Source organism: Thioalkalivibrio sp. ALJ16, assembly GCF_000377345.1.
Lineage (GTDB): Bacteria > Pseudomonadota > Gammaproteobacteria > Ectothiorhodospirales > Ectothiorhodospiraceae > Thioalkalivibrio.
Genome location: NZ_KB898039.1, coordinates 53,434 through 168,776, shown reverse-complemented (window position 1 = coordinate 168,776; position 115,343 = coordinate 53,434). Strand labels below are relative to the sequence as shown.

Sequence of the window (115,343 nt, the reverse complement as noted above, 5' to 3'; positions counted from 1 at the left end):
CGTCCGGTGTCGCCTTGTACAACAGCGACAGCAGCATCGCGTTCACGCCCACCGACTTCCCGGAGCCGGTGGTGCCGGCCACCAGCAGGTGCGGCATTCTCGCCAGATCCGCGATGACCGGCGCGCCGCCGATATCCTTGCCCAGCGCCATGGTCAGCGGCGACTTGTTCGCGTCGAACAGCTCCGAACGCAGGATCTCGGAGAGCGCCACGATCTCGCGGTTCTCGTTCGGGATCTCCAGGCCCACGGTGGACTTGCCCGGGATCACTTCGACGATGCGCACCGCCATCACCGACAGCGAGCGCGCCAGATCGGTGGACAGCCCGGAGATGCGCGAGGCCTTGACCCCGGCGGCCGGCTGCAGCTCGAAGCGCGTGATCACCGGACCCGGCTGCACCGCGACCACCTCGACCTCCACGCCAAAGTCCTTCAGCTTCAGCTCGACCAGGCGCGACAGCGCCTGCAGCGACTCCTCGGAGAAGCCGTCCGGCGGGGGCGGCGGCTCGTCCAGCAACCCCAACGGCGGGTGCGGATCGGCACCCGAACCCTCGCTGAACAGCGGGACCTGACGCTCCTTCTGTACGCGCGGGCTGGGCGCCGGCGCCTGGATGCGCGGCTCCACGCGCGAGGGCGAGCGCTTCTCGGTGCGCTTGCGTTCCTTTTCCACCCGCGTCTCGCGCTCGGCACGCTCGCGCGCCCCGATGCGGCGATCCCGAGCCGAGTCCAGCGCGGCACGGGCGCGCTCGAAGCCACGAATGGCGAGCTGGCCAAGCCGGTCCATCAGCAGGAACCACGACAGCCCGGTGAACAGCGTGACCCCGGCCAGGAACAGCGCCAGCAGCACCAGCGTCGCCCCGACCAGACTCAGCCCGGCCACCGCCCAGCCCGCGAACAGGTCGCCGAGAATGCCCCCCGCGTGCACCGGCATCCCACCGGGCAGCAGGTGCAGCGCGGCCAGTGCCGCACCCGAGATCAGCGCCACAATCAGCGCAACCCCACGCACGGTCAGCTCCATCGGGCTGGCGATACGGGCCTCGCGGCGATGCCGGAACAGCCACCAGCCAATGCCGGCGACCGCCAGCGGGATCAAGTAGGCCAGAAAGCCCAGCAGGTGAAACGCGATATCGGCGAACCAGGCGCCGGTGGTGCCGCCGAGGTTGCGCAGGCTCTCGCCGTCGCCGGTGGTGGACCATGCGGCGTCGCCCGGGTGATAGCTCACCAGGGCGACCAACAAGTACAGCGCCAGCATGCCGAAGATCAGCAGCGCACCCTCGCGCAGCCCGCGCAGCAGCTGCCCGCTCAGGCTGGGCGGTGCTGCCGGTTCCGCCGCCTTCCTGCCCTTGCCCCCGGTTTTGGCCTTGCTTGCGGCCATGCGCTCCCCACTGGTCCGGCCCGCTGCGCGGACATCGCGAATCGAAACGCCGACCGATCGGCGTATCCCGAAAACATTGCGCAGTTTACCGGTTAAGAAGGCCTCCGTGGTGGCGCAGCCTCTGCGCTGCGAAACGGGTCCGGATCGGCCGACCAGATCCAGCCCTCGCGGCCCGCCAGCTCCGCCTCGGCCGCGGTCGGCGGGACGGCGTGGCCGGCCAGGAAATCGACCCCGGCCAGCACGCACAGCACCGCGTCCAGCGTATCGTCAGTAGCCGTACTCAGGTCCGGCACCGGCCCCGCGAAGGCCCCTGGCAGCCGGGTACGGACATCGCCGCGGGTATCCCAGCCACGGACCCGGCGCAGGGCCGCCGGATATACCTCGATCGCCACCGAGTCGGTAACCGGCCCGGCCACCCGGGGCAGCGGGAGCGCCCGCCCGCTCTGGTCACGCAGGACCTGCAGCAGATTGACCGCCGCCAGCGCGGTGCGCGCGATGAAGTTCGCCCCCACCTCCAGCGGGCGCTTGCCGAGGCGCTCCCGAATCACCCGGTCGGTATGCCGATGGAACATCGCGTCCGCGTCCGCTGCAATGCCCGCCCCGGCCTGGTGCCCCGCCAGCTCCCGCGCCAGCGCGCTGGGCCAGCCGAGCGGGGCATCCAGGCACAGCAGAACCGGTTCCGGCGTATCCATCCAGCCGGCCACGATCGCGGCCGCCGGCTCGCTCGGGTGCGCGCGCCGGGCCTCCTCCAGACGCGGGGCCCCGCCGGACCAGCGGGCGCAGGCCAGCCCCGTCTTGCGCGGCTGGGTCGCACAGTCGACGCCGATGATGCGGACGGGCGCGCTCACGCCCGCCGCCCCCAGACGGCGAACACCGGATCGGCATGCTCCAGCCGTCCGGCATACGGGTCGTCCGGCGGGCGCGGCAGGCCGCGCAGCGAGAGCGTGGCAAGGTCATCGAAGCCCGCCCGCAGGAACAGATCCAGCACCAGCCCCATGCGCTCGAAGTCGTACAGCGGCTCCCAGACGGCGATCGCCTTGGTCGGAAAGCAGCGATCGGAGAAGGTCACCGCGAACACCCCGCCCGGACGCAGCAGCTCGCGCACCGAGGCAAATACCGCCTGTGGGTGCGTCAGATACTCCACCGAGGCGGTACACACCACCGCGTCGAAGCTCGCGGGCGGTAGTGGAATCGCCGGCTGCCGGTTCAGGTCGTGCACCAGGGCCTGATCCAGGACCTCGTTGGCGGCCAGCTCCTGGTGGTTCATGCCCAGCCCGACAACCGCCTCGGGCCCTCGCACCTGATCGAGGTGCGATGCCCAGCTGCTCATCAGGTCCAGCACCCGGGCACCCTGCGGGATCAGCGTGGCGTACAGCGCCGCGATTCGGGCACGGGCCGCGGCATCGAGGTGATGCACCAGTCGCGGACTGGCGTAGAAGTCGCAATCGGGCGCGGGGTCCTCGCGCTCGCAGGCATCCCCGGACCAGAAATCCGAGGGCTGGCCGTGCCAGCGCGCCTGCATCCCCGGGCCGCGCGCTGTGAGCATCCGCGCCACGTCCACCACGCGATCGTCGTCGCGCCCCTGCCCGTGAGACGCCATCACGCGGGCATGCAGCTGCAGGTCGTCCACGCCCGCCAGCGGATGGTTCAGGTCCGCGACGAGCCGCGTGTCCTCCAGCGCGCCGATGCGGAACAGCTCGCGGTCACCGGCCTCGACGCAGGCATGGCCGGCGATGAACGCACGCGGATAGAAACGCCCGGCCCGGGGTTCCACCACCCGATACCGGCGCAGGCGCCGATTGAACGCCGTCGGCGGCAGTTCGACCTCCCCTGCCGGGTCCCGTGCCGGAACCCACGACGCCCCCGGAACCGCCACGGCCTCGCCGACCTCCGTGCCGGCCAGCTGCGACCCGACGGCATCCGGCCAGACGTCGCGCGCCGGCATTAGCCACGGCAGGAACAGGCAGTCACGATGGCGCGCCTCGGCACTGCTCCAGTCCAGGGTAAGGCCGACATCCAGCGCCGGGCGCGACGTGTCCGTGGCCGCTGGCGCGCGTTCCGGGCAGGCAAAGGGGTCGTACATCCGCTGGTGTTTACCTGGAGGCATTCCCGGTATGGTACGGCGAAGTCCCTTCGAGAATCCGCTATGCCCCGCAGCCATCGGTCCATTCACGCCCTGTTGCTCCTGATCGTTCTGGCTGCGCTCGCGGGGCTGCTGGCTGCCCCTGCCGCGGCCCAGGCCCCCGGGGCCGTGGCCGACTCCGATCTCCTGGAGTCGGAAACGCTGCGGGTCGGCACCCGCTTCGTGCCGCCGTTCGTGATCCCCCCGGGCGATGCCGATGGCCACCCCTCCGGCATCGCGATCGAGCTGTGGGAACGGGTCGCCGAGCGCCTGGAGGTGGACTACGAGTACCGCGAGACCAGCCTCGACGGGCTGATCGACGGGCTGGGGGACGGACGTATCGATGTCTCGGTCGCCGCGCTGACCGCCACCGCGGAACGCGCCGAACGGGTCGATTTCACCCACCCGTACTACACCACCGGGCTGTCCATTGCCGTGCCCCAGCAGGGCAACCCGGTGGCCGGGGCGCTGCGGGCCTTCATCTCCGTCCCCTTCCTGATGGTGGTGCTGGCCCTGGCCGGACTGCTCCTGCTGGTGGGTGCGCTGCTGTGGATATTCGAGCGCCGGCGCAACGCCGACGAGTTCGGCGGCAACGCCGCCCAGGGGCTGGGCTCCGCGTTCTGGTGGGCCGCGGTCACCATGACCACGGTCGGCTATGGCGACAAGGCCCCGCGCACCCTGCCGGGGCGCATGATCGCGCTGGTCTGGATGTTTGCCGCGCTGATCCTGGTGTCCACCTTTACCGCCGCGATCGCGACCACGCTGACGGTCAGCTCGCTGGATACGGGAATCCAGAACGTCTCCGACCTCGAGGGCCAGCGCATCGCCACCATCGGCGGCTCCAGCGCCGCCGCCTGGCTGGACGACCAGGGCTTTGCATACCACGACCATGCGGACCTCGCCACCGCACTGGGCGCAGTCGCCGAGGGCCGCGTCGACGCGATGGTCTACGACGCTCCACTGCTGCGCTATCAGGTCCGCGAGCACTTTGCGGGGCAACTGGAGGTCCTGCCGGTCGAGTTCCTGCGCCAGGACTATGCCCTGGCCCTGCCCCAGGGGTCGCCACTGCGCGCCCCTATGAACATCGCTATCCTTGAGATTCTGGAATCCGACGAATGGCAACGGGTGCTGCGACGCTATCTCGGCAACTGACGCAGACCACCGCGGGGAGAAAAAGCATCATGGCGGAGACCTTTCTGATCGCAATCGTCGACCAGGACCGCGAGGAACAGGCCCTGACCATCGCCGCCGAGGAAGGCGGCGCGGACGGCGCGGTGATCCAGGGTTCGGGCCTCGGTTTCCCCGAGCACATGACCTTTCTCGGGGTGACCTACCAGGGCAACGAGTCGGTCTGCATCTGGCAGCTGGAGACCGGGCATGCCGAGCGCATTGCGCAGCGCCTGAACCAGGAGCTCGACCTGTTCCAGCCCTACAACGGGCTTGCTTTCACCCTGGACGTGAATGCCCTTCAGGGCATGGAGTTCGTCGGCCACCTGACCACCACGCCCTGACGCGCCCGGATACGGAGACTCTGCCATGCAATTCGTTCTGCTCGCCGCCGTCATTCCGCGCAGCCTGGCCGATCGCGCGATCGAGATCGTTCAGCGCGACGGGGCCGCCGGCCTGACCCTACTGGATGCCCAGGGCATCGCGCAGCTGCGGCGCAACCCGGTCATGGACCTGAAGGACACCTCCGGCCGCAAGGTGCTGCTGATGGTGCTGGAGTCCAGCCTTGCCCGGCGCATGCTGGACCACCTGGACGCGGAACTGGAACTGAGCCGACTGGGCAACGGGTTTGCCGTGACCCTGCCGATCAAGGACATCGCCGGCATCAAGCCGGAACAGATCGAGCACCTGCGCAAGACGCTCGGGAAACACTGAACGCAGCTCAACGCCAGGGCGGGTCCACGCCCTCCACACGATACTCGCGACCCAGCGCGCGCAGCAGGCTGAAGCAGCAGAACACCAGGATGATCGCGACCGGCAGCCCGGCGGTCAGCGATCCGGTCTGCAGGCTGTCCAGCGCGCGCTCGCCGCCGACGATCAGCAGCGTCGCGGCCACCGCCCCCTCGGTAATCCCCCAGATCACCCGCTGGCGCTTCGGCGAGTGCTTCGAACCGCGCGAGATCAGCGCATCCACCACATAGGTTCCGGAGGCCGAAGAGGTGATGAAGTAGGTCGCGATCAGCAGGGTCGCCACACCGGAGGCGATCGTGGTCCAGGGCAGCTGCGCCAGGGTGGCGTACAGGGCCACGGTGGTGTCCTCGGCGACCGCCGCGGCGATACCCGCGCCGTCGTCGAACAGCTCCATGTGCAATGCAGTGCCGCCGAAGATCGCCATCCAGGCGAACACGAACAGGCTGGGCAGGGCGAGCACGCCGACGATGAACTCGCGGATGGTGCGCCCGCGCGAGATGCGCGCGATGAAGATGCCGACGAACGGCGACCAGGCGATCCACCACGCCCAGTAGAACATGGTCCAGTCCTTCTGCCACTGCGAACCGCCGATGGCGTCGGTGTGCAGGCTGAGCTGGATGATCTGCTGCAGATAGCCGCCGGTGGAGTCGAGGAAGAAGCGCAGGATGAACAGCGTCGGCCCGGCGATCAGCACGAACAGCATGAAGCTGATCGCCAGCACCAGGTTGAACACGCTGACCCACTTCAGCCCGCGATCCAGCCCGGAGATCACCGACAGCACCGCCACTGCGGTGATCGCGGTAATGATGCCCACCTGCCACCAGTGCGACACCGGCATGTCGACCAGCACGTTGAGCCCGGTATTGAGCTGCATCGCCCCGAACCCCAGCGAGGTGGCCAGCCCGAACAGGGTGCCGAATACCGCGAGGATGTCGATCACATGTCCGATCGGGCCGTAGATGCGATCCCCCAGCAGCGGGTAGAAAATCGAGCGGATGGTCAGCGGCAGGCGGTGCCGGAAGCTGAAATAGGCGACCGACAGCCCCAGCACCACGTACACCGCCCAGGCATGCAGGCCCCAGTGGAAGAAGGTGTAGACCATCGCCTGGCGCGCGGCCGCGTCGGTCTCGCCATCGCCGGTCGGCGGGTGCTGGTAGTGCAGGATCGGCTCGGCCACGCTCCAGAAGACCAGCCCGATCCCCATACCGGCGGAGAACAGCATCGCGAACCAGGCGGCAAAGCCGAACTCCGGCCGGTCGTCCGGCTGCCCCAGCCGGATCACGCCATAGCGGCTGAAGCCCAGCCAGACCAGAAAGCCGAGGAAGAAGGTCACCACCAGCAGGTAGCCCCAGCCGAGATACTCGGTGATAAAGCCGTGGATGCTGGCGAACACCTCGCTGGCCGTGGACGGGAAGATCACCCCGAAGGCGACGAACACCACCACCATGATCGCGGAGGCGGTGAACACCGTCGGGTTCACCGTGGCGAAGAAGGCCTCCGGGCGATAGTCATTCATGCCGCTGCCCCCCCGCTGGCCGGATCAGCCCGACGCATCGGAATCCGTGCCCTCGTCCGCGGAGCACAGCGCCCCGGTGAGATCCGCCTCGTCCAGCACGTGCCCCTCGGCCGAGGCATCGAACTCGCTGCGGGTCGCCCCCGCCTCCAGCTCCAGCTCGGCATCCAGCGCCAGCAGGCGAAAGCGGTAGTGATGACACCCCTCCGGCGGCACCGGGCCGAGATAGCCGACCTTGCCGAAGGCATCCATCCCCACACGCCCCTCGCGGGGCAGGTGCAGGGCATCCACACAATGCGTATCCGGCGGCAGGTTCCAGACCAGCCAATGGGTGACTGCCCCCAGCGGCGAGTCCAGGTCCTCCAGGATCAGCGCAAGGCTGCGGGCGCCGGCCGGCACCTCGCGGATCTCCAGCTGCGGCAACTCGTTGGCATCCCGCGCCGAGACCTCGATCGGCATCCGTTCTCCATCGGCAAACGCCGGACTGCTCAATCGCATGGCCCGCATCCTCCTCCATGACCCGGTTACAGGCTCGCCCGCGCCGGGATACGGGTCAACCCGGGCACACGGCAATCCGGACCCGGGTTGATCGGGATCAAGTCCCCGGCCGTTGCTTGCCCATTAACCCCGCGTCGCGCGTACACTTCACCATATGGCACAACTGACCTTTCAGGGGGCGACCGGCGAGGTCACCGGATCGCGTTATCTCCTCGAGACCGACGACGCCCGCATTTTGCTGGAATGCGGCATGTATCAGGGCAACAGCGATGCGGACGAGGCGAACCGCGCCCCGCTCGCCGAACTGGCGGAAAGCCTCGACGCGGTGGTGCTCTCGCACGGCCACCTCGACCACTCGGGGCTCCTGCCCAAGCTGGTGCGCGACGGCTACCGCGGTCCGATCTACTGCACGCCGGGCACCGAGGAGCTGCTCGAGATCATGCTCGAGGATGCCGCGTTCGTGATGAGCAAGGACATCGAGTGGGAGAACAAGTGGCGCCGGCGGGCGGACAAGCCGCTGGTGGAGCCGGTCTACGACATCGATGATGTCGCCACCACCCTCGGGCTGTGCGAGGCCGTGCCCTACGGCCAGGCGCGCAAGATCGCGGGCGGGATCGGCCTGACCTTCCGCGATGCCGGGCACATCCTCGGTTCCGCGATCGTGGATCTGATCGTGCCCTCCGGCGGGCGTGACCGGCACCTGGTGTTCTCGGGCGATCTCGGCAATGACGACGCCGTGCTGATGCACGAGCCCGCGCGCCCGGAACACGCCGACCACGTGCTGCTGGAAAGCACCTACGGCGACCGCGACCACCGCCCGATGGAAGAAACGGTCGAGGAGTTCGCGCAGGTGCTGGCCGAGGCCGACGAGAGCGGCGGCAACGTGCTGATCCCGGCCTTCGCGGTCGGCCGCACCCAGGAGATCCTTTACCACCTGAGCATGCTGCACCACGCCGGGCGCCTGCCGCAGCAGAAGGTCTTCCTCGACAGCCCGATGGCCATCAAGGTCACCGAGCTGTACACCCGCCTGCGGCGGACGCTGGACCCGGAGGACATGGACCGCCTGCATGAAGCCGCAAATGGGGATCCGGCGGCCTACCTGCCCGGGCTGCAGGTCTGCCGCTCGGTGGAAGAGTCCATGGCGATCAACCGCATCACCGGCGGCGCGATCATCATCGCCGGCTCCGGCATGTGCAATGGCGGGCGCATCCGTCACCACATGAAGTACAACCTGTGGCGGCGCGAGGCCCATCTGGTGATCGTCGGCTTCCAGGCCTCCGGTACACTCGGGCGGCGTCTGGTGGACGGCGCCGAGAAGGTCAAGCTGCTGGGCGACGAGGTCGCGGTGAACGCCAAGATCCACACCCTGGGCGGCTTTTCCGCCCACGCCGGGCGCAGCCAGCTGCTCGAATGGGCACGCGGCTTTCAGGACCAGCCGGTGTTCCATCTAGTCCACGGCGAGCCAGAGGCGCGCGAGGCCCTGGCCGCAGGCCTGCGCGACGAGCTGGGGGCCGAGGCGCATGTGCCCGCCTTCGGCGAGACCATCACCCTGTAACGCCGCACCCCCACAGCCGCGATGCCGGAGGCCGAAGCCGTCAGCACCTACGCCCTGATCGCCGGCTTCCTCGGCGGTCTCGGCCTGTTCCTGCTCGGCATGACGCTGCTGACCGACGGCCTGAAGACCGCCGGCGGCAAGGCGTTGCAGCACATCCTCGGGCAGTGGACCCGCACCCGGCCGCGCGCCCTCGCCTCGGGCATGGGCGTGACCGCGCTGGTGCAGTCCTCCAGCGCGGTCACGGTCGCCACCATCGGCTTCGCCAACGCCGGCCTGCTGACACTCGGTCAGTCGGTCTGGGTAATCTTCGGCTCCAACGTCGGCACCACCATGACCGGCTGGCTGGTCGCGCTGATCGGCTTCAACATCCGTATCGAGACCTTCGCCCTGCCGACGATCGGTATCGGTGCCCTGCTCTACCTGTTCATGAAGGCCGCGCGGCCGCGCTATCTGGGCCTGGCCCTGGCCGGCTTCGGCCTGCTGTTCTTCGGGATCGACGTGCTGCGCGAGGCCTTCGAGGGGCTCAGCGCGACCTTTGACCTCGGCGCGCTGGCGCGTCCCGGTTTCGTCGGACTCCTGATCATGGTCGGCATCGGGGCCTTGCTGACCGTGCTGATGCAGAGCTCCTCGGCCTCCATGGCCATGGCCCTGACCGCCGCCATGAGCGGCGCGGTGCCGCTGGAAGCCGCCGCCGCGGCCGTGATCGGCGCCAACCTCGGGACCACGGTCAAGGCGCTGCTGGTCGTGATCGGCGCGACCCCGAACGCCAAGCGTGTTGCAGCGGCCCATGTGATCTTCAACGGCCTGACGGCGATCGTCGCGCTACTGATCCTGCCCTGGTTCCTGGCCACAATCGCCTGGGTCTGGGGCAGCACCGGCGAGGCACCGGCCCCGGCGGTGCTGCTGGCGCTGTTCCACACTGCGTTCAACCTGCTCGGGGTGGCGCTGATGGTCCCGGTCGCCCCGCCGATGATCCGCTGGCTGCAGGGCCGCTTTCGCACCATCGAGGAAGACATCGCCCGGCCCCAGTATCTGGACCGCAGCAGTTCCGGGGTCCCGGATCTTGCCCTGCAGTCGCTGATCCAGGAGACCGAACGCCTGGGCGACATCGGCCACTCGATGGCACGCGAGGCCCTGCAGACCGCGCCGCCGGCGGCCGGCATCCTCGACCGCCGGCGCCTGGCCGCAGAACAGCTGACCCAGGCCATCGCCGACTTCGCGGCAAACACAGCCAACCACCCGATGCCGGAACAGGTCGGACACGGCATCGCCGAGGCCGTACGCATCGCCCGCTACCACCGCGAGGTCGCCATACTGGCCGACGACATCGCCGACCTGCGCCGCCAGTCCAGTGGCGAGGAGCGCCCGATCGTGACCGAACAACGCCGCGCCTGGCAGGAACAGGCGATCCGCGCCCTGGACCTGTGCAACCTGGAGGCGGACGATGGCGACAACGGCCATGATCTGGCCGCCGCCGAGGCCGTGGACACGGTGGAAACCACCTACGCCGAACTGAAGGCCGCCCTGCTACGCGAAGGAACCTTTGGCTCGCTGAGCATGGCCGAGATGGAACGCCAGCTGCGGATCATCAGCATGGCGCGGCGCCTGGTCACCCAGGCGGCCAAGGCGCGTCACCACACCGAGGCGCTGAAAGACCAGATCCTGGGACTGCGCAAGAGAAACACGGATTGATGTACACACTCGCGTTGGCAATGGAGAACGCATGATCGACCGGGACACGCTGCAGGACGCGATCGCGAACCACCGGGCCGAGGCCCTGACCTTTGACGGGCTGGAATACGCCCGGCTGCTGGAGCCGGTGAACCACTACCCCCGGGGCTCCGTGGTGCTGCCGGACGGTGCGGTGGTGCCCGGCTACCCGGCCATCGGACGGATCCAGTCACTGGCGGCCGGCTTGCCGCGCCAGTTCGAGCAGCCGTTCTGGGCGGAGGAGAAGATCGACGGCTTCAACGTGCGCATCCTGCGCCGGGAGGGCCGGGTCTACGCCTTCAGTCGGGGAGGATTTGTGTGCGCCTTCAGCACCGATCGGGTGCCCGATTTCGTGGACCTCGGGGTGTTCGACGCCGAGCCCGACCTGGTGCTGTGCGCGGAGATCGCCGGACCGGACACCCCCTATCTGGAAGGCTCCACGCCGCGCGTCGCACAGGATGTCGGCCTGTTCGTGTTCGACCTGATGCGGCTCGGCCGCCCCGGATTCGTGCCGCAGGACGAGAAATTCGCCCTGATGCAGCGCCACCAGCTACCCCCGGCACCCCTGCACGGACGCTTCACGCCCGCGGACAGCGCAGCCCTCGGGCAGCTGATTCGGCAACTGGATGCGGAAGGGGCCGAGGGGCTGGTGCTGAAGACCGCGGACGGCCAGCACCGCGCCAAGTACGTGGCCGGAGGCTCCTGCATCAACGACATCCGCGTGTGTTCCGAGCAGCTGCTGGACCTGCCGCCGGAGTACTTCACCAATCGCCTGACCCGCCTGGCGGTGTTCCTCGCGGAGCACCCGCCCGGCGAACGTGCCGCCGTGGAACGGGAACTGGGCGAGGCCCTGCTGTCCGGGCTGGCGACCGCGGTGGACAAGAGCCGGAGCGAGGGGCGCGTCGGCCATACCTACCGCTGCCGCTTCCGCGAGCGCGCGGGGGCACAGCGCTTTATCGACCACATGCAGGCAACCGGCGGGCGCCACGTGCGTTTCCTGCCGAACACCCCGCGTCAGGAAGAAAGCGGCTACTGGCTGCTGGAGTTCGAACGCCTGTTCGATCGCATCACCGGCACCCTGGCCTCGGCCCTGGCGGGTGACCGGCAATACGACTGAGCCCTTCACCTGCGAGCAGGCTCCTGCAAAGTAGAACCTGCAGGAGCCTGCTCGCAGGTGAACACGGGAAAGCCCCCGACTTGCGGCCTCAGGCGCCGCCCGGACCGGGGATGCCCGACTCGGAGAGGTTTTCCATGACCCGCCGCAGGTAGTCGGCCGTGACCAGCTTGATCCCCATGCGGTTGCCCAGCTTGCGCATGCCCTCGTCGGCGCTGGCCAGTTCGGCATCCAGCTCCATCGCCAGCAGCACGGCATCGACATCCTCGCGCGAGTCCACCAGGCCCTTGCGCATGGCCTCGCGGAAGCGCTCGCGCAGCTGCGTGATCAGCTCCGGGCGCAGCGACTCGGCCGCCCCCGCCTGCCGCGTGTGTTCCTCGGCGATGCGCAGGCCGCGATCGATGCGCGTGCGTACCTCGTCGATGAACTCGTAGAGGATGTCGCTCGGCAGGGTCAGCGCAAAGCGACGCGGCGAGCGCACCCACACAACGGTCTCGAAGTCGGCCGCCAGGGCCTCGAGGTCGCGCATGCCGCGAAACTCCTCGTACACCGACAGCGGCATGTAGAACTCGGCGGGACAGTGCCGGGCCAGGGTGAGAAAGGTCCGCAGGATGTCCTCCGGGTCCTCGCCGAACTGCCCGGCCACATGCGGGTTGGTGAAGACACTGGTATCGAGCACGAATCGGCGCATGGAGGACCTCCTGTCGGCTGTCTTCATCTTCGGCAGGGCCGGCCAGCCCGTCAACCAGCGCGGCACGGACGCGCGCGGTACGTATGGCATAATCGGCGCATCTACGCCCACCCGGACATGGAACGCCCTTGGCCACCCGAGCGGAAGTCGAAAAGTTTCTCGAACGCCTGCGTCAGGACCTCGAACGCCATCAGATCGAGATCCCGACCCTGCCCGACGTGTCGGTGCAGGCGCTGTTCATTACGCAGGACGAGTCCAGTTCCATCGTCGATCTGGTCAATCTGATCTCGCGCGATACCGCGCTCGCCGCGCGGCTGGTCCGGCATGCGAACAGCCCGGCGTACCGCGGGTTGACCCGCTGCGCGACCATCCGCTCGGCGGTGACGCGCCTGGGCATGGAACGTGCCCGCCAGACCATCATTGCGCTGTCGATGAAGGAGGTCTTCCAGAGCGGCAACGAGGCCATTCGTGTACGCATGGAGACGCTGTGGAACCACAGCCTGGAGGTGGCCATCATCAGCTACCTGCTGGCCCGCCGCCACCCGCACCTGGACCCGGATACCGCTCTGCTTGCCGGCCTGGTCCACGACATCGGCATGATCCCGATCCTGCGCCGCGCGGAGAAGACACCCGAGATCTACGAGGACCCGCGCGCGTTGCAGGCGGCCGCGGATGCCGCGCATGTCGCGATCGGTCGGGCCATGTTGAAGAACTGGAACTTCGAGCCCGAGATCATCCGGGCCGTCGGCGAACACGAGAACCTCAAGCGCGAGCCGGAGGAAGGCGAGCCGGTCAACTACAGCGACATCCTGCAGGCCGCCAATATCGAGAGCTACAGCTCCACGAACCACCGCCTCGCCAGCATCGACCGCAGATCGGTGGCCGCCATTCGCCGCCTGGCCGCCAAGCCCGGCAGCACCGTGCTGAACTGGGAGGACGACGCGATCGGTCTGGAACACGTGAATCAGATCATCGAGTGAACCAGCCCTCAGGCGGATGGTCTTCTACCTGACTTCTCAGGGAGGATCCCCGCATGGCCGCCATTCTTCAGCTCGTCTACGCGTCGCGCGCAACTTTCCCCGACCACAAGTCCAGCCAGGGCATCGAGCCCGAGGTCAGTCGCATCCTGATGCAGTCGCGGCAGAACAACCCGCGCCAGGGGATCGTCGGCGCGCTGTACTACGGCGACGGGCATTTCTTCCAGTGCCTGGAGGGCGAACCCGAGGCCGTGCGCGACACCCTGGAGCGGATCCGGCGTGACGATCGCCACGAGGAGGTCCGGATATTGCGCGAGCAACCGCTGGATGCTCCAGGTTTCGGCGAATGGTCGATGAAATACGTCCCGGCAGCGGGGGACGTCCGTCAGCTGCTACAGCGCTTTGGCCAGCGCCAGTTCGACCCCTTCGCCTTCGACGATGACCGTATCGACGCGATGCTGGACCTGCTGCGTCAGGGCCGGGACAACGCACCCGGCGAGGGAGCGGGGTCGACGGGCCGCAAGACGCAGAACGCCACGCGGGGCAGCGACCGCGCGCTGTTCGGGATCGGCCTGGTCGCGGTGGCGATCGTGCTCGGCGTGATCGGAGCCGCGACCTACCTGCTCGTCACGTCGTAGAGGCCTCGTATCGCAACATACCGGCAGGCCGGCCCACCGCCTTCAACAATCCGTGACTTAAGGAAACACTAATTTATGTGCACGCTCGCGCTCGAGTCGCCTCTGCGTGCGAACAAGGCGCAGCGACTGCCGTGCAGTCATTCTGCGCAAGGGAGCCGAAACGCTGTGCGCGCGCCCGTTCTTGATAACAACGGGCGGCCAAACCCCTTCGGGGTTGGCACCTCAGGTTCCTCGATCCTGCGTTGCGGCCAGAATCCGTCAAAAACGGGCCGATAGAACCACTACCGATTGCGCACCGCCCTTTGTATCGGAAAACCCGGGGTGCCAACGCGAGTGTGTACACTAATCAGTGTTTCGCTAATGTGCGGGCACCGGGAACGCCTGCTCGGTTTGATCGCGCCCACCCCGCTTGGCCCGGTAGAGCGCCTCGTCGGCAGCGACCAGTAGATCAGGACCATCCTCCTCGGGATAGTCAGCCGAACACACCATGCCGATCGAGATAGTGCAGCCGAAGCGATCGTCCCGATGGTTGAAATTCAGAGCAGCAAAGTTACGGCGGATATCCTCGAGCACCCGCCGGGCATTCTCCGCGTCGCATTCCGGCAGCACCGCGACGAACTCCTCCCCGCCATAGCGGCCGATGATGTCGGACTGGCGCAGGCGCTGCCGCAGCAGGGTCGCGATCGACATAATCACCACATCTCCCACGGCATGCCCGTAGGCATCGTTGACCCTCTTGAAGTGGTCGATGTCGAGCATCGCCAACGTAACGGGTCGCCCGATCCGGCGAGCGCGCAACACCTCCCGACTAGCGGCCTCCTTGATGCTGGCGTGCTTGAGCAGTCCAGTCAGACTGTCCTTGCTGATCCGCTCCTCCAGCTGGCGTGCGCGCGCGATCCGCGAGCGAGCGGCGGCCACCAGTTGCACGTCGGAAATCGGCTTGGTCAGGAAGTCGTCCGCGCCCCGACCCATGGCCTCGATCTGACGCTCGATATCGGTTTCCGCCGACAGATACACGATCGGCAGATGGATGTAGGCCTCGTGCTGGCGAATCAGCCCCGCCAGGTCGGTGCCCGCGTATTCGGGCATATACAGATCCATCAGCACCAGTTCCGGCCGGAACGCGGCGATCGTATCCATGATCTCGCGCGGCGCATCCAGCACTCGGGCCTCCATCCCGGCGGCGGTCAGTACCAGCCGCATATGCTCGGCAAGATCGGCGTCGTCGTCCACGATCAGCACCCGTTGCGCCGGCGCATGACGCTCCTCGAAGATCTGCGAGATACGATTGACCAGCCGGGGCACATCCAGCGGTTTCAGGAAATACCCCTGCGCGCCCAGCTGTACCGCGCGCACACGTGACGGAAAGTCGTCTTTGTCGGAGAGAAAGATCAACGGGCAGCCCAACGCCTGCAGATCGGGGCAGTCCACCAGCCTTGCGGTTGCATTTTCACGGCCCTCGTCCAGCATCACGTCGATCAGCAGCAGATCCGGTTGCTCACCCTTCACCGCACGCTTGAGCGCATCAATGCCGTCGAACACTCGAACCGCATAATTGAAAGACTGGAGTTGCTGCCCGAGTTGCCCGGCCAGTTCCGCATCGTCTTCGACCAGCCATACCTTCAGGACACGGTCCACAGCGGGTCGAGTCTCGGGGAGCACACCCGCATCCGGTTGTTCCGAGGGCTCCATCGATTGGGCGGGTACGGTGCGGGAGAGTCCTGCGATCTCGTCCGCCAGCCACTGACGACTCGCAGCATCCAGTGCCAGCGCCTTCGCCCCAAGCCAGCTGCCGATCCGCTGCTCCAGCACACGCGCGGCGGCACTCAACTCCGCACAGCCGAAACTGCCCCCGCTGCCGGCCAGCTTGTGCAGACGCTGTTGCAGTTCGTCCAGCACCTCGCGGTCCTGCTCTTTCCCGGCCAACCGGCCCTGCAGAGCACTCAGTGCAGCCAGCTCATCCGGCAGGTGTTCCAGATACCGAGCACGCAGTTGTGCCAGGCGGTCTTTCAAGGCCTGCTCGGCGTCAGCACTTGTCATGCCGCCCCATCCCAGACCTGCCGCACCTGGTCGGAAAGCGTCATGGGATCGAACGGTTTGGGGATCACGTCGCGCGCCCCCAGCGACTTGTAGTGTGCGATCTCGGAGGGCTGCACCTTGGCAGTCATGAAGGCCACCGGCACCTCGGCCAGCGCCGGAATACCTCGCAGGGCCTCCAGGGTCGTTGGTCCATCCATCCCGGGCATCATCACATCCAGCAGGATCATGTCGGGTGCAAAGGTCTCCGCCTCACGCACGGCCTCCTCGCCCGAGGAGCAGACCTTGACCGTAAAACCGCCGACCGTCTCCAGCGCGAGCCTCGCCACGGCCTGGATGTCGGGCTCGTCTTCCACGTACAGAATGCGTTGCAGGGTGCTCATGCGTCCCTCCCTTTGGTTTTGAATGATCGGATGCGGCTGCCGAGGGCGTCGATCAGCTCGCGCGGCGATACCTGCGACTTGAGCAGCACCGCCTCGACCCTGTGCGCCTCGTCCGCGGTCGTGTCGGCGCCGGAGAAGATGACGACGCGCGCATCGGGCTGGCGCGCGCGGATGTCCGGCAACAGGTCCCAGCCGGAGCCGTCCGGCAGGCCGATGTCGAGAATCACCACCTCGAAGCGCTCCAGCGCCACGCGGGCGCGGGCTTCGCGGAGCGTCCTGGCCTGCTCGAAATCGAAACGCTCGCCGACCATGGTGCGTACCACCTGGTACAGGTCGTCGTCATCCTCCACGTGCAGCACGCGCGGATGCTGCGCACTGGTCCGGGAAACCAGGCGCTCCAACACGGCCAGCAGCCGGTGCTCGTCGATCGGCTTGGCCAGCCACTCGATGGCGGAGAAGTCGCCGTTGATCGCCAGCCGCCCCTCTTCCATCTTGGCCGACACCACCACGATGGGCAGGTCTGCCGTTTCCTGCCGCTGGCGCACCTGGCGGATGATTTCCAGGCCGCTGATGTCGGGCAGCATCAGGTCCAGGCTCAGGGCGTCGTACGCCGTTTTTTGCACGGCCGCCAGCGCGTCCTGCCCGGTGAGCGCGATGTCGACGCGATATCCGGCGCGGGTGAGCATCAGGTTCAGCAGTTGCGCGACGTCCGGCTCGTCTTCCACCACCAGGATGCGCGGCGCATCCGCATCGGCAAGTGCGCCGGGGACGGCCGGCTGGGCCACCGCCGCCAGCGGCAGTTCGATCCAGAAGGTCGCGCCCGCGCCTTCAACCGAATCGAACCCGATCGCCCCGCCCATGCGTTCGACCAGCTCGCGGGTGATGGCCAGGCCGAGGCCGGTGCCGCCCTTCTGGCGCGTGTCCGAGGCGTCGGCCTGCGCGAATTTTTCGAAAATATGGCTTTGGAAGGCCTCGGGAATGCCGGGGCCGTGGTCGCGTACGCTCACGCGCGCCCGCGCCGCGTCGCATGCCACGGCCACGTCCACCGTGCCGCCCTCGGGCGAGAACTTGATGGCGTTCGACAGCAGATTGGCCAGCACCTGCATCAGCCGCTGGCTGTCCACCCGCACCTCGGTGTGCGCCGCCTCGCCCGCGAGCACCAGCGCCACCCGGCGTTCCGCGCCGTAGGTGCGGTGGCTGTCCAGGGCCTGCTGGATAAGGGGCAGCAGCGGCTGCACCTGCATCTCGAAATGCAGCTTGCCGGCGGCGATCTTCTCCATGTCGAGCAGATCGTTGATGAGGTGGGTAAGGCGCTGGCTGTTCTTGTTGGCGATGGCGATCATCTCCCGCGCCTGCTCCGGCAGTGCGCCCAGCGCGCCGCCGGCGATCAGCCCCAGCGCGCCGGAGATGGAGGTCAGCGGTGTGCGCAGCTCGTGGCTCACGGTGGAGATGAACTCGCTCTTCATGCGCTCGACGCGCTTGCGCTCGGTGATGTCGCGCACCATGCCCACGTACAGGGGCTGCCCCTGGCGGGTCACTTCGGATATGGCCAGCTCCATCGGGAACAGGCTGCCATCGCGGCGCCGGCCATCCACCTCGCGGCCGATGCCGATGATGCGCGCCACGCCGGTGGCCTGGTAGTTGCGCAGGTAGCTGTCGTGGGCCTCGCGGTGCGGGCTGGGCATGAGCATGCTCACGTTGCGGCCGATTGCCGCGTCGGCGGCATGGCCGAAAATCTGCTCGGCCGCCGGGTTGAACGACTGGATGACGCCGTTCCCGTCGATGGTGATGATGCCATCGACCATGTTATCGAGAATCGTCTGCGTGTGATGGACTTGTTCCGCCAGGGCGGTTTCGGCCCGCTTGCGGTCGGTAATGTCGGTGTAGACGCCAAGCCAGACCTCACCCTGCACCGGGTGGGTGAAGGTACTGAATGAAGCCCGACAGTAGAGTTCGGTGCCATTCTGGTGCCGCTGTCGCAGTTCCCCTTCCCAGGCGCCATGGTGCAGGATGCTGGCGGCGACATCCTCCAGCCGACTGGCGCCAGATTCGCGACCAGGCGGGCCGAGCTGCTGCCACGTCGTGTTGACCAGTCCGCCACGCTCGTATCCGAACATCTTCTCGGCGCCGGCATTGGCGTAGATGACTGTCTGGCTGCCCGAATCGATGAGCAACACCCCGCCCTGCATCTGCTCCAGCATTCGCGCCTGCAGTCGAATATCGTCCTCCAGGGTGGCGTGGCTGCTGATTTTCTGGTGACGGTAGCGCTCGGGAATCACCGGTGGCTGTAGTTCGAATGCCTGGATGATGTCGAAGACACCCTCGCGGTTGCATCGGGTCAGATAGCAGTTGACCGCGGCATGCTGGGTCTCCGGGTCCATCACCACGCTGCCCTGTGGCGCCGTCACGCGGACGGTCTTGAGTGCGTCGACCAGCGCCTCGGGATCGGTGCTGCCGGCGGCATTGGCTGCCGTGGCAAATGCCTTCACACAGACATAGGCGCCTTCGCTGAAGTTGGTGAGAGTGCCATTGCCGTGCGGCCAGATGCCATTGACACCGGGCATCTGTGCAAGCCGCTCCATGAAATTACGATTGGCATCGCTGTCAACACTCATGAAATAGGTGTTGCTGGAGTACAGGCCCTCACGCACCTGTGGCGGCAGCTTGCTCGCCATCATCTCGTCGTAGTGCCCCATGACCACTGCAATACCTGACTTGAGTCCACGCTCGGAAAAGCGCGTAAGCAGGTTGATCTGGTCGGCTCCGGCAAAGTACGGCACAAAGACGTCCGGAGCAGCCGCCGCAACAACATCGAGCAGGCGATCGATCTCCTCTACGGCCACGCCGAGGTCGCGGTATTCCTCACCCAGTGATTCACCGCCGCACTTCGCCAACGCGTCCTTGGCGGCTGCAATGGAGCCGCGGGGCCATTCGTAGTTGTTGCCGGCAAAGAAAAACCGGGGGCCGTACTGCTCCCGCATGTAGGGGATCATGCGGTCGATCTGCTGATTGGGCAGGGCGGCGAAGTGGAAGAAATAGCGGCTATCGATACTGCCTTCGTGGAAAGAAAAATTGAGCTGCGGAACCCCGTTCGGTTCGGCCACGCGATAGGCGACGGCGATACGGGAGTTGGACAGCAGGTTGCCAATGATGGCGGCGCAGCCATGCTGCTTGACCAGTTTTTCCGCTGCGGCGACCGCGCTCTCCGGCAAACTGCCGTCATCCTCGACCACAAGCTCCAGTGGCCGGCCCAGCACACCGCCCTGTTCGTTGATCTCGGCACAGGCGATCTCGGCGGCGCGGAGGATTTCTGGTCCGTATATGCTGACCAGGCCGGTCAGTGGCGGCATCAGGCCGAGCCTTACGCTCTCCTCATTCACTGGGCACCCCCATGCTTGCCCCGGCCCTGCCCGGTCAGTGGCAAGTCGAACCAGAACGTCGCCCCCGCGTCCGGCACGGAGTCGAACCCGACCTCGCCGCCCATGCGCTCCACCAGCTCCCGGGTGATCGCCAGTCCCAGGCCGCTTCCGCCCTTCTGGCGGGTGTCGGAGGCATCGGCCTGGGAAAACTTCTGGAAGATGCGTTCGCGGAACGCCTCCGGGATCCCGGGGCCGTGATCGATCACCGAGACGCGCACCCGGGCGCCGTCATGCTCCACCGCCACCCGCACCTCCTCACCCTCCGGCGAGAACTTGGCTGCGTTGGAGAGCAGATTGGCCAGCATCTGCTGCAGGCGGTCGGCATCCACCTCGACCCGGACCCCGTCATCCTCCGCATCCAGCATCAGGTGCACCCCGTACTGGGCGGCATAGCTCTGGTTGCTGCGCACAGCCTGCTCCAGTAACGGGAACAGCGGCTGCTCTTGCATCTCGAAGCGCATCTTGCCGGCCACCAGCTTTTCCATGTCCAGCAGGTCGTTGATCAACAGCGTCAGACGCTGGCTGTTGCGCTGGGCAATCGTGACCATTTCGCCCACCTCGCCGGGCAGTTCGCCAAGCGCGCCGCTGGCAATCATCCCAAGGGCTCCCGAGATCGATGTCAGTGGCGTACGCAGTTCGTGGCTCACCGTGGAAACGAACTCGTTCTTCATGCGCTCCACCCGCTTGCGTTCGGTGATGTCACGCACAACCCCCACATAGAGGGGCTCGCCGTGTTGCGTGACCTCCGATACAGCAAGTTCCATCGGGAACACGGTTCCATCCTTGCGACGCCCCTGCAGTTCCCTGCTGGTGCCAATCACCCGCCGGTTGCCAGTGGCCTGATAATTACGCAGGTATACGTCATGGCTCTCACGATCAGGCCCGGTCATCAACACGCTTACATTGCGACCGGCAACCTCACGGGGCGTATACCCGAAGATGCGACTTGCACCCGGATTGAACGACTGGATCAACCCATCGCGATCGATCGTAATGATCCCGTCTACGATGTTATCGATGATCGTCTGCGTGCGAAGCGCCTGCTCCGCCAGGGCTCGCTCCGCCTCTATACGCTCGGTTACGTCTTCGTTCACGCCAATCGCCCGCACGACCACACCTGCCGCATCGGTTATCGCCTGTGCCATAGCGCGAATATGACGTGTCGCCCCATCGCCCCGGAGAATTCGGAACGTGAACTCGCGGGGTATCCCGGGACGTTCAAGGATAGTTTCGAGGCTGGCTTCTGCGTGCTCCAAGTCTTCGGGCAGCAAGGCGCGCCTCCAGTCATCGGCATGGTGACCAAAATCGCGGGGTAACACGCCGTAAAGACGGAACATCCCGGAATCCCAGTCAAGCCGCCCGCTGGTCAGGTTCAAATCCCATACACCCAGATGCGCCGCCTCGGTCGCCAGCGTCAACTGCTGGGTGGCATCCCGGAAGCGTTTTTCGCTCTCGCGCAGGGCCTGTTCGGCGGCCTTGCGCTCGGTGATGTCCTCGGCGATACCCAGGTAGCCGCTGATATTTCCCTGTTTGTCGGTCTGGGGGGTCACCGTCAGGGAAACGGGAATGCGCATGCCGTCCTTGCGCACAAAGGTCCATTCCCGGGTTTCCGCTCCCTCGCGATCCGCGATCTCGACGAAGGCCCGAAAGCCATCGATCGTTCGTTCACTGGCAGCGCTCAATTGCGCCGCGCGCGCTGCGATCTCCTCCGGCACATGGAACAGGACGGGTGACTGCTGGCCCACCATTTCGTCGGCAGCATAGCCCGTCATCTTTTCCGCACCCGGATTGAACAGGGTGATCAGACCATCGCGGTCGGTCACCACAATTGCGAATTCCGACGCCGCCGCCAGAACCGCCTGTAACTGATCGGCGGTCTGCGCAAGCTCCGCAGTGCGCGTCTGCACCTCGGACTCGAGTTCGCTGCGCGCCTGCGCCTGCTGGCGGAAACTGGCCACCAGCTGCCGCGACATCTCGCGCAGGGTCCTGGCCAGGCCGTCGTATTCGAGAATCCGGCTTTCCGGCAGTTCCGGCGAACGCCCCGCGGCAATGTCCGAACTCAGCCCTGCACTGACCGCATCCAGCTTGCGCAAGGGACGGCTGATGGCATAACTCAAGGCGGCCGAGACCAGGATGGCCAGGGCCACGATCACCGTCAGGAGGGCAAACAACTCCACGCGCTGCTGCTCCAGCGCCCGGACCACCGGTGCCGCCGGCATCTCCGCATACACCTGCTCGATATCCGGCACGAGGCCCACCGGCGCTGCAACGAAGTAGGCCCCCTGCCCCCAGCGACCCACAGCCGACATTGAACCGTCCGGCAACCAGATCGAAAGCTCGCGATCCAGGGTCTCCACCTGGCCATCCGACGCCTCCAGCACGCTGCGGACGTCGCCCCGACTGGCCAGCACCCGACCTTCCGGGGACACAATCGCAAGCCCCAGATCCTCGCGCGTCTGCACCCGCCGCAGATGGTAGTCATACCGGACCCGGCCCTCGCGGTAATCGCTCGCGAGCCGTTCGGACAGACTCTCGGCGCGTTCCTGCAGGCGCTCGACCATGAAGGCCTCCTGCTCGTCGCGCTGCTGATAGCTCTGGTGCAGGATCGGGGCCAGCCCGGCCAGCAGGGTGACCGGGAGCATCGCGTGGAACAACAGGCTCGCCAGCGAAGGCCTGCCCAGTCGGGAGGCCTGCTCGCCGCGCCGCAACAACCGCCAAAACATCACCAACAGGCTGGCGATCAGCGTGTTGAACAGCGCGTTCACCGCCTGCTTCAGGGCGATCATGGTGGTGGGTTCCCAGTCCATCCCGATCAAGCCGCGATAGAACAGCAACACCAGCGGAACCCCGATCACCAGCCAGTACAGCAGGTCGGCCACCACCACGTTGTACAGCCAGCGCCGGTAAACGAGGCCCACTACCAGTGCCTCGATCACGAACACCACCATCGGATACGGAACGCCCCACAGGACCAAGGTGTAGAGTCCCCCGGCGATCGCGACAATCACCGCGGGCAGCGTCCCCAACAGCAGCACCGCGAGCATCACCGCGATCGATCCGAAGATGAAGTCCAGACCGAACAGCAGCGGCAGATGGAAGAAATTGCCGGCCACCGCCAGCAGGGCCAGCGCCAACGTCGCAAGCCCGCGCTCCACCGAGCCTGACCACTGCTGCCTCATCCGCGGGCCCCCTCACGGTGGCATCCCAGTTCAAACCAGAAAGTCGCCCCCGCGTCCGGCACGGAGTCGAACCCGACCTCACCGCCCATGCGCTCCACCAGCTCCCGGGTGATCGCCAGCCCCAGGCCGCTACCACCCTTCTGGCGGGTGTCGGAGGCATCGGCCTGGGAAAACTTCTGGAAGATGCGTTCGCGGAACGCCTCCGGGATCCCGGGGCCGTGATCGATCACCGAGACGCGCACTCGGGCGCCGTCACGCTCCACCGCCACCCGCACCTCCTCACCCTCCGGCGAAAACTTGGCTGCGTTGGAGAGCAGATTGGCCAGCACCTGCTGCAGGCGGTCGGCATCCACCTCGACCCGGACCCCGTCGTCCTCCGCATCCAGCATCAGGTGCACCCCGTACTGGTCGGCATAGCTCTGGTTGCTGCGCACAGCCTGCTCCAGCAACGGGAACAGCGGCTGCTCTTGCATCTCGAAGCGCATCTTGCCGGCCACCAGCTTTTCCATGTCCAGCAGGTCGTTGATCAGCAGCCCCAGGCGCTTGCTGTTCTTGTGGGCAATCTCCAGCATCTCCTGCATCCGCTCCGGCAACGCTCCTGCCGCCCCGCCCGTCAGCAGGCCCAGGGCTCCGGAGATGGACGTGAGCGGCGTGCGCAGCTCGTGGCTGACGGTGGAGATAAACTCGTTTTTCATGCGCTCGATGCGCTTGCGCTCGGAGATATCCTCGATGATGGACCAGATCAGTTTGCGACCGGACTTGTCGTGCACGACCATTCCGTTGAGCAGCACGGGATACCGGGTGCCATCCTTGCGGATGTATTCCTTCTCGTAGGGGCCGTAACGGCCCGTCTGTTCCATGCTCTCCAGTTGCTGCGCTTCCTGCGCTGCGTACTCCCGGGGCGTGACATCCCAGTAGCTGAGTGCAACGAACTCCTCGCGGGTATAACCGGTCGGGCGCAACAGGGCCGCGTTGAGATCCACAAACGTCCCGGTCTCGTAATCGTTCAGCGCGATCCCCACCGGTGAGAGCTCGAACAGCCCCCGCAGGCGGGCCTCGCTGTCCGCGACGGCCAGCTCGGCCTCCTTTTCATCCGTGATATCCCGAATATATCCGTGCCACAGCGTACTACCGTCGTCGAGGGGCTCGGGCGAGGCGTGACCCTGCACCCACCCCACGCGACCATCATCCCGCAGGGTGCGATACTCGCAATGCCAGTTGCTCAGTTCCCGCCGCGACCGTTCGATGGACTGCGCCACCCGATCCCGGTCCTTCGGGTGCAGACTGCGGAACACCATGCTGGCATCCTCGCGTGCCGCCTCTGCGCTGATGCCGTAGATATCCTGGATGCCGGGGCTGCTGTACGGGAAGGCCATGCGGCCGTCCGGCCACTGCCGATACTGATACACCATCCCCGGGACCAGTGAGATCAGCTTCTTCAACTGCTCGTGCGACTGTTCCCGCTCCAGGCTCGCGGCCACCCAGCGCCCCAACAGACGCACGAACATGCGTTCACCCTCGCTGAACGCGGCCGGTCTGGGGTGCGCCGACGAAAAGTTCAGGGTGCCAAAGCGCTGCCCCTCAACCTCCAGCACGACACCGATGTAGGCTTCCAGGCCGAAGTCCGCGTAACACGGGTGGCCCTGGTGCTTGGACGCGCCCATGTGCTCGATCGTCAGCAGGTCGTTGTGCGCAAGGGTCAGCGCACAGTAGGTACGCCCGAGCGCAAAGCGCTGACCACGCTCGAGGGGGGCGCCAGCCGGCGCGACGAACGCCCGCACCGTATAGTCGTCGCCGCGGATCCGACTGACGATGCCCAGTTCCAGCCCCAGAAAGTTGGCCCCCATTTGTAGCGCGCGCTCGAGCTGGTCATCGAGGTCCAGCGCCACCAGGGATGCAATCTCGTTTAGCGCCGCGAACGCGTCCAGCTGGCGCTGATGCTGTTCACGATGTTCCCGTTCCCGGGTCGCATCGAGGATGAAGCCGTCGAGGTAGCGCACTCGGCCATCCGGATCACGAATGGCGGAGCCCCGTTCCTGGGCCCAGCGGATACTGCCGTCACGATGCCAAATACGGTATTCAACGGACCAGTCGTCGCCGGCGCTCAAGGCCTGTTCCACCGCATCCTGGACTCGCGCCTGATCATCCTCGTGGATCACGCTGGCGTAACTGCGCACGGCATTGTCGATGAAGTCGCTGGCAGGATAGCCCGACAGCGTATCCACCTGGTCGCTCATGTAGAGCATGGTCCAGTCCGCATCCAGCAGGCAGCGATAGGTGATTCCGGGGATATTGTCGACCAGCGAGCGGAACTGTTGCTCGCTCTCGCGGATCCGTTCGGCATCCTCGCGTTCCCGGGTCACATCGGACTCGATCGCGATGAACCCCTGCAACACCCCCTGCTCGTCGCGCAATGGGGTGCAGTGGATCCGCACCCAGTACGGGTGGCCGTCGATGTGGTAGTTCAACAGCTCTTCAACGAATGGTTCGCCCCGCGCCAGCGCCCCACCGATCCGGGCTACCGTCTCCGGATCGGTCCCGGCACCCTGCAACAGTTCACTCGGCTGGCGGCCAAGCATTGCGTCCAGGGTGTAGCCACTCAAGCGGGTAAAGCCGTCGTTAATCCACTCGACCCGGCCGTCGGCGTCGGTAATGATCACGCCATTGGTCGTCTCGCTCGCCACCCGGGACAGCCGCGCCCGCTCCAACTGGCCCGCCCGGTAACGACGACGAGTGCGAGCCGCATCCACCAACTGCCCCAGCGTGGCGAGCAGCGGCTGCAGAAACTCCACCAGTTCCGGGTCGTAGCCACCCGGACGGTTGGCGATCCCCAGCACGGCGATCCGCTCGCCCCCGTGCTCGATGGGTATCCCCAGAAAGGCCTTGAGCGGCGGATGTCCTTCGGGCAAGCCCCCGCTGCGCGGGTCTCCGGCGGGGTCATTGGCAATCACCGGCCCCGCGCCGGTCAGGGCCGCGCCGAACAGGGTCTCCAGGTTGTGAAACTCCAGCCCCTGGGGTGCGTTGGCCGCATAGAAGGCGCGGGTCGCGTCATCCCAGGCGATATTGGTGATGGCACTGGTCTTGAGGTAAGGCGAACCTTCAGGCGTGTGCAGCACCTCTCCGATAAAGCCGTATTCGCTGTGGGTCAGCTCGAGGGTATCCGCAAGCAGTCCGTCAAAGACCTGCCCACGGTCCTGATCGGCATCGCGAATAAACGCCGACTGCGCACGGGTAATCACCTCGCCAAGCTGCCGCAGATCCCCCAGCGCATTGGCAAGCGCCCGCTGTTCGGTGGAGTCGATTTCCGCCGCGACCGCATCGGCGAGGTCACGCAGGGAGCGTCGCTCGTCCTCGCTCAACTGCCGCGGCTGGCCGTCGATCAGGCAAAGCGTCCCGATCCGGTAACCGTCGGAGGTTGTCAGTGGTGCACCGGCGTAGAACCGGATCTGCGGCTCCCCGGTCACCAGTGGGTTGTCGGCAAACCGGGCGTCCGCGCGCGCATCGGGAATCTCGAAGATATCGCCCCCGAGAATCGTATGCCCGCAAAAGGAGATATCACGCCCGGTCTCCGCCACCTCGAGACCCTGCCGCGACTTGAACCACTGCCGGTCCTCGTCCACCAGCGAAACCAGCGCGATGGACACCCCGAACATCCGCCGCGCCAGACGCGTGAGTCGGTCGAACCGCTCCTCAGCCGCGGTATCCAACAGCCCTCGAGCCCGCAGTGCTCGCAGCCGCTCTTTTTCGTTGCCGGGACAGGGAGGCGTTTTCAACGGAATTGGACCACGCACGATTCGGGGATACCCGATATTGCCACGTCCAACTTTCTGCCCCAACTAAGGAGACGCTGATTTAATCGCACGTCCGCGCTCGAGCCGCTTTTGCGTGCGAACAAGGCGCGGTGACTGCCGTGCAGTCATTCTGCACAGGGGAGCCGCAACGCCGTGCGCGCGCCCGTTTTCGACAATAACGGGCGGGTAGAACCACTACCCGCTGCACGACGCGCATTGTCTCGGAACGCTTTTTCTCGAAAAACCGGGGGGCACCAACGCGGACGTGCGATTAAATCAGCGTCTCCCTAAGAGGCGCCGTCCGGGAGGACTATTCCCACTCGATGGTGGCCGGAGGCTTGCCGGAGATGTCGTAGGTCACGCGTGAGATACCGGGGATCTCGTTGATGATGCGGCGCGAGACGTGGTCGAGGAAGTCATACGGCAGGTGGGCCCAGCGGGCGGTCATGAAGTCGATGGTCTCCACCGCGCGCAGCGCGACCACGTAGTCGTAGCGCCGGCCGTCGCCCATCACCCCGACCGACTTCACCGGCAGGAACACCGCAAACGCCTGCGAGGTCTTGTCGTACAGATCGGCCTTGCGCAGTTCCTCGATGAAGATCGCATCGGCGCGGCGCAGCAGATCGGCGTATTCCTTCTTCACCGCACCGAGGATGCGAACACCCAACCCCGGTCCCGGGAACGGGTGGCGATAGACCATCTCGGTGGGCAGGCCCAGCTCCACGCCGATCTTGCGCACCTCGTCCTTGAACAGCTCGCGCAGCGGCTCCACCAGTCCCAGCTTCATGTTCTCCGGCAGCCCGCCCACGTTGTGGTGTGATTTGATCACATGCGCCTTGCCGGTCTTCGAGTCGGCCGACTCGATCACGTCCGGGTAGATCGTGCCCTGGGCCAGCCACTGCACGTTGTTCAGCTTCGCGGCCTCCTCGTCGAACACGTCGATGAACAGCCCGCCGATGACCTTGCGCTTGGCCTCCGGGTCCTCGACCCCGGCCAGCGCACTCATGAAGCGCTCCTCGGCATCCACACGGATCACGTTCACGCCCATGTGGCGGGCGAAGGTCGCCATCACCTGGTCACCCTCGCCCTCGCGCAGCAGCCCGGTATCCACGAACACGCAGGTCAGCTGGTCACCGATCGCCTTGTGCAGCAGCGCCCCGACCACCGAGGAGTCCACCCCGCCGGACAGACCCAACACCACATGGTCGTCCCCGACCTGTTCGCGCACCCGCGCGGCCATGTCGTCGATGATGTTGTCGGCGGTCCACAGTGCCTCGCAGCCGCAGATCTCGTGCAGGAAGCGTTCGATGATGCGCTGGCCCTGGGTCGTATGCGTGACCTCGGGGTGGAACTGCACGCCGTAGAAGCCGCGATCCGGGTCGGCCATACCGGCGATCGGCGCGGAATCGGTGGAGGCCATTAGGCGGAAGCCCTCCGGCAGCTCGGTCACGTGGTCGCCATGCGACATCCACACGTCCAGCAGGCCGTAGCCCTCCGGTGTGGTGTGATCCTCGATATCGCGCAAAAGCGGCGTATGGCCGCGGGCACGCACCTGGGCATAACCGAACTCGCGGCGCTTGGACGGCTCGACCCGCCCGCCCAGCTGCGCGGCCATGGTCTGCATGCCGTAGCAGATGCCCAGCACCGGCACGCCCAGCTCGAACACCGCATCCTCGGCGCGCGGCGGCTGGTCGATATTCACCGACTCCGGACCGCCGGAAAGGATAATGCCGGTGGGGTTGAACGCGCGGATATCTGCCGCCGGCATGTCCCAGGCATGCACCTCGGAGTAGACCCCGGCCTCGCGCACGCGGCGGGCAATCAGCTGGGTGTACTGGGAGCCGAAGTCCAGCACCAGAATGCGGTGGGCGTGAAGATCCTGGGTCATGAGGTCATCCGCTGTACCGGCCGGACGGCCGGTGGGTGTCGGGGGATACCCGGCCGTGGCGGCCGAGTCAGTCCATTCGGTAGTTCGGGGCTTCCTTGGTGATCGCCACGTCGTGCACATGGCTCTCGCGCATGCCCGCGGCGGTCACGCGCACGAAGTGCGGCTTGCTGCGCATCTCCTCGATGTCGTGCGCGCCGACATAGCCCATGGATGAGCGCAGCCCGCCCATCAGCTGGTAGATGATCGCGACGATCGAGCCCTTGTACGGCACGCGGCCCTCGATACCCTCGGGCACGAACTTGTCGGCGGAGCTGTTCGGGTCCTGGAAGTAGCGATCCGAGGAACCCTGCTGCATCGCGCCCAGCGAGCCCATGCCGCGGTAAATCTTGTAGGAGCGGCCCTGATAGAGCTCGACCTCGCCCGGGGCCTCCTCGGTGCCGGCGAACATCGAGCCCAGCATCACGCAGTTGGCGCCGGCGGCAATGGCCTTGGCCAGGTCGCCGGAGAAACGCACGCCACCATCCGCGATCAGCGGCACGCCGGTGCCCTGCAGCGCCTCGGCGACATCGGCAATGGCGGTGATCTGCGGCACGCCCACACCGGCCACGATGCGGGTGGTGCAGATCGAGCCCGGCCCGATCCCGACCTTCACGCCATCGGCCCCGGCCGCGACCAGGTCCTTCGCGGCGGCGGCGGTGGCAATATTGCCGCCGACCACCTGCACATCCGGATAGTGCTTCTTCACCCAGGCCACGCGATCCAGCACGCCCTGCGAATGGCCGTGCGCGGTGTCCACCACCAGCACGTCCACCCCGGCCTCAACCAGCGCGGCCACGCGCTCGTCGGTACCGGCACCCACGCCGACCGCCGCGCCCACGCGCAGGCGACCGCGGTCGTCCTTGCAGGCATGCGGGTGTTCGGTGGACTTCTGGATGTCCTTGACGGTAATCATGCCGCGCAGCTGGAAGTCGTCGTTGACCACCAGCACCTTCTCGATCCGATGCTTGTGCAGCAGCTCCAGCACGTGTCCCCGATCCGCACCCTCGGGCACGGTCACCAGGCGCTCGCGCGGGGTCATGATCTCGGTGACCGGGGCCTCCATGCGGGTCTCGAAACGCAGGTCGCGGGAAGTCACGATGCCGACCAGGTCGTTGCCGTCCACCACCGGCACGCCGGAGATGTGATTGGCCTCGGTCAGCTCCACCACCTGGCCGATGGTGGCGCCCGGGCCGATGGTGATCGGCTCGCTGATCACGCCGCTTTCGTATTTCTTGACCTGCCGGACCTCGGCCGCCTGGGCCTCGATGGACATGTTCTTGTGCACGATGCCGAGCCCGCCTTCCTGGGCCATCGCGATCGCCAGGCGCGCCTCGGTGACGGTATCCATCGCGGCCGATACCACCGGGGCGGACAACGAGATGCCCCGGGTGATCTTCGTGGTCAGGTCGACATCACGCGGCACGACGTTCGAATGCCCCGGGATCAGCAGTACATCATCAAACGTAAGGGCTTCACCGAGTATCCGCATGTACCACTCCAGGCCAGGCCCGCCGGGAGAGAGGAGAAGATGTCCCGGGGGCGGATAAATAGCCCGTCAGTATAGAATTCGGGCCCTTCCGCGACAAGCCAGCGCACGCGCGCAATGGACGCTGCGCAGACGCCCGCACGGCACCCTGATAGGATGCCCAGTCACCCGCAAACCCCGTCAGTCGAGACACCATGCCCGAGCGCGCGCCACAGGCCCGCATCACCCGCCGCCGCATGCTGGCCCTGTTGCTGGCGCCGGGCCTTGCCCTGGATTCCACCAGCGCGCAGGCAGAATGGTGGCGTTTCGGCCATGAGATGTTCCGCACACTGCTCACGCGCCCCCCGGAATTTTCAGGGCTGTCCACCGCGGAGCTGATCGAGGCAGTGCACGAGGCCCTGGTCATCGCCACCCATTCGGCCTCCGAGACGCTCAGCCGACGCAACGGCTTCTACGGCAACCCGGACGTGCGCATCCCGCTGCCCGAGGTCCTTGCCACCACCCGGCGTTCCCTCGGCCGACTCGGCATGGAGGCCCCGCTGGGCACCCTGGAACTGCGCATGAACCGCGCTGCCGAGGGCGCTGTGTGGGATGCCCGCGAGCCCTTCATCCGCGCCATCTTCGCGCTCGATCTGGAGGATGCCCGCGGCATCCTGCTCGGTGGCGAGGACGCGGCGACCCGGCATCTCGAACAGGAGATGCGCCCACGCCTGACCGAGGCGATGCGGGAGCCGGTCACCGCCAGTCTGGATGCGGTCGAGGCCCTGAGCTCGTACCACAATCTGGAATCGCAGATGCGCGACATCCCGTTCCTCGCCAACGTCCGCCTGGACCTGGTGGGGCATGTGCTGGAACACACCATGAATGGCCTGTTCCACGCGATGGCCGAAGAGGAGGCGCGGCTGCGGATCGACCCCGTGGGCCGCGGCACGGATGTCTTCCAGCGCGTCTTCGCCCGCCTCTGAGGACCGCATGAGCGACGCCCCGGTCTTTTCCGTTACCGAACTCAACCAGTGTGCCGACGGCCTGCTGCGCGACGGCCTTGGCCGCCTGCGCGTGGAGGGCGAAGTCTCCAACCTGCGCCAGTACGCCTCCGGCCACCAGTACTTCTCGCTGAAAGATGCAAACAGCTCGGTCAGCTGCGTGCTGTTTCGTGGCAACGCCCGCAACGCCACCCGCTTCGCCGATGGCGACGCGGTGCAGATCCAGGGCCGCGCCGGGATCTACGCCGCACGCGGCCAGTTCCAGATCATCGTCGAGGCCCTGCAGCCAGCCGGCGAGGGCCAGCTCCTTGCGGCCTTTCAGCGCCTGAAGGAAAAGCTTGCCGCCGAGGGCCTGTTCGACCCCGAGCGGAAGAAGCCCCTCCCCGCCTGGACCCACCGCCTCGGCGTGATCACCTCCACCCAGGGCGATGTGCGGCACGATATCGAACGCACCCTGGCGCGACGCTTCCCGCTGCTGCTGCCCTTCACCCTCTACCCCACCGCAGTGCAGGGTGCGCAGGCCGCCAGTCAGATCGTCGCGGCCCTGGAGCAGGCCGCCCGCGAGGGCCGTGTGGACGTGATCATCCTGGCCCGCGGCGGCGGCTCGCTGGAGGACCTGCAGGCCTTCAATGAGGAAAGCGTCGCCCGTGCCATCGCCGCCTGTCCGATCCCCGTCGTCTCCGGCGTGGGGCACGAGAGCGACACCACCATCACCGACTTCGTTGCCGACCTGCGCGCCTCCACACCAACGGCCGCGGCCGAGGCCGTCAGCCCGGATGCGACCACCCTGCGCCACCAGCTGCAGCGCGCCCGCGAGCGCCTGTCCGGCCTGCTCGGCCAGCGCATTGCCCGGCAGCAGCAGGCCCTCGCGGCACTGCACGCGCGCCTGGAGCGGCGCCATCCGCGTCAGCTGCTGGAGCGCGACGCGCAGCGCCTGGACGACCAGCGCGAACGCCTGACTCGCGCCTGGTCGCGCACCGAAGAGCGTGCCCGGTCACGCCTGCAGCACACCCAGCTCCGTCTCGCCGGCGCCTCGCCCGGCAATCGCCTCGCCGCGGCCCGCATGCGCCTGGACCACCTGCGCCAGCGCCTGACACGGGTGCGCCCCGACCACGACCTTCCCCGACGCCGCGAGGCGCTGGCGCGGCTGCGACGCCAGCTCGAGGACACCACCCGACAGGCGCTGGCCAGCCGCCAGCGCCATCTGGACGCCACGGCCCGCCAACTGCGCTCGCTGGGCCCGGAGGCAGTGCTGGAACGTGGCTATGCAATCCTGCAGACCCCCGAGGGCGAGGTCCTGCGCCGCGCCGACCAGACCGCGCCTGGCCAGCGCCTGCGCGCACGCCTGGCGCGAGGCCGCCTGGACCTGGAAGTCACCGGCACCCACTCCGACAACTGAAGCGCGCGGCCTCCGCCTTTAACCACGGAGGCCCTGAGCCCGTAGCAGGGAGCCGTGAGGCGCGGGGTCATCCCGGCCGCAGCGCAGCGAAGAGCCGGGATGGCGATCGGATCAGCACACGCAATACACCGTGGGAGCGTGCTTGCACGCGAAGCCCCTGCCAGAGTCGGACGCGGGCAGGGGCTTCGCGTGCAAGCACGCTCCCACAGGGGGGGCATGGAGTCCCGCCGAGGGCAACTGGATACGAACGCGTACGCGCCCGCAGGCGAATCAGGAGAGCAGGACGAGGTTGTCCCGGTGGATCAGTTCCGGCTCCAGCAAGTAGCCGAGCTCCGCCTCGATGCGGTCGGCGCGCTGGCCACGGATGCGCTGGATCTCGCTGGCCGCGTAATTGGTCAGCCCGCGCGCCACCGCAACCCCTTCCGGGTCCACGCAGGTCACCACCTCGCCACGACGAAAGTCCCCCTCCACCGCGACCACGCCCACCGGCAGCAGGCTGCTGCCGGATTCGCGCAGCACGCGCGCCGCCCCGGCATCCAGCCGCAGCTGGCCGCGCGAGTGCAGCTGATCCGCCAGCCAGCGCTTGCGCGCAGCCAGCGGCTCGCGGTCCGGCTTCAGCCAGGTCCCCAGCGCCTCGCCCTTCAGCACCCGGCTCATCACCTGCGCCTCGCGGCCGGAGGCGATGACCGTATGGGTGCCGGAGCGGGCCGCGCGCTCCGCCGCCAGCAGCTTGGTGGCCATCCCGCCACGCCCCAGACGCCCGAAGTCGGCCGCCACGTAGCGATGCAGCTGGGCGTCCGAGGCCTGGCCTTCCTGGATCAGACGCGCATCCGCGAATTTGCGCGGATCGCGATCGAACAGGCCATGCTGGTCGGTCAGGATCAGCAGCAGGTCGGCCACCACCAGGTTGGCGACCAGCGCCGCCAGGGTGTCGTTGTCCCCCAGCCGTATCTCCTCGTAGGCGACGGTGTCGTTCTCGTTGACGACCGGGATCGTGCCCATCTCCAGCAGCGCCTGCATGGTGCTGCGGGCATTCAGGTAGCGCGAGCGGTCAGCCAGGTCGTCATGGGTCAACAGGACCTGCGCCGCATGCAGACCATGGCTGGCGAACTCGCGCTCGTAGGCCTGCACCAGCCCCATCTGCCCGACCGCCGCGGCGGCCTGCACGTGGTGCAGTTGATGCGGCCGTTCGGACATGCCCAGCCGGCGCATGCCTTCGGCCACCGCCCCGCTGGATACCAGGATCACCTCGAGACCGCGCCGACGCAGCGCGGCAATCTGGTGGGCCCAGGACTCCAGTGCCGGGCGATCCAGTCCGGCGCCGTCGGCCGTGATCAGCGCACTCCCGATCTTGACCACCACCCGCTGGATGGCGGGGAGTGTGCGCGCGGCGGCCGCGGTCGCTACCACGACGAGTCCTCCGGGTCCGCGGCCAGCCCGCGGCGGGCGGCCTCGGCCTCGCTCTGCGTGGTCTCCTCGATATGCCGCATCACGGCCTGAAGCAGCGCATCCACGCCGTCCCCGGTCGCCGCCGAGATGACGAACACCGGATGCGCAGCGCCCTGATCCGCCGCCACCCGCTCGACCAGGGCCTCCAGGTCTTCTGCGTCCAGCAATTCCTTCTTGTTCAGCACAATCCAGCGCGGCAGAGAGGCAAGCTTGTCGCTGTGGTGCTCCAGCTCGGTAACCGCGGTGTGCAGGTCCGCCAGCGGATCCGCCTCCGGGTCGGGCGGGGCCACATCCACCACGTGCAGCAGCAGGCGGGTACGCGCAAGGTGCTTGAGAAAACGCGTGCCCAGACCCGCGCCCTCCGCGGCGCCCTCGATCAGCCCCGGAATGTCGGCGATTACGAAGCTCTGGTTGACGCCGATGCGCACCACGCCCAGCTGCGGGATCAGCGTGGTGAAGGGATAGTCGGCAATCTTCGGCCGCGCCGCCGAGGCGCGTGCCAGCAGCGTGGACTTGCCGGCATTCGGCAGCCCCAGCAGCCCGACATCCGCCAGCACCATCAGCTCCAGGGACAGCTTGCGCAGCTCGCCCGGCGTGCCCGGCTTGCTCTGACGCGGCGCCTGATTGGTGGAGGACTTGTAGCGGGTGTTGCCGAGCCCGTGGAAGCCGCCCTGGGCGACCAGCAGCCGCTGCCCCTCGTGGGTGACATCCCCGAGGATTTCGCCGGTCTCGGCATCCCGCACCTGGGTCCCGACCGGCACCGCGATCTCCAGGTCCTCTCCGGAGGCACCGGTGCGCTGGCGCCCCATGCCGTTCTCGCCACGCTGGGCATCAAAGCGGCGCTGATAGCGGAAATCGGCCAGGGTGTTCAGACCCTCGTCACCGACCAGCCACACCGAGCCGCCATCGCCGCCGTCACCGCCATCCGGGCCGCCGAACGGGATGTATTTCTCGCGGCGAAAACTGACACAGCCGTTTCCGCCGTCGCCGGCCTTCACCGTAATGGTGGCCTCATCGATGAACTTCATTGCTTGCTTCCCGCAGTACAGAACAAAAAAAGCCCCGAAGAACGGGGCTTTTCGCGATCGCTTCGCTAGGGAGACGCTGATTGAATCGCACGTCCGCGCTCGAGTCGCTTTTGCGTGCGAACAAGGCGCGGTGACCGCCGTGCAGTCATTCTGCACAAGGGACCCGCAACGCCGTTCCCGCGCGAAAGCGGCCGAGCCCCTGCTTTCAATGGCTTGTGGGGTTGGTGCCCCCTGTTCCCCGATCCTGCGTTGCGCCGCTTGCGGGTAGAACCACTACCCGCTGCCCGTCGCGCCTTGTCTCGGAAAACAGGGGGCACCAACGCGGACGTGCGATTCAATCAGCGTCTCCCTAGCCGGCCGGCTTACTGCTGCGGCTGGACGCTCACGAAACGACGGTTGTGCTTGCCGCCCACCTTGAAGACGACCTGGCCGTCGACCTTGGCGAACAGCGTATGGTCCTTGCCACAACCCACGCCCTCGCCGGGATGATACTGCGTCCCACGCTGACGAACGAGGATGTTGCCAGCGCGCACGACCTGACCGCCAAAGCGCTTCACGCCCAGGCGTTTGCTTTCGGAATCGCGCCCGTTGCGGGTACTCCCGCCTGCCTTCTTATGTGCCATGGTTCAGCTCTCCTGAATGCCTGCGAGCGCTCACCCGGCGATGCCGGTGATACGCACGGTGGTGTAGTGCTGGCGGTGCCCCATCTGCTTCTGGGAATGCTTGCGCCGCCGGAATTTCATGATGTGGACCTTCTTGGCGCGGCCATGGTCTTCGACCTTGGCGGTGACCTTGCCACCATCCACCAGCGGGGCCCCGACGCGGACATCGTCGCCGGCGCCGACCATCAGCACCTGGTCGAACTCGACCTCGGAACCGGCCTCGGCGTCGAGCTTTTCGATGCGAATCACGTCGCCTTCGGCGACGCGGTACTGTTTACCACCTGTTGCGATGATCGCGTACATTTCCCTGGGACTCCGTTGCGATACCTTGTGTGGACCAGCCAGACTGAAGCTGGTCTCGCGAAAGGGCGGGAATGCTAGCAGCGCTTCCCGTCCGGGTCAATGCTCGTCCTGGGTAACGGCAACGGTGCGCGTTGCGGCCCAGCGCTCGCGCGCGCGTACATTGATCCGTGCTTCCCTTGTACATTGTCCAGCGTTTCCCTAGCATGCCTTCGCCCCTCACGACCACCTCACGAGCGCGCTAGCCAACCTCATGCCCATTGACGCGATCCGAGAACTGGCGGCCGACGACATGCAGGCCGTCGACCAGTGCATCCGCGAGCGCCTCAGCTCTCCGGTGGTGCTGATCAATCAGCTCGGGCATTACATCATCCATTCGGGCGGCAAGCGCCTGCGGCCCCTGCTGGTCACCCTGTCGGCCCGGGCCTGCCAGGTCGAGGGCCGCGACCCGATCACCCTCGCCGCGGTGGTCGAGTTCATCCATACCGCAACCCTGCTGCACGATGACGTGGTCGATGCCTCCGAGCTGCGGCGCGGAAACGAGACCGCCAACCACATCTTCGGCAACGAGGCCGCGGTGCTGGTCGGCGACTTCCTCTACTCGCGCGCGTTCGAGATGATGGTCGAGGTCGGCTCGATGCGGGTGATGGAGATCCTCTCGCACGCGACCAACGTGATCGCGGAAGGCGAGGTGATGCAGCTAATGAACTGCCACGATGCCGATGTCGACGAGGCCCGCTACATGCATGTGATCCAGTCGAAGACGGCCAAGCTGTTCGAGGCCGCCTGCCAGCTGGGCGCGATCCTCGGCGGGCGCCCGCAGGCCGACGAACAGGCGCTGGCCCGCTACGGCATGCATCTGGGCACCGCGTTCCAGCTGATCGACGATGTGCTCGACTACTCCTCCAGCGACGACGTCACCGGCAAGCGCATGGGCGACGACCTCGCCGAAGGCAAGCCCACCCTGCCGCTGATCCACGCCCTGCGCGTCGGCAACCCGGACCAGCAGGCGACGGTGCGCCAGGCGATCGAAAACGGTGGCCGCGAGCAGGTCGACGCGGTGCTGCAGGTGGTCCACGCCACCGACGGCCTGGCCTACACCCGCGCTCGCGCCGAGACCGAGACCGCCGCCGCCATCGAGGCCATCGAGCACCTGCCCGACTCCCCCCAGCGTCAGGCGCTGATCGACCTCGCGCGCTTTGCGGTCGGCCGCGATCACTGACGTTCGCTGCGTGCCCCGCCGCGGGCCCGGGGAAACCCTCGACGGTTTTCCGTCCGAAGGCATGGACAGGCCGGAAATGGCCCGGCATAATAGCGGGCTCGGTTCGGAGTGTAGCTCAGCTTGGTAGAGCACTGCCTTCGGGAGGCAGGGGTCGAAGGTTCGAATCCTTTCACTCCGACCAACCTTCTTCTTTGACTCTGGAAGCTCCGGCACGCCCCGGAACTCGCCGGTTCCCGATCACGCCCAGGTCCTGCGGACGCGCCCATGACCGCCATTGCCCCCGCCGTTCGCGGCTCGCTCTATATCGTTTCCGCCCCCTCCGGCGCCGGCAAGACCAGCCTGGTCGCCGCCCTGCTGGAAACGGTGGATGCAGTCGAGGTCTCGGTCTCGCACACCACGCGCAAGCCGCGCGCCAGCGAGGTGGACGGGCAGCACTATCACTTCGTCTCCGCCGAGACCTTCCTGGGCATGATCGAGGACGGTCAGCTGCTGGAACACGCCAAGGTGTTCGACAACTTCTACGGCACCGCGCACGCCAGCGTGAACGCGCGCCTGGACGCCGGCGTGGACGTGATCCTGGAGATCGACTGGCAGGGCGCGCGCCAGGTGCGCGCCGCCGTCCCGGACGCACACTCGATCTTCATCCTGCCGCCCTCGCGGGACGAGCTGGAACGCCGCCTGCGCGGGCGCGGCCAGGACGAGGAAGCCGTGATTCAGCGCCGCCTGCGCGACGCCGAATCCGACTGCACGCACTTCCGCGAATACGACTACACCGTCGTCAATGCCGACTTCGACCAGGCCGTGCGCGACCTGGCCTGCATCTTCCGCAGCAACCGCCTGCGCACCGTGGAGCAGGAGCACCGTTCCGCATCCACACTGGGAAACCTGTTGGCGCTGGAACCGGGGTCGGCGTAACATGCTGGTGAACTGCGGCTACGCCGCATGGATTTCAAGAATTTACTGACCGGAGTATCCGATGGCACGCGTCACCGTCGAGGACTGCCTCGAAAACGTCGAAAACCGCTTCCAGCTGGTGCTGATGGCCGCCCGCCGGGCCCGCCACATCGCCCACGGCAAGGAGGCTCGCGTCCCTGAGGACAACGACAAGCCCACGGTGATCGCCCTGCGCGAAATCGCCGCCGGCGTGGTCGGTGTCGAGGTGTTCGACGAACACGACGAACGTCCCCAGAACCAGATGCTGGACTTCAGCACCATCCGCCATCTGGAACAGCTCGAAGCCGACGAACGCTAGGAGATCCCGTTTCATGGCCGCTGGGCAGCCAGCCGCGCCCGGGGCCGCTTCCTCGGCAGCGGGCGACTCGACCCGATTTCTGATCAGCGATCTGTGCTCGGAGCTCGAGGCCTATCTCGAGCCCAACGAGGTCGAGGAGGTCTATCGCGCCTATCTCCTGGGCGCGGAGTCTCACGAAGGCCAGACCCGCAAGACCGGCGAACCCTATATCTATCATCCCCTGGCCGTGGCCCGCACCATGGCCGAGATGCGGATGGACCATCAGGCGATCTGCGCCGCCATCCTGCATGACGTGATGGAGGACACCGCCACCAGCAAGGATCGTATCCACGCCGAGTTCGGCGAGGAGGTTGCCGAGCTGGTCGATGGCGTCTCCAAGCTCACCCACCTGCAGTTCCAGTCAAAGGCCGAGGCGCAGGCGGAGAACTTCCGCAAGATGATGCTGGCGATCACCCGCGATATCCGGGTGATCCTGATCAAGCTGGCCGACCGCCTGCACAACATGCGCACCCTGGGCGTGATGCGCCCGGACAAGCGCCGCCGCATCGCCAAGGAAACCCTGGAGATCTACGCGCCGATCGCCCAGCGCCTGGGGATGAACGCGATCCGTCGCGAGCTGGAACAGCTCGGGTTTTCCGCCAAGCACCCCTGGCGCGCCGCGGTACTGGAGCAGGCCGTGCAACGGGCCGGTGGCAACCGGCGCGAACCGATGAAGAACATCGAGCAGGCCATCTGCTCGCGCATGGAGGCGGCGGGCATCGTCGGTCGCATCTCCGGGCGCGAAAAAAGCCTGTACAGCATCTATCGCAAGATGCGCGACAAGCACCACTCGTTCGAGGAGGTGTTCGATGTATTCGCCATCCGCATCATCGTCGACGACATCGACACCTGCTACCGCTCGCTGGGCGTGGTGCACAACCTGTACAAGCCGGTCCCGGGCCGCTTCAAGGACTACATCGCGATCCCGAAGTCCAACGGCTACCAGTCGCTGCACACCATCCTGTTCGGCCCCCAGGGTATCCCGATCGAAATACAGATCCGCTCCACCGAGATGGATCGTGTCGCCGAGAGCGGGATCGCCGCCCACTGGCAGTACAAGGCCGGGGGCGAATCCACTCGCACGGCCCAGAGCCGAGCGCGCGAATGGCTGAAGGACGTCCTCGAAATCCAGAACAGCGTCGGCAACTCCATCGAATTCCTGGAAAACGTGAAGGTCGACCTGTTTCCGGACGAGGTCTACACCTTTACGCCGGGCGGCGACATCCTGGTACTGCCGCGCGACGCCACCCCGATCGACTTTGCCTATGCCGTGCACTCCGATGTCGGCAACCGCTGCGTGGCGGCCAAGATCGACCGCCAGCTGGCACCGCTTTCCACGCGCCTGCAAAGCGGGCAGACCGTGGAGATCGTCACCTCCCCCGGCGCCCGCCCCAATCCGGCATGGCTGTCCTTCGTGGTCACCGGCAAGGCCCGCACTGGCATCCGCCACTGTCTGAAGTCGATGCAGTCGGAGGAGGCCCGCACCCTGGGCGAGCGTCTGCTGGACAAGGCCCTGGAATCCCTGGATGCGCGCCTGTCGCAGATATCCCCCGCGCGACTGGACCAGATGCTCGATGCGATGCAGCTGGAAGACCTCGACGCCCTGCTGATCGATATCGGCCTGGGGAACCGCATGGCTTCTCTGGTGGCACGCCAGATGGTCGGCAAGGAAGGCCCCGAAACTGCCGAGCCGACGGCGACGACCCTGGCAGTCAAGGGCACCGAGGGCCTGGTGCTGAGCTATGCCCGCTGCTGCCACCCGATCCCGGGCGACCCGGTCATCGGCCAGCTCAGCGCCGGGCGTGGCCTGGTGGTGCATCGCGAGAGCTGCCGCAACGTCCTGCATGACAGCCGCGAGCGCGCCGACCGCACCATTGCCCTCGAGTGGTCACACGAACCGCAGCTGCAGTTCACGGCCGCCGTGCGCACGCGCACCGCCAACCGGCGCGGGGCCCTGGCCGACATGGCTGCGGTCATCGCCGATCACGGCTCCAACATCGAGCACATCTCCTTCAATGAGCAGGACGGCCATTCCACCGCGATGACCTTCCTGCTGACGGTACGCGACCGCCAGCACCTGGCCCAGATCATGCGGGGCCTGCGCCGCCTGCCCGACGTCCTGCGCATCTCGCGCCAGCGTGGCTGACCCGCCGACCCACCCCCAGCAATCGGGAGCGCGTGATGTCCAATCGTTCCATCGGACTCGACGATCGCCTGTACCACTATCTGCTCGGGCACTCGCTGCGCGAGCCCGAGGTGCTTGCCGACCTCCGTGCCGAGACCGCGAACCTGCCCGAGGCCAACATGCAGATCGCGCCCGAGCAGGGCCAGTTCATGGCGCTGCTGGCGCGACTCATGGGGGCGCGGCGCTACCTTGAGATCGGCACCTTCACCGGCTACAGCGCGCTGGCGATCGCACTGGCGCTGCCGGAAGACGGCGAGGTCGTCACCCTGGACCGGAGCGCGCAGTGGATCGCCACGGCCCGGCGCTACTGGGAACGCGCCGGGGTCAGCGGCCGCATCCGCCTCGAACAGGGCGAGGCGCAAGACTCGCTAAGGGCACTGGAGCGGAACGGCGAGACCGGCCGCTTCGACCTGTCCTTTATCGATGCCGACAAGACCAGCTACCCCGACTACTTCGAACACTGCCTGCGCCTGGTCCGACCGGGCGGCCTGATCCTGATCGACAACACCCTGTGGCATGGTCGCGTGGCGGACGCGCAGGACAGCCGCGATAACACCCGGGCGATCCGCGACTTCAACGCCGCCCTGCACCACGACGAACGCATCGACCTCGCGCTGACCCCCATCGGCGACGGCCTGACCCTCGCCCGCCGCCGCTAGGGAGACGCGACTCTCGAGGGGGGCATCAAGGTCAAGGGCGATCTACAGGAGGACGGGAAGAGTGGAAGATGGCATAGAGGGGGCGGGTCACATCAACACCTTGCCCGTACAGATGTTCTTCCCTTCTTCCAGCCTTCCTGTGAATCGCCTTCAGGGAGCAAGGATCACCACGGGCCCCGCGAGCGCGCGGCGTTACAGGCAGAGGCCGCTGTCGCCGAGGCCGCGGCGGCAGATGGCGCGGCGTTCAACTGCGGTGATCACCCAGCCCGCCTCCGTGTCGTCCAGCTCCAGGCGGAATTCGTAGGCACTCACGGCGTCATCGCGCAGCCCGGTCAGGCGGAGCTCGGCGCGCCCCGGGCGCGGCTGATCGATCTCCAGCCCGGCGTAGTCCAGCGCCAGACCGGAGGCCCAGCGGCTGGCCGCGAACCACTCCAGCACCGCGGCACCGGGCGTCGCCGCAGGCCCCAGCGCCGGGACCGCCTGCGACTCGTAGGCCGTAGGGGCCGGTTCCCGGTCCGCCGCCACATCCCCATTCTCCGGTGCCGCAGACTGCGTGGCACAGCCCGCCAGCAGTGCCGTCAGCAACCCCCACAGCAACGGCCAGTGTCGCTCCATCACGTGGCATCCCTCGCAAAAAACGTCTTGCGGGAAACATACCGGAGTCCAAAACGTCCTACCATGGCGAAAACCCAATATCGGGCCGCCGCCCGCGACGGCCCCGGAGGACCTCACCATGAAAGCGTTCACGCTGCGCCCTCTCCTGCTGACCGGCCTGTGCATCCTGCTGCTGGCGACCAGCCCCCTGCACGGAGACGACCACGATGCCTCGGCCGCGGCGGACGCCACCGCGACGGAGATGGAAGAACTGCGCGAATCCTGGGCCGAGACCCGCGAGGAACTCCAGCAGGAAGGCGAGGATGGCGACGAGGCCACCCGCTCGCGCACGCGCGAGACCCTGGACGCGATGGACCGCGAACTCGGCCGTCTGGGCGACAACATCCGCGAAGGCTGGGACGACCTCAGCGAGGGCACGCGCGAGCGCCGCGAACGCGCCTATGACGGACTGGTGGAGGAACGCGACCGCCTGGCAGAGTGGTCCGGCCAGATGCGCGAGCGCTCCTCCGGTGCCTGGGGCGGTGTCCGCGAGGGTGCCCGGGATGCCTGGGGTGGCGTCCGCGATGGCTCGCGCAAGGCCTGGGGCTCGGTGCGGGATGCCTTCCGCGGCGACGACGATCCAGCCAACTCGGGTGACCCGGGGGCCCGCGACTGATGTCCAGTCACGCCTGGCACCGCTTCGGACGCGCCCCCGGGGCCCACGCCTCAGCCCTGGTACTGATCCTGGGCCTGGCAGTCGCCGGACTCACCGGCTGCGACGGTTTCGGTGGCGGTCCCGGGACACCCGAGCACCACCAGCGCACAACCGACCCGGAAATCCTGCAGCGCGGCGAACGCCTGTATCAGCTCCATTGCGCGGCCTGCCACGGGGAACAGCGCGAGGGCGCCGAAAACTGGCGTCAGCGCAATCCCGATGGCACCCTGCCGCCCCCGCCGCTGGACGGCAGTGCCCACACCTGGCATCACCCGTACTGGCAACTCAGGGATATGATCCGCTACGGGGCCGAGGCCCGCGGCGGGGCCATGCCGAGCTTTGAGGACACCCTGTCCGAACGCGATGCCGAGGCCATCATTGCCTGGCTGCAGTCGCACTGGCCGGACGAGATCTTCGAGGCCTGGATACGCTACGACCGCAACCACCCGACCCAGGAAGACTGGGAACGGGAGATGGGCGAACCCTGGGTCACGCACCGCGACGACTGACGCACCCGCGCCGCACGCTGCCAACGCGAATGCGTACGTCGATTCAGGGCTTTCTCTAGAATCCACACGGAATTGGAATCCGAGAACCGGCGTCTCTATCTGAAGTGCGCGGCATCCTGCCGGATGTCAGGGAACGCATTCGACACGGGAACGGCCAGGGGTGGCCCATGCATGACGCTCGAGCGGAGAGAAATCGCGTCGCCCTGCGGGGGTGCGTGTGAAGCGGCATGCTCGGTGCAGTGCACCGGAGGTCGAACGGGAACGGCTGCAGGGGCTGGTGGAGCGCGAGCGCGAGGCGCGGCGACGCGCCGAGGCGCTGGCCGAGGACCGTCTGCAGGACATCTACGCCAAGCAGCAGCAGATCGAGCTGCTCAACACCATTGCCTCCACCGCCAACCAGTCGGACTCCATCGCGCATGTGCTGCGGGCCGCGCTGACCGCCATCGGTGGCTACCTTGACTGGCCGGTCGGGCATGCCTACCTGGCCCGGCAGAACGAGCACAGCGGCGCCAGCGAACTGACTCCGACCGGCATCTGGCATCTGGCCTCCACACAGCCGTTCACAGCGTTTCGCGAGTGCACCGAGGACATGTCCTTCGCCATCGGCCAGGGCCTCCCCGGCCGGGTCCTGGACAACGGCGAACCGGCCTGGATCGAGGATCTGGCCAACGACGACAACTTCCCGCGCGCGCCGCAGGCCACCTCCAGCGGTCTGCGCTCGGGCTTTGCCTTCCCGGTGATGGTCGGCTCCGAGGTCGCCTGCGTCCTCGAGTTCTTCGCCACCAAACCCACCGAGACGGACCCCGACCTGCTGTGGCTGATGTGGCAGATCGGCGTGCAGCTGGGTCGCGTGATCGAGCGCAACCGCCACGAGGAGCACCTGCTACATAACGCCTCGCACGACCAGCTGACGGGCCTGCCGAACCGCCGCCTGTTTCATGATCGTCTGACCCACGCCATCGCCCGCGCCGCCCGCGACCCCTTCAACCTGTTTGCGGTTCTGTTCGTGGATATCGACCGCTTCAAGGTCGTGAACGACAGCCTGGGACATCCGGCCGGGGACGAACTGCTGGTGCGTGTGGGCCAGCGCCTGCTGAGCGCGCTGCGCAGCAACGACACCGTCTCGCGCCCGCAGGGCGAGTCGACGCCGCGTCCGGACGACACCCTCGCACGCCTGGGCGGCGACGAGTTCACCATCCTGCTGGAAGGCCTGAACGAGCCCGCGGATGCCCTGCGTGTGGCGGAGCGCCTGCAGTCCGTGCTGCACGAGCCGTTCTCCATTGCCGGGCAGGATGTCTACGTCACCGTCAGCATCGGCATCGCCACGCGCCCCTACGGCCGCACCTGTCCGCAGCAGGGAGCCCAGGCGTCGGATGCGCCGCAGCCCCCGGGCCGCACCACTCCGGACGATCTGATGCGCGAGGCGGACATGGCCATGTATCGCGCAAAATCCCTGGGCAAGGCGCGCTGCGAATTCTGCGACCCCGGCATGCAGACCCAGGCCCTGCAAAGCCTGGCACTGGAGACCGACCTGCGCCATGCAGTGGAGCGCGGCGAATTCATCGTGCACTACCAGCCCATCATGTCCCTTAGCCAGGACGGCATCACCGGCTTTGAGGCCCTGGTGCGCTGGCCGCGTGAAGGGGGACTGGTCGCCCCAGACGCCTTCATCGGTATTGCCGAGGATGCCGGCCTGATCCACCGGATCGACCTGCAGGTGCTGCGCACCGCCTGCCGTCAGCTCGCACAGTGGCACGCGGACTACCCGGACGCGATGCTGACCATCAGCACCAACCTGTCCCCGCGCCAGCTGACCCGCCCGGAACTGGTCGGCGAGGTCCGGGGCATCCTTGACGCCACGGGCGCACCGCCGACCCAGGTTCGGCTGGAGATCACCGAGACCGCCACGCTCGGGAATCTCGACGAACTCATCGAGACCCTGCGCCGCCTGAAGGCCCTCGGCATTCAGCTGGCAATGGACGACTTCGGCACCGGGTATTCGTCGCTCAGCTACCTGCACCGGCTGCCGCTGGACATTCTCAAGATCGATCGCAGCTTCGTCGCCGGCCTCGACCGCGACGAATACAGCCAGCGCCTGGTACAGACCGTCATCCACATGGCGCGCAACCTCGGACTGGAGGCCGTGGCCGAGGGCGTGGAGAGCCGCACCCACGCCGCCACACTGCGCGCCCTCGGCTGCACCCGCGCCCAGGGCTATCACTACTCGCCGCCGGTCGCGGCCGAACAGGCCACTGAGCTGCTGCGCACCGCCTTCACCGCCGCCTGATCCCGCCACGCGCAAGGGCAGCACCGCTCCCACTGCAAGCGCGCCTGTCCCCTGTCTAGACGGCCTGTAGCGCCACCCCTCGGCGTCGGGCCAGCACCTGGCGTACCACCAGCTTCTCCAGCTCCACGATCACGAACACCGCCAGGCCGAAGGCCAGGATGCGCGCCCAGTCGTCCGCACCGATGGCGGTGGTCCCGAACAGGGTGTGCATTACGGGCACGTAGGTGAACGCCAGCTGCAGCAGAACCAGTACGCCGATGGCCAGCCACATCGCGCGCGAGCGGAACAGCTCGCCGCCCGGCAGCACCGGTTGATGGATCAGACGCAGGTTCAGCAGGTAGAAGGCTTGTCCCGCGACCAGGGTATTGATCGCCACGGTGCGCGCGATCTCGTCGGCAACCCCGGCCACGGTCTCCATGTAGACGAAGTGACCGAAGGTGCCCGCCCACAGCAGCAGCGCCACGAACGGGATCCGCCAGAGCAGAAAGCCGGACAGCAGCGGGGCATCCGGTGCCCGTGGCGGGCGCTGCATCACGCCCGGCTCGGCGCGCTCGAAGGCCAGCGCCATGGCCAGGGTCACCGAGGTCACCATGTTGACCCACAGCACCTGCACCGGCGTCAGCGGCAACGCCAGCCCCATCAGGATCGCCATCATGATGGTCAGCGACTGCCCGGCGTTGGTCGGCAGCATGTGCAGGATGGCCTTGCGGATGTTGTCGTAGACCGTCCGACCCTCCTCCACCGCATGCGCGATGGAGGCGAAATTGTCGTCCGCCAGGACCATCTCGGAGGCCTCTTTGGCCGCCTCGGTCCCCTTGCCGCCCATCGCCACACCGACATCCGCCCGCTTCAGCGCCGGGGCATCGTTCACCCCGTCGCCAGTCATCGCCACGATGCGCCCGCCCTGCTGCAGGGCCCGCACCAGCCGCAGCTTGTGTTCCGGCGAGGTCCGGGCAAAGACGTCCGTACGTTCCGCGACATCGGCCAGCGCCGTCTCGTCCAGGGCATCCAGCTCGTGACCGGACCGCGCCTCGGCGTCGCGGCCCAGGCCCAGCTGCTCGCCGATCGCCCGGGCGGTCGCCAGGTGGTCGCCGGTGATCATCTTGACGTCGATTCCGGCCGCGCGACACTCGGCCACCGCGCGGATCGCCTCATCGCGTGGCGGGTCGATAATCCCCAGCAGGGCGAGCAGGGTAAAACCGCCGGCCTCGACATCATCGAAGCGCAGCTCGCCGCGATCGGATTCGGTGTCGCGCACCGCCACGGCCAGCAGACGCTGCCCGCGGGCCGCCACGGCCTCCATGGCGGCGTGCCAGCGCTCGCCATCCAGCGCCTCGCGGGTCTCGCCATCTACCTGCTGCTCGCTGCAAAGCTCCAGCACGCGCTCGGGCGCCCCTTTCAGGAAGATGCAGGCGTGACCGTCGTGGTCGTGGTGCAGGGTCGCCATGTAGCGATGATCCGACTCGAACGGGATCACGTCGGTGCGCGGCAGGCGTTCGCCTTCCAGGCGCGGGTCCAGCCCGGCCTTTTGCGCCAGGGTAATCAGGGCGCCCTCGGTGGGATCCCCCTCCATGACCCAGTCGCCATCCTTCTGGTAGAGCCGGGCGTCATTGCACAGGAGCCCCGCCCGCAACACCTCGCACAACAGCGGGTCCTCGTCCGGGTCAATATCGCGCTCGTCCTCGGAAAACTGCCCCAGCGGCGCATAGCCCACGCCGCCAACGAGGATCTCGCGGGTGGCCGTGCGCAGGGTCTGCGCCGTCATCTCGTTGCGGGTGAGCGTGCCGGTCTTGTCGGAGCAGATGGCCGAGACCGACCCCAGGGTCTCCACCGCCGGCAGGCGCCGGATGATCGCATTGCGCCGCGCCATCTTCTGCACCCCGATGGCCAGCGCGATGGTCATGATGGCCGGCAGGCCCTCCGGGATGGTGGACACCGCCAGGCTCGCCGCCGCGAGGAACATCTCGTCCAGCGGATAGCTCCGAATCCAGTAGCCGAAGGCAAAAGTCGCCGCCGCGATGACCACGATCACGGCCGCCAGCCAGTGACCGAACTGTTCCATCTGTCGGACCAGCGGCGTCTCCAGCCCCTCGACCTCGCCAAGCATGGTGGAGATGCGTCCGATCTCGGTATGCTCGCCGGTGGCCACGACAACGCCGGCGCCACGGCCAAAGGCCACCAGCGTCCCGGAGAAGGCCATACTGCGGCGATCCCCGAGGTCCGCCTCCCGTTCCACCGCGGCGGTATCCTTTTCTACCGCTACCGACTCGCCGGTCAGGACCGCCTCTTCCAGGCGCAGGTTCTTGGTCTCGAACAGCCGCAGGTCGGCGGGAACCCGGTCACCGGCCTGCAGGTGCACGATATCGCCGGGTACCAGTTCCTCGGCCGGGATCTCGCGACGCTCGCCCTCGCGGGTGACCAGCGCACGCGGGGACAGCATGCGCCGGATGGCATCCAGCGCCTTCTCCGCCTTGCCCTCCTGCACAAAGCCGATCAGCGTGTTGATCAGGACCACGGCCAGGATCACGCCGGTATCCACCCAGTGCCCCAGCAGCGCCGTCCCCAGCGCCGCGACCAGCAGGATGTAGATCAGGACATTATGGAAATGGCGCAGGAAGCGCCGGACCACACCGGCCCGTTCGGGCGGGCGCAACTGGTTGGGCCCGTAGTGGGCCAGACGCTCTTCGGCCGTGGCGGCCGTCAGACCCGAACGCGTGGAATCCCAGTGCTCGAGCGCTTCCTCCGCATTTCGGCTGTGCCATGCGGGGGCTTCACGGGTCTCGCCCGAGTCGGTGGGTTCGGAGGTCTCGGCCATGGGCAACGCCCTGCTGTGTCAACGTCGCCTTATCGTCACCCGGTACCCGAGGGGCAGCAAGCCCCCCGGTTACCGGACGGGCCGAAGGATCAGAACTGCATACCCACCTTGCCCATCACGCGCATGTTGTCGGCGTCGGCACGACGGCCGTCGAAGCGGTCGCTCTCGGTAAACTGGTAGCGCGCCTCCAGCCCCAGGAACCATTGCTGGTCCAGCTGGTACTTCAGGCTGCCACCCAGCTGCGCGGCCCACAGGCCATTGGTCGTGTCGTCCAGTTTGGCACGCACATAGCCGATGCCCGGCCCGAAGCCCAGGGACAGGCGCTCGTTCGGCTCGAACATCCAGTGGCTGTTGACTTCGGCGCTCGTCATCCGCAGCGGATCATCGCTGTAGCGCGAGACACTGAAGTGATGGCGCAGCACACCGGCGGCCGGCTGGAACAGCTGGCAGTTGGCGCCAATCTCGACCCCGTACGCTGGATCGGAGCTGGCATCGGACAGGTCCGGCGAGACCACGCCACCCAGCAGCGCCACACTCGGTTCCATCCCGCGCTCCACCGCGCTCGCCTGGGCGAACGGGGCCAGGGCCAGCGTACCCAGGGCCAGCACCGCAATCATGTTCCTGTATGCCATCACGCACCTCCTGCCGTCATTTATTAGGAATCCCTAATGGTAGAACAGAACGGCGCGATCTTCATCACAAGAACACGCCCGGCAGCGCATCGAACGGAATTTTTTTCCGGGCCCTCGCATCCCTGTGGGGGCACCTGTCCCATGCGCGCGCTGCGGCGGATCCTGCGCGGCACGCACACGGGACAGCGTGGCCCCGGCCACACGGCCGCGCCCGGGATTCCGCTGAAAAGGGTTACCAATCCAAGGGAACCCTCGGCGGCTTGTGGCCTCGAAGGGAATGATCCCGCCTGGAGCGGGTGATTTTCGCAAGTTAAAGAACGCCAGAAACCCATTACCACCAAGCAAACGGAGGACTTCATGTCCAACAAGCCGAATGCGAATCGTCGTAAGTTCCTGCGTCAGGCCTCTGCGGCCGTGGCGGCGATCCCGGTTGTCAGCCTGGTCGGCATGCCCGCAGCACACGCTGCGGATCAGGCCGAAGACGGTCACGCCCACAACTACGTGAACAACGCGGCCGACTCCGACCACTCGGATTATTCCGAGGGCGAAAAGTGCAAGAACTGCGCCTTCTGGGGCGGTGGCGACGACCAGTGGGGCCAGTGCTTCCACGCCGACTTCCAGGGGGTTCAGGTGAACGCCGAAGGCTGGTGCGACGAATACGTCGGGGCCTGATCCCGACGTACCCGTCCGGCCCGGAGTCCCGGGCCGGACACCTCTTGCCGCGGGCCAGTTCCGGCCCGTACTTGCATCCCTCCGCTCGAACCCCGCAAGCTTGCAGCCTGATCCCCCGGTGATCCGGGTCCGCGACGCGCCGATCTTGGCCGAGAGGAATCTGCGTGCGAGCCACCCCGTTTCCGCAGCCCCCGCCCACATCACGTAACCGGCGAGACCCGCGCTGATGGAACTCTCGACCGCCGCCTTCACCATTCTCTATCTGGCCTACGGCCTCGCCTTTTTCTCTCTGGGCGTAGTGGCCCTGGTCCTGCCGAAACACCAGCCGCGGCTCCCGTTCGCGCGCCATTTCTGGCTGCTGGCGCTGTTCGGCCTGATCCATGGCAGCTACGAATTCCTGCAGGCGGCCGGCTTCCACTACCCCGCCGCCAGGGCCGGTGGACTCAATGCCGCCTGGCAGATCGCCTCCTTCCTGCCGCTGCTGGAATTCGGGCGCCGCGCCCTGAACGACAGTCAGACCCGCATTCGCCTCACGGGCCTCTGGTGCTACCCGTTCATTGGCGGCGCGCTGCTGCTGATGATCGGGATTGCCGATGACCCGACGCGCGGCCTGACCAACGGCGGGCGTTACCTGCTCGGGCTCCCCGGCGCCCTGCTCACCGGGGTCGCCTTCGCGCTGTTGTTCGCGCGCGAAGCACGCCGGGAGGACAGCGCGCGCCAGCATCTGACGCACCACCTTGCCCTTGGCGGGCTGGCGATCGCCTTTGTTACCTATGCGCTGGCAACGCCCTTCCCCAGCGCCGTGGACCCGGCCCTGCCGGGCTGGCTGCCGGCCCAGGGCGACTTCCTCGCCGCCACCGGGGTACCCGTGCAGATGCTGCGCATGCTGACCGCGGTGCTTGCGTTCGTGGCACTGATGATACTGACGCGGTCGCTCGGCTCGCGCCAGGGCGACGACCTGGTGCGCATCCTCGACACCATCAATGGGTTCGTCTATCGCTGTCGTAACAACCCGCGCTGGGATGCCATCAACGTCGAGGGCGCGGTACAGGAATTGACTGGCTACGACCGCGCCCGCTTCGCCTCCACTGACATGACCCTGGGCGACCTGGTCCACCCGCAGGACCGCGACCGGGTCTGGCAGGAGATCGCAGAGGGTCTGCAGCGGGACGGCCAGTTCGAGGTCCAATGGCGCCTGATTCAGCACGACGGCCGCCTGCGCTGGGTCTTCGAGCGCGGTGTGGGCATCTATGACGACCAGGGCCAGATCCAGTACCTGCAGGGCCATGTGATCGATGCCAACGAACTGGTCACGACCAGCGAGAACTTGCGCAGCAAGACGGACGAGTTGGAGGCCTTCCGCTCCACCCTGGACCTGACGCTGGATGCCGTGTTCCTGTTCGACGTGGACACCCTGCGTTTCATCTACGTGAATCAGGGCGCGGTCGACCAGACCGGCATCCCGCGAGACGAGCTGCTGACGCTGCACCCATTCGACATCAAGCCGGAATACCCCGAGCCGCGTTTTCGCCAGCTGATCGAGCCGCTGCGCCGGGGCGAGCGCGACCAGATGCGCTTCGAGACCCGCCATATCCACCGCGATGGCCGCGAGGTGCCCGTGGAGATCTCGGTGCAGCTGGTTGCCCCGCGCGGCCAGACCGCCCGCTACGTCGCCATTTCGCACGACATCACCCAGCGCAAGCGCAACGAGGAAACCCTGCTGCAAGCCCTGGGTGACCTGGAGGCGGCGCGCGACGAGCAGGGCCGACTGCTGGAACTTACCCAGCGCGAACAGGGCCGCATGGCGGCGCTGCTGTCGGCCATGAGCATCGGCATCCTGTTCGAGGACCGCGAAGGCCGGGTGGAATACATCAACCCGGCCTTTCGGCGCATGTGGGCCATCCACGGCGACATCGAGCTGGTCGGCCGCCCTTCGCGCGACGTCCTGGAGCACTCGACCCACCGCTTCGCGCGGCCGGATCACGCCTCGCGCTACGTGCTTCACGTGCTGGACACCCACGAGATCAGCGAACGCTTCGAGGTCGACCTCTACGACGGGCGTATCCTGACCCAGGTGTCCTACCCGGTGCATGACAGCGACGAGCGCTCCATCGGTCGCCTGTGGCTCTACGAGGACGTGACCCACGAGCGCCAGACCGCCCAGCAGCTGGTCTACCTCGCCGAGCACGACGCGCTGACCGGGCTGTACAACCGCCACCACTTCCAGAAGCACCTGGAACACGTGATCCGCAGCGAACGCCGGCGCCACGGCCGTTTCGCCCTGCTGTACTTCGATCTCGACGAATTCAAGACCATCAACGACACCTTCGGCCATCGCGCCGGCGACACGGTGCTGGTGCGCGCGGCCGGCGAGATCGCCGCCCTGGTGCGCAGCCAGGATCTGTTTGCCCGCCTGGGCGGCGACGAGTTCGCGATCCTGGTGGACTGTGAGAGCGAGCAGGAGCCGGTCGAACTGGCCGAGCGCGTCGGCCGCGCGATCTCCGCCATTCCATTCCGCTTTCGCGGACAGAACTACCGCCTCACCGCCAGCATCGGCATCGCCTACTTCCCCGACCACGGCGACAATGTCGAGGACCTGGTGGCCCATGCCGACACCGCGATGTACCAGGCCAAGGACCTGGGCAAGAACACCTGGGCAGTCTTCGACCGCAGCCGCAACACCGCCGCGCACATGCTGGAACGCATGTCCTGGAGCCAGCGCATCGGTACCGCCCTGGAGCAGGGCCAGTTCGAGCTTCACTTCCAGGGGATCTACACCATCGCCGACCAGCATCTGCACCACGTCGAGGCCCTGGTGCGCATGCGGGACCCGGCCAAACCGGACGAGATCTCGATGCCCGGCCAGTTCATCCCGATCGCCGAGAAGACCGGCCAGATCCTGGACATCGACCGCTGGGTGATCCGCGAGAGCATCGCCTGCCTGGCCCGCGATCCGGCTATCCCCGGGATCGCGATCAACATCTCCGGGCGCAGCTTCGACGAGCCGGGTCTGCCGCAGTACATCGCCCAGCAGCTGGAACAGCACACGGTCGCGCCGCGGCGCCTGATCATCGAGCTGACCGAGACCGCCGCCGTCTCCGAGATGCAGGATGCGCAGCGTTTCATCGAAGGCCTGCAGCAGACCGGCTGCAGCGTCTGCCTGGACGATTTCGGCTCGGGTTTCTCCACCTTTGCCTACCTGAAGTACCTCGGCGTACAGGTCCTGAAGATCGACGGCATGTTCGTGCGCGACCTGCCCAACAACCGCGACAACCAGGCCTTTATCCGCGCCATGGTCGATGTCGCCCGCGGTCTCGACAAGCTCACGGTGGCCGAATGCGTGGAGGACCCCGAGACCCTCGCGATGCTCGGCGATCTGGGAGTGGACATGGCCCAGGGCTACCACCTCCATCGCCCAGCCCCGGACATACCGCTCGATCGCACGTGAGCGGGTCCGGTCCTGCCATGCCGGAGCGTCCCACCATCCTGCTGCTGTCGGCATACCGCGCCGACAGCCACGCCGCCTGGGCCGACTGGCTGACCACGACCTTCGATGCCTTCGACTGGCAGGTGCTTGAGCTGCCCGGGCGGCACTTTCGCTGGCGCATTCGCGGCAACCCGATCTCCTGGCTGGATCGGCTGGAAGGGCTGCAGCCCGATGCGGTGATCGCCAGTTCGATGGTGGACCTGGCCACCCTGCGCGGGCTACACCCGGCGCTGGCACGCAGCCCGACGCTGTATTACGTCCACGAAAACCAGTTCGCCTACCCGCGCGGCCAGCGCCAGCACCCCTCGCTGGACCCGCAGATGGTGCAGCTGTATGCCGCGCTGGCTGCCGACCGGGTACTGTTCAACTCGGCCTACAATCGCGACTCATTTCTGGACGGGGTCGAGACCCTGCTGGCACGCATGCCGGATGCCGTGCCAGCAGGCCTGGGTGCGCGTCTGCGCGACCGCAGCCGCGTACTGCCCGTGCCGATCCGCGCCGCGACCGTGGCAGCCGGGCCGCGCGATCCGGGACTGATCCTGTGGAACCATCGCTGGGAATACGACAAGGCCCCGGAGACCTTCGCCGCGGCACTTAACCGGCTGACCGCCCGTGGTGTGCCGTTCCGGCTGGCCTTGCTGGGCGCCCGGCCGGAACCGCCGCCGAAGGTGCTGACCGCGCTGCGCGAGCGCCTGGGCGGGCACATCGTGGCGGACCGCCACCTGCCGCGATCCGACTACGAGGCGCTACTGGCCCGCGCGGGGATCGCGGTCAGCACCGCCGTACACGAGTTCCAGGGTCTGGCGATGCTGGAAGCCACGGCCGCCGGAGCCACGCCGCTGGTGCCGGACGCCCTCGCCTACCGCGAGCAGTATCCCGACACCTGCCGCTACCCCGCAGCGGACGCCGAGGCGCTGGCCACGCGTCTGCAGGCCTGGCTGCAGGATGGGCCCCCGCCGGCCCCGGATGTGCGCGCATGGACCGAGCCGGCCCTGCGCCCGCGCTGGGAGCAGGCGCTGGAGGGGCTGCTGGGCCGTGTCAGTCGCCCTGAACCACGGTCACGTCCGCGGGCAGGTCTTCGGCGGTGAACACGGGCCGGATCACGTCGCGGTAGTTGCGGATACGCTGCACGTAATACACCGGCTGATAGCCGCGGGCGTAGCCGAAACGCAGGTTCTGGTAGTAGCGCTCCTCGGTCAGCAGCGGCAGGGTCTCGCGAATGTCGGCCCAGCGATCCGGATCGCGCCCGAGCTCGCGCGCCAGCCTGCGCGCATCCAGCAGGTGCCCACGGCCGATGTTGTAGGCCGCCAGCGCCAGGTAGGTGCGGTCGGGCTCGTCAATGTCGTCGGGCAGCAGTTCATGCTGGCGCTGCAGGTAGCGCGCCCCGCCGTCGATGCTCTGCACCGGGTCCAGGCGATCCACCCCCAGGGACTCGGCCGTGCGCTGTGTCAGCATCATCAGGCCGCGCACACCGGTGGGACTGCGCGCCTCCGGATCCCAGTGAGACTCCTGATAGGCCAGGGCCGCCAGCAGATCGGCCGGCAGATCGGTGCGCTCGGCCGCCTTCTCGAAATACGGTTGGAACTGCGGCAGACGGTCCTCGATTCGGCGGTTGAGCGCCCGCAGGTCGACAAAGTCGAACTGGTCGATGTAGGCGAAGTAGCGCTCGTCCACGAGTTCGCGTAGTTCCCGGCCGCCATCACCCTGCATCCAGTCTTCCGCCAGTTCGGCCAGCGCCACCTGGTCCGGCTGCACGTACCAGCCCAGGGTACGCGGCTCGGACAGGTCGAAGGCGATGTCGAGATGCGGGAAGGAACGGCGGTTGTAACGCACGATATGCGAGTCGGCCACGGTGCAGTCGATCTCCTGCCGGGCGACCTGCGCCATCAGCCGCTCGGTGCCGATCTCTCGGGTCTCGAACCCGGCCGATTCCGGAAGCACCTGCTCCAGGGTCTCCACGTAGCTGCTGCCGGCCGAGACCACCAGGTCGACCGACCCCAGGTCGTCTGCCGATTCGGGCATGCCATCGAGATCCCGATGGCAGACCACCTGCTCGGTGATCTCCATGTACTCGGGACCGCGCCGGAAACGCTCGTCGCGCGAGGCAAGATGGGTCAGTCCCGCCGCGGCCATATGGGCCTCGCCGGAGGCCAGTGACTCAAGCACACCGGAGACTGATTCGGCCATGACCCACTCCACCTGCCAGCCATGTGCCTGGGCAAAGCCCTCGACCAGATCATGCTCCTTGCCCGCCGGTTCCAGGTGCTGGTCAAAGTACCAGGTGGTGGGCGCATTGCGGGTCACCACGGTCAGCGTGCCCGTTTCCTCCACCGGCGCCAGCCGCTCGCCGGCGTTGGCATTCGAGACCATCGAGTCGGATTGCCCCTCCTCGGCGCTACAACCCGCGAGCAGCGCCAGCAGCGCGGCAGGCAGCAGCGCACGGACCTGTCCGCGGGGTGACGGGCGCCAGCCCGCGGCGGCGCGATCATTCGGTTCATGCATTCCGGTTTCCTTCCCGTCGACAGGCCACGCGGATTGGCTGGCCCCGTCCATGACGGATCTACTAATATCCGATCCATAGACTAGGGTTTTGCGGAATGGTTCTCAAAAATACCCACGACGAAGGGGTTGCCATCCCTTGCGGAGGCCACCGCTGCTGGGCGGCCCAGCCGCGTGCCCTGTACAGTCGAACTCTCCGCCACCGTGCGATTCGGGGAACGCAGCGACCTCGGCACACTCCAATACTCCGTTACCCGCAAGGAGCGCGACATCATGGCCGTCGAATCCCTTCTCCTCCTCCTGCTCATCGGCGGCATCGCCGGCTGGCTCGCCGGGCTACTGGTGCACGGCTCCGGGCAGGGCATCCTGCTCAACATCGTGGTCGGCGTGATCGGGGCCTTCCTCGGCGGCTGGCTGTTCACCCAGCTCGGGGTCCAGGCCGGCGGGCTGATCGGCAGCCTCGCCGCCGCCACCGTCGGCGCCGTCCTCCTGCTGGGTCTGCTGCGGCTGATCCACAAGGCCTGAACGATGACCCAGATCCTTGGAATCATCCTGCTGGTCGGGGGCCTGATCGCCGCTATTGTGGGCCTGCAGGATGCCTTCGGCATGCGCGAGCGGGCGGCACGCCTGATCCTCGGCCGCTTTACCCGGCGCACCCTCACGCTGCTGGTAGGCGGCGGCGTCGCCGCACTGGTGGGCCTGATCCTGGTGACCTGACCGCAAAACGTGATGCGCTTGGCATCCTCTCCCCGGAATCGGTAGTGTCCGCGGCGGGGGAGCCCGTGCCGGAAGCGCCAGACCGCCCGCCGACGGTCCCCCCGAAAAAAGACCAATAAGGGGGAGATCGCATGACCATGAAGCCTTCGCGCCGTCTGGCGCTTGCCGCCGCCGTCAGCACCGCGCTGTTCGCCGCACCCACGACCCTGCTGGCCGCGGGCTTTTACCTGCAGGAGCAAGGGGTCTCCGGTCTCGGCCGCGCCTATGCCGGCGAGGCCGCCGTCGCCTCCGATGCCAGCACCGTCTACTTCAACCCGGCCGGCATGACCCGCCTGGAACGCAACGAGGTGCAGGCAGGCGTGTATCTGCTGGCCCCCGAGGCCAAGGTCCGGCGCAGCAGCTCCACCATCAATGGAGCCCCGTACGAGGGCCGCGACGGCAACAACCCCTACGACCCGACTCCGATCCCCAACCTGTACTGGGCGGAGCAGTACTCGGAACGTGTCTGGCTGGGCTTTGGCCTCAGCGCGCCCTTCGGCCTGAAGAATGAATACAACGATGACTTCTTCGCCCGCTACGACTCGCTGGAATCCGACCTGCAGGTGCTGAACCTGCAGCCCAGCATCGCCTTTGACCTGACCGACCGCATCTCCATCGGCGGCGGCCTCGACCTGCAGTACGCCGACGCGACCCTGCGCAGCGCCATCCCCGCCGGCTTCCCGCCCACGCCCGCCAGCGATGGCGAATTCAAACTCGAGGGCGACAACTGGGATATCGGTTTCAACATCGGGATGCTGTTCGATCTGGGCGATGACACCCGCCTCGGCATCCATTACCGCGATGGCATCACCCACACCCTGAGCGGCACGGCGACCATCACCGAGCCCGCGGGCGGGCCTGTCTCCGTGCTGCCCGGGCAGGCCGACCTGAAGCTGCCGGATATCGCATCCATCGGCATCCGCCACCGCTTCAATGACCGCTGGACCGGCCTGGCCCAGTACACCTGGTTCAACTGGTCGAACTTCGACGAGATCCGCATCGAACTGCCAAACGGCGACCAGGTGCTGGAGCAGAACTACCGCAACAGCCATGCCCTCGCGGTCGGGGCCGAGTACGAGATGAACCCGCGCTGGACCCTGCGCGGCGGCATCCAGTATGACCAGACCCCGACGCAGACCAACGGCCGCAGCACACGCACCCCGGATGGCGACCGCACCTGGTTCTCCATCGGCGCCACCTTAAACAGCAGTGACCGCTTCACCTTCGACTTCGGCTACAGCTACATCCACATCGGCAGCGAGGACCTGGACGTCACCCGGGGCTTCGATTCCAGCGGGGATGGACAGACTGATACCTTTGTGAACATGCAGGGCACCACCTCGGGTCACGTGCACGTGCTGGCCGCCGCCATGCGCTACCACTTCTAGCACCGATACGGGGCCGGGCATCCGCTCGGCCCCGCCTGTCACCGCGCAAGCTCCACGTCGCAGGCCGCCGCCAGCGCGCGGCGGTCGGCCTCACTGAGGTCGCGCCGCCCGGCGTTGGCTTCCCCCAGCATCGCGTGCATCACGGCTGCCGGATCGTCCACGTGATTGATCCCCAGGGCATGGCCCAGCTCGTGCGCCAGTGTCAGCCGCAGCTCGTCCGCGTCGCTGGCCTTGAATACAGTGATGGAGCGGGCCGCACCCTGTTGTTCATACACCGCCATGTTGAAGTTGCCGGTCGCTCCGACCTCACGGTTCAGCTCCGCGACCCGCTCGTTGAACCCATCGATCTCGCGTTCCAGTGCCCGGATGTCGCGGTTGAGCTCGTCACGGCGCCGTTCCAGTGTGAGCCGGCGCTGGTCCAGGTCATCACGCGCGCTGTCCAGCGCCCGGCGCTGCCGCTCCAGACGTTCGCGATTCCCCGCGCTGTGCGCCATGCGCCCGGCATTCCAGGCAGCCACCGCCTGCTCGTATTCGCGCTGGCGCGCCTGGAAATCCTCGAGATAACGCTGATAGCCAGCGGCATCGGCCGCCAGCGCCGAGTGGCGATGATCCAGGCGCTCCTCGCGCTCGGCGATCCCCCGCTGGAGGCGATCCAGTTCCGCGCGGGCACGGTCCCGGCTCTCGGCTCCCGCCTGGCGCTCGTCGAACACCAGCCGCACCGGCATACCCTCGCCGTCACGCTGGCGGAAGAGCACCTCCGGGGTCTGCTCGTCCCACATCTGGACGGCCTCGGCCAGGGCCGCCTGCACCACGTCGCGCTCCAGGCGGAAGCGCGGATCCACGCCCGCCAGGTGCAGGGTGACCGGCACCTCGCAGCGCGGCGCGGCCAGGTGCGCATACCCGCCGGAAGAGCCCGGCAACTGCCCCTCCTGCCACAGCACACCCCCCAGCGCGAGCGCGCCGACACCCCCGACCAGCCACAACGGCAATGCCATCGCGTTCCCTCCGATTGAAGCCTTGCAGAACCACTGATCAATGTTTACTTAAGGTGCCAGTGCGCGGGCGCGGAGACCAGCGTTTGCCCCGTCATGGCGGGGCAGGCACCATTGAATGATCGCCTTAGCCCGTTTCAGGAGACTGCCATGCTGCGCATCCTTTTCGCCGCCCTGCCCCTCGTGGCCCTGCCGCTGGCCGCCCAGGCCGACACCCCGAACATCCAGCCGGGCCTGTGGGAGAACCAGAACACCATGATCATGGAAGGCATGGCCGGAATGCCGGACCAGACCGAGACCACGACCGAGTGCGTCACCCAGGAAGACATCGACCGCGGCGAAAACATCATCGAGGCGCCGGAGGGCTGCACCCTGGACCAGATGGACATGACCGCCGACCGCATGGACTACACCATGAGCTGCACCGATCCGCAGGGCGGCCAGATGCAGATGGAGGGCAGCATGCGCTTCATGGGCGATCGCGCCGAGGGCGAAATGACCAGCGAGATGGACACCCCGATGGGCCCGATGAACGTGCGCATGGAAATGCGCGGCCAACGCATCGGCGACTGCTGACCTCCGCTTTCGTCACGCGCCCTAAAAGGCGCTAACAGGAAGATGAGAAGGCTGGAAGAAAGACTGATTGGTGGGCTGGGGCAGGCCACGACCCACCAAGGCATTTTTTCCAAACTTCCCGTCTTCCTGTGAATATCCCTTAATGTCGTCCAAGGCTTTCGTGACGCCGTAATGACCGTGGCCGGGCGTTTTCAGGCGTGGCGCCAGAGGAGGATCTGGTTGTTGGCGGGGAGGTCGATCACGGCCTCGGGTGCGAGGCCGGCGGCGGTGGCGAGCGCGTCCAGGTCGGCGCGGTCGCGCACGCCCATGCCCGGATCCTGGGCGCGCAGCGCCTGATCGAAGCGGGCGTTGGATGCGGCGGTATGGGCCCCGTCGTGGGCGAACGGACCGTACAGGGCAAACTGGCCACCCGGCGCCAGCACCCGCCCCAGGCCGGCAAACATGGCCTCGACCGCCGGCCAGTGCATGATGTGCACGGTATTGGCGCTGTAGGCGTACTCGAAGGGGCCTTCCGGCCAGACATCCCGCAGCACATCCAGCGCCCGCGCCGGACGCAGGTTGGGCAGAGCCGCATCCTGCCGCCACGCCTCCACCCCGGGCAGGTTTTCCGCCACGTCGCTGGGATACCAGTCCAGGTGCGGCAGCGCCGCGGCGAAATGCACCGCGTGCTGTCCGGTTCCGGCGCCGATCTCGAGCACCCGGCCATGGGCGAGAAAGCGCTCGCGCAGCACGGCCAGGATGGGGCCGCGGTTCTGATCGGCGGCCGGGGCAAAGGGCTTTTCGGGGGACATCACGGCAATCCTCGGCAGGGGGGCGAGTCATTCTGGACGGCCCGGAGCGGGACTGCCATGATCGGGGGACACCCCTGCCCGGCCACCGCGATGATCTCCCGCCACCGGTTGTTGCTTCCCGTCCTGCTCCTGCTGCTGTTCGTCGCCGCCGATGCTCCGGCGCGCGAGATGGCGACGGACCCGGACCGCCTGCTGCCGGTGGAGCTGGCAACGGTCGGCATGGACGCCGGCAGCGGCGCCCCGATCGCGCTGCTGCGCCACCCGGAATCCGGCGAGGTGGTGCCGATCGTGATCGGGACCGACCAGGCGCGCGCCATTCTGCTGGCGATGCACGAGGTCCCGCTGTCGCGGCCGCAGACCCATGACCTCATCATTGACCTGCTGGAGCGTCTGGATGCCCGACTGGAGCGGGTGATCGTCGATGGCCTCGAGAACGGCACCTACCTCGGCTGGCTCGAGGTCCGGGTCGCGGGCGAGGCCGAACCCCGCCGCATCGACACCCGCCCCAGCGACGGGCTGGCGCTGGCGGTGCGCAGCGACGCGGCGATCCATGTGGCCCCGGAGATCCTCGAGGCCGACGTCCCGTTCGACTACACCCCGCCGGGCGAAGACGAGGTCGTGACCGCCCTCGGAATTACCGTGGTGGAGGCCCGCGAAGACCTGCGCGAGGCCCTGCAGCTGCCGGACGAGCAGGGCGTGCTGGTCAGCCGCGCCCGCGGGCGCGCGGCGAATGCCGGCCTGCGCAGCGGGGCCCTGATCCTGGAGGTGAATGGCCAGACCCCGGCCACGCCGATGGATTTCCTCGCGGCGGTCTCCGCTACCGACGACGGGGAGGAGGTCCGCATCCGCTACTGGCTGGACGGTGCGACGCACACGCTCACCCTGCCTACCGATGTCCCCGAGTTCGAGGAATCCGACGACGCCCTCGCCGTCTGACCGCTCTGCCGGAGGAGAGGAACGGGCTCAGTCGTCGCGCGGCAGGCGCGGGCGCAACCAGTCGAGCGTGGCGTTCGTGGGCGGGTCGTGCTCCGTTGCCCCGGCATCCGTGCGCAGGTCCGCGAGCACCTGCCCCGCGAGCTGCTTGCCCAGCTCTACCCCCCACTGATCGAAGGCATTGATACCCCAGAGGCTCGCGAGCACATAGATCTTGTGCTCGAACAGGGCGATCAGGGCCCCCAGCGTGGCCGGGTCCAGGCGTTCGAGCAGGATCAGGGTGCTGGGCCGGTTCCCCGGGAACGTGCGGTGTGCGGCCAGGGCGTCGATCACCGCGGGCGGCTGCCCGGCCGCCGCCATCTCCGCGCGCACCTCGAGCTGCGTCCGCCCCAGCGCCAGGGCCTCGGCCTGCGCCACCAGGTTGGCGATCAACAACGGGTGCTGCGCGGGCAGCTCGTGCTCCGGCCGGGCGACGCCAATGAATTCGGCCGGGATGAAACGTGTGCCCTGGTGCAGCAGCTGGAAAAAGGCATGCTGACCATCGGTCCCGACGGCCCCCCAGACCACCGCCCCGGTCGCATCCGCGACCGGCTGGCCATCCAGGTCCACACGCTTGCCCAGGCTCTCCATCTCCGCCTGCTGCAGGTAGGGCGGCAGCAGCGCGAGGCGTTCGTCATAGGGCAGCACGGCGCGCGACTGCGCGCCCAGCAGATTCTGGTTCCACAGGTCCACCAGCGCCATGCGCACCGCGGCGTTCTGCGCAATCGGCGTGCGCCGCACGTGCTCGTCCAGCGCGTGGGCGCCGTCAAGGAAGGCGCGAAAACCGTCCATGCCCAGCAACAGCGCCACCGGCAACCCGATCGCGGACCATACGGAATAACGCCCGCCGACCCAGTCCCAGAAACCGAACATGTTGTCCGGATCGATCCCGAATTCGACCACGCGGTCGCGCGCGGTGGACACCGCCACGAAATGCTGCGCCACGGCCTGCGCATCCGGGGCATGACGCAGCAGCCAGGCACGCGCCGCACGCGCATTGGTCAGCGTCTCGAGGGTTCCGAAGGTCTTCGAAGCGACGACAAACAGCGTGGTCTCGGGATCGGCCTCGTGCAGCACCGCCGACAGCGCCGCCCCGTCCACATTGGAGACGAAATCCACGACCAGCGGCGCGCCCTCGGCCGTCGCTCGCGCATGCGGCGCGAGCGCGCGGCAGACCATGCGCGGCCCAAGGTCGGAACCGCCGATCCCGATATTGACCACGCGCCGGATGGCACGGCCGCTGTAGCCGCGGTGGCCACCGTCATGCACCTGCTGCACAAAGGCCGTCATGCGGTCGAGCTCGGCGTGCACCAGAGGCACGACATCGGTCCCGTCGACTCGGCACTGTGCGGCGCGCGGCAGGCGCAGGGCGGTGTGCAGCGCGGCCCTCCCCTCGGTGGTGTTCACCCGTTCGCCGGCGAACAGGCGGCGCAGGGCCTCGGGCACTTCGCAGGCGGCGGCATGTTCGTACAGGGCATCCCAGGCCGGGCCATCCAGACGCTGGCGCGACCAGTCCAGGCGCAGCCCGGCCACCTCCTGCACATCGCGCCGGACCCGATCCGCGTCGCGCGCGAACAGATCACGCAGGGTCTCCTGCTCCAGCCGCCGTGCCTCGACCTGCAAGGCCCCGTCAGCCACCGCGTACGCTCCCGCCTTCATCCTGCTGCCCCCCAAGGGAAATACTGATCAATCTACACGCTCGCGCTCGAATTACTTTTGCATGCGAACAAGGCACTGATCCATGTTCACAGGCACATTCGAGCCGAGCCACAACCGGTGCATTCCAGGCTCCAGAGTGCCGCCACCGCCCCTGCGTTACAATCCATAGAAACCCGACCGGTCGCACCGGTTACGTAACCAGGGATTTTTGCATGCGCATCCTGTTTGCCAGCAGCGAGGCCTATGGTCTGGTCAAGACCGGCGGCCTCGCCGACGTCAGCGCCAGCCTGCCGGTCGCCCTGCGGCGACGGCGGCAGGACGTGCGCCTGGTCCTGCCCGGCTATCCCGAGGCCTGTCGGGAACTGGTGGACGCGACCTCGCGCCCCGGTCCGGACAACGCCCCCTGGCAGATCCTGGAAGGCCATCTGCCCGGCACCCGCCTCCCGGTGTACCTGATCGACTGGCCGGAGTACTTCCAGCGCGCCGGCAACCCCTACAGCGCCAGCAACGGCATGGACTGGCCGGACAACGCCCAGCGCTTTGCCGGGTTCGCGCGCGCCATCGTCGCCCTGGCCCGCGACGACGCCGGGCTGGACTGGACCCCGGAGCTGATCCACCTGAACGACTGGCAGACCGGCCTGGTGCCACTGCTACTGGACCCGGAGCGCACCGGGGCCGAACGCCCGCGCACCGTGTTCACGATCCACAACCTGGCCTACCAGGGGCTGTTCCCCGCGGACCTGCTGCACGAACTGCAGCTGCCCGCGCATCTGTGGCACCCGGAGGCCCTCGAGTTCCACGGCCAGCTGTCCTTCATGAAGGCGGCCCTGGTCTTCGCCGATGCCATCACCACCGTGTCGCCGACCTACGCCCGCGAGATCCAGCAGGCGGAACACGGCATGGGCCTGGACGGCGTGCTGCGGGCACGCAGCGGCGATCTGCACGGCATCCTCAACGGGGTCGACTACCGCGACTGGGACCCGGCGCGCGACCGCCATATCGCGGCGCGCTACAGCGTCGATGACCTGACCGGCAAGGCCGCCAACAAGGCCGCGCTGCAGACCCGCCTGGGCCTGGACCCGGACCCGGCCATCCCGCTGCTGGGACACGTAGGGCGCATGGTCGAACAAAAGGGCGTGGACCTGCTGCACGCCGCCTGCACCCCGCTGCTGGAGGCCGGCCGCATCCAGCTCGCCCTGGTCGGCTCCGGGCAGAAGGACCTGGAACACGCGACCGGCGCCCTGGCGCGCGCCTACCCGGGCCGGGTCGGCGTTCATATCGGCTACGACGAACCGCTGGCCCACCAGATCGAGGCCGGCGCCGATCTGTTCCTGATGCCGTCACGCTTCGAACCCTGCGGCCTGAACCAGATGTACAGCCTGCGCTACGGTACCCCGCCGGTCGTCCACGCAACCGGGGGCCTGGCGGATACCGTCGTTGATGCCACGCCGGAGCATCTGGCCGCCGGCACCGCCACCGGCTTCAGCTTCACCCCGGACAGCGTTTCCGCCCTCGGCACCGCGCTCGAGCGCGCCCTGGCGCTATACGCAGAACGTGAAGACGGGGCCTGGGAACAGCTGCTGCGCACCGGCATGACCCGCGACTTCGACTGGACCGCAAGCGCGGATGCCTACCTCGCGCTGTACCGCGAGTGCGTGCCGTCCCGGCGCCGGCGTGCGAAGGCCGCATCTGCGCTATAATCCCGTCCTTTTCGCGACTTCCCGATTCTTCCAACCGGCAAGCCCAGGCCGCGGCACGCGTCGCCCTGTGCGCACAGGCCCGATATGACTCGAAGCGATCAGCACGACCGATTCCTCCCCAAGGACAAGGAACTGCGCGCCCGCGTGCGCCTGTTCGGGGAACTCCTGGGCAACGTGATCCACAAGCTGGAAGGCCAGGCCGTGTTCGACGCGGTGGAGAAGCTGCGCCGCGGCTTCGTCAGCCTGCGCAAGAACGAGGACGCGGAGCTGCGGCGCCAGCTGATGGCGGACATCACGCATTTCGACGTCGCCCTCACCGAACGCGTGATTCGCGCCTTCAGCATCTATTTCAGCCTGGTCAACATCGCCGAGGAAGACCTGTTCTACCGCTGGCGGCGGGCCCAGGTCTCCAGCGGCGAGCCCCTGTGGACCGGCTCCTTCGACCAGACGCTGCGAGAACTGCATAACGAGGGCGTGACCGCCGAGGAGCTGGAGCGCCTGCTGGGCGAGATGAACTACCAGCCGGTATTCACCGCGCACCCGACCGAGGCCCGTCGCCGAACCACGATGGAGAACCAGCGCCGGGTCTTCGAGACCGCCGACCGCCTGAACCAGCCGGGGCTGGGCGATGAGGAGCGGCGCCTGATCACCGAGGAGCTGGAGACCCAGATCCAGATCCTCTGGCGCACCAACGAGGTGCGGGTGAAGAAGCCGCAGGTCCAGGACGAGATCAAGTACGGTCTGTTCTACTTCGAGGAGAGCCTGTTCGAGGCCATCCCGCAGTCCTACCGTTTCCTGGAGAAGGCCATCCGCCGTATCTACGGCGTCAATGCGGACGGCAGCCTGCCGGTGCGCATCCCGGCCTTCCTGCACTTTGGCTCCTGGATCGGCGGCGACCGCGACGGCAACCCGAACGTGACCCCCGAAGTCACCGAGCTGGCTTGCCGCCTGGCAATGGAACAGGTACTGCGCGAGTACATCAAGCGCGTCAACCACCTGCGCAACGTACTCACGCACTCGGCCTTCATGTGCCAGCCGTCGCAGGCCTTCCTCGACAGCCTGGACGCCGACAGCAACATCGCCAACGCCGTCTTCCAGGGGGCCTCCGACCGCTTCGAGAGCGAGCCCTATCGGCGCAAGCTCTACATCATGCGCTACCGCCTGCGCGAAACCCTGGACACCGTGGTACGGCGGGTGCGCGGCGAAGCGGCGGTGCTGCCCACCAACAGCGCCTATGCCGATGCCGATGCCTTCCTGCAGGATCTCAAGCTGATCCGCGACTCGCTGATCAGCCATGGCGACCGCAATGTAACCAGCGGCGCGCTGACCGACCTGATCCGTCTGGTCGAGACCTTCGGCTTCCACCTGCATCATCTCGATGTGCGTCAGGAATCCACCGTGCACAGCGACGCCATCGCCGAGCTGATGGGGCAGCTGGCGCCGGATACGGACTACGCCGCCCTGGACGAGCCGGGTCGCCAGCAGGTGCTGAGCGACCTGGTCGCCGCGGAAAGCCTGCCGGAGCTGGACCCGGAAGCCCTCGGCGAGAGCACCCGGGAGACCCTGCGCGTGTTCGAGGTGATCCAGGCCATGCGCCGCGAGGTCGGTCCGAACGGCATCGGAACCTACGTGATCTCCATGACCCACGCCGCCTCGCATGTGCTCGAGGTGCTGCTGCTGGGGCGCCTCGCGGGGCTGGCCGGGGACGACGAGGACGGCAACCCGTTCTGCCACCTGCGCATCTCGCCGCTGTTCGAGACCATCGAGGACCTGCTGCATGTCGAGGACGTGCTGCAGGGCCTGCTGTCCAACCCCGTGTACGCGCGCCTGCTGGCGGCCTCCGGCAACGTCCAGGACGTGATGCTCGGCTACTCCGACTCGTGCAAGGACGGCGGCATCCTCGCCTCCTCCTGGAACCTCTACGAGGCGCAGAAGAAGATCGTCGCCATCACCGACCGTTTCGGCGTGCGCTGCCAGCTGTTCCACGGCCGCGGCGGCACCGTCGGCCGCGGTGGCGGCCCGACCCACGAATCCATCCTCGCCCAGCCGCCGGCCACCGTGCAGGGGCGGATCAAGTTCACCGAACAGGGCGAGGTGCTGTCGTACAAGTACTCCAACGTCGAGACCGCGGTGTACGAACTGGGCATGGGCGCCACCGGCGTGATGCTGGCATCGCGCAGCCTGATCCGGCCGCCGCGAAAGGACCGCGACGACTACCGCGCAACCATGCAGGACCTCGCGCAGAGCGGCGAGAATGCCTACCGCGACCTGATCGACCGCACCGAGGGCGTCCTCGACTACTTCTACGAGATCACCCCGGTCCAGGAGATCGGCTTCCTGAACATCGGCTCGCGTCCCTCGCACCGGCGCAAGACCGATCGCTCCAAGAGCTCGATCCGCGCGATCCCCTGGGTATTCGGCTGGGCCCAGGCCCGCCATACCCTGCCCGCGTGGTACGGGATCGGTTCCGCCCTGGAACAATGGCGCGGCGACAACCCCGAGCGCCTGGCCCAGCTGCAGCGCATGTACCAGGAATGGCCGTTCTTCCGTTCGCTGCTGTCCAACTGCCAGATGGCCCTGACCAAGGCGGACATGCGTACCGCCGCGGAATACGCCCACCTGTGCAGTGATCCGGATCTGGCCGAACGCATCTACGTCCTGGTGCGCGAGGAACACAGCCGCACCGTAAACGAGGTGCTGCGGGTGGCCCAGCTTGACGCCCTGATGGACGAGACCCCCCTGCTGGCGCGCTCGCTGCAGCGGCGCAACCCGTATCTGGACCCGCTCAACAATATCCAGATCCACCTGCTGCGCGAGTCGCGCCAGTTCGACGCCGAGGCGGACGACGACGCCGACAACCCGTGGCTGTCGCCACTGCTGCGCTCGATCAACGCCATTGCCGCGGGCATGCGCAATACCGGCTGACACGTCCCGCATCCGACACGCCCCGGCATCACGGGGCGCGGGCGGGGACGTGCACGTAGTCCACTCAGACACCCGACCGGGAAAATATCTCGGGGAATCAAGCGACTGGCGAGGACGCGTGTCATTTATTGAATATCCGGGCTAGAATCGCGCCATGCGCCTGCTGCTCCTGATCGTTGCCATCGTTGCCGTGTTCCTCGCGGTGCGCACCCTGGTGCGTTCCAGCGGCAGCCGCAGGCAGGTCTCCCGAGACGCTCGCCCGGAGCGCCTGAAGGAAGGCGGCGCGGTGATCCGCTGCGCCTTCTGCGGCGTGCACGTGCCGGAGGCCGAGGCCTACCGCGACGGCGACCGCCTGTACTGTTCGCGCCCGCACGCCGAAGTCGACCGCAACCGCGCGGACGCCGACACCCACAGCCAGGACGACTAGCAATGCACACGGCCGCAGGCGGACTCGAGACTCCCCGGGACACGCTGTCGCCCGCGGCATCCGCCCCGAAGCGGTGAAACTTCAATCCGTTTCCCCCTGATCCCGCACCCATGGAAGGCCAGAACGGGTTGAACACACCGCTCGACGCCGACACCCGGCGTTCGGCCTGGCTGTTCGCGCTGTATCGCGTCTTCGTCGCGGTCGTCCTGCTGCTGTTCGGGCTGTTCCCGGATACGCCCCTGGGCCTGCAGCTGGTCGCCCCGCAGATCTACGCGGTCATCGCCACCGCCTACCTGGCCTTTGCACTGGTCGCGGCCGCCCTGGCCTGGCGCTGCACGCGCAACCCGGACACCTCCAGCCTGACCCGCAGCGCACTGATCGGCGGCGCGGGCGATGGGATCGGCCTGATCGCCCTGCTGGTCATTTCCGGCGGCGTGGGCTCCGGCATCGGCTTGCTGCTGGTCCCGGCCCTGGTGGCCGCCGTGCTGCTTTCCAGCGCCCGTTTCGCACTGACCCTGGCGGCCATTGCCACCCTCGCCCTGCTGCTGGCGGAGGTGGCCAGCACGCTCCTGCTGGACCCGGCCGAAAGCGCGATTACCCAGGCCGGCCTGCTCGGGGCCACCCTGTTCGCGGCCGGCCTGCTCGCGCGCCAGTTCGCGCGCCGCGCCGGCGAGACGCGCGCCCAGGTGGAACGCCAGGAGGTGGACCTGGCCAACCTGGCCGAGCTCAATGCCCAGATCATCGCGCGCATGAGCGCCGGGGTGGTCGCAGTGGACCCGGAGGGCTACATCCGATCCATCAACGAGGCCGCCCGACGCCTGCTGCCCCCGCGCCCGGGCCGGCACCTGTCCTCGCTGTCACCGACCGTGGCTCGCGCCATCCGCGACTGGAAACGCAGCGGCATGCCCGCGACCAGCCTGCACCTGCCGGGCGACCGCGACCAGCCGGCACTGCGCATCCGCATGGCCCCTCTGGGCGACCAGGGCGATCAGGGCTCGCTGCTGATCCTGGAAGACGCCGCCGAGCTCCAGCGTCAGGCCCAGGCCAACAAGCTGCAGGCGCTGGGGCGCCTGACCGCCAGCATCGCCCACGAGATCCGCAACCCGCTGGGCGCCATCAGCCATAGCGCACAGCTGCTCGGCGAATCCCCGGACCTGCAGCCCCATGATCAGCGCCTGCTGGACATCATCAACAACCAGAGCAAGCGGGTGAACGAGCTGATCTCCAATGTCCTCAGCCTGTCGCGGCGCGAGAACGGCCAGCGCGAGCGCATGAACCTGCAGGAGGCGGTCGATCGCTTTGCCGAGGAGTTCTGCGGCGCCCTGCAGCTACCGCGCGAGACCCTGCACGCCCGGATCGAGCCGGCGGACTCCGAAATCCAGTTCGACCGCTCCCAGCTCAACCAGATCCTGTGGAACCTGTGCACCAACGCGCGCATCCACGGGGGCCACGATGCGCCGGACAGTCCGCCCATCGTGCTGCGCGGCGGGGCCGGCCAGGTGGCGCGTGTGGTCAGTCTGGATGTGATCGACGCCGGCCCGGGGATCTCCGTGGAACAGGAGAAGGACCTGTTCGAACCGTTTGTCTCCGGGCGCGCCGGTGGCACCGGGCTGGGCCTGTACATCTCGCGCATGCTGTGCGAAAACAACGGGGCCTCGCTGGAATACGTCCATACGCCCACCGGAGGCTGTTTCCGCATCCTGTTCGCTCCCCTGGACACCGACGATCCGCCGCCGCAGAACAAGGAACCAGGCGCATGAGTATCCGCCACGTGCTGGTCGTGGACGATGAGCCCGACATCTGCGAACTGCTGGAGATCACCCTGGCCCGCATGGGGCTGGAGGCGACGACCGCGAACCACCTGCAGGCGGCGCACGATCTCCTCGCGCAACAGTCTTTCGACCTCTGCCTGACCGACATGCGCCTGCCGGATGGTGACGGGCTCGACCTGGTCCGCCACATCCAGGCCGAACGCCCCGACCTGCCGGTCGCCGTCATCACCGCCCACGGCAGCGTGGACACCGCCGTGCAGGCCCTGAAGCTCGGGGCCTTCGACTTCGTCAGCAAACCGGTGGACCTGAAACAGCTCCGCGAACTGATCGATGCCGCGCTGCGCCTGGAGCCCTCCGCCACCGGCGCCGAAGAACACCCGGAGGCCGCGCCACTGGACGCCAACGACGGCAGCCCACTACTGGGACGTTCCGAGCCCATGCAGCGCCTGCGCGCCACCATCCACAAGCTCGCGCGCAGCCAGGCGCCGGTGTTCATCTCCGGGGAATCCGGGTCCGGCAAGGAACTGGTCGCGCGCGAGATCCATCGCCTCGGGCCGCGCGCGAAGCGACCCTTCGTACCCGTCAACTGCGGCGCGATACCCGGCGAGCTGATGGAAAGCGAGTTCTTCGGCCACCGCAAGGGCGCCTTCACCGGGGCCACTCAGGACCACACCGGGCTGTTCCAGTCCGCCGACGGCGGCACACTGTTCCTCGACGAGGTCGCCGACCTGCCACTGCCGATGCAGGTCAAGCTGCTGCGCGCCATCCAGGAACGTGCGATCAAGCCGGTCGGCGGCACCCGCGAGATCCCGGTGGACGTGCGCATCCTCAGCGCCACCCATCACGACCTCGAGAAGGCCGTACGCGAGGGGCGCTTCCGCCAGGATCTGTACTACCGCCTCAACGTGATCGAACTGAAGGTCCCACCCCTGCGCAGCCGCCGCGACGACATCGAGCATCTCGCCACGCGCATCCTGCGGCGTATCAGCGAGCAGTGGCAGACCGGCGACCTGGAACTGGCCCCCGGTGCCCTCGCGGCCCTGCAGGGGCACGGCTTCCCGGGCAACGTCCGCGAACTGGAGAACATCCTGGAGCGCGCCGCCACCCTGTGCGAGGGTCCGCTGATCAACGCCGACAACATCGACCTTCCCGCCAGTGGCCTGAGTACCGACCCCGTCATGTACAGTGCCCCGGACAGTCCGCCGGAGCCCGACCACAGCCCCCGCAACGAGGCCGACCGCGCACTGGACGACCAGCTCGCCGCGCAGGAGCGCCAGGCCATCGCCACGGCCCTGCAGCAAACTGGCGGCAACCGCACGGCGGCCGCGCGCCTGCTCGGCCTCAGCTTCCGCCAGTTGCGCTACCGCCTGAAGAAACTCGGAATCGACTAGCCGACGCCCTGCCGGGTCCACACCTAGAACAAGTCGGCCCACTCGCTCAGGGCAAACCAGATCACGTAGCCGCCGTAGAGGATCAGAAAGATGATGCTGAGCACCGTGATCGGCCGAAAGCCCTTCACCCGCACCTCGTAGGAGATGTCCTCGCCGCGCGCGCGCCGGCGCCGCACCTCCAGCCAGCGCGCTACCCGCCACCAGACAAACAGCAGGATCAGGATCACGGTCAGGAACTTCAGCATCGCGGTTCGCTTCCTCGTCGGACGGCACTGAACGCGACACTACCCGAGAACGCCACCCTCCGCATTCTCTGATGACGGCCGCGCCATTGCCCCGTAACCCTGGCGGGCAGAACGCCTGTGGGAGCCTGCTTGCAGGCGAAGCCCCCGCCGAACCCGGGCCGGCTACCCACGCCGCTTCGCATGTCGCGTCGCGGGCGCATTCCACGGATCCTCCGGCCAGGGGTGTTTCGGATAGCGCCCCTTCAGCTCGCGGCGCACCTCCGGATAGCCGTTCTCCCAGAAGCTCGCGAGATCCTGCGTGACCTGCACCGGACGCCGCGCCGGCGACAGCAGATGCAGCACCAGCGCCACGCGGCCACCCGCCACCCGGGGTGTCTCGCCCAGGCCGAATAGCTCCTGCAGCTTCACTGCCAGCACCGGCGGGTCCTGTGTGTAATCGATGCGGTGAGCGGAGCCGGAGGGGACCTCGATCCGTGCCGGTGCCTCCCGCTCCAGTTGCTGCTGGTGGTCCCAGTCCAGCCGCGCGCGCAGGATCGCCGCCAGATCCAGCCGCTCCAGATCCCGGCGCCGCGTGATCCCGGCCAGATACGGCCCCAGCCAGTCCTCGAGGGTCATCAGCAACGTGGCGTCGCGCAGATCCGGAAAGCCCGCCGCGGGCAGGGTCTCGTGCAGCAGCTGAATGCGCGCGCGCAGTTGGGTCGCCTCGTCATCCCAGGGCAACAGCGCAAGGCCCTCGCGGCGCAGCCGCTCGCACCAGCGCGGGATAGTGGCCGCGGGGGCGTCCAGCGCGACCATCTGCCGTTCCACCACCAGCGTGCCGATCCGCCGAATCCGCGCGTTCTCCAACCGCGCGCCGTCCTCCACCCAGTCGCAGCGCGTCTCGTGGTGGAAGAGTTCCGGGGCCTCCTGCTCCAGTGCCGCCAGATCCAGCACCACCGCACAGCGGATGCGGGCCTCGCGGGAGGCGTCCGTGCAGTCCACCGCGACCAGGTACTCGGCATGCGCCAGACGCTCGCGCTCCGGCAGCCACGCGCCACGACCATTCCCCATCACGAAGCGCCCGGCCGCCTCGCCACGGCGGCGCGCGATGCGCTCCGGCCAGGCCAGCGCCGCCAGCACGCCCAGCGCGGTGCCTTCATCCAGCACCGCATCCCGGGTGCCGGCGCCGTCCCCGACTCGTGCCAGCGCCTGTTCCAGACGCCGCAGACCGGATTGCCAGGCCCGACCACCCGAGCGCCGCGCGCGCTCCAGGCGCGTACCCAGCTCCAACGGCGCCTCCGGCCCGGCCACGCCCGGTTCTTCCACCGCCACCGCCAGTTCGCAGGCCAGGCGCGCAAGCCCCCGCTCCCGGCCCCGCAACAGCATGTGCGCCAACCGCGGGTGGGTCGGCAGGCACAGCAGGGCCTGCCCGTGCCCGGTCATCCGACCGGCGGCATCCACCGCGCCCAGCTCCGCGAGTACCGCCTGTGCGGAGGCCAGCCCCTGCGCGGGCGGCGGCTCCAGCCAGTCGAGCTCGGCCACCGCCTCGCCCCAGCCGGCCAGTTCCAGGGCCAGCGGCAGCAGGTCCACCTGCTGCATCCCCGGCGTCGCGTAATCCGGGCGCGTGACCTCGTCGGCCCGCGACCACAGACGGATCGCCACCCCCGGTTCGGTGCGACCGGCACGCCCGGCGCGCTGCTCGGCGGCGGCCTTCGAGGCCGGGAGCGTCACCAGGCGCGAGAGCCCGGTCGCGGCATCGAAGCGCGGCTCGCGGGACAGCCCCGCGTCGATCACCACGCGCACGCCCTCGATGGTCAGCGAGGTCTCGGCGATGTCGGTCGCCAGCACCACCTTGCGCTCGCCCGCGGGCGCCGGGCGCACGGCCCGGGCCTGCTCCTGCGCCGACAGCCGCCCGAACAGCGGCGCGATCTGCGCGGGGCCGGAGGCCGTGTCCACCCCCTCACCCAGGCGCGCGGCCACTTCGCGGATCTCGCGCTCGCCGGGCAGGAAGACCAGAACCGACCCCGTCTCCGTCGCCAGCGCGTCGCGCACCGCCTGCGCCACACCGTCGGCCAGCGGCACATCCTTCGCCGTTGGGGCATAACGCACCTCGACCGGAAACTGCCGCCCGCGCGCGCGCAGCACCGGCACGGCATCCGCCCCCGGGCCGGCCAGCAGCCTGGCCACGGCCTCGTCGTCGAGGGTCGCCGACATCACCACGATGCGCAGCTCCGGGCGCAGCAGCCGACGCACCTGCAACGCAAAGGCCAGCGCCAGTTCGGCCTCGGGCCGGCGCAGATGGAATTCGTCGAAGACCACGGTGCCGACCCCTTCCAGCAGCGGGTCGCCCTGGATGCTCCGCAGGAACAGGCCATCGGTGACCAGCTCCACCCGGGTGCGCTCGGAAACCTTCTGCTCGTCACGCACGCGGTAGCCGACCGTCTGCCCGGCCGATTCGCCCAGCTGCACGGCCATGTAGGTCGCCGCCATGCGCGCGGCCAGTCGGCGTGGCTGCAGCACGATCACACGATCCTCGGGGCTGGAGGCGGCCAGATGCAGCGGTACGCGGGTGGTCTTGCCCGCGCCCGGCTCGGCCACCAGCACAGCGGCACCGCGCGTCTGCAGCGCGGCATCCAGGGGGTCCAGGAGGTCTTCCAGCGCCCGGGCCTGCGGCGCCTCATTCAACTCTTTCGCCATCTACAGCGGTCAGTTCGCGACCACGCGCGTGCCAGCCTGCACGCGGTCCCCCGGGCGGGTGACCACACGCTCGCCCGCCTCCAGGCCCTCGAGGATCTGCGTGGCGAAGCCCGAGCGACGCCCCACCTCGACCCGGCGCGGCTCGGCACGGCCGTCTTCGACCACGAACACCGACCACTCGCCGCGGTCGCGGAACAGCGCACTGGTCGGGACCTGCAGCACGTCGTCCCCTTCCCACAGCAGGAACTCGGCCTCCACGCGGTAGCTCACTGCCAGCCCGGCCATGCGGGCCTCCACCGCGTCGAGGTCGACAATCACCGGCACGCGCTGTTCATCCACACCCAGCGCAGACACCTTGGTAAAGCCGAACGGCTGCACACGGCGCACGCTGCCCTCCAGTTCGGCATCGCGGCCCCAGTCGGTCAGGCGCACGCGCATACCCGGCACCACGCGCACCGCGTCCATCGACAGCAGATCCACCTGCACCTCGAGGTCATCGAGATCGCCCACGACCAGCACCGCCTCGCCGGCCCCGATCGTGCCCTCGCAGCAGCGATAGCGCTCCAGCACCACGCCCGAGGCCGGCGAGCGCACGGACAAGGTCTCGGCCTCGGAATCCGGCATCTGGCCGCTGGCGATCTCCAGCACGATCCGGGCACCCTCGATCTCGCTGCGCGCGACCTCCACGGCGGACTCGCCCGCGCGCACCGCCGAGCGCGCGCGGTCACGCGCGGTCTCCATACGTTCCACCTCGGTGGCCGAGACCGCCCCGCGCTCGAACAACTCCTGGTGCCGGCGATACTCGGACTCGGCGAAACGGGCCTCCGCCCGCAGGTTCTCGAGGTTCGCCTCGGCGCTCTGCAGGCGCGACCGCGCGGCCGCCAGGTTCTCGCGCGCCTGCTCGCGCGAGCGCACATCCAGCGCCGGGGTCGGCAGGGGCTCCATGCGGAACAGGGTGTCGCCGAGCGCGACCGCGTCCCCTTCTTCCAGCTCGACGCGATGCAGGAAGCCGGCGATTGGCGCCGACACGGTGAAGGTGTCGCGCAGCCGCGTGCGACCTTCCTCGCGCACGGTCTCCTCGAACGGGCCGGCCTCGACCGTGGTCAGCGATACCGGTACCGGCTGCGGGCGCAGCGTCCACACCAGCGCGGCCACCCCCGCCAGCACGATCAGCCCAACCGTAATTCGCTTTTTCATAGCCATAGGATCAGTCTCGCAAATCCCGCCATCCAGCGCTCCCCCCCTCATCGTCCGGCGCGCCGGGGCTGATATCTGCAAGTTGTAACCTTGGTTATCACCTGAACGGCCCTTGGCAGCCAGCCGTTGTGAGGCTGGTCCTGGTTCAGCATCGGGTGTTTCCGTGCCTTCGGTCGGCCGCCTGCCAAGCGCTGACTCGCCAGCGCGCCGCGAGGTACTTCTTTGCTCGTGCAAAGAAGTACCCAAGAAACACGCCCGACTGCCGCGACCCCGGCCCGCTGTGCGGGCCGGGGTTTCCCTCGCTCCGAGGCTTTTCGCGGGCGGCGCTGAACTCGCTGCGCCTTCGGCTCCGCTCAGACATCCAGCGCCTCTGATCCCGCGAAAACCCTCTCCACTCGGCGCGACGACAACGGGGAGCCAGGTCCAAACAACGGCCGTCCCGATGGTCTTGCCAGTGGAGGATGGCTAGGTCTTCCGGCATCTGGGCACGCTCGGCCTTCGGCCGTTGCGTGCCGCGCCCGCAGGGCGGGCGCCGGGGGCTTTCGGGTGGCGTTGCCTATGGTTAGGCGCAAACGTGGGGACACGTTCGGTTTTGACCTTCGCCTCCCGTATGGAGCCCCTCGCGGAGGGCGTGATGGGCCGGGAGAAGGCGCTGGATGTCTGAGCGGAGCCGAAGGCGCAGCGAGTTCAGCGCCGCCGGCCCAGCACGTCCGGAGCGAGGTTCCCGGGCGAAATCCGGGTGCCCTTCTTTGGGTCCTTTCTTGGGCAAGCAAGAAAGGACCTCGGGGCGCGCTGGCGAGTCAGCGCCGGGCAGTATGCGGACCGGAGCCACCGTAAACACCGGAGGACGAACCAGGACCAGCCTCAACGAGGCAGGCGGCCAGCCGAAGCCCCCAAAGGCTGCTGAGGGCTACTCCGCCGCCTTCAGGGCCTGTACGCGGTCGAGCTGCTGCAGGCGCCGCCACGCAAGGAAGGCGGTCAGACTGGCCGCGACCAGGATACCGAGGGCGGCGAAGCCGTAGGCCTGCGGCGTAATCACCAGCGGCACCCGGAACAGGTCCATCGCAAAGGCCTGGTTCAGCAGCCAGGCGAAGCCCGTGCCGGTCAGCCAGGCGACCGGGATCGCGGCCAGGGTGAGCACCGCGATCTCGCCGAGCAGGATCCAGCTGACCTGGCCGCGCGAATAGCCGAGCACCTCCAGCGTGGCCAGGTCGCGGGCGCGCTCGGCATAGGTGATACGCGCGTTGTTATAGGTCACGGCAAAGGCGATGGACACGGCCAGGGCGACGAACACCATCGCAAACACAATGACGGTCTCGCCGATGTATTCGCGGATGTTGCGCTCGGCCTCCGCGATCAGTCCGACGCTGGCGACACGCGGACGGTCGGACAGGCTGCGGAACAGGGCATGCTCCTGTGCGCGGTCGGTCAGCAGCCAGGCGCCGGAAACGGCCGGGCCCTCGCCGATCAGACGGTTCAGCGCCGGGCGGTACATATAGGCGCCGACACCGATGGGCTCATCCACCACGCCGGCCAGCGGCACCGTGACCGTGCGGCGGCGGCCCTCCAGGATCTCCACCTCGACCGGGTCGCCCACGCGCAGCCCAAGCTGTTCGGCCAGGTAGTCGGTTAGCAGGATGCCTTCATCCGGCAGCCGGCCGCGTCCGCCGCCCATCGGCAACTGCCGAAGGCGCGGCTCGGCATCCAGTCCCAGCAGGCGCACACGCTCCTCGCGGTTCACGCCGACCAGCCGCACCGGCACCGCGCGGAACGTCTCCACCGCCAGCACGCCCGGCTCGTGGCGCAGCTCGCCGGCCGCACGCGCCGGCACGGGATCGGTGAACTGCAGGTCGATGTCCATCTGCAGCACCTGCCCGTACTGGGTGTCCAGCATCTGGGTCACCGCGTTCAGCTGGTAGGCACCCATCAGCAGGAGCCCCCCGGACAGGCCGATGCCGATCACCGACAGCACAGACTTAAGCCGGTGGCGCGCGAGGTTGCGCAGGATGATCCGGGTCGGCTGGTCGAACGCGCCCCAGGCCGCCGAGCGCTCCAGCCAGCCGCGATGAAAACGTTCCGGGGCCGGCGGCCGCATAGCCTCGGCCGGTTGCATGCGCACCGCCTGCCAGACCGCGCGGAAGGTGCCGAGCATCGCCGCGCCCATGGCCACACCCACCGCCAGCACCATCACCCAGCCCTGCAGGCGAAAGCTCATCTCCGGGAAACGGAAGTACTCGGCGTAGATCCCGGCCAGCCCCTGCGCGGCCCAGGCCCCGAATGCGAGGCCCAGCGCGCAGCCCACCAGCACGATGCCGCCGGTCAGCAGGGCATAGTGCCCGGCGATCGCGCCGTTGCCGTAGCCGAAGGCCTTGAGCACGGCGATCGGCTCGCGCTGGGAACGGATGATGCGGCCGACGACGACGTTCAGCAGAAAGGCCGCAACGGCCAGGAAGATGGTCGGCAGGATCGCCGCCTGGGCGCGCAGCTGGGTCAGCTCCTCGGACAGAAAGCGATGCGAGAACTGGTCGTCGCGACCATAGGCCCCCATGCCGCCGTAGCGCGACAGTTCCCGGTCCATTGCCTCGATCACGGGGGCCGGGTCCGCACCCGCCTCCAGGCTCACGGCCACCGAGTTGAATGCCCCCTCCATCCCGTAGGCGGCAGCCAGCGCGCGGCGGTTCATCCACAGGATGCCGTAGCGCTCGTAGTCCGGCAGCAGGTCGGTGGGGCTGATCTGATAGACAAACTCCGGCGACAGCGCGATGCCACTGATCTGCAGATCGGTCAGGCGCCCGTCGATGATCGCGCGCAGGGAGTCGCCGGCCCGCAGATCGTGGGCCTCCGCGAAGGCCTCGCTGACGACCGCCTCGCGCTCGCGCCCGGCCTCCGGCAGCCGCCCCTCGCGCAGGTAGAGCCGGTTCAGCAGTGGCTCGCCCCCGTCCGGTATCGAGAGCACGGTGCCGCGGATCGGGTCGTCAAAATCGGCGACCTCCAGGCGCACCGGCGCCTGCACCCGGGTCTCGATCTGGTTGATCCCCGGCGTATCGCGAAAGCGTTCCACCGCACTCTCCGGCGCGCGCTTGATCTCCGCGAACACGTCGGCGAACTGGTATTCCGAGTAGAAGCGGTCCTTGGTGATCGTCAGGGCGTCGAGGCTGGTGACCGCGATCACCAGCGTCATCACGCCGCTGGCGATCACCAGCGCGATCGCGGCCGCCTGCCCCTTCAGGTGGCCGAGATCACGCAGGATCTTGCGGTTCAGCGCGCGCATGGTCAGACGCCGTCGCTACCAGTGCAGCTCGGCCGGCGACTGGCGCGTGGCGTTTTCGTGGATCTCGCTCACGCGCCCGTCGCTCAGGTGGATCACCCGGTCCGCCATCTCGCCGATCACCGCGTTGTGAGTGATGATCGCCACCGTCGTGTCCAGGCGCTCGTTGATATGCTGCAGCACCTCCAGCACGCGGATGCCGGTCTTCGAGTCCAGCGCGCCGGTCGGCTCGTCGCACAGCAGCACCGCCGGCTGCTTGGCGATGGCGCGGGCAATCGCCACGCGCTGCTGCTCACCGCCGGAGAGCTGCGAGGGGAAGTGATCCATCCGGTCCTCCAGCCCGACCAGCGCGAGCGCCTCCTCCGGTGGCATCGGGTCGCGCGAGATCTCGGTGACGATCGCCACGTTCTCGCGCGCCGTCAGGCTGGCGATCAGGTTGTAGAACTGGAACACGAAGCCGACATGGTCACGGCGAAAGGCCGTCAGCGTGCGCTCGGAGGCCTGCGCCAAGTCCTGATCGCGGTAGCGCACCTCGCCCTCGGTCGCGGTGTCCAGCCCACCCATGATGTTCAAGAGCGTCGACTTGCCGGAGCCCGAGGCCCCCAGCATCACCACCAGTTCGCCGGTGTACAGCTCCAGGTCCACCCCGCGCAGGGCATGGATGGTCACCTCGCCCATGCAATAGACCTTGGTCACCCCCGCCGCGCGAAAGATCACCTCCCGCGTGGGCACAGGAGCCGGGGACGCGCTCATGCGGGGGCGGCCACCACGTGCGTGGTCGGCGGCGTCGCGGCACCCGGCTCGGGCGCGCTTGGCAGGATGCCGCCATCACCGTCCAGGCTCATGGACCACAGGCTCAGCAGCAACAGCAGAATGATCAGGATCGGAATCAGTACGCGCGGATTCATCGGACAGGCCCTCGCTCGCGGCAATACCCCAATGCTGCCACAAAGCCCCCGGCATGGCGTTGGGCCAGGATCGGGCGCCACGCCTGGGCATTGCTGGCTGCAGGTGATTCCGGCTCTACGCTGCGCTCCGGCCGGAATCACCGGTACCAAAAGGCACGCCCGACGCGGCTCGCGATCCGGCCCCGATTTGTTGTTTTGCGCCCAAATATTTACCCTATGCGCACCGTCCGGCCTGTTGCGAGCGCGCAGCGAACCCCGAAATCGCGCGCCGCCAGGCCACTGCGCCGTCTTTTTCGGACGCCACGCCAACCCGTTTCAACAACGCAAGGAGTCAACATGTCCGCTCTGATCTGTGGGTCCATGGCCTACGACACCATCATGGTGTTCCCCGACCGCTTCAAGAACCACATCCTCCCGGACAAGGTGCACATGCTGAACGTGTCCTTCCTGGTCCCGGACATGCGCCGCGAGTTCGGCGGCTGCGCCGGCAACATCGCCTACAACATGAAGCTGCTGGGCGCGGACCCGACGATCATGGCCACCGTGGGCGGCGACTTCGCCCCCTATGCCGACTGGATGGACAAGCACGGTATCTCGCGCAAGTTCGTCAAGGAGTTGCGGGACACCTACACCGGTCAGGCCTTCATCACCACCGACCAGGACGACAACCAGATCACCGCGTTCCACCCGGGCGCAATGGGCTTCTCGCACCAGCAGAAGGTCACCGAGGCCGACGGCATCAAGGTCGGCATCGTCTCCCCGGACGGCCGTGACGGCATGATCGAGCACGCCCAGCAGTTCGCCGAGGCCGGCATCCCGTTCATGTTCGACCCGGGCCAGGGTCTGCCGATGTTCGACGGCGACGACCTGAAGCGTTTCATGGAAAACGCCACCTACGCCGCGTTCAACGACTACGAGGCGCAGCTCACCGCCGACCGCACCGGCATGAGCCTGGAACAGCTGGCCGAGATGGTCGACGCGATGATCGTCACCCGTGGCGGCGACGGCTCCGACATCTACACCGGCGGCAAGAAGATCACCATCCCGTCGGTCGAACCGGCCGCGATCAAGGACCCGACCGGCTGTGGCGACTCCTACCGCGCCGGCATCCTGTTCGGCCTGGAAAAGGGCTATGACTGGGAAACCACCGGCCGCATCGCCTCGCTGATCGGCTCGATCAAGATCGCCCACTCCGGCACCCAGAACCACCACTTCACCGCCGAAGAGTTCGCCGACAAGTTCGAAAAGGCCTTCGGCTACCGCTACTAAGCGACTGACGCCGCCCCGGCACCCGCCCGGGAACGCACAAAGGCCCGGCCCGAGTTTCCTCGGTCCGGGCCTTTTTCATGGCTGCTGCCTTGTGGGAGCCGGCTTGCCGGCGAAGCGCCTGCCCGAGCCGGACTATGGCAGGAGGCATTCGCGTGCAAGCACGCTCCCACAACAAGATATTGTGAGCCCAGGGCTAGCCGCGCTGGTAGGTACCCACCAGCCGGTTCATGCCGATGACGTGGGGCTCGGCGTGTTCCAGGAACTGCCACAGGGTCAACCCCGGCGGTAGCTGCAGGTCGGCGTCCAACGCCAGCAGCCAGAAGAAGTAGTGATGCTTGCCGTGGCCCTCGGGCGGCATCGGCCCGCCATAGCCGGTGCGACCAAAATCCGTCTGGCCCGTCGCGCCCAGATCGGTCGCCTCGGGCAGGCCGTCCAGATCCGGTGGCAGGTTGTACAGCACCCAGTGCACGAAGCCGTAGGTGCCCGGCTGGACCAGTGGCGCGTCCGGATCGTGGCAGATCACCGCCAGCGACCGGGTGCCTTGCGGCACGCCCCGCCACTGCAATGCCGGCGACGTATCCGCGCCCTCGCCGGTATGGCGCTTCGGGATCGGCTGCCCGGGGCCAAACGCGGAACTCGACAGCTGCATATCGGACAATGCGAAGCCCATGAGACTCTCCTGTGGTCGCGACTCCCTGCACGGTAACGCTGCCCACCGCCCGCGTCCAAACCACTCCGTGAAACGCCCTGCTTGCAGACCGGCAACGGCGTCACCGATCATCCCCACATGCGCAAGATCCTGAAACACTGGCTTGGACCACGGGACCCGCTGGAATCCGCCGCCCAGGCGGTGGACCACGGCCGCAGCGGCATCGAGACCGTACTGGGCCTCCCGCACCGGCTGTCGGTACCGCTGTTGCGCCGCCACTTCGGCGACGATGCCGAACCCTCCGACGAAGCCTTCCGCGAGACCGGCCGCGACGGACACTGGAGGCTGCCACCACCCGCCCCCGATTTCGAGGTGCACCTGTACGGCGATGCCGAAGGCCGCCTGACGCTGGGCACCATCCGCGGGTGCGGCCCGTACGCCGGGCTGGTGGTCTTCAGCGAATGGTCACCGGATCACCCGGCCCACGTCTGGCAGCTACGGGTGGAAGAACCTGCCGGCGAGGCCGCTCAGACCCTGCACGATCACCTCCTGGACCCGAACCGCTCCCCCGTATAGCCCCCATCGCCGCATACCCCCCGGTAGGAGCCTGCTTGCAGGCGAAGTCCCCGCCAGAGTCGAACGCCGGCAGGGGCGTCCGCCTGCAAGCAGCCCCCCTGCCAGGAGACCCATTCGTTGGAACCAGGTCTCTACGCTGGAAAAAACCCGTCACACCCCCAACATTTCCTCAAGACAAACCGGATACGGCAGCTCCGCAAAGCGATCGGCGCGTTTCCCCCATCACCCCAGACAGGCACGACGGCCACCATGACGCGAAAGCCCCAGTCCATTTCCCTGGTCCTTGGCAGCGGCGGCGCCCGCGGCCTAACGCAGATCGGCGTGATCCGCTGGCTGGAGGAACACTCGGACTACCAGATCCGCTCCATCGCGGGCGCTTCCATGGGCGCGGTCGTCGGCGGCATCTACGCGGCCGGCCAGCTGGACGCCTACGAGGCCTGGGTGAAGACCCTGCGCCGCCAGGATGTCTGGCGGCTACTGGATTTCTCCTTTCGTGGCGCCGGCCTGATTCGCGGCGAGCGCCTGATCGAGAAGCTGCGCGACATGCTCGGCGACACCGACATCGAACAGCTGCCGATCTCGTTTACCGCCGTGGCCACCGACATCGAGCGCGAACGCGAGGTCTGGCTGAACACCGGTTCTCTGTTCGACGCCATCCGCGCGTCCATCGCCATCCCCACCGTGTTCACCCCGGTGCGCCACAAGGGGCGGCTGCTGGTGGATGGCGGCCTGCTGAACCCGGTCCCGATCGCCCCGACTCTGAACGACGACACCGACATCACCCTGGCGGTCAGCCTGAACGGCCGCGTCGGCGAAGACCTGATCCGCCCCGAGCGCACCGGGGCTTCCGACCCGAACGTGGGCGCACCTGATAACCGGGGCCTGCTGAACCACCGCCTGGCCGAGGCCCTGCCCGACCGAGTCGGAACCTGGCTGCAGGACTGGCAGGACAAGCTGGGCCTGGGCGAGACCGACCCGAGCCTGAGCCGCGAACAGGAGGCCCGCGCACTGGGGCTGATCGACATCGTCTCCCACTCCATCGAGGCCATGCAGGGCACGATCGCGCGCTTTCGCATCGCCGCCTACAACCCGGAGCACCTGATCGAGGTCCCGGTCAACGCCTGCGGGGTGTTCGACTTCCACCGCGCCACCGAGATGATCGACCTCGGCTATGCACTCGCCGACCGCAAGCTGGGCGAGCGCCACCCTCCCCCGTAGAAGCCTGCTTGCCAGCGAATGTCCCTGCCAGAGTCAAATGTGGGCAGGAGCTTCGCCTGCAAGCAGGCTCCTACGGGGCGGGGTTCAAGGAGGGGGTGTGGATCAGTGCCGGAAATGCACGAACAGGCGGCCGTGGTTCTTCGAGTCCTTCTCGAGGCGGTGGTAGCGGGCCTTGATGTCCGGCTGCTGCAGGAACCGCAGCACGCGCTTCTTCAACTGCCCGCTGCCCTTGCCGTGGATAATCTCCACCGTCTTGATGCGCTTGTCGCAGGCCTGTTCGATGGCGCCGTTCAGCTCGGCGTCAATGCGACGCCCATTGCGAAAGCACTCGTGCAAGTCGACCGACAGCCGCGACATCGCAGCAATACCGGTCTCAGTTCACCGTGACCACGATACAGCGCGCCAGCTGCTGCACCTTGTGCGACACGCTGCCGGACAGCAGGCCCTGCAGCCCGCCCAGTCCGCGCGAACCCATCACCACCATGTCCACGTCGTGGTACTCGGCCTGCTGCAGGATCACCTTGGCCGGCGAGCCGTCCTCAATGTGGTGTTCGATGTCGGTTACGCCCAGATCGGTGAAGTATTCGTGCGCCTGTTCCACCAGCTTCCTGGCGATATCGCGCAGCACCTTTGGCGGCACCGCGGAGCCGACCGCCGCGCCACCCATCGCCAGGGGCGGATCATCCGGGTCCGGAAGATCGGAAAGCTTGCGGATATGCGGCGGCACCTCGCCCTGCAGCAGCACGCTGGCCAGTACCACCCGCGCCTGATACTTGGCGGCCAGATCCGCGGCCACCTCCACCGCACGCCAGGCGTTGGCGGAACCATCCACCGGCACCAGCATAGTCTTCAATTCCATATCGCACTCCTCCTTCCTCACCCGTGGGACTCGCCCGAATCCGGGCCGTTCAGTCGCTGACCAGACTGCCAGACTTGTACCCCACGCGCACGAATAATCGCGCCCCTATACTGGGCACAGCCCAATGCTTCGGGAGCCGCGATGACCCGCCTGTTTGAAAAGACCTACCTCAAGCCCGGTGCCGCCCCAGGCCACGGCGCCCACGCCAGTGAACACCCGCACACCGGCGACGCCACCGTGTCGGCCTGGCACTATCACCACGAACAGCTCTCCGAGCTGGACGCGCAGCGCACCCTCAGGGACGGCGCTGGTGCCCACGCGGGCGGGCTGGTCTGGCTGCACTTGCAGGGCACTCCCAGCTCGCAGCAACTGCATGCCATGGGCGAGGCCTTCGGGCTGCACCCGCTGGCGCTGGAGGACGTACGCCACCAGGGCCAGCGCCCCAAGGTGGACTTCTTCGAGGGGCAACTGGTCGCGATCCTGCGCCAGCCGCGCCATCACAACGGCAGCGTCGAGCTGGACCAGGTCAACGTCTTCATGGTGGGCGAGCGTGTGGTCATCAGCGTACACAGCGGCGAACACGACCCCTTCGCCCCGATCCGCGAACGCATGCGCAGCGCCAACCGCAACTTCAACCGTCTGGGCGCCGCCTACCTCGCCTATGCCCTGATGGACACCGTCATCGACCAGGCCTTCCCGGTGCTGGAACACATCAGCGGTCGCCTGGAGACCCTGGAGGAGACCGTTCTCGACCAGCCCGACCGGAATACCCTGAACCAGATCCACATCCTGCGCCGCGAGCTCCTCGTGCTGCGCCGTCAGCTCTGGCCAACGCGCGACGTGATCGCCCGCCTGATGCGCGACGACCTGGAGCCGTTCACGCCGGAGCTGTTCCCCTATCTGCGCGATGCCCACGACCACACCATCCAGATCATGGATCTGCTGGAGTCCTACCGCGAGATGGCCGCCACCCTGATCGAGGCCTACATGTCCGCGATCAACCAGCGCTCCAACGACGTGATGCGCGTACTCACCATCATTGCCACCATCTTCATCCCGCTGACCTTCCTGGTCGGTATCTACGGCATGAACTTCGACAACCCGGACAGCCCCTGGTCCATGCCCGAGCTCTACACCTACTACGGCTATCCCGTAGTCTGGCTGGTCATGCTCTCGGTGGTCGCGGGGATGCTGTACTTCTTCCGCCGCCGTGGCTGGCTGTAGCAGCAAGGCGGCACAGGGCCAGCGCGCGGCCCTCGCCCACAAAAAAACGCCCGGGGTTGCCCCCGGGCGTTCTCGTTCAGGGACGGGACGTTGCGCCCGCCCCGGATCGGGCTGTGACTACTGCTGGTACTGCTCCAGGTCGAAGCGGTCCGCATTCATCACCTTGGTCCAGGCCTTCACAAAGTCCTGCACGAACTTCTGCTCGTTGTCGTCCTGGGCGTACACCTCGGCATAACTGCGCAGGATGGAGTTGGAGCCGAACACCAGGTCGATGCGGCTGGCGGTCCACTTAACCTGATCGCTCTGGCGATCGCGCACCTCGTACACGCCGTTGCCCGCGGGCTTCCAGGTGTAGGCCATGTCGGTCAGGTTGACGAAGAAGTCGTTCGTCAGCTGGCCTTCCCGGTCCGTGAACACGCCGTGCTTGCTGCCACCATGGTTGGTGCCCAGCACGCGCATCCCGCCCAGCAGAACGGTCATCTCCGGCGCGGTCAGGCCCATCAGCTGGGCGCGGTCGAGCAGCATCTCCTCCGGCTTGACCACGTAGTCCTTCTTCTGCCAGTTGCGGAAACCATCCGCCAGCGGCTCCAGCGGCGCGAAGGAGTCGGCATCCGTCATCTCCGCGCTGGCGTCACCCCGGCCCGGGATGAACGGCACCAGGATGTCGTGACCGGCCGCTCGCGCAGCCTGCTCGATCCCCACGCTGCCGCCCAGCACGATCAGATCGGCCACGCTGGCACCGGTCTCGGCGGAGAGCTTGTCGTAGACCTTGAGCACACGCGCCAGACGCTCGGGCTCGTTGCCCTCCCAGTCCTTCTGCGGCGCCAGACGGATGTGGGCGCCATTGGCACCGCCGCGCATGTCGGAGCCACGGAAGGTCCGGGCGCTGTCCCAGGCCGTGCTGACCAGCTCGGCGATACTCAGACCACTCTCGGCGATCTTCTGCCGGGTGGCCTCCACGCTGTAGTCGGTGTTGCCGGCCGGCACCGGGTCCTGCCAGATCAGGTCCTCCTGCGGCGCCTCCGGACCGATGTAGCGCGTCTTCGGCCCCAGGTCGCGGTGGGTCAGCTTGAACCAGGCGCGGGCGAAGCAGTCGCGGAAGTATTCCGGGTCCGCCATGAACTTCTCGCAGATGGCCCGGTATTTCGGATCCATCTTCATTGACATGTCGGCGTCGGTCATGATCGGGTTATGGCGGATAGAGGGGTCGCTGGCATCAACCGGCTTGTCCTCCTCCTTCATGTCCACCGGCTCCCACTGCCAGGCGCCAGCCGGGCTCTTCTTCAGCTCCCACTCGTAGCCGAACAGCAGATCGAAATAGCCCATGTCGAACCGGGTTGGGTTGGTGGTCCAGGCGCCCTCGATACCGGACGACACGGCATTGGCCGCCTTGCCCTGCATGTGCGGGTTCTTCCAGCCGAAGCCCTGCTCCTCGACATCGGCGCCTTCGGGCGCCGGGCCCAGCGCGCCGGCATCGCCATTGCCGTGGCACTTGCCCACGGTGTGGCCGCCCGCGGTCAGCGCCGCGGTCTCTTCGTCGTTCATCGCCATACGAGCGAAGGTCTCGCGGACCTGCTGGCCGGTCTTGATCGGGTCGGGCTTGCCGTTCACGCCCTCCGGGTTCACGTAAATCAGGCCCATCTGCACCGCGGCCAGCGGGTTTTCCATGGTGTCCGGCTTGTCCACGTCGCCGTAGCGCTCGTCGGAAGGCGCCAGCCACTCCTTCTCCGCACCCCAGTAGATATCCTTCTCCGGGTGCCAGATGTCCTCGCGGCCGAAGGAGAAACCGAACGACGGCAGCCCCATGTTCTCGTAGGCCACAGTGCCGGCCAGGATTATCAGATCCGCCCAGCTGACCTTGTTCCCGTACTTCTTCTTGATCGGCCACAGCAGCCGCCGGGCCTTGTCCAGGCTCACGTTGTCCGGCCAGCTGTTCAGCGGCGCAAAGCGCTGATTGCCGGTGCCGCCACCACCACGGCCATCGGCAATGCGGTAGGTGCCCGCCGCGTGCCAGGCCATGCGGATCATAAGACCGCCATAGTGGCCCCAGTCCGCCGGCCACCAATCCTGGCTGTCCGTCAGCAGCGCGTGCATGTCCTTCTTCAGCGCATCGAAATCGAGGTTCTTGACGGCTTCGCGGTAGTCGAAGTCCTCACCCATCGGGTTCGTCTTGCGGTCGTGCTGATGCAGGATGTCCAGGTTCAGCGAATCCGGCCACCACTCCGTTACCGAGTGCCCCGATGTCGTCTGGCCGCCGTGCATGACCGGGCATTTGCCCATGTTCTGATGCTCACCCATATCGTTTCTCCATTTCGCTGCGTTGAGCGTGATTGATGTCGGAACGCAGTCGCCGCGTAGCGCCGCTGGCATTCCGAGAGGGCCCCGTTTACTTCCATCACCGGCCGTGATCGGCTCGGCGGCGACGGGCTGCCCTTCTGTCCTAGAAGGTAGGCCCCAGCGCCGATTGGCGCCAGTTGATATTCTCCATCTTGTCGATAGCCCTGTTCTATCAAACAGCAGCCGAACGGTCCCTGTTGCGAGCGAGTTTCCGATCCATCCGTTCCCGTATTGGGCCGGGCCACACCCGGGTTTGTGACCCACGCCCGCCTCGCCAGCGGAAACCACACCGCGCGCACCCCTCCCAAGTCCCGCCGCCCCACGTTCCGTTCGGCCCGCGACCCGAGGCCCAAACTCGCACCCGAACATCTGCAAACACACCATGGCGCTGTGAAGTCTCTTGCGACAAACCATGGGGAACCGGCGACAACCGCCATGACGGGGTCGCGGCATGGTGACTCGCTGCAGTTACCCGGGCGGGCGTTCTACCCGGGCGGGCGTGCTGTGCCAGGACCGGGAAGCGGCGCGATCAGGCCCTGCTCGCGCGCAAGCGCGTACGCCGCGCGGGGCCCGGTCCAGAGCGAAGGCAGCAGGATCAGCGATACCGGGATCGCAGTGAGGACAATAAACTGCTGCAGCACGCTGATCTGTCCTTCGCCCATGTAGAGCAGCACGCCGGCCATCAGCGCCATTGCCAGGCCCCAGAAAGCCCGCAATCCCGGGAGCGGGTCATCGTGGCCGGTGCTGACGACGGCGATGGAGTAGCTCATCGAGTCCCCGGTGGTGGCAACGAACAGCGTCGTCAGCAGGAGAACCGCAACCGCCATCAGCAATCCGCCCGGCAGTGCCTGGGCCACGGTCAGGGTGGCGATATCGAAACGGAAGTCGTTCAGCGCCTCGGTCAGATCGAACACGCCATGGAGCTGGGCATGAATCCCCGCACCGCCAAGCAGGGTGAACCATACAGTGGTCGCAACAGGTGCGATCACGGCAATCGCCAGGATCATCTCGCGGATCGTGCGCCCCCGCGAGATGCGTGCCACGAACACGGCCATCAACGGCCCGTAGCCAAGAAACCAGGCAAAGAAAAACACCGTCCACCATTGCATCCACCAGTCCGGCGCGGTCTCGGCCGTCTGCGTCGCCATGGCAAGAAACGAATCCGCGTAAGCCCCGAAGCCGGAGAACCAGCTGTTGACGAGGAAAAGCGTGGGGCCGAACACCAGGATGACAGCCCCGATCGCCAGCACCAGCAGCACATTCAGGCGCGACAGCAGCTGGATTCCTCGGTGGATACCGGTTACCGCCGATGTTACGTACAGTGCGGCCAGTCCACCGAGAATGGTCAGCTGAACCCCGAAACCGCCGCCTACCCCGAAGAGCTCGTCAAGCCCGAAGGTCATCTGGGTCGCCAGGAATCCGATAGGGCCCACGGTCCCGGCCACCACGGCGATGATGCAGATCGCATCCACCAGGCTGCCGAACGCACCGCGCATTGCGCGTTCGCCAAAAACCGGAACCAGCAGGCTGCGCGGACGCAGCGGAAGCCCGCGACTGTAATGCGCATGTGCCAGCACAATCGCCGTCAGGGCGCCGAGGATGGCCCAGGCCAGAAAGCCCCAGTGCATGAACGACTGCGCCAGCGCCGGGGCGACCGCCTCGGCCGTGCCGGCTTCGGTCGTAAAGCTCGGCGGCGTAACCAGAAAATGGTAAACCGGCTCCCCCGCAGCAAAGAAGACGCCGCCACCCGCCAGCAGCGTACACAGGATGATCGAGATCCAGCGAAAACGGCTCATCTCCGGCTGCGGCAGACCCCCAATTCGGGCACCGGCCGCGGGTGTAAACAGCAAGCCGAGGGCGGTTACAAAGGTGAGCAGCAACAAGAGCTGAAAGTAGGAACCCAACAAGCGCGCCGTCGATGCGAAGCCTTCGCCGATACCTCGAGCGACCGCATCCATGTCGAACAACGAGGCCGCAAGAAAGAGCAGGACAAAGCCGACACTGATACCCACCACCAGCGGATCGCCCATGCGTGAGCTGCGAACCGGTTCCGACCCTTCATGTTCCCTGGGCACAAGCGTTTCTCCTTGCTGGTGGACAACCCGGATAGGCCTTCCCGTTATGTGCAGCCTCGCTCCAGCGCGGTTCGTCGCGACTGAGGCCGGGCGGGGCCGTGAGGCGAAAACCCTCAGGTAGAGGATTAAGGATGCGCGCGAAGGTTCCTTCATGCCCTCCGGAGCCGGTTGTTGAGATTGTCCGGCGAACCAGCCGCCACCCCCGCACAGTCCGCCCCGCCCCATCGATCTGTGGCGGCCCCCTGCGAATCCCGCCCCTCGCCGCGGCATGGCGATCCGCGTCACCCCCGGGGTTCGTGGCGTTGTTCGCCAGGCCCCCTGCCGCTTTGCATACTCGAATTCCTTTTTCGGTTACCCAGACGAGATGCCCCCGGTGATGGCGACGGTGAAAAGCACCTGCTACGAATGCGACGCCAACTGCGCGATCGACGTCACCCTGGATGCCGCCGGCGAGCCGGTGAAGATCGACGGCCCCGACTGTCCGCGCTGCTACGTGCAGCTGGATCGACGCAACCATCCCGAACGCCTGCTGTACCCGCTGCGGCGCACCGGACCGCGCGGCAGCGGCGAGTTCGAGCGCATCTCCTGGGACGAGGCGCTGGACACCATCGCCGAGCGCCTGCGCGCGACCCGGGACGCGCACGGTGCCCCGGCGGCCGCGTTCTTCGCCGGCTACACCAAGGAGGCGCGGCCGCAGCTGCAACGCCTGGCGCATGCCTTCGGCTCGCCCAACTACCTGACCGAGAGCGGCTGCTGCTTCTCCGCCACCAAGGTGGCGGAGAAGGTGACCTTCGGCACCAAGATCAAGACCTCCTCCACCGTGGCCTCGGATGCGACGCGCTGCCTGCTGGTGTGGTCCACCAACCCGCGCGGGTCCATCCCTCCGTTCCATCAGCATGCGCTGGCCGCGGCACGCCCCGGCTGCGCCTCCGTGGTCGTGGACCCGCGGGTGACCCCGCTGGCGGAGCAGGCCGAGGTGCACCTGCAGATCCGCCCGGGCACCGACGGGGCGCTCGCGCTGGGCATGCACCACCTGATCTTCGAGAACGGCTGGCAGGACCAGGCCTTCCTCGACGAATGGGGCAACGGGGTGGAGGCCTTTCGTGAATACGTGGCGGAATTCCCGCCGCAGCGGGTGGCGGCGATCTGCGGCATCGAGGAGGCCGACCTGAAGCGCGCCGCCGAGCTCTACGCGACCCGCGCCCCGGCGCAGATCATGCTTTCGCCCACCGCCACCGTGCAGCATTCCAACGGCTTCCAGAATCACCGCGCGGTGATCCTGCTGGCGGCGATCACCGGCAATATCGACCGCGAGGGTGGCAACCGCTTCTTCAACGACAAGGTCACGCCGAAGCCGATCGACCTGTTCGACCACTGCAAGCAGAATCTGCCGCCGCGCATCGGCGACGAGACCTTCCCGGTATGGACGGCCCACTGGCCGGCCGCGCAGAGCATGCTGTTGCCGGATGCCATCCTCGAAGGCCGCCCACAACCGATCCGCGCGCTGCTGGCCATGGGCATCAACACCGCAATGTGGCCGAACTCCAAACGCATGGAACAGGCCCTGGGGGCACTGGATTTCTTCGCCGCATCCGACTTCTTCCACAACCCGGCCACGCGCATGGCCGACATCGTGCTGCCGGCCGCCACCAGCCTCGAGCGCCCGGCGCTGATCGCCTATCCCGGCTGCAACTTCCGCGGCGAACTGCGCTATCGCCATCGGGCCGTGGCCCCGCGCGGCGAGGCGCGCGCCGACGGTGAGGTGTTCCTCGAGCTGGGCGTGCGCCTGGGCATGGGCGAGCAGTTCTGGAACGGCGACCTGGAGGCCTGCTGGGCCGAGGCCGCCGCGGGCATCCCCGAGACCATCCGCGAACAGGTGTACAACGACCCGGATGGGGTGACGGTATTCGCCAAGGCGCTGGATGACATGGTCGAGCATGGCTTCGAGGACGGTGACCGCCAATACCGGCTGCACGGATTCCGCACTGTCAGCGGCAAGGTGGAGTTCGATTCCGCCGAGCTGCGCGCGGCCGGGCACAACGGCCTGCCGGAATGGCGCGAACCCGCCGAGAGCCCGGTCTCCACGCCAGCACTCGCCCGGGACTACCCGCTGATTCTGACCAGCGGGGCCCGCCACAAGCACGCCACCCACTCGCAGCACCAGTACCTGGAGCGCATGCGCCGGGCGATGCCGGAGCCGCTGGTGGAGCTGCACCCCGAGGATGCCGCGGCGCGCGGCATCGCCGATGGCGACACCGTGGAGGTGCGCTCGCCGCGCGGGCGGGTGGCCTTCGTGGCAAAGGTCACCGACCGCATCAAGCCCGGTGTGGCGCACTGCCAGCACGGCTGGAACCACGCCAACGTCAACGAACTGACCGACGACCGCAACCTCGACCCGATCAGCGGCTTCCCCGCGTTCAAGTCGCTGCTGTGCGAGGTGGAACGCCTGCACGCCGGGCACGAACAACGCCTGCCGGAGGCAGGCTGAGCGTGCCCTTCGTCGGCGTCCTGCCCGAGCGCCGGCACATCTTCCGGCCCGAGCCGCGCCGGGAGGTGGCGGTGTCGGACGCCGCCGCCTGGCGGCTAAATCCCGCGCATCGTCACGTCTACGACAAGCTGCGCCTGGCCCTGGATGCGGGCCTGACGGCCGCGCCCTGCGGCGTCGCGCCCACGGACCTGGGCCTAGGGGCGGCGGACACGGTGTTCGTGAAGCCGATCACCAACCTCGCCGGCATGGGGCTGGATGCCCGCGCCCTGCCCGCCGGCGAGGTACCGGCCGAGCCCGGCAGCTTCTGGTGCCAGCGCCTGGAGGGAGCCCACACCAGCACCGACTGCCTGGTGGAGGACGGCGAGGTGCGCTGGTTCGCCCACACCCGCGGCTCGGACGAGAAGGACGCCGCGCGTCCGATCTACTGGGAGATCGGCGCCGCCGTGCCCGAAGTGGAGCCATGGATCGCCGACTGGGTGCGGCGCAACCTGGCCGGCTACAGCGGCATCTGCAACATCGAGATGATCGGCGGGCGACCGATCGAGGCCCACCTGCGCGGCTCCAACGGCTTCTTCGACTTCTACGGCCCGGCGTTCATCCCCGCCTGGGTCGCACTGGCAGACGGCGAACCCTTCACCCCGCCCCCGCCGATCCCCGGCGGCTTCGTCATCTCGGTATTCGGCGAGCTCGAACTGGAGGACGCCGATTTCCGCGCCGCCGAGGCGGCCGGCGTGCATCTGCAGCCGGACCCGTCCACACCCGGCCGCGCCGCCATCCTGCGCTGCCAGGATCGGGACGCCGGCTTCGCCCTCTACCAGCACCTCACCGGCCACACGCTGTAGCAGCGGCAGCCCGCGCCCGGCCTGGCCAGGGCAACCTGGCCGCCCCGCTACCCCCATCAGCACGAGGGCAACCCAAGGGGTGACAGTCCCGCGCCTGGCATCTAGATTAGGGGCACACCTGATCAAGGGTACTGGCAATGTTTCCAGGGAGGGAAACGATGAAGAAGACCCGCCCCAGTTCGGCCCGTCCGGGCCTTGCCTCGTGCACGCGATCGCACCGCCTTTGCGCTTCGACCATCGGGGCCGCAACGCTCGGATGGTTGCTGTTAATGGGTCTGATAGCCCCGGCTGAGGCCGACGAACCACCCGAGATCCTGACCATCCTGAGTCAATTCGTCGCCGTCGGTACGGCCGCCATGCGCTGCACGGAAGTCGAAGAGGACCAGATGATCGCGTTTCTGGCCAATCAGCAGATGGTCTACCTGCGCTCCGTCATGGCGCTGGAGGACCAGCACCCCGAAGCCACCCAAGAGCAGATCGCGGCGACCCTGCTGCGCGGCCAGGAAGACATCCAGGCCCAGGTGAAGCAGCGCATCGACCAACACGGCTGTGACGATCCGAATGCCCGGGCACTGGTCGATCTGTTCGCGATGCAGGCGGAATGGACCCCGGGCGGCTCACCCCGGAGCGACACCGAGTAGGGCCCGACGGGTTCGCGGTCACACACTGCCACAGGGGACGTGCGGATGTGGATGCTGGCTGGATTGGTCACGATGATCGGAATGGCGGTCATTGGCTACCGACACAGGATGGAGGACCGCTGGAAACTGCAGGCCCTGACATTCAACAACCCGCACACCGGAAAACCGATGGGCAACCCGCCCGAGGACGCCCTTTACAGCGAGCAGAAAACCGAAAGCCGTCACGCCCCTTTGCAACGCATCGGCTTCGACCAGGCCCCCGATATCGAGCTTCGCGTCAAGGCCCGACGCTGGTGGGACTACCCTTTTACGGCCATTGGCCTCTCCGTGGCCTGCCGCACCGGAAACCAAGCGTTCGACCGAGCCTTTTACCTGGTCACGGACCAGCAAAGCCTCTGCCGCGCCCTCAAGGGTTGCGCCACGACACAGGCGCGAATGCTGCGCCTCCTCGAAGAATGCGAAGCGCAGGACGTTCGGTTCCGCCAGTTCCGGGTTCGGCGCGAACGGATCTGGGTGGAGGTCAAATCGCCGAGGCGGCGAAAGAAACCAAGACCGATCGTGCTCGCCCGGGCATTCGTGCCGGGCTTGCGCGAGATATCCGCGGCACTGGAGGCGGAGGTTCCCGCCGCGGTGCGCGGCCGCAGGGAGCCATTTGCATGGAAGGCGGCGCTGTTCGCAGGTGCCAGTACGGGCCTGCTGATGGGCGGGACGGCGCTGCTGGCCCCCATCATGTTTTCGCCCCTGCCTGCACCTGCCAGCCTGGCGGGCCTGCTGCCGCTTGCGCTCACCCTCGCGGCCGTCGTGGTCGGCTCGTTGATGGTGCTGAGCATCGTACTGCTCGGCCGCACGTCACTAACGCATCTGGTCCTGCTCGAGCTGGCCCTGGCGGGTTATCTGGGTGCCCTGATGACCAGCTACGGCCTGCTGCGCGAAGTGAACATGGCGTTCGACCAGGCGGCACCCGCCCAATACGTGGTGGAGGTACAGGAAAAGACCACTAAGACAAGCAGCCGGGGGGGCACTCGCCGTTACCTGCGCGTGGACGGATGGGACGGCCCCCAACGGGGATACGGGATAACGGTCGGAGGTGCGCTCTACCGATCGGTACGCGAGGGTGACCGGCTGCTCCTGGAGGAGTACCCGGGGCGGCTCGGGGCACTCTGGATCCAGATGCATACCGCGCTTCCGGATGCCTCGGTCACTCCACAAGGCAGGGAGTAACCACCCATGTTCACACTGGCGTTGTTTACGTGGTTTCTGCTTTTTCTTTTCGTTTACGCGGCCCTATTCGCCCTGATCATCCTCGGAGCCCGTGCCCGTGCACGCCCGGATACACGGGTGTTCTACGCGGCCCTGGCCCTGCTTGCCCCTTTCCCGGTGTTCTTCCTGGCTGCCTGGGGTATGCCCGACGGGACACCTCCAAAGCTCGAACGGATGCTGGTGTTCGGCCTCCCGCTGCTGGTGCCGTACACGGTCCGCGCCCTGTTCGTATTCCGGGCGCCCATTCGTAACGCCCTGAGCGCATCCAGAGGTAAGCCATGAGAATCCTGAAACTAGGCCTGAAGGCCGCCATGCTCGTGTTACTGGGCGTCTCCAGCGTGATTTTTCTCTGGTTCCTGGCCTGGTTGTTCTGGCTGGGCAGCGGCTATTTCTCTACGGCGTGGGGACTCGGCTCGGTCTTCGACGATGCCTCGCACCTGGCGCGGGACCGGGGTATCCGCGAAGAGGATTTCACCCGCGCCCGAATCATCTTTGAAGCCAGAAGCCTGTTTGCGGCAATCGCCGGGCTGTGGGGCTGGATCGCCCTCTATGCAGGCGCCTGCCTGATGAACCGGCCATTGCGCAAGGTGCCGCTGACTATCAAGGCCGGGCTGGTAGCGGGCCTCCCGGCCGCCATCGTCATACCATCCACCGGCATGAGCCTCGCGATCTACCCCATCTCCACCGCTCTTCTGCTGTTCACCATCTGGTGGCTGAACCCTCCGGATACCCCGACATCGAGACCCGCAGGGGACTCGGCACCGGTGTCGCCCGGAGATCGATCATGAAGGACTCAACCTTGCTGACCTGCGGGTCGGCCATGCGCACCGCCACTGGATGAAACAGACCCCGACCTCGATGCCGGCTTCGCCTTGTACCGACGGCTGACCGGCTGATCGCTGTAACCCCTGACTTCCGACCCATCACCGCCGGCGGCCCGGGCGGGACAGGCACAACGTCGTGATCTGCTTGCGGCTGCACCGGCAACAGTCGCCAGCTGCGCAGGGCGGCGGTATGTTGGCGCCATGGAGATTGACCCCGTCATCCGCGAGTGGCTGCGCCTGGCCGCGCAGGCGCCCTCCTCGCACAACACCCAGCCCTGGCGGTTCCGCGTGGATCGCGCAGGGGTCGAGGTCTGGACCGATCCGGCGCGCTCGCTGCCCGTAAACGACTCGACCGGGCGCGAGCGCATCATCAGCTGTGGCTGCGCGGTGCTGAACCTGCGCGTGGCCGCCGCCGCGGACGGCCAGGGCCTGAACGTGCGCCCGGAACAGGCGGGCGACGGCCCGTTCGTACGCCTGCTCACCGGGCACCAGGGCGGGCCGGACCGGCAGGAGCTGGCACCCCTGCGGGACGGGATCGGCGCGCGCCATTCCTGGCGCGGCCGGTTTCGCCCGGACGCACCCGCCCCGGACATCATCGCCACCCTCGTACAGGCCGCCCGCCAGGAAGGGGCCTGGCTGCGCCCGGTCACGGACCCGGAATGCTGCGGGGAGGTCGCCGATCTGGTCCGGGGGGCGACGGCGGCGCAGTGGAAGAACCCGGCCTGGCGGCGCGAGCTGGCGCACTGGATGCGCGCACCCTCCCATGGTGACGGCCTGCCAGTCGGCCGCCTGAGCGGCGGTCTGACGCGCTGGAGCGTGCGCCATCTGGTATCCGCACGGGCGATGGCCCGGGGCGAGGCCCGCGCGGCCCGGGCCGCCCCGGTGCTGCTGGCACTGGGCACCGGGATCGAGGGCCCGATGCAGTGGCTGACAGCCGGGCAGGCCCTGCAGCGTGTACTGCTCGAGGCCGCGCGCCACGGGCTCTGCGCGCGTTATCTGAATCAGCCGATCCAGCAGGCCGAATGGCGCCCGAAACTGGCGGAACGGCTCGGCGGGGGCCAGCCACAGCTGCTGTTCGCGCTGGGCCGCCCGTACGGCACGCCTCACCCCACGCCCCGACGCCCGCTGGACGAGATGCTGAAGCGCTGAGGCCAGCGCCGGCCCGCACCCATTCGAGACGCCACGCGGCAGGGGCATGAATGGTGTGCGCTACACTGAGTCCCCGCTCAGATCACGTCCGACACCACCACCCGTCATGCTGCTCACCCTGCTCATTATGTTCGCCCTGCTGGGCCTTGGCCTGGCGCTGATGCTCTGGCATGCACGGCAGGTGTTTGCGGTGGAGCTGCGCGATGGCGCAACCCGCGTGCGGCGCGGCAAGCCGCCGGCCGCGTTCCTGCGCGGCTGCGAGGACGTCGCGCGCCAGTTCCGGCTGCAGCGCGGCCGGATCACCGCCGTGCGCACCGACGCCGGCGTGCAGCTGCGCTTCTCCCGCGATCTCCCGAAGAAGACACACCAGGCCTTTCGCAACGTCTGGACACCCCCGCCGGGCAGCGGGGGTGGCGGCGGCATGCGCGCTACGGGATAACGCCACACCGACTTGCGGACGCCCGGAACCTGCTCGGGGGCATGTGACTGTGGCCCTCTCGGATGCAGCGACGCGGGATTCGCCCCAAGGGGTCGCCTCGGGGGCACGACAGTGCGATCACGCGGGTGGACCCGCATCCGAACATTTCCTGATGGAAGGCGGAATCCGATAGTCTCGCCCCCGGCGAGCAGGCCCCGGGGGCTACACGGCACCGGGATACATGACCCGCGCAGGGGTTCACCGCGAGCATGCCGCCTGTCACCGAAACGCCCTCGGCTGCGCAAGGAATGCGGCCACCCTGACATCGAATGGAGAGAATGACATGAATGAATGCCACCCCTTTCCCCTGATGCGATTTAGCCTGGTGCGACTTGCCCTCGCGCTGGCGGCCCTCGCGATGCTTGCGGGCTGCGCCACGCTGGATGTGGACTCGGGTGACCCCGAGCGACTGGCGGCCGCCGAGCGGTTCTATGTGGAAAAGCTGCCGGCGGATGAACGCGGGATCGAGCACGTGATCGCCCAGGAGTTGCGAGCAATGAACTACGACGCGACCTCGGGCCCGCGCCGCGACGCGCTGGACAATGTCGATGTGCTGGTGACCTACCAGGACCGCTGGGCGTGGGACATCACGATGTACATGCGCCGGCTCGACATCCAGTTCCGCGACCCGGAGACCCGAGAGGCGTGGGCGACCGGCACGGCCGAGCGCGGCTCGCTGAACCGCAAGCAACCAGGCGAGTTTGCCCGCGAAATCCTGGAACCGATGACCGGCCAGTCGGCGGACTCGAACGCCTCGGGTGAGTAGCCGGGCACCGGCCGGGTCTGGGTGATGGTCGCGAGCGTAGTGGAAGCCGTGCACGAAAGAGCGGCAAAAGGGCCGCTCATCCACATGCATCGCCAAGCGATCCGCTGCACTTCCTGCAGGTCTGGATCATCCCGGATCGCAAGGGGGGCGAACCGCGCTATGCCCAGAAGGGTTTTTCCGACGCCGGCGGGCACGCCCTGCTGGTCTCGCCCGATGGCCGGGACGGGTCGCTGCCCATCCGGCAGGACGCCTGCATCCACAGACTCCGGCTGGCACACGAGACCACGCGGTTTCCGGCGGACCCGGGCCGGGTCTATTACGTACAGATCACCCGGGGCGAGCTGACCCTGAACGGCCAGACGATGGCCGCCGGCGACGGCGCCACCATCCGCCAGGAGCACGAGCTTGAGTTCACCACCAACGGCGAGGCCGAGGCCCTGCTGTTCGACCTGCGCGGCGGCTGGTGCCGCCCCCAAACCCAGGCCTTCGAACTCACGCCCCCAAACCCAAGCCTCCAAATCCAGGCCTTCAAACTCCAGGAGACACCCATGTCACTGCAGCTTCAGACGATCATCGCCAGCACCCGCCCGGGCCGCATCGGCCCCTCGGTGGGCGACTGGTTTCATACCCTGGCCAGCGCACACGGCGCGTTCCAGAGTGAGCGGGTCGACCTGGCGGACTTCCAGCTGCCAGTCTATGACGAACCTCAGCATCCGCGCACACAGCAGTACGAACACGAACATACCCGGGTCTGGTCGCGCAGCGTCGCGAGTGCCGACGCCTACGTGTTCGTGATCCCCGAGTACAACTACTCGGCACCACCCGCGCTGATCAACGCCCTCGATTACGTCTATGCCGAGTGGAACTACAAGCCCTGCGCGTTCGTGAGCTACGGCGGCGCCTCCGGCGGGCTGCGCTCGGCACAGATGGCCCGGCAGATGGTGACGGCCCTCAGGATGATGCCTATCCCGGAGGGCGTGATGATCCAGATGCCCTGGAACCACCTGGACGACGCGCGGCGATTCGTGCCTGAACCGATGCACGATGACTCCGCCCGGGGCATGCTGGAGGAACTGGCGAGATGGGCCCATGCCCTGCAGCCCATGCGCGACACGACAGCCGGAGCCCTCTGATGAGCAACACCCTGGACAGCACCGAGCAGCCCTGTACCGCCTCGCCGGCCCCCTGCGCGGCCATCGAGGCCGTGCTGCAACCCCGCGAGCACGACCTGGGCGGCTTTTCCGTGCGCCGGGTGCTGCCCACCGCACAGCGCCGGATGGTCGGGCCGTGGATCTTTTTCGATCACATGGGCCCGGCGCGCTTCCCCGCGGGCGAGGGGATCAACGTGCGCCCGCACCCGCATATCGGGATCGCGACGGTCACCTACCTGTTCGAGGGCGAGATCCTGCACCGCGATTCGCTGGGTTCACTGCAGGCCATTCGGCCCGGGGATCTCAACCTGATGGTCGCCGGACATGGCATCGTCCATTCCGAGCGCGAGCGCCCGGAGATCAGTGCCAGGGAACACATCCAGCACGGGCTGCAGCTCTGGCTCGCCCTGCCGGGGACCGACGAGGAAACCGACCCCGCGTTTCATCACTATCCGGAGCAGTCGATCCCGACCGTCACCGTCGACGGGGTCCCCGTGCGCGTGATGATAGGCAGCGCCTACGGCGTGCAGTCGCCAGTGCGGGTGTTCTCCGAGACGCTCTATCTGGAGGCCCGCCTGCAACCCGGCCAGACCCTGACCCTGCCCGATGCCGACGAACGCGCGGTCTACGTGGTATCCGGCGAGCTGCGCGCGCAGGACACCGCCATGCCGACGCATTCGATGACGATCTTCTCCGACCAGCCCGGCATTGCCATCACCGCCACCTCGGCCTCGACCATCGCCCTGGTCGGCGGCGCCCCGGTCGGCGAGCGCCATATCGAATGGAACTTCGTCTCCAGCCGCCGCGAACGTATCGAACAGGCCAAAACAGACTGGCAGGCCGGCCGCTTCCCGAAGGTCCCCGGCGACGAGCACGAGTTCATCCCGCTGCCCTGAATACCGGGCGGGCGCAGGAAGACCTGCCCCGGAACACACAGGTACAGCCACTGCATACCGGTTCATACGCGGTAGCGCTTGCGCACGCGCGCCAACGTCAACGCGGCCGCGAAGGCGGCTATACTGCGATCAACCGGAAGAACCAACAGGGAGGGTGCGGTGGTGGGGAAACAGAGCTCGAATCCCGCAAAGGGGCACGCAAAGTACTTTTCGGTTCACGTCAGGGCACTCGCGGCCATCGTGCCTGCAGCCCTGCTTCTCGCAGGATGCCTGACCCCCGTCCACCCCGAGACGATGTACCGGCTGACATCCGACCCTGAGGGCGCGGACATCTACATGGGCAGCGCACCGGATCAGCTGGAGCACTATGTGACCACGCCATTCGAGCGGCGTACCTCGGAATCCCTGAACTGGTCGCAGCAGTACTTTCAGGCACGCAAGGAAGGCTACGTGGATTCGGAGGTGCATCAGCAGCCCACGTTCATGATGGGCCACCCCACGACCATCCACTTCGATCTGGAACGTGACACTCGCGGATTTTACCCGCACGGCCTTTGAGACCGAGCGGCGGAGACAGGTTTCGATCGACCCTCGGTCGATTCAAGGAATCGGGAACGCCGAGCAGCTGATCCGGTAATCCTCGCCCTGCCCCGGGCCATTCGGATCGCCGGATGGCCCGGGGCGTGTCTGACCGGCCCCCCGTGCAGCCGCCCCCGTTCAGAGACGCGCTGTACGAGCCCGCAGCCTCAGCGGCACTTCGCCGCCACATTCGCAGTATTGGAACCCTGGAACCAGCGCGGCTGATACGGGCCGTGAATCGCGCGGCGCCCGTCGCGCTCCACCACGTGAAGACGCAGCGGATCGGCATCGGCCTGTTCGATCAGCAGCACCTGGCTGTCGAAGACCTGACCAAAATGGCTCACGCGCGACGCCTCCACCTCGCCATTGGCGTCGATGGATGGCGCCCAGCTGATGGCATTCCGCATCGGATACCAGTCACGCCCATGCGGCGTACCGATACAGCTGTCGCAGGCCCGCTCGCACAGCACGGCGGAGCCGTCTTCACGCAGGATAAAGTGATGGTGGGCAAACCGGTTATCGGTGTGTTCGCTGGCATAGACACCGGCGAACGCGGCCATCAGCGAGCCGCCACCCTGGCCATCCGCTGCGACCGGCGTGGGCTGCGCGGGAATCTGTTCCCACTCCTCCTGCCCCTGGCCGGCCGTTGCGGCAGGCGTGCCGTGCCCTCCATCCGAGCGCGCCGCTATTTGCTGCTGCAGCGCAGTCCGGGTCTCCATAATGCTGGCACGATAGGCGGCCAGTGCCTGCTGCTCCCGGGTACCGGCCGTCACTCCCTGCCCGGACTGGCCATCAGGCAGGGCGGCGATCCCCTGAGCGATGTCCTGACCAAAACCCAGGGCATCCTGATTCGACATACCCATCCGGCGCCCCATCCCGGCGGCCGTCAGCGCACCCAGCATCTGGCCGACCGCGGAATCCTGGGACCCCTGCTGCGGCGGGCGCGCCCCGGCCGCGATCAGATATCGCCGCTTGCGCTCCTGGTCGGCATCCCCGACCAGGGCCAGGGGGGTGGAATTGTTTGCGTTCGTACGATTCGCGTCACCCCCCGCGGCCAACACCAGCCCAAGCTGTTCGCCACTGCCGTGCCGGGATGCTCGATGCACCGGACTCCAGCCAGTGTCATTCGCCGCATTCGGATCCGCCCCGGCGGCCAGCAACAGCCGCACCTGCTCCGCGACACCGTAACGGGCAGCGGTGTTGAGCGGTGTTGAGCCATTCGTGAACCGAACATCCACATCGGCACCCGCCGCGAGGATCGCACGCAGCTTCGCCGTATCCGGATCCTGCTCCGGGTTACGCGCGACCAGATGCAGAACGGACCAGCCGTCTTCGGTCAGCCGATCAACATCCGCGCCTGCGTCCAGCATCCACTCGACGGCCGCGGCATGCCCGTAGCGCGCCGCGGCATGCAGTGATGTCCAGGCATTGTCACCCCCGGCGATATTCGGATTCGCACCCGCATCCAGCAACAAACGCACCTTCCGCGCGCCTGGGTCCAGCTCCGGTTTACGTGTGGCGGCATACAGGGCGGTCCAGCCCTGGCTGTTCCGCCAATCCACCTCCGCGCCTGCGTCCAGCAGCCGCTCGACGGCCTCGACATGCCCGTAGCGCGCAGCCGCAAACAGTGGCGTCCAGGCATCGTCGCTTCGGGCGATGTTCGGGTTGGCGCCCGCGTCCAGCAACTGACGAACCTTTCGCGCGCCAGGATCCTGATCCGGATTGCGTGCGGCCAGATACAGGGCGGTCGCGCCATCGTTCTTCCGCTGATCGAGAGAAGCGCCTGCCCCAAGCAGCAAGGCCATCGCGTCGGCATCTCCCTGCAAAGCGACGATGTGCAGCGCCGTCCAGCCGTCCTCGGTCTGTCGGTTGACATCGACGTCCTGCTCGAGCGCCATGCGCAGCCGTGCCTGCTGCGAATCCCGATCGCGGTTGTACGCCGCGGCATGCAGGAGGGTCCAGCCGTTCGCGTTGACGGCACTTTGGTCAGCACCGGCCTCGACGAGCCAGCGCACCACGTCCATATCCCCCTGGACGGTTGCCGCCAAGAGCGGCGTCCAGCCGTACCTGTTGGCGATGTTCGGGTCGGCCCCGGCGTCCAGCAGCAGATGCACCTTGCGGCCCTCGGGGTCCTGCTGCGGATCGCGCGCGGCGAGATACAGCGGGGTTCGCGTCTCCTCGTCGACCGTATCGAGGGCCGCGCCATTCTCAAGCAGCAGCTGCACCTGCTCCGCCGTCCCGTGCTCGGCCGCCTCGTGAAGCGCGGTGCGCCCCGAGGGGTCTGCTCGATTCACATCGGCCCCGGACTCCAGGAGCAGCCTCATCTTGGCATTGCCCGGGTCGTGGTCGGGATTCTTCGCCACCTCGTTCAGCAGCGGTGCCGTGGAATGCAGACCACCTTCAAGCTCGACATCCCGATCGAGCAAGAAACGCAGCTGATCGACCGACCCCCTGGCGGCGACCGCTTCCGCCATGGTCCTGTCGTGGGTGTCCCGGGCCGCCGGGTCCAGCCCCCCGCCCACAATCGTCTCGAAGGCGTCGGGATGCTCCAGCACCGCAACGTGGTCGGGGACGGTCGTCGCGACGCAACCGCCCAGCACGAACGCCGCAGCAACGGCGAATCCGGCCCGCGAAATGAGGTGGCTGGTCATCGGCTCTCTCCTTGTAAGCGGCCTCTCTGGCCAACTCGGCAACCCATGCGGGGTACGGCCATCCAGGCGCCCCGCATCTCCAGCGGAACCGCCCGAAAGCGTTATGTAAAAATACAGGACAATGTCGACATTTCCCGCAAATTGCGACGAACATCCAAAACCCGGGTCGACAAGACTGAGCCTACAACAGGCCTTGCGCGATGGCGAGCGGGTCCCGCCTGCGCAACCGCATGTTCCCACGCCCGGGCAACGGGCCGGCCCGCCCAGGCAGTCGCACGGGTATTGATGCGTGGCACATCGACGTCGCGCCACCACGCCTCGGGCGGCAGGCCCATTGGATCGCCAGGGGTGATGGCGGAACGGGACTTCGATCGGAGCCCGTTCCGCGCCGGTGGTGGGATCGGTGAAGCCCCGCGGGGCCCTGCGCGAATGCGTCCTGACGCTGCACGCCCCGGGTTTACACCGGGTTGCCGGCATGCGGGCACGGCGGCGCCGCCCCGCTCGCAAGCGCGCCGGCACCGCCGTGCCGGGTCTGACGGGGTTTAGAGGATGCTCTCGATCGCGCCGCGCAGGTCGGCGGAGCCGGGACCGACCCGGCTGGGAAAGTGCGCGACCACGCGGCCTTCCCGGTCCACCACGTACTTGTAGAAGTTCCAGCGCGGGGCGGCGGCCTGGCGCGCCAGTTCGCGGAAGATCGGGTGCGCGTCGTCACCGCGCACACCGATCGGCCGGAACATGTCGAAGGTCACGCCAAAGTTCTGGAAGCAGACACGCGCGGTCTCGGCCTCGTCGTCCGCCTCCTGATTGAAGTCGTGCGAGGGGAAGCCGACCACCTTGAGCCCCCGCTCCCGGTAATCCTGGTGCAGCTGTTCCAGCCCGCCGAACTGGTCGGTGTAGCCACAGTGACTGGCCGTGTTGACGATCAATAGCGGCTGACCCTGGAACCGCTCCTGCAGGTTGACCATCTCGGGGGAATGCAGCCGGCCGAGTTCGTGCTCGAACAGGGCCGACCGATCCGGTTCCGAGGCAGCGGCAACCGCCGCAAGCAGCGGGGACAGCAACAGGACCAGCAGACGCGCGGACAGGGACATCGCAATTCTCCGGAAGGCAATGATCCTGTGACCACGCCATGGCCCCGGGGTTCTGGACCAGCAGGCTGCGCACGAACATGGGCGCGGCACCCCGGGACCGAGGCCGACCCGGGCACCCCGGTCAGATCTCGGTATCCACCTGCGAACCCCGATTGGCAGGATCGGTGGCATCCAGCGTGCCGTCCGGTTGCAGCGTCTCGCCAAACCCGGAGGCCGCGGCAACCGGACCTGGCTGCACGCCCGGCGCCACGGCCGGACCCGCAAAGCTGGCCAGACCCGCCGGCGGCGCCATCGCGCCCATGGATGTGCCGGCCGTTGTGATCGACGTCGCACTTGCGGTGGCCATCGCCTGGATGGCCGGTGCGGACAGGGCGTGAGCCTGTGTCGGGGGCTGGGCATCGGCGGCGGCTGCAGGGATCGCCCGGGCCTCCTGTCCGCTGGCGGCGCGCGCCTCCTGCGACGACTGAGCGGCGGCATGGGCAGGGGGCTGCTCGTTACCCTGACCGCTGGACGTGTTCCCGGACTGGGGGCGGCTGAATGCGGGGCTGGCTCCGATTCCGTCAAGCATGATTCGGCTCCTGGTCTCTCAATCCGTCCGGCGCGGATGGCGCGACGGTGTGCACTTCCGGAACGCGAGTCCCGGCTCGGACCGGTGAAAAAGCACGGACCATGCCAGGCCCTGCCGCTGATCGGCCAGGGCGCCCCATGGCGCGCCGCGTGCGCCATCCGTCCCCGCGTCCGGGTTGCGATGATCGGCAAGCACGATCCGATCCACCGGAACCGGGTTGCCGGCATGCGGCACCAGAGGCGGGGGTGGTGTTCCAGCGGCCCGGGACCGACACTATGGGCACGCGGCAGACGGCCGCGAGGACTACAAACCGCGTACCGCGCGGCCCGCTTGGGCAAAGGAAGGAGACACCTGCATGCTGCTGGCCCTGCTACTGATGATCGCGCTGCTGCTGGCAGCCGGTGCCGTGCTGATCTGGCAGGTCAGCATCATCTTCAGCATCGAGATCGAGGACGGACAGCCACGCGTTCGCCGGGGCGATCCGCCAAAGTCGTTCCAGCACACGGTGCGGGACGTGGTACGCCGCTACGGCATTCAGCAGGGTCGCCTGACCGCCGTGCGCCGCCAGCAGGGGTTGCAGCTGCGCGGCTCGGCCTCGATACCCAAAGAGGCCAGGTCCGAACTGCAGCACGCCCTGCAGCGCATCAAGGTAGGCCGCAAGCGCCGCAAGAAGCGGCGCTGACCGAAGCCGTGCCCGTGGCTTGCGCGCCCGCGCCCGCTTTCACGCCCGGCGAGACCGGCCGCTACACCGGGGCCTGGTTCGTCTACCTGCTGGAATGTGCGGGTGGGCGCATCTACACCGGGGTGACACCGCGTCTGGCCGCCCGCATGGCCGCCCATGGCAGCGGACGCGGTGCCCGTTTCACCCGGATGCACCGCCCGCGGCAGCTGCTCGCCGCGCGGCCTTTCAGCTCCCGTGGCGAGGCGCTGCGCATGGAACTGCGCATCAAGTGCTACAGCCCTGCCGCCAAGCGGGACCTCGCCCGCGACTGGGCGAACGCCGCCAGCGTCTGCCGGCTGCCTTCGGCGACGTGACTACTCCAGCGGCTGCTGGCGCGAGTGCCGGAACTGCTCCTGCACCGAGGCGGAGGGCTTGCCGGTCAGCAGGCTCACCACGACGATGGCCACGGTCGCGAAGATAAAGCCGGGCAGCAGTTCGTAGACATCGAACAGCCCGCCCTCGGCCTGGTTCCAGAGGATCACGGTAACCGCGCCGACCACCATGCCGGCCAGCGCCCCGTTGCGCGTCATCCGCGACCAGTACAGCGCGAGGATGATCACCGGGCCGAAGGCCGCGCCAAAGCCGCCCCAGGCGTAGGCCACCAGGTCCAGTACCCCGGCCTCCGGCGCCATCGCCAGCAGCAGGGCCACCAGCGACACGCCCAGCACGGCGGCGCGGCTGATCCACACCAGCTCGGTCGCCCCCGCCTCGGTGCGCAGGATGCCGCGGTAGAAGTCGTTGGTGATCGCACTGGCGGAGACGATCAGCTGCGAGTCGATGGTGCTCATGATCGCGGCAAGGATCGCCGCCATCAGGATGCCCGCCACCCACGGATTGAACAGCGCGCGGATCAGCTCGATCAACACGGTCTCGCCGTCCGCCAGCGGCGCGTCGGCAAAGTAGGCGATCCCCATGTAGCCCGTGGCCACCGCGCCGATCAGGGCCAGAACCATCCAGGTCATGCCGATCAGCGTGGCGCGCGGCACGTCGCGCTCGGAGCGCAGCGCCATGAAGCGCGCCAGGATATGCGGCTGACCGAAATAGCCCAGCCCCCAGGCCAGCAGCGAGATCATGCCGAGGAAGGTCATGCCCTGCAGCACCTGCACATGCGTCGGATCCACGGCGACGACCTCGCTCTGCACACTGCCCCAGCCACCAACCAGCACCACCGCGAACATCGGCACCACCAGGAGCGTCAGGAACATCAGGATGCCCTGCAGGAAATCGGTCCAGCTGACCGCCAGGAAGCCGCCGAGGAAGGTATAGCTGATGATCACGATGGCACCGACCCACACGGCGGTCTCGTAATCCATGCCGAACGAGCTCTGGAACAACAGACCGCCCCCGACCAGCCCGGCCGAGATGTACAGGGTGAAGAACACCAGAATCACGATCGCGGAGACCACGCGGAGGATACGCGTGCGGTCCTCGAAGCGGTTCTCGAGGAAATCCGGGATGGTCAGGGAGTCCTTCGCCAGCGCGGTGAAGCGGCGCAGGCGCCCGGCCACGAACAGCCAGTTCAGCAGCGCCCCGACCACCAGCCCCACCCCGATCCACAACTCGGACAGGCCGGACACGTAGATCGCACCGGGGAGCCCCAGCAGCAGCCACCCGCTCATGTCCGAGGCCCCGGCACTCAGCGCGGCCACCCCCGGTCCCAGGCGGCGCCCGCCGAGCACATAGTCCGACAGCGTGGTGGTCGTGCGATAGGCCGCGATCCCGAGGACCAGCATCGCCGCCAGATAGGCGGCAAAGGTCACCAGGGTGGGCATCGGCATGTTGATCTCCATGGAGCATCTCCTTGTATCAGGCCGAAGGCCCTTGTTGTGTCGTTCGCGTCTCGGTCGAGTGTAGAGGAGCCATCCGCATACCGTGGCACCGGGGAAGCACGGATTCGATCATCGGCGTCTGCCCCATAGTCGTAAGGGGGGCCTCAGGGCGGCGGTCCCTCTCTCGCGCTCAGTCGGCCGCCGCCAGCAGGCTGGCGTTGCCGCCAGCGGCCGTCGTATCGATGCACAGGTGGCGCTCCACCACAAAGCGTTCGGGCGCGATCAGGGCGGTTTCCAGCGCAACGATCGGCCCGTCCCGCTGTGCCAGCGCCTGACGCAGCGCTCGGGTCCAGTCGCTCACGCCGGCTGCGGCCACCGCGACCAGCCCCTCCAGCGCGGCCAGTGCGTCCGGTTCCAGCGCGCCGTCGATCCCGACCAGCGGCACGCCCTTCCCGTGCAGCGCGCGCGCCGCGCGCTCGGCCCCCGGCGCCAGCATGATCACCGGGCAGCCCGCCCCCAGCGCCTGCACCGCCTGCGCCAGCGCGATCTCCGCACCCGGGCCCAGGCAGAGCACCGGACCGCGCGGATACAGGCGCAGACGATTGCTCTCGCCGGTCGGACCCGGCAGCGTCTGCGGACTCGTGTCGAAGGCCGCAGTCTCCGCCAGGGCCTTGCGCAGCAGACCCGTGCGCTCGGGCAGCGCCTCGCGCAACAGGTGCATGCGGTCGGTGCGCTCGGCCCAATCGCTCCCGTCCAGGTCGTCGAGGGCCTGCTGCAGGCGCTGCGGGGCCACCCACTCCGCCTGCGCACCCGCCTCCGGCGGGTCCGGCAGCTCCGTGGCAATGGTTGCGCGACGGGCGAAGCGGGTCAGGTACAGCGGCCCGCCCGCCTTCGGCCCGGTGCCAGAGAGCCCCTCGCCGCCGAACGGCTGCGAGCCGACGATGGCGCCGATCTGGTTGCGGTTAACGTACTGGTTGCCCACGCGCAGGCGTTCCACGACCTGCTGCACGCGGTCGTCGATGCGGGTGTGCAGACCGAAGGTCAGGCCGTAGCCGCGGGCATTGATGGCATCCACCACCGCGTCCAGTTCGCGGGCCCGAAAACGCGCCACGTGCAGCACCGGCCCGAACACCTCGCGTTCCAGCTCGCCGATCCCGGACAGCCGGACGATGGACGGTGCGACAAAGCGGCCTTGCTCCGGCACCGGCAGGGACTTCAGCAGCCGCCCCTGCGCCTCCTGCGCCTGCAGGTAGTCGCGGATATCCGCCTGAGCCTCGGCATCGATCACCGGCGACACGTCGGTCGCCAGCTGCCAGGGATCGCCGATGCTCAGCGCGTCCATCGCGCCCTGCAGCATCTCCAGCAGGCGGTCGTAGGCCTCGTCCTGCACGTAGAGCATGCGCAGCGCCGAGCAGCGCTGCCCGGCGGACTGGAAGGCGGAGGCCAGGATGTCGCGCACCGCCTGCTCGGTCAGCGCCGAGCTGTCCACGATCATCGCGTTCAACCCGCCGGTCTCGGCAATCAGGACCGCATCCGGCCCGGCGTTGTCCGCCAGGCTGCGGTGAATCCGCTGCGCGACCTCGGTGGAACCGGTAAAGCAGACCCCGGCAATGCGCGGGTCGGCGGCCAGCGGCCCGCCCACCGTCGGGCCATCACCCGGCAGCAACTGCAGGGCCGACTGCGGGAGACCGGCCGCACGCATCAGCTCGACCGCGCGGGCGGCGATCAGCGGGGTCTGCTCGGCCGGCTTGGCAACCACGGTATTGCCCATGGCCAGGGCCGCGGCGACCTGCCCGGTGAAGATCGCCAGGGGGAAATTCCAGGGACTGATGCAGACGAACACGCCGCGTGGCTCCAGCTCCGCCTCCTGCCCCAGGCGTTCGGTCTCGCCCGCGTAGTAGCGCAGGAAATCGGCCGCCTCGCGCACCTCGGCAATGCCGTCCCAGACGGTCTTGCCGGCCTCGCGGTTGGCCAGTGCGATCAGTTCCGGGGCGTGTTCCTCGTAACGATCCGCGATCGCCCGCAGCAGGTCGGCGCGCGCCGTCACCGGGTGCGCCGACCAGTCGACGAACCCGGACAGGGCCGTCCCCAGCGCCTGTTCCACCTCGTCGGCCGTGGCCTCGCGGACCTCACCGACCGCGGCACCGGGATCGGCGGGGGAGAACGCGGCGCGCGGCGCGCCCTGCGCCGCGTGACCCTCCACCAGCATGGGCGCCGCCTGCCACTGGGTCTGCGCGAATGCCTCGCGCGCGGTCAGCAGCGGCAGGATGGAGGCCGGCTCGTTGACGCGGTATCCGCGCGAGTTCTGTCGCTGTGGCCGGTAGAGATCGACCGGGTCACGGATGGCCGGGTTGGCCACGGCGTCGCCCAGCGCGTCGAGGTCGGCGAGTGGATCGCGCGCGATCTCCGCGGGCGGGATGCTGCTGTCCACCACCTGATTGACGAACGAGCTGTTGGCGCCATTCTCCAGCAGGCGCCGCACCAGGTAGGCCAGCAGGTCGCGGTGCGCCCCCACCGGCGCGTAGATGCGGCAGCGGGTGCCGGCGGTCGCCTTGACGATCGCGTGCACCGATTCCCCCATGCCGTGCAGACGCTGGAATTCGAAGCTCTCGCGGGCGTCGCCGGCCATCGCCAACACCGCCGCGCAGGTGTGCGCGTTGTGGGTGGCGAACTGCGGGTAGATGCGGTCGCGGCGGTCCAGCAGCATCTGCGCACAGGCGATGTAGCTGACATCCGTGTTGACCTTGCGGGTGAAGACCGGGAAGCGCTCCACGCCCAGCTCCTGGGCCTGCTTGATCTCGGTATCCCAGTAGGCGCCCTTGACCAGACGCACCATGATGCGCCGGTCCAGCCGCTGCGCCAGCGCATACAGCGCCTCGATCACCGGGGCCGCGCGGCGGCCGTAAGCTTGTACCACCACGCCGAAGCCGTCCCAGCCCTCCAGCTCCGCGTCCGCCAGCAGGGCCTCGATCACGTCCAGCGACAGGTCCAGACGGTCCTGTTCCTCGGCGTCGATATTGAACCCGATGCCGGCGCGCGCGGCCTGCCGCGCCAGCTCCCGCGCCCGCGGCACCAGCTCCGCCATGACCGTCGCGCGCTGGGTGTACTCGTAGCGCGGGTGCAGCGCGGAGAGCTTGACCGAGATGCCGGGGCTGGAGCGCACGTCGCCCTGCGCCTGATTCGCGATCTCGGCGATCGCCGTGGCATAGGCCTGGTGATAGCGGCGGGCATCGGCATCGGTGCGCGCGGCCTCGCCCAGCATGTCGTAGGAGTAGGTGTAGCCCTCGCGCTCCATCTCGCGGGCATTGCGCATGCCCCGGGCGATGGTCTCGCCGAGCACGAACTGGCGACCGAGCAGCTTCATCGACTGTGCGACGGCCGTGCGCACCAGCGGCTCGCCGACGCGCCGGATCAGGCCCCGCAGCGCGGCGGCCGGGCGCTGCGGATCGTCGTTCAGCACCTTGCCGGTCAGCATCAGCGCCCAGGTGGAGGTATTCACCAGCGGAGACGACGAATGCCCGAGGTGGGCCGCCCAGTCGGAGGGCTCGATCTTGTCCTGGATCAGCTCGTCGATGGTCTCGGCATCCGGCACCCGCAGCAGCGCCTCCGCCAGGCACATCAGGCCGACCCCCTCCTCGGTGGACAGGCCGTACTCGGCGAGGAAGCTCTCCATCATCGACGGCGTGGTCTCGGCGCGTACCCGCTCGACGATGCGCGCGGCCTCGGCGGCAATCCGGGCGCGGGCCTCGGCATCCAGCCGGATGCCGCCGCGCAACTCCCGCAGTACGGCCGCCTCGTCGGCCGTGCAGGCCTCGCGGATGCGGGCGCGGTGAGGGTCGGGCGCCGGGTCGCTTGTCGGATGCTGGCGGGCGTCGGGTTGCGTCATCGGCCTGCTCCTGCATTGTCGGTAATGGCTCGACCGGGCTCCGGTCTCTGACTGGAAGCATAGACGGGCGCGTCCGGGGTCCTCGGGATCCCCTGGGCCCCAGGGTCACAGATGCCCCGTCTTCACGTAGATCAGGGTCTCCTGTTCCACCCAGGGGTTGTGTTCGCTCAGGTGCGGGCTGCGCATCCAGGTACCGGCCGGGTAGCGCCCGTGCTCGTCGATGAACTCGCCGGACAGCACCAGGATCTCCTCCCCACCCCAGTGTCGATGGGGCTGGAAACGTTCGCCAACCGGCCAGTGCACCAGTGCGGTGTGCTCGGTCCCGAAGCTGTGCAAATGCAGGACCCGCAGCCCGCCAATACCCGGCTGGAACGGCGCCGAACGGGTATCCACCACCACCTTGTCGCGGTCCTCCGAGGCGAACTGCTCGAGCTTCACGAACAATGTGCAGCCGGGGTCCGAGTGCGGCGCGTGGCGGGACCCGGGCGGGTTGCGCAGGTAGGTGCCAGCGGGATAGTCCCCGGCCTCGTCGGAGAACACGCCGTCGAGTACCAGGATCTCCTCGCCCAGCGCGTGGGTGTGCGGCGGGAAGCGGGCGCCCGGCTGGAACTGGACAATGCTGGTCGCGCGACCGGCTTCCGCCAGCTCGCGTTCCAGCGGCTTGCGCACCACGCCTTCGGCGCGGCTGCCGCTCCACGACATGGCGGCAGTCTCCACCACCACCGGCTGTTGCAGATCCAGATTCAGGGCTTCCATCGCGCGCTCCGTTCACCTCCCCAGTCGAACACGCGACCCGCTGTTAGTTCCTGGACAGGGAGCAGGCGCTCAGTGGTGGTGCCCCTCATGCCCCGGATGATGACCGTGATGGCCGCCCCCGGAATGCGCCCCTGGCGAGCCACCGGACTCGCTCCCGGATTCACCCTGATAGCCGCGGGCCCGTTGATAGCGCGCCTTCTGCTCCGCGTCGAGCAGCGCATCCATCTCCAGGTGGTAGGACAGATGCAGGTGGCGCAGGCGGCCACGCAGCTCGCCGATCTCGACGGTCAGCGACTCGATGGTCGCGCTGCTGATCCCGCCCTCCGCGAAGCGCACATCCAGTTCCCGCTCCCGCTCCACGATGCGCCGGCCGAGATCGCGCGCCTGCTCCCGCATCGCCGCGAACAGGCGCTCGGTCTCGCGCCGCTGCTCGGGCGTCAGCTCCAGCGAATCGGCCACCTCCAGCACATGCATTGGCCCCGGATAGCCATGCAGCTCGGCCGGCAGTGCCATGCCCATACCCCGGCCTTCCAGCAGATCCTCGGTCTCCTGCGCGGAGAGTGCCTTGATCTCGCGTGCCTGCAATTCGGAGTACGGACTAGGGAGACGCTGATTGAATCGCACGTCCGCGCTCGAGTCGCTTTTGCGTGCGAACAAGGCGCGGTGACTGCCGTGCAGTCATTCTGCACAAGGGAACCGCAACGCTGTGCGCGCGCAAAAGCGGCCGAGCCCGCTCTTTCAATCACTTGTCGGGTTGGTGCCCCCTGTTCCCCGATCCTGCGTTGCGCCGCTTGCGGGTAGAACCACTACCCGCTGCACGACGCGCCTTGCCTCGGAAAACAGGGGGCACCAACGCGGACGTGCGATTCAATCAGCGTCTCCCTACGCCAGCCGGCGCCGCAACGACCAGGGCAAGCCCCACAACCAGCCACCCGGAAAAGCGGAATACGCACCCCATGACAGACTCCTCAACAATGGAAAGGGTTCGCATTATACCCCTCAGAGCGCGGGACCACCCCAGGTCGTTTCGGCAGCCGCCACGCCGTTCCAGACCGGTTTCGGATCCACAGCGGCCGCCCGAGCGCTGGGTTCGATAAGTTGCGGGATGGATACCCGGTTTTCCGACATCCGGCGCGTTGGGCCGCGGGTGCGGGTGCTACCCACCCGCCTTTGATTGTAATGTTGCCATTGCGTCCAGGACGCTCACCAGGGGAATGCGGATGAGCATCATCTATATGCCGGGGCTGATCCGTGTCTGACCCATTCCGGGTCGTCGTCTGCCCGGACAGCTACAAGGGAAGTCTCGAGGCCGAGAACGTAGCGGCCGCCATGGCCCGGGGCGTGCACGCGGCCCGCCCGGATGCCCGGGTACGCGCTCTGCCCATGGCCGATGGTGGCGAGGGCACGGCCCGCCTGGTCAGCCACACCCTCGGCTGGGCCTGGCACCTGTCCGACGTGACCAGCCCCACCGGCACCCAGCTAAGCGCCGGCTGGGGCTTCGATCATCGCGAGCGGCGCGCGGTGATCGATGTCGCCTCCGCCTGCGGCCTGGACCGGATCCCCGACGATCGCCACGACCCCTGGCAACTCCACAGCTTCGGGGTCGGCGAGTTGATGCGGGCCGCTCTGGACGCGGGCGCCGAACACCTGCTGATCGGTCTCGGCGGCAGCGGCACGGTGGACGGCGGCGCGGGCATGCTGGCCGCACTGGGCGTACGTTTCCTCGATGCCCAAGGGCAACACCTGCCGCCCCACCCCGAGGGCCTCGCGGATCTCCAACAGGCGGACTTCGACTGGCTGGACCCGCGCCTGGCCCGCGTCGACATCACCGTCCTGAACGACGTCGACAACCCGCTGACCGGGCCGCATGGCGCGGCGGCCGTGTTCGGACCGCAAAAGGGCCTGAAGACCGCGGACATCCCGGCCATGGATGCCCACATGGAACGCCTCGCCACCGCCATCGAGGCCGCAGGACAGTTGCGTCGCTCCATCGATACCACGGGGGCCGGCGCCGCCGGCGGGCTCGGCTTCGCACTGGACTGCGTCCTCGGCGGTCGCGCCCGCATGGGGGCCGGCTACCTGGCCGAGCTGATCGGACTGGATGCCGCACTGCGGGAGGCCGACCTGGTCATCACCGGCGAGGGCCAGCTCGATGGCCAGACCGCGCACGGCAAGGTCGTCGCCGAAGTGCTGCGTCGCGCCCGCGCGCAGCAGGTGCCGGTCGTGGCGGTGGCCGGCTCCATCGCCTGCGACCCGGCCGAACTGGCCGCCCTTGGCCTGAGCGATGCCCGCGCCCTGTGCGATGGCAGCATCACCCTGGACGAGGCCCTGGCCCACCCCGCGCGCTACATCGCCGAGCGCACCCGCGCCCTGATCGAGGCCCGTCACCCGGGGGACACGTCGGACCAAATGCCATTCCACTGAACGCGCGCGGACCGATCCGGCCCATCAGCCCGCACGCCAAAACAACACGCGCAGGCCGCCGGCTTCGACGGCATGCACGACGACCCACTGGCCACCTACAGGGCCTTCCAGGGCCTTCGCCCAGGCCCTGGACGCCCCACCCCGATTCTCGAGCCATGTCGTGGAGGTGTCGTCGGGTAACCCCAGCGCTCCCGCTGAGGTGCGACAAGGGACCACTCGACACCCACTGCCCCTCGCTCGCGGCTGCAGTGTCAGGATTTTTTACACACTCCAACCAGAACCGCCCAAGCCCGACTTTTTACGACTTGAAAATCAATACCTTGTTTATATGGCCCTTGAATTGCTTGCGAATCGCCGAGCTACGATTTTTGCCCCGGGGACCCGCCCCGAACCGCATGAAGGAACATGACCCGAGACCCTCGGCCTCGGGTCATCTGTCGACAACGAAGAAACATGAACAAGAAGACGCTCGCCACCGTTCTGGGTGGTCTCGTCCTGGCAATGAATATCTCTGCCGCCCACGCCTTCGCGATCCTGCACTTCGAGGACAGAACGGCGGGCACGAGTGTGGTACCCAGTGCGCTCGACACCCTGGGATTGAGTGGCACAACCACGTTTACGAACAATAGCGCCACCTTCAACAGCCTGATCGCCAACAACCAGTACGACATGGTGATCTTCGGCGAGCAGAGTAGTTTTTCTTTCTCCAGCGTCCAGACCAGTCTTTCCGGCTATCTGGCAGGCGACGGGCTGGTGCTGGGCACCACCTGGAACACCGGCTCCGGCTTCTCCGATTTCATGGGTGCCGATAACCGCACCGGCACAAACGATGCGAC

Annotated in this window: 94 protein-coding genes, 1 tRNA gene and 1 pseudogene (2 of these 96 only partly in view); 54 read left to right on the top strand and 42 right to left on the bottom strand. The window is 67.7% G+C overall.

The window, feature by feature from the left end; all coding sequences use genetic code 11:
* The 3 genes from D000_RS0104405 to D000_RS0104395 all read right to left on the bottom strand — a co-directional run.
* A protein-coding gene (locus tag D000_RS0104405; protein ID WP_018872345.1) for a DNA translocase FtsK crosses the window boundary here: on the bottom strand, positions 1-1,372 show its 5' portion. It extends 962 nt beyond the left edge of the window; only the first 1,372 of its 2,334 coding nucleotides appear in the window; it begins with the start codon at positions 1,370-1,372; the stop codon falls past the left edge of the window.
* 92 nt (positions 1,373-1,464) lie between these two features.
* Positions 1,465-2,220: a DUF429 domain-containing protein gene (locus D000_RS0104400; RefSeq protein ID WP_018872344.1), complete on the bottom strand. Its 756-nt coding sequence runs from the start codon at positions 2,218-2,220 to the stop codon at positions 1,465-1,467.
* Complete coding sequence (locus D000_RS0104395) at positions 2,217-3,455, bottom strand: methyltransferase domain-containing protein (RefSeq protein ID WP_018872343.1); 1,239 nt, start codon at positions 3,453-3,455, stop codon at positions 2,217-2,219. The genes D000_RS0104400 and D000_RS0104395 overlap by 4 nt, the downstream gene beginning before the upstream one ends.
* Before the next feature lie 63 nt (positions 3,456-3,518).
* On the opposite strand from D000_RS0104395, the gene D000_RS0104390 reads away from it, so the two are divergent.
* Genes D000_RS0104390 through D000_RS0104380 form a run of 3 tightly spaced genes read left to right on the top strand, consistent with a single transcriptional unit; the run spans position 3,519 to position 5,375 of the window.
* Positions 3,519-4,646, top strand: a complete 1,128-nt coding sequence (locus D000_RS0104390) for a transporter substrate-binding domain-containing protein (RefSeq protein ID WP_018872342.1) — start codon at positions 3,519-3,521, stop codon at positions 4,644-4,646.
* Positions 4,647-4,675: 29 nt separating this feature from the next.
* Entirely contained in the window at positions 4,676-5,005 is a 330-nt protein-coding gene (locus D000_RS0104385; RefSeq protein ID WP_018872341.1) for a hypothetical protein, read from the top strand.
* 25 nt (positions 5,006-5,030) lie between these two features.
* Positions 5,031-5,375 (top strand): hypothetical protein, encoded by a 345-nt coding sequence (locus D000_RS0104380; protein ID WP_018872340.1) that lies wholly within the window; start codon positions 5,031-5,033, stop codon positions 5,373-5,375.
* A gap of 7 nt (positions 5,376-5,382) precedes the next feature.
* On the opposite strand, the gene D000_RS0104375 is transcribed toward D000_RS0104380, so the two are convergent.
* Entirely contained in the window at positions 5,383-6,927 is a 1,545-nt protein-coding gene (locus D000_RS0104375; protein WP_018872339.1) for a BCCT family transporter, read from the bottom strand.
* 24 nt (positions 6,928-6,951) lie between these two features.
* The gene (locus D000_RS0104370; RefSeq protein WP_018872338.1) at positions 6,952-7,383 is read right to left on the bottom strand and encodes a YbhB/YbcL family Raf kinase inhibitor-like protein; all 432 of its coding nucleotides are present in this window, start codon (positions 7,381-7,383) and stop codon (positions 6,952-6,954) included.
* Between the two features lie 193 nt (positions 7,384-7,576).
* On the opposite strand from D000_RS0104370, the gene D000_RS0104365 reads away from it, so the two are divergent.
* From D000_RS0104365 to D000_RS0104355, 3 genes are read left to right on the top strand one after another with little or no spacing between them, the layout of a single operon-like run.
* Positions 7,577-8,977: an MBL fold metallo-hydrolase RNA specificity domain-containing protein gene (locus D000_RS0104365; protein ID WP_018872337.1), complete on the top strand. Its 1,401-nt coding sequence runs from the start codon at positions 7,577-7,579 to the stop codon at positions 8,975-8,977.
* A 21-nt stretch (positions 8,978-8,998) separates the two neighbouring features.
* Positions 8,999-10,669 (top strand): Na/Pi cotransporter family protein, encoded by a 1,671-nt coding sequence (locus tag D000_RS0104360; protein ID WP_018872336.1) that lies wholly within the window; start codon positions 8,999-9,001, stop codon positions 10,667-10,669.
* Positions 10,670-10,700: 31 nt separating this feature from the next.
* A complete protein-coding gene (locus D000_RS0104355; RefSeq protein WP_018872335.1) occupies positions 10,701-11,804 on the top strand; it encodes an RNA ligase in 1,104 nt (367 codons plus the stop codon).
* Positions 11,805-11,892: 88 nt separating this feature from the next.
* On the opposite strand, the gene D000_RS0104350 is transcribed toward D000_RS0104355, so the two are convergent.
* Positions 11,893-12,492, bottom strand: a complete 600-nt coding sequence (locus D000_RS0104350; RefSeq protein WP_018872334.1) for an RNA ligase partner protein — start codon at positions 12,490-12,492, stop codon at positions 11,893-11,895.
* A gap of 128 nt (positions 12,493-12,620) precedes the next feature.
* Between D000_RS0104350 and D000_RS0104345 the strand changes: the two genes are divergently transcribed.
* Together D000_RS0104345 and D000_RS0104340 are read left to right on the top strand one after the other, a co-directional pair.
* Positions 12,621-13,472: an HDOD domain-containing protein gene (locus D000_RS0104345; protein WP_018872333.1), complete on the top strand. Its 852-nt coding sequence runs from the start codon at positions 12,621-12,623 to the stop codon at positions 13,470-13,472.
* 53 nt (positions 13,473-13,525) lie between these two features.
* Positions 13,526-14,107 (top strand): BLUF domain-containing protein, encoded by a 582-nt coding sequence (locus D000_RS0104340; RefSeq protein WP_018872332.1) that lies wholly within the window; start codon positions 13,526-13,528, stop codon positions 14,105-14,107.
* Positions 14,108-14,464: 357 nt separating this feature from the next.
* Here D000_RS0104340 and D000_RS0104335 read toward each other — a convergent pair whose 3' ends face one another.
* From D000_RS0104335 to guaB, 7 genes are all read right to left on the bottom strand, one after another.
* Positions 14,465-16,147, bottom strand: a complete 1,683-nt coding sequence (locus tag D000_RS0104335) for a diguanylate cyclase (RefSeq protein ID WP_018872331.1) — start codon at positions 16,145-16,147, stop codon at positions 14,465-14,467.
* Entirely contained in the window at positions 16,144-16,527 is a 384-nt protein-coding gene (locus D000_RS0104330) for a response regulator (protein WP_018872330.1), read from the bottom strand. Before D000_RS0104330 ends, D000_RS0104335 begins: the two co-directional genes overlap by 4 nt.
* On the bottom strand, positions 16,524-19,907 hold the full coding sequence (locus D000_RS0104325) for an ABC transporter substrate-binding protein (protein ID WP_255349407.1): 3,384 nt from the start codon (positions 19,905-19,907) through the stop codon (positions 16,524-16,526). The genes D000_RS0104330 and D000_RS0104325 overlap by 4 nt, the downstream gene beginning before the upstream one ends.
* On the bottom strand, positions 19,904-23,101 hold the full coding sequence (locus D000_RS0104320; RefSeq protein WP_020146389.1) for a PAS domain S-box protein: 3,198 nt from the start codon (positions 23,099-23,101) through the stop codon (positions 19,904-19,906). Before D000_RS0104320 ends, D000_RS0104325 begins: the two co-directional genes overlap by 4 nt.
* A gap of 20 nt (positions 23,102-23,121) precedes the next feature.
* Complete coding sequence (locus D000_RS0104315; RefSeq protein ID WP_081616635.1) at positions 23,122-26,832, bottom strand: PAS domain S-box protein; 3,711 nt, start codon at positions 26,830-26,832, stop codon at positions 23,122-23,124.
* Positions 26,833-27,226: 394 nt separating this feature from the next.
* Entirely contained in the window at positions 27,227-28,804 is a 1,578-nt protein-coding gene (gene guaA / locus D000_RS0104310; RefSeq protein ID WP_018872326.1) for a glutamine-hydrolyzing GMP synthase, read from the bottom strand.
* Between the two features lie 67 nt (positions 28,805-28,871).
* Positions 28,872-30,332, bottom strand: a complete 1,461-nt coding sequence (guaB, locus tag D000_RS0104305) for an IMP dehydrogenase (protein ID WP_018872325.1) — start codon at positions 30,330-30,332, stop codon at positions 28,872-28,874.
* Between the two features lie 191 nt (positions 30,333-30,523).
* Between guaB and D000_RS0104300 the strand changes: the two genes are divergently transcribed.
* Both D000_RS0104300 and xseA read left to right on the top strand, forming a co-directional pair.
* Positions 30,524-31,294: a DUF4197 domain-containing protein gene (locus D000_RS0104300; RefSeq protein WP_018872324.1), complete on the top strand. Its 771-nt coding sequence runs from the start codon at positions 30,524-30,526 to the stop codon at positions 31,292-31,294.
* A 7-nt stretch (positions 31,295-31,301) separates the two neighbouring features.
* Complete coding sequence (gene xseA, locus D000_RS0104295; protein ID WP_018872323.1) at positions 31,302-32,711, top strand: exodeoxyribonuclease VII large subunit; 1,410 nt, start codon at positions 31,302-31,304, stop codon at positions 32,709-32,711.
* 270 nt (positions 32,712-32,981) lie between these two features.
* On the opposite strand, the gene proB is transcribed toward xseA, so the two are convergent.
* From proB to rplU, 4 genes are all read right to left on the bottom strand, one after another.
* Positions 32,982-34,121, bottom strand: coding sequence for a glutamate 5-kinase (gene proB, locus D000_RS0104290; RefSeq protein WP_018872322.1), 1,140 nt, complete (start codon positions 34,119-34,121; stop codon positions 32,982-32,984).
* Positions 34,115-35,188 (bottom strand): Obg family GTPase CgtA, encoded by a 1,074-nt coding sequence (gene cgtA, locus D000_RS0104285; protein ID WP_018872321.1) that lies wholly within the window; start codon positions 35,186-35,188, stop codon positions 34,115-34,117. The genes proB and cgtA overlap by 7 nt, the downstream gene beginning before the upstream one ends.
* Before the next feature lie 362 nt (positions 35,189-35,550).
* Positions 35,551-35,811, bottom strand: a complete 261-nt coding sequence (gene rpmA, locus D000_RS0104280) for a 50S ribosomal protein L27 (protein WP_018872320.1) — start codon at positions 35,809-35,811, stop codon at positions 35,551-35,553.
* A 30-nt stretch (positions 35,812-35,841) separates the two neighbouring features.
* A complete protein-coding gene (rplU, locus tag D000_RS0104275) occupies positions 35,842-36,153 on the bottom strand; it encodes a 50S ribosomal protein L21 (RefSeq protein ID WP_018872319.1) in 312 nt (103 codons plus the stop codon).
* Between the two features lie 250 nt (positions 36,154-36,403).
* Here rplU and ispB point away from each other — a divergent pair, with 250 nt between their 5' ends.
* The 6 genes from ispB to D000_RS0104245 all read left to right on the top strand — a co-directional run bounded on the left by ispB (position 36,404) and on the right by D000_RS0104245 (position 41,507).
* Positions 36,404-37,372, top strand: coding sequence for an octaprenyl diphosphate synthase (gene ispB, locus D000_RS0104270; protein WP_018872318.1), 969 nt, complete (start codon positions 36,404-36,406; stop codon positions 37,370-37,372).
* Between the two features lie 104 nt (positions 37,373-37,476).
* Positions 37,477-37,553: transfer RNA gene (locus tag D000_RS0104265), tRNA-Pro, on the top strand.
* Between the two features lie 83 nt (positions 37,554-37,636).
* Positions 37,637-38,287, top strand: coding sequence for a guanylate kinase (gene gmk, locus D000_RS0104260; RefSeq protein WP_018872317.1), 651 nt, complete (start codon positions 37,637-37,639; stop codon positions 38,285-38,287).
* Positions 38,288-38,348: 61 nt separating this feature from the next.
* Complete coding sequence (gene rpoZ, locus D000_RS0104255; protein ID WP_018872316.1) at positions 38,349-38,624, top strand: DNA-directed RNA polymerase subunit omega; 276 nt, start codon at positions 38,349-38,351, stop codon at positions 38,622-38,624.
* A 13-nt stretch (positions 38,625-38,637) separates the two neighbouring features.
* Positions 38,638-40,809, top strand: a complete 2,172-nt coding sequence (gene spoT / locus D000_RS0104250; protein ID WP_018872315.1) for a bifunctional GTP diphosphokinase/guanosine-3',5'-bis pyrophosphate 3'-pyrophosphohydrolase — start codon at positions 38,638-38,640, stop codon at positions 40,807-40,809.
* A gap of 35 nt (positions 40,810-40,844) precedes the next feature.
* Entirely contained in the window at positions 40,845-41,507 is a 663-nt protein-coding gene (locus D000_RS0104245; protein ID WP_018872314.1) for a class I SAM-dependent methyltransferase, read from the top strand.
* Positions 41,508-41,699: 192 nt separating this feature from the next.
* Here the strand turns inward: D000_RS0104245 and D000_RS13315 are convergent, their stop codons facing one another.
* Positions 41,700-42,122 (bottom strand): hypothetical protein, encoded by a 423-nt coding sequence (locus tag D000_RS13315; RefSeq protein ID WP_018872313.1) that lies wholly within the window; start codon positions 42,120-42,122, stop codon positions 41,700-41,702.
* A 118-nt stretch (positions 42,123-42,240) separates the two neighbouring features.
* On the opposite strand from D000_RS13315, the gene D000_RS0104235 reads away from it, so the two are divergent.
* From D000_RS0104235 to D000_RS0104225, 3 genes are all read left to right on the top strand, one after another.
* Positions 42,241-42,777: a hypothetical protein gene (locus tag D000_RS0104235; protein WP_018872312.1), complete on the top strand. Its 537-nt coding sequence runs from the start codon at positions 42,241-42,243 to the stop codon at positions 42,775-42,777.
* Positions 42,777-43,325: a cytochrome c gene (locus D000_RS0104230; protein WP_018872311.1), complete on the top strand. Its 549-nt coding sequence runs from the start codon at positions 42,777-42,779 to the stop codon at positions 43,323-43,325. The genes D000_RS0104235 and D000_RS0104230 overlap by 1 nt, the downstream gene beginning before the upstream one ends.
* 217 nt (positions 43,326-43,542) lie before the next feature.
* Positions 43,543-45,612: a bifunctional diguanylate cyclase/phosphodiesterase gene (locus D000_RS0104225; protein ID WP_155999218.1), complete on the top strand. Its 2,070-nt coding sequence runs from the start codon at positions 43,543-43,545 to the stop codon at positions 45,610-45,612.
* A gap of 55 nt (positions 45,613-45,667) precedes the next feature.
* Here D000_RS0104225 and D000_RS0104220 read toward each other — a convergent pair whose 3' ends face one another.
* Both D000_RS0104220 and D000_RS0104215 read right to left on the bottom strand, forming a co-directional pair.
* The gene (locus D000_RS0104220) at positions 45,668-48,427 is read right to left on the bottom strand and encodes a cation-transporting P-type ATPase (protein WP_018872309.1); all 2,760 of its coding nucleotides are present in this window, start codon (positions 48,425-48,427) and stop codon (positions 45,668-45,670) included.
* Between the two features lie 89 nt (positions 48,428-48,516).
* Positions 48,517-49,059: an outer membrane beta-barrel protein gene (locus D000_RS0104215; RefSeq protein ID WP_018872308.1), complete on the bottom strand. Its 543-nt coding sequence runs from the start codon at positions 49,057-49,059 to the stop codon at positions 48,517-48,519.
* Between the two features lie 357 nt (positions 49,060-49,416).
* Between D000_RS0104215 and D000_RS0104210 the strand changes: the two genes are divergently transcribed.
* The 3 genes from D000_RS0104210 to D000_RS0104200 all read left to right on the top strand — a co-directional run bounded on the left by D000_RS0104210 (position 49,417) and on the right by D000_RS0104200 (position 54,306).
* A complete protein-coding gene (locus D000_RS0104210; RefSeq protein WP_018872307.1) occupies positions 49,417-49,731 on the top strand; it encodes a high-potential iron-sulfur protein in 315 nt (104 codons plus the stop codon).
* A gap of 226 nt (positions 49,732-49,957) precedes the next feature.
* Positions 49,958-53,179: an EAL domain-containing protein gene (locus tag D000_RS0104205; RefSeq protein ID WP_018872306.1), complete on the top strand. Its 3,222-nt coding sequence runs from the start codon at positions 49,958-49,960 to the stop codon at positions 53,177-53,179.
* A 17-nt stretch (positions 53,180-53,196) separates the two neighbouring features.
* Positions 53,197-54,306 carry a DUF3524 domain-containing protein gene (locus D000_RS0104200; protein ID WP_018872305.1) on the top strand — a complete coding sequence of 370 codons (1,110 nt, stop codon included), beginning with the start codon at positions 53,197-53,199 and terminating at the stop codon, positions 54,304-54,306.
* On the opposite strand, the gene mltF is transcribed toward D000_RS0104200, so the two are convergent.
* Positions 54,257-55,720, bottom strand: a complete 1,464-nt coding sequence (gene mltF / locus D000_RS0104195) for a membrane-bound lytic murein transglycosylase MltF (protein WP_018872304.1) — start codon at positions 55,718-55,720, stop codon at positions 54,257-54,259. The two genes, D000_RS0104200 and mltF, sit on opposite strands and share 50 nt — an antisense overlap.
* Before the next feature lie 270 nt (positions 55,721-55,990).
* On the opposite strand from mltF, the gene D000_RS0104190 reads away from it, so the two are divergent.
* From D000_RS0104190 to D000_RS0104180, 3 genes are all read left to right on the top strand, one after another.
* The gene (locus tag D000_RS0104190) at positions 55,991-56,242 is read left to right on the top strand and encodes a GlsB/YeaQ/YmgE family stress response membrane protein (protein ID WP_018872303.1); all 252 of its coding nucleotides are present in this window, start codon (positions 55,991-55,993) and stop codon (positions 56,240-56,242) included.
* Positions 56,243-56,245: 3 nt separating this feature from the next.
* Positions 56,246-56,434, top strand: a complete 189-nt coding sequence (locus D000_RS0104185; protein WP_018872302.1) for a DUF3185 family protein — start codon at positions 56,246-56,248, stop codon at positions 56,432-56,434.
* Positions 56,435-56,565: 131 nt separating this feature from the next.
* Positions 56,566-57,861, top strand: coding sequence for an OmpP1/FadL family transporter (locus D000_RS0104180; protein ID WP_018872301.1), 1,296 nt, complete (start codon positions 56,566-56,568; stop codon positions 57,859-57,861).
* A gap of 38 nt (positions 57,862-57,899) precedes the next feature.
* Here D000_RS0104180 and D000_RS0104175 read toward each other — a convergent pair whose 3' ends face one another.
* Positions 57,900-58,856: a matrixin family metalloprotease gene (locus D000_RS0104175; protein ID WP_026279756.1), complete on the bottom strand. Its 957-nt coding sequence runs from the start codon at positions 58,854-58,856 to the stop codon at positions 57,900-57,902.
* 147 nt (positions 58,857-59,003) lie between these two features.
* Between D000_RS0104175 and D000_RS0104170 the strand changes: the two genes are divergently transcribed.
* Entirely contained in the window at positions 59,004-59,429 is a 426-nt protein-coding gene (locus tag D000_RS0104170; RefSeq protein WP_018872299.1) for a DUF3617 domain-containing protein, read from the top strand.
* A 191-nt stretch (positions 59,430-59,620) separates the two neighbouring features.
* Here D000_RS0104170 and D000_RS0104165 read toward each other — a convergent pair whose 3' ends face one another.
* Positions 59,621-60,220, bottom strand: a complete 600-nt coding sequence (locus tag D000_RS0104165) for a DUF938 domain-containing protein (protein WP_018872298.1) — start codon at positions 60,218-60,220, stop codon at positions 59,621-59,623.
* A gap of 90 nt (positions 60,221-60,310) precedes the next feature.
* Here D000_RS0104165 and D000_RS0104160 point away from each other — a divergent pair, with 90 nt between their 5' ends.
* The gene (locus tag D000_RS0104160; RefSeq protein ID WP_026279755.1) at positions 60,311-61,156 is read left to right on the top strand and encodes a bifunctional nuclease domain-containing protein; all 846 of its coding nucleotides are present in this window, start codon (positions 60,311-60,313) and stop codon (positions 61,154-61,156) included.
* A gap of 27 nt (positions 61,157-61,183) precedes the next feature.
* On the opposite strand, the gene pgi is transcribed toward D000_RS0104160, so the two are convergent.
* Positions 61,184-62,851: a glucose-6-phosphate isomerase gene (pgi, locus tag D000_RS0104155; RefSeq protein WP_026279754.1), complete on the bottom strand. Its 1,668-nt coding sequence runs from the start codon at positions 62,849-62,851 to the stop codon at positions 61,184-61,186.
* Between the two features lie 212 nt (positions 62,852-63,063).
* Between pgi and glgA the strand changes: the two genes are divergently transcribed.
* From glgA to D000_RS0104130, 5 genes are all read left to right on the top strand, one after another.
* Complete coding sequence (gene glgA / locus D000_RS0104150; protein WP_018872295.1) at positions 63,064-64,551, top strand: glycogen synthase GlgA; 1,488 nt, start codon at positions 63,064-63,066, stop codon at positions 64,549-64,551.
* Between the two features lie 84 nt (positions 64,552-64,635).
* Complete coding sequence (ppc, locus tag D000_RS0104145) at positions 64,636-67,476, top strand: phosphoenolpyruvate carboxylase (RefSeq protein ID WP_018872294.1); 2,841 nt, start codon at positions 64,636-64,638, stop codon at positions 67,474-67,476.
* A 154-nt stretch (positions 67,477-67,630) separates the two neighbouring features.
* On the top strand, positions 67,631-67,903 hold the full coding sequence (locus D000_RS0104140) for a PP0621 family protein (RefSeq protein WP_018872293.1): 273 nt from the start codon (positions 67,631-67,633) through the stop codon (positions 67,901-67,903).
* A 110-nt stretch (positions 67,904-68,013) separates the two neighbouring features.
* Positions 68,014-69,663, top strand: a complete 1,650-nt coding sequence (locus D000_RS0104135; RefSeq protein WP_018872292.1) for a PAS domain-containing sensor histidine kinase — start codon at positions 68,014-68,016, stop codon at positions 69,661-69,663.
* Positions 69,660-71,066, top strand: a complete 1,407-nt coding sequence (locus tag D000_RS0104130) for a sigma-54 dependent transcriptional regulator (RefSeq protein WP_018872291.1) — start codon at positions 69,660-69,662, stop codon at positions 71,064-71,066. Before D000_RS0104135 ends, D000_RS0104130 begins: the two co-directional genes overlap by 4 nt.
* Positions 71,067-71,089: 23 nt before the next feature.
* On the opposite strand, the gene D000_RS0104125 is transcribed toward D000_RS0104130, so the two are convergent.
* The 3 genes from D000_RS0104125 to D000_RS0104115 all read right to left on the bottom strand — a co-directional run bounded on the left by D000_RS0104125 (position 71,090) and on the right by D000_RS0104115 (position 75,190).
* Positions 71,090-71,311, bottom strand: coding sequence for a hypothetical protein (locus D000_RS0104125; RefSeq protein WP_018872290.1), 222 nt, complete (start codon positions 71,309-71,311; stop codon positions 71,090-71,092).
* A gap of 162 nt (positions 71,312-71,473) precedes the next feature.
* Positions 71,474-73,987 (bottom strand): ATP-dependent helicase HrpB, encoded by a 2,514-nt coding sequence (hrpB, locus tag D000_RS0104120; protein WP_018872289.1) that lies wholly within the window; start codon positions 73,985-73,987, stop codon positions 71,474-71,476.
* A 9-nt stretch (positions 73,988-73,996) separates the two neighbouring features.
* Complete coding sequence (locus tag D000_RS0104115; RefSeq protein WP_026279753.1) at positions 73,997-75,190, bottom strand: efflux RND transporter periplasmic adaptor subunit; 1,194 nt, start codon at positions 75,188-75,190, stop codon at positions 73,997-73,999.
* A gap of 475 nt (positions 75,191-75,665) precedes the next feature.
* Here D000_RS0104115 and D000_RS14470 point away from each other — a divergent pair, with 475 nt between their 5' ends.
* Positions 75,666-75,848, top strand: a complete 183-nt coding sequence (locus D000_RS14470; RefSeq protein WP_155984758.1) for a hypothetical protein — start codon at positions 75,666-75,668, stop codon at positions 75,846-75,848.
* 246 nt (positions 75,849-76,094) lie between these two features.
* Here the strand turns inward: D000_RS14470 and D000_RS0104110 are convergent, their stop codons facing one another.
* Genes D000_RS0104110 through D000_RS14280 form a run of 3 tightly spaced genes read right to left on the bottom strand, consistent with a single transcriptional unit; the run spans position 76,095 to position 79,360 of the window.
* Complete coding sequence (locus D000_RS0104110) at positions 76,095-78,455, bottom strand: ABC transporter permease (RefSeq protein WP_018872287.1); 2,361 nt, start codon at positions 78,453-78,455, stop codon at positions 76,095-76,097.
* A 15-nt stretch (positions 78,456-78,470) separates the two neighbouring features.
* Positions 78,471-79,205, bottom strand: coding sequence for an ABC transporter ATP-binding protein (locus tag D000_RS0104105; RefSeq protein WP_026279752.1), 735 nt, complete (start codon positions 79,203-79,205; stop codon positions 78,471-78,473).
* Positions 79,202-79,360, bottom strand: a complete 159-nt coding sequence (locus D000_RS14280) for a hypothetical protein (RefSeq protein ID WP_018872285.1) — start codon at positions 79,358-79,360, stop codon at positions 79,202-79,204. The genes D000_RS0104105 and D000_RS14280 overlap by 4 nt, the downstream gene beginning before the upstream one ends.
* Before the next feature lie 336 nt (positions 79,361-79,696).
* Here D000_RS14280 and D000_RS0104095 point away from each other — a divergent pair, with 336 nt between their 5' ends.
* The gene (locus D000_RS0104095; RefSeq protein WP_018872284.1) at positions 79,697-80,629 is read left to right on the top strand and encodes a carbohydrate kinase family protein; all 933 of its coding nucleotides are present in this window, start codon (positions 79,697-79,699) and stop codon (positions 80,627-80,629) included.
* A 193-nt stretch (positions 80,630-80,822) separates the two neighbouring features.
* Here D000_RS0104095 and D000_RS0104090 read toward each other — a convergent pair whose 3' ends face one another.
* Positions 80,823-81,299 carry a YbhB/YbcL family Raf kinase inhibitor-like protein gene (locus D000_RS0104090; RefSeq protein ID WP_018872283.1) on the bottom strand — a complete coding sequence of 159 codons (477 nt, stop codon included), beginning with the start codon at positions 81,297-81,299 and terminating at the stop codon, positions 80,823-80,825.
* A 117-nt stretch (positions 81,300-81,416) separates the two neighbouring features.
* Here D000_RS0104090 and D000_RS0104085 point away from each other — a divergent pair, with 117 nt between their 5' ends.
* Together D000_RS0104085 and D000_RS0104080 are read left to right on the top strand one after the other, a co-directional pair.
* Positions 81,417-81,854: a hypothetical protein gene (locus D000_RS0104085; protein WP_026279751.1), complete on the top strand. Its 438-nt coding sequence runs from the start codon at positions 81,417-81,419 to the stop codon at positions 81,852-81,854.
* A gap of 249 nt (positions 81,855-82,103) precedes the next feature.
* Positions 82,104-83,072 carry a patatin-like phospholipase family protein gene (locus D000_RS0104080; RefSeq protein ID WP_018872281.1) on the top strand — a complete coding sequence of 323 codons (969 nt, stop codon included), beginning with the start codon at positions 82,104-82,106 and terminating at the stop codon, positions 83,070-83,072.
* Positions 83,073-83,174: 102 nt separating this feature from the next.
* Here the strand turns inward: D000_RS0104080 and D000_RS0104075 are convergent, their stop codons facing one another.
* Both D000_RS0104075 and D000_RS0104070 read right to left on the bottom strand, forming a co-directional pair.
* Positions 83,175-83,429 (bottom strand): Smr/MutS family protein, encoded by a 255-nt coding sequence (locus tag D000_RS0104075; RefSeq protein ID WP_018872280.1) that lies wholly within the window; start codon positions 83,427-83,429, stop codon positions 83,175-83,177.
* 16 nt (positions 83,430-83,445) lie between these two features.
* Positions 83,446-83,931, bottom strand: coding sequence for a universal stress protein (locus D000_RS0104070; RefSeq protein WP_018872279.1), 486 nt, complete (start codon positions 83,929-83,931; stop codon positions 83,446-83,448).
* A 141-nt stretch (positions 83,932-84,072) separates the two neighbouring features.
* Between D000_RS0104070 and corA the strand changes: the two genes are divergently transcribed.
* Positions 84,073-85,155 (top strand): magnesium/cobalt transporter CorA, encoded by a 1,083-nt coding sequence (corA, locus tag D000_RS0104065; protein WP_018872278.1) that lies wholly within the window; start codon positions 84,073-84,075, stop codon positions 85,153-85,155.
* A gap of 117 nt (positions 85,156-85,272) precedes the next feature.
* Here corA and katG read toward each other — a convergent pair whose 3' ends face one another.
* The gene (gene katG, locus D000_RS0104060; protein ID WP_018872277.1) at positions 85,273-87,453 is read right to left on the bottom strand and encodes a catalase/peroxidase HPI; all 2,181 of its coding nucleotides are present in this window, start codon (positions 87,451-87,453) and stop codon (positions 85,273-85,275) included.
* Positions 87,454-87,977: 524 nt separating this feature from the next.
* Positions 87,978-89,720 (bottom strand): BCCT family transporter, encoded by a 1,743-nt coding sequence (locus D000_RS13310; protein WP_231370996.1) that lies wholly within the window; start codon positions 89,718-89,720, stop codon positions 87,978-87,980.
* 223 nt (positions 89,721-89,943) lie between these two features.
* Between D000_RS13310 and D000_RS0104050 the strand changes: the two genes are divergently transcribed.
* The 13 genes and pseudogenes from D000_RS0104050 (at position 89,944) to D000_RS0103995 (ending at position 100,620) form a co-directional block, all read left to right on the top strand.
* On the top strand, positions 89,944-92,055 hold the full coding sequence (locus D000_RS0104050; RefSeq protein WP_026279750.1) for a molybdopterin-dependent oxidoreductase: 2,112 nt from the start codon (positions 89,944-89,946) through the stop codon (positions 92,053-92,055).
* 2 nt (positions 92,056-92,057) lie between these two features.
* Positions 92,058-92,897, top strand: coding sequence for a hypothetical protein (locus D000_RS0104045; RefSeq protein WP_018872274.1), 840 nt, complete (start codon positions 92,058-92,060; stop codon positions 92,895-92,897).
* Between the two features lie 158 nt (positions 92,898-93,055).
* Complete coding sequence (locus D000_RS0104040; protein WP_026279749.1) at positions 93,056-93,538, top strand: hypothetical protein; 483 nt, start codon at positions 93,056-93,058, stop codon at positions 93,536-93,538.
* 45 nt (positions 93,539-93,583) lie between these two features.
* Positions 93,584-94,759: a hypothetical protein gene (locus D000_RS0104035; RefSeq protein ID WP_018872272.1), complete on the top strand. Its 1,176-nt coding sequence runs from the start codon at positions 93,584-93,586 to the stop codon at positions 94,757-94,759.
* Between the two features lie 6 nt (positions 94,760-94,765).
* Entirely contained in the window at positions 94,766-95,080 is a 315-nt protein-coding gene (locus tag D000_RS0104030; protein ID WP_018872271.1) for a hypothetical protein, read from the top strand.
* Complete coding sequence (locus D000_RS0104025) at positions 95,077-95,586, top strand: hypothetical protein (protein ID WP_018872270.1); 510 nt, start codon at positions 95,077-95,079, stop codon at positions 95,584-95,586. The genes D000_RS0104030 and D000_RS0104025 overlap by 4 nt, the downstream gene beginning before the upstream one ends.
* Before the next feature lie 237 nt (positions 95,587-95,823).
* Positions 95,824-96,771, top strand: a complete 948-nt coding sequence (locus tag D000_RS0104020; RefSeq protein ID WP_018872269.1) for a hypothetical protein — start codon at positions 95,824-95,826, stop codon at positions 96,769-96,771.
* A gap of 106 nt (positions 96,772-96,877) precedes the next feature.
* The gene (locus D000_RS0104015; protein ID WP_018872268.1) at positions 96,878-97,210 is read left to right on the top strand and encodes a DUF3634 family protein; all 333 of its coding nucleotides are present in this window, start codon (positions 96,878-96,880) and stop codon (positions 97,208-97,210) included.
* A gap of 322 nt (positions 97,211-97,532) precedes the next feature.
* Positions 97,533-98,015: a hypothetical protein gene (locus D000_RS0104010; RefSeq protein WP_018872267.1), complete on the top strand. Its 483-nt coding sequence runs from the start codon at positions 97,533-97,535 to the stop codon at positions 98,013-98,015.
* Between the two features lie 17 nt (positions 98,016-98,032).
* Positions 98,033-98,455: pseudogene (locus tag D000_RS14465) on the top strand (pirin family protein); the annotation flags it as partial.
* A 108-nt stretch (positions 98,456-98,563) separates the two neighbouring features.
* Positions 98,564-99,148, top strand: a complete 585-nt coding sequence (locus D000_RS14460) for an NAD(P)H-dependent oxidoreductase (RefSeq protein ID WP_026279747.1) — start codon at positions 98,564-98,566, stop codon at positions 99,146-99,148.
* On the top strand, positions 99,148-100,062 hold the full coding sequence (locus D000_RS0104000) for a pirin family protein (RefSeq protein WP_018872265.1): 915 nt from the start codon (positions 99,148-99,150) through the stop codon (positions 100,060-100,062). Before D000_RS14460 ends, D000_RS0104000 begins: the two co-directional genes overlap by 1 nt.
* Before the next feature lie 294 nt (positions 100,063-100,356).
* Complete coding sequence (locus D000_RS0103995) at positions 100,357-100,620, top strand: hypothetical protein (protein ID WP_018872264.1); 264 nt, start codon at positions 100,357-100,359, stop codon at positions 100,618-100,620.
* Positions 100,621-100,808: 188 nt separating this feature from the next.
* Here the strand turns inward: D000_RS0103995 and D000_RS0103990 are convergent, their stop codons facing one another.
* The 3 genes from D000_RS0103990 to D000_RS14345 all read right to left on the bottom strand — a co-directional run bounded on the left by D000_RS0103990 (position 100,809) and on the right by D000_RS14345 (position 104,951).
* The gene (locus tag D000_RS0103990; RefSeq protein ID WP_018872263.1) at positions 100,809-103,292 is read right to left on the bottom strand and encodes an ankyrin repeat domain-containing protein; all 2,484 of its coding nucleotides are present in this window, start codon (positions 103,290-103,292) and stop codon (positions 100,809-100,811) included.
* Positions 103,293-103,834: 542 nt separating this feature from the next.
* Positions 103,835-104,383 carry a glutathione peroxidase gene (locus D000_RS0103985; RefSeq protein WP_018872262.1) on the bottom strand — a complete coding sequence of 183 codons (549 nt, stop codon included), beginning with the start codon at positions 104,381-104,383 and terminating at the stop codon, positions 103,835-103,837.
* Positions 104,384-104,504: 121 nt separating this feature from the next.
* A complete protein-coding gene (locus D000_RS14345; RefSeq protein WP_018872261.1) occupies positions 104,505-104,951 on the bottom strand; it encodes a hypothetical protein in 447 nt (148 codons plus the stop codon).
* Positions 104,952-105,306: 355 nt separating this feature from the next.
* Between D000_RS14345 and D000_RS0103975 the strand changes: the two genes are divergently transcribed.
* Together D000_RS0103975 and D000_RS0103970 are read left to right on the top strand one after the other, a co-directional pair.
* Positions 105,307-105,633, top strand: coding sequence for a DUF3634 family protein (locus tag D000_RS0103975; RefSeq protein ID WP_018872260.1), 327 nt, complete (start codon positions 105,307-105,309; stop codon positions 105,631-105,633).
* 14 nt (positions 105,634-105,647) lie between these two features.
* Complete coding sequence (locus D000_RS0103970; protein WP_018872259.1) at positions 105,648-105,986, top strand: GIY-YIG nuclease family protein; 339 nt, start codon at positions 105,648-105,650, stop codon at positions 105,984-105,986.
* Here the strand turns inward: D000_RS0103970 and putP are convergent, their stop codons facing one another.
* The 4 genes from putP to D000_RS13305 form a co-directional block, all read right to left on the bottom strand.
* Positions 105,987-107,462 carry a sodium/proline symporter PutP gene (putP, locus tag D000_RS0103965; protein ID WP_018872258.1) on the bottom strand — a complete coding sequence of 492 codons (1,476 nt, stop codon included), beginning with the start codon at positions 107,460-107,462 and terminating at the stop codon, positions 105,987-105,989.
* A 169-nt stretch (positions 107,463-107,631) separates the two neighbouring features.
* Positions 107,632-111,327 carry a bifunctional proline dehydrogenase/L-glutamate gamma-semialdehyde dehydrogenase PutA gene (gene putA / locus D000_RS0103960; RefSeq protein ID WP_018872257.1) on the bottom strand — a complete coding sequence of 1,232 codons (3,696 nt, stop codon included), beginning with the start codon at positions 111,325-111,327 and terminating at the stop codon, positions 107,632-107,634.
* Between the two features lie 105 nt (positions 111,328-111,432).
* The gene (locus D000_RS0103955; protein WP_018872256.1) at positions 111,433-112,083 is read right to left on the bottom strand and encodes a cupin domain-containing protein; all 651 of its coding nucleotides are present in this window, start codon (positions 112,081-112,083) and stop codon (positions 111,433-111,435) included.
* 69 nt (positions 112,084-112,152) lie between these two features.
* The gene (locus tag D000_RS13305) at positions 112,153-112,707 is read right to left on the bottom strand and encodes a Spy/CpxP family protein refolding chaperone (RefSeq protein WP_155999215.1); all 555 of its coding nucleotides are present in this window, start codon (positions 112,705-112,707) and stop codon (positions 112,153-112,155) included.
* Between the two features lie 627 nt (positions 112,708-113,334).
* Between D000_RS13305 and D000_RS0103945 the strand changes: the two genes are divergently transcribed.
* Together D000_RS0103945 and D000_RS0103940 are read left to right on the top strand one after the other, a co-directional pair.
* Entirely contained in the window at positions 113,335-114,507 is a 1,173-nt protein-coding gene (locus D000_RS0103945) for a glycerate kinase (protein WP_081616632.1), read from the top strand.
* Positions 114,508-114,960: 453 nt separating this feature from the next.
* Positions 114,961-115,343, top strand: partial view of a PEP-CTERM sorting domain-containing protein gene (locus tag D000_RS0103940; RefSeq protein WP_018872253.1) — the 5' portion only. Its footprint extends 358 nt past the window's final position; only the first 383 of its 741 coding nucleotides appear in the window; the start codon lies at positions 114,961-114,963; its stop codon lies beyond the right edge, outside the window.

Excerpts from the sequence above, each read along its gene's own strand:
- D000_RS0104230 (WP_018872311.1), top strand. The coding sequence starts at position 42,777 with ATGTCCAGTCACGCCTGGCACCGCTTCGGACGCGCCCCCGGGGCCCAC.
- xseA (WP_018872323.1), top strand. The coding sequence starts at position 31,302 with ATGAGCGACGCCCCGGTCTTTTCCGTTACCGAACTCAACCAGTGTGCC.
- ispB (WP_018872318.1), top strand. The coding sequence starts at position 36,404 with ATGCCCATTGACGCGATCCGAGAACTGGCGGCCGACGACATGCAGGCC.
- D000_RS0104030 (WP_018872271.1), top strand. The coding sequence starts at position 94,766 with ATGTTCACACTGGCGTTGTTTACGTGGTTTCTGCTTTTTCTTTTCGTT.
- D000_RS0103975 (WP_018872260.1), top strand. The coding sequence starts at position 105,307 with ATGCTGCTGGCCCTGCTACTGATGATCGCGCTGCTGCTGGCAGCCGGT.
- ppc (WP_018872294.1), top strand. The coding sequence starts at position 64,636 with ATGACTCGAAGCGATCAGCACGACCGATTCCTCCCCAAGGACAAGGAA.
- putA (WP_018872257.1), bottom strand. The coding sequence starts at position 111,327 with ATGACGCAACCCGACGCCCGCCAGCATCCGACAAGCGACCCGGCGCCC.
- D000_RS0104360 (WP_018872336.1), top strand. The coding sequence starts at position 8,999 with ATGCCGGAGGCCGAAGCCGTCAGCACCTACGCCCTGATCGCCGGCTTC.
- D000_RS0104190 (WP_018872303.1), top strand. The coding sequence starts at position 55,991 with ATGGCCGTCGAATCCCTTCTCCTCCTCCTGCTCATCGGCGGCATCGCC.
- D000_RS0103990 (WP_018872263.1), bottom strand. The coding sequence starts at position 103,292 with ATGACCAGCCACCTCATTTCGCGGGCCGGATTCGCCGTTGCTGCGGCG.
- D000_RS0104165 (WP_018872298.1), bottom strand. The coding sequence starts at position 60,220 with ATGTCCCCCGAAAAGCCCTTTGCCCCGGCCGCCGATCAGAACCGCGGC.
- D000_RS0104130 (WP_018872291.1), top strand. The coding sequence starts at position 69,660 with ATGAGTATCCGCCACGTGCTGGTCGTGGACGATGAGCCCGACATCTGC.
- D000_RS0104075 (WP_018872280.1), bottom strand. The coding sequence starts at position 83,429 with ATGTCGCGGCTGTCGGTCGACTTGCACGAGTGCTTTCGCAATGGGCGT.
- D000_RS0104390 (WP_018872342.1), top strand. The coding sequence starts at position 3,519 with ATGCCCCGCAGCCATCGGTCCATTCACGCCCTGTTGCTCCTGATCGTT.
- D000_RS0103985 (WP_018872262.1), bottom strand. The coding sequence starts at position 104,383 with ATGTCCCTGTCCGCGCGTCTGCTGGTCCTGTTGCTGTCCCCGCTGCTT.
- D000_RS0104175 (WP_026279756.1), bottom strand. The coding sequence starts at position 58,856 with ATGGCATTGCCGTTGTGGCTGGTCGGGGGTGTCGGCGCGCTCGCGCTG.
- spoT (WP_018872315.1), top strand. The coding sequence starts at position 38,638 with ATGGCCGCTGGGCAGCCAGCCGCGCCCGGGGCCGCTTCCTCGGCAGCG.
- D000_RS0104090 (WP_018872283.1), bottom strand. The coding sequence starts at position 81,299 with ATGGGCTTCGCATTGTCCGATATGCAGCTGTCGAGTTCCGCGTTTGGC.
- D000_RS0104210 (WP_018872307.1), top strand. The coding sequence starts at position 49,417 with ATGTCCAACAAGCCGAATGCGAATCGTCGTAAGTTCCTGCGTCAGGCC.
- D000_RS0104000 (WP_018872265.1), top strand. The coding sequence starts at position 99,148 with ATGAGCAACACCCTGGACAGCACCGAGCAGCCCTGTACCGCCTCGCCG.
- D000_RS13310 (WP_231370996.1), bottom strand. The coding sequence starts at position 89,720 with ATGAAGGAACCTTCGCGCGCATCCTTAATCCTCTACCTGAGGGTTTTC.
- rpmA (WP_018872320.1), bottom strand. The coding sequence starts at position 35,811 with ATGGCACATAAGAAGGCAGGCGGGAGTACCCGCAACGGGCGCGATTCC.
- guaB (WP_018872325.1), bottom strand. The coding sequence starts at position 30,332 with ATGCGGATACTCGGTGAAGCCCTTACGTTTGATGATGTACTGCTGATC.
- D000_RS0104215 (WP_018872308.1), bottom strand. The coding sequence starts at position 49,059 with ATGGCATACAGGAACATGATTGCGGTGCTGGCCCTGGGTACGCTGGCC.
- D000_RS0104115 (WP_026279753.1), bottom strand. The coding sequence starts at position 75,190 with ATGGCTATGAAAAAGCGAATTACGGTTGGGCTGATCGTGCTGGCGGGG.
- D000_RS0104010 (WP_018872267.1), top strand. The coding sequence starts at position 97,533 with ATGAATGAATGCCACCCCTTTCCCCTGATGCGATTTAGCCTGGTGCGA.
- D000_RS0104235 (WP_018872312.1), top strand. The coding sequence starts at position 42,241 with ATGAAAGCGTTCACGCTGCGCCCTCTCCTGCTGACCGGCCTGTGCATC.
- D000_RS0104170 (WP_018872299.1), top strand. The coding sequence starts at position 59,004 with ATGCTGCGCATCCTTTTCGCCGCCCTGCCCCTCGTGGCCCTGCCGCTG.
- mltF (WP_018872304.1), bottom strand. The coding sequence starts at position 55,720 with ATGCATGAACCGAATGATCGCGCCGCCGCGGGCTGGCGCCCGTCACCC.
- D000_RS0104395 (WP_018872343.1), bottom strand. The coding sequence starts at position 3,455 with ATGTACGACCCCTTTGCCTGCCCGGAACGCGCGCCAGCGGCCACGGAC.
- D000_RS0104385 (WP_018872341.1), top strand. The coding sequence starts at position 4,676 with ATGGCGGAGACCTTTCTGATCGCAATCGTCGACCAGGACCGCGAGGAA.
- D000_RS13315 (WP_018872313.1), bottom strand. The coding sequence starts at position 42,122 with ATGGAGCGACACTGGCCGTTGCTGTGGGGGTTGCTGACGGCACTGCTG.
- D000_RS0103955 (WP_018872256.1), bottom strand. The coding sequence starts at position 112,083 with ATGGAAGCCCTGAATCTGGATCTGCAACAGCCGGTGGTGGTGGAGACT.
- hrpB (WP_018872289.1), bottom strand. The coding sequence starts at position 73,987 with ATGGCGAAAGAGTTGAATGAGGCGCCGCAGGCCCGGGCGCTGGAAGAC.
- D000_RS0104135 (WP_018872292.1), top strand. The coding sequence starts at position 68,014 with ATGGAAGGCCAGAACGGGTTGAACACACCGCTCGACGCCGACACCCGG.
- D000_RS0104080 (WP_018872281.1), top strand. The coding sequence starts at position 82,104 with ATGACGCGAAAGCCCCAGTCCATTTCCCTGGTCCTTGGCAGCGGCGGC.
- D000_RS0104200 (WP_018872305.1), top strand. The coding sequence starts at position 53,197 with ATGCCGGAGCGTCCCACCATCCTGCTGCTGTCGGCATACCGCGCCGAC.
- D000_RS0104015 (WP_018872268.1), top strand. The coding sequence starts at position 96,878 with ATGCTGCTCACCCTGCTCATTATGTTCGCCCTGCTGGGCCTTGGCCTG.
- D000_RS0104375 (WP_018872339.1), bottom strand. The coding sequence starts at position 6,927 with ATGAATGACTATCGCCCGGAGGCCTTCTTCGCCACGGTGAACCCGACG.
- D000_RS0104245 (WP_018872314.1), top strand. The coding sequence starts at position 40,845 with ATGTCCAATCGTTCCATCGGACTCGACGATCGCCTGTACCACTATCTG.
- gmk (WP_018872317.1), top strand. The coding sequence starts at position 37,637 with ATGACCGCCATTGCCCCCGCCGTTCGCGGCTCGCTCTATATCGTTTCC.
- D000_RS0104380 (WP_018872340.1), top strand. The coding sequence starts at position 5,031 with ATGCAATTCGTTCTGCTCGCCGCCGTCATTCCGCGCAGCCTGGCCGAT.
- D000_RS0104340 (WP_018872332.1), top strand. The coding sequence starts at position 13,526 with ATGGCCGCCATTCTTCAGCTCGTCTACGCGTCGCGCGCAACTTTCCCC.
- D000_RS0104095 (WP_018872284.1), top strand. The coding sequence starts at position 79,697 with ATGTCCGCTCTGATCTGTGGGTCCATGGCCTACGACACCATCATGGTG.
- D000_RS0104180 (WP_018872301.1), top strand. The coding sequence starts at position 56,566 with ATGACCATGAAGCCTTCGCGCCGTCTGGCGCTTGCCGCCGCCGTCAGC.
- corA (WP_018872278.1), top strand. The coding sequence starts at position 84,073 with ATGACCCGCCTGTTTGAAAAGACCTACCTCAAGCCCGGTGCCGCCCCA.
- D000_RS14460 (WP_026279747.1), top strand. The coding sequence starts at position 98,564 with ATGTCACTGCAGCTTCAGACGATCATCGCCAGCACCCGCCCGGGCCGC.
- glgA (WP_018872295.1), top strand. The coding sequence starts at position 63,064 with ATGCGCATCCTGTTTGCCAGCAGCGAGGCCTATGGTCTGGTCAAGACC.
- rplU (WP_018872319.1), bottom strand. The coding sequence starts at position 36,153 with ATGTACGCGATCATCGCAACAGGTGGTAAACAGTACCGCGTCGCCGAA.
- D000_RS0104025 (WP_018872270.1), top strand. The coding sequence starts at position 95,077 with ATGAGAATCCTGAAACTAGGCCTGAAGGCCGCCATGCTCGTGTTACTG.
- D000_RS0104335 (WP_018872331.1), bottom strand. The coding sequence starts at position 16,147 with ATGACAAGTGCTGACGCCGAGCAGGCCTTGAAAGACCGCCTGGCACAA.
- D000_RS0104355 (WP_018872335.1), top strand. The coding sequence starts at position 10,701 with ATGATCGACCGGGACACGCTGCAGGACGCGATCGCGAACCACCGGGCC.
- D000_RS14280 (WP_018872285.1), bottom strand. The coding sequence starts at position 79,360 with ATGAATCCGCGCGTACTGATTCCGATCCTGATCATTCTGCTGTTGCTG.
- D000_RS0104070 (WP_018872279.1), bottom strand. The coding sequence starts at position 83,931 with ATGGAATTGAAGACTATGCTGGTGCCGGTGGATGGTTCCGCCAACGCC.
- D000_RS0104370 (WP_018872338.1), bottom strand. The coding sequence starts at position 7,383 with ATGCCGATCGAGGTCTCGGCGCGGGATGCCAACGAGTTGCCGCAGCTG.
- D000_RS14345 (WP_018872261.1), bottom strand. The coding sequence starts at position 104,951 with ATGCTTGACGGAATCGGAGCCAGCCCCGCATTCAGCCGCCCCCAGTCC.
- D000_RS0104140 (WP_018872293.1), top strand. The coding sequence starts at position 67,631 with ATGCGCCTGCTGCTCCTGATCGTTGCCATCGTTGCCGTGTTCCTCGCG.
- D000_RS0104205 (WP_018872306.1), top strand. The coding sequence starts at position 49,958 with ATGGAACTCTCGACCGCCGCCTTCACCATTCTCTATCTGGCCTACGGC.
- pgi (WP_026279754.1), bottom strand. The coding sequence starts at position 62,851 with ATGAAGGCGGGAGCGTACGCGGTGGCTGACGGGGCCTTGCAGGTCGAG.
- D000_RS0104160 (WP_026279755.1), top strand. The coding sequence starts at position 60,311 with ATGATCTCCCGCCACCGGTTGTTGCTTCCCGTCCTGCTCCTGCTGCTG.
- D000_RS0104105 (WP_026279752.1), bottom strand. The coding sequence starts at position 79,205 with ATGAGCGCGTCCCCGGCTCCTGTGCCCACGCGGGAGGTGATCTTTCGC.
- D000_RS0104300 (WP_018872324.1), top strand. The coding sequence starts at position 30,524 with ATGCCCGAGCGCGCGCCACAGGCCCGCATCACCCGCCGCCGCATGCTG.
- D000_RS0104020 (WP_018872269.1), top strand. The coding sequence starts at position 95,824 with ATGGAGATTGACCCCGTCATCCGCGAGTGGCTGCGCCTGGCCGCGCAG.
- cgtA (WP_018872321.1), bottom strand. The coding sequence starts at position 35,188 with ATGAAGTTCATCGATGAGGCCACCATTACGGTGAAGGCCGGCGACGGC.
- D000_RS0103995 (WP_018872264.1), top strand. The coding sequence starts at position 100,357 with ATGTACCGGCTGACATCCGACCCTGAGGGCGCGGACATCTACATGGGC.
- guaA (WP_018872326.1), bottom strand. The coding sequence starts at position 28,804 with ATGACCCAGGATCTTCACGCCCACCGCATTCTGGTGCTGGACTTCGGC.
- D000_RS0104085 (WP_026279751.1), top strand. The coding sequence starts at position 81,417 with ATGCGCAAGATCCTGAAACACTGGCTTGGACCACGGGACCCGCTGGAA.
- D000_RS0104330 (WP_018872330.1), bottom strand. The coding sequence starts at position 16,527 with ATGAGCACCCTGCAACGCATTCTGTACGTGGAAGACGAGCCCGACATC.
- katG (WP_018872277.1), bottom strand. The coding sequence starts at position 87,453 with ATGGGTGAGCATCAGAACATGGGCAAATGCCCGGTCATGCACGGCGGC.
- rpoZ (WP_018872316.1), top strand. The coding sequence starts at position 38,349 with ATGGCACGCGTCACCGTCGAGGACTGCCTCGAAAACGTCGAAAACCGC.
- D000_RS0104040 (WP_026279749.1), top strand. The coding sequence starts at position 93,056 with ATGAAGAAGACCCGCCCCAGTTCGGCCCGTCCGGGCCTTGCCTCGTGC.
- D000_RS0104365 (WP_018872337.1), top strand. The coding sequence starts at position 7,577 with ATGGCACAACTGACCTTTCAGGGGGCGACCGGCGAGGTCACCGGATCG.
- D000_RS0104350 (WP_018872334.1), bottom strand. The coding sequence starts at position 12,492 with ATGCGCCGATTCGTGCTCGATACCAGTGTCTTCACCAACCCGCATGTG.
- D000_RS0104050 (WP_026279750.1), top strand. The coding sequence starts at position 89,944 with ATGGCGACGGTGAAAAGCACCTGCTACGAATGCGACGCCAACTGCGCG.
- D000_RS0104110 (WP_018872287.1), bottom strand. The coding sequence starts at position 78,455 with ATGCGCGCGCTGAACCGCAAGATCCTGCGTGATCTCGGCCACCTGAAG.
- D000_RS0104125 (WP_018872290.1), bottom strand. The coding sequence starts at position 71,311 with ATGCTGAAGTTCCTGACCGTGATCCTGATCCTGCTGTTTGTCTGGTGG.
- D000_RS0104185 (WP_018872302.1), top strand. The coding sequence starts at position 56,246 with ATGACCCAGATCCTTGGAATCATCCTGCTGGTCGGGGGCCTGATCGCC.
- D000_RS0104035 (WP_018872272.1), top strand. The coding sequence starts at position 93,584 with ATGTGGATGCTGGCTGGATTGGTCACGATGATCGGAATGGCGGTCATT.
- putP (WP_018872258.1), bottom strand. The coding sequence starts at position 107,462 with ATGGAGATCAACATGCCGATGCCCACCCTGGTGACCTTTGCCGCCTAT.
- D000_RS0104220 (WP_018872309.1), bottom strand. The coding sequence starts at position 48,427 with ATGGCCGAGACCTCCGAACCCACCGACTCGGGCGAGACCCGTGAAGCC.